Below are 110,359 nucleotides of genomic sequence, written 5' to 3' on the forward strand. Positions count from 1 at the left end.
CTGAGCAACCAGCGATCCCAGCGGTACGACGACGCCTCGCTCGCGGGCAGCCGCCGTGACGATGCCCATGTCCTTGTGGTGCAGATCGATCCGGAAGCCTGGCGGGAAGGACCGCGACAGCATGTTCTCCTTCTTCTGCTGCAGCACCGCCGAACCGGCCAGCCCTCCGCCGAGCACCTCCAGCGCGGCCTTGGTGTCCACACCGTACGCCTCCAGGAAGACCACAGCCTCGGACACCGCCTGGATGTTGGCGGCAACGATCAACTGGTTCGCGGCCTTCACGGTCTGACCGGCCCCACTCGCGCCGACGTGGACCACGGTCTTGCCGACCGCATCGAACAGCGTCTTGGCGGCTTGGAAATCTCCGGCCTCGCCGCCGACCATGATCGACAGCGCGGCGTTCTTCGCCCCGGCCTCGCCGCCGGACACCGGCGCGTCGAGAATCCGGAAGCCGCGCTCGCGGGCCTGCCGGGCGAGCTCGATCGTCACATCCGGGCGAATGCTGGAGAAGTCGATGATCAGCGAACCAGGTCGGGCGTTCTCGAAAACACCCTCGGCGCCGACGAGCACTCCCTCGACGTCGGGCGAGTCCGGCACCATCACGCAGATGACCTCGGCGTCCTGCACCGCGTCCGCGATCGATGCGGCGGCCCGGCCACCGGCGTCGACGAGCGGCTTGGCGCGCGCCGGGTCGAGGTTGACCCCGGCAACCTGGTGACCGGCGTTGGCGAGGTGGACGGCCATCGGGCTGCCCATGATCCCGAGGCCGATGAAGGCGATGTTCGTCATGACTGGTTCTCCTTGAAGGTGCCGAGCCAGCCGAAGCTGTCGACGGTTGTGGTGGCCGGCTTGTACTCCAGCGAGACCCAGCCGTCGTAGCCGTGGTCCGCGAGTGCTGCCAGCTGGGATTCGAGCGGGAGCGTGCCCGTGCCGGGCTCATTACGTCCGGGCGCGTCGGCGATCTGCACGTGAGCGATCCGGTCGGTGTGCTCGGCGACCACCCGATCGACGTCGTCGCCGTTGACCGCGAGGTGATACAGATCGGCGAGCAGACCGACATTCCGTACGTCGTACCCCGCCTGGACCCGGTCGATCACGGCCAGCACGTCGGCCGCCGTTCGCAGCGGATACCGATCGGCCCCGCTCACCGGTTCGACGAGCACCGTCGCACCGATCCGAGCCGCCGCCCGGGCCGCCAGACCGAGATTCTCAACAGCGACCTCATCCTGCTCAACCGCGGAGATCTCGTCCTGCGGGGCCGTGGAGAGGCCGTCCTGCTGGACCGTGGAGGGGTCGTCGAGCCGGTTGCCGTAGAGGGCGTTGAAGGCGCGGCAGCCGAGTCGTTCGCCGATGCCGAGGGTGGCGTCGATGTTGTCCCGGAACTCGCCGGCCCGCTTCGGCCAGGAGACCAGCCCGCGGTCACCGGCCGGCATGTCACCGGCGAAGAAGTTCAGGCCGATCAGCTGCACGCCGGCGTCCTGGATCGCCGCCACGAACGCGTCGGCGTCTCGATCGGCCGGGACGGCTTCCGCGAACGGCCACCAGAACTCGACCGCCTCGAAACCGGCCTGCCGGGCCGCCGCCGGACGCTCCAGCAGCGGCAGCTCGGTGAACAGGATCGAGCAGTTCACCGCGTAGGGCAGCCCGTGGCTCATAAGTCCTTCTCTCATTCTTCCGCATTGTGGAATCTTGTTTCTGCTCTGCGAAATGACCATAGGATGCGTTCGCCCGGCCCGTCAAGGCATCACCCGGCAATCCCGATCAGGCCTGATCGATGCCCGGAAAGGCATTACGTGCGCGAGTGCGCGCGTTGTACGTTCCTCCAAGAGGGTGCGATGGCCGAAGGAGTCGGGGATGCTGCTGTCGGAGTTGGTCGACGTACCGGAGTTGCGGCTGCATCTGCTGCATGCGGCCCGGGGTGCGTACGACCGGCCGATCGGCCGGATCATCACGACCGACCTGCTCGAGCCGGGCAACTACCTCAACGGCGGCGAGCTGGTTCTGACCGGGCTGGTCTGGCGCCGTAGTCCAGCCGACAGCGAGACCTTCGTCGCGTCCGTGGCCGACCGGGGCGCCACCACGATCCTGGCCGGCAAGGCGCTGCTCGGGACGATCCCGGACGACCTGCTCGACGCCTGCCGGCGGCACGAGGTCACCCTGGTCGAGGTCCCGACCGAGGTCGCCTTCGCCGACGTCACGGAGTACGTCGCCGCCACCGGTTCGGCCGACACCGGCGCCCGGCTGTCCGCGAGCCTGGTCCGGCAACGCCAGTTGCTCTCGGCGATCGCGTCCGGCCGCAGCCTCGACGAGTTGACCGCCCGGATCTCCACCGAAATCGGGCACGACTGCCGCGTCATCACCTCCACCGGGCGCCACGTCGTACCGGGCCCTGGGCCGCTGGATGACGACACACTCGACGCGATCACCCGCCGATTCCTGACCGCCGATCGAACGCCCGCGGTCGCCGAAGCCGGCGGTGCGGCGTACAGCCTGTTCCCGGTCGGATCCGGCCTCGGCAACCGGCTGGCCGCCTGGCTGCTGGTCGTCGACGGCGACCACACCCGCTGGTCCCGCGCCCACGTCGAGGCCGTGCAGGAGCTCTGCGCGATCGCCGCACTGGATCGCGTACGCCGGGACGAAGGCCGCCTCGCGCTGCGCCCGCTGGTCGCCGACGCGCTGGCCCTGATCGAGTCCGGCGGCCCGCCCGCGGAGGTCGCCACCCGCCTGCGCCAAGCAGGCGTGCACTCCGACCGGCCGATGGTCGTCGCGGTCGGCGAGCTGCGTGACGACGGGCCCAGCGAGGTCGCGCTGACAGTGTTCGAGGACGTCGCCCTGACGGTCGGTCCCGCCCTGGTGGCTGCGGGCCGCGACGGTCTGCCGGTCGCTCTACTGCCCGCTTCCGAAGGGCTTCCGAACCTGCTCCGCCGCGCATTCGGCCGGCTCTCCCCTGGCCTGGCCAAGGCGCGCCTGACCATCGGCGTCAGCGGCGAGACCACCGTCGACGCGCTGACCGGCGCCCTCGAAGAGGCACGCTTCGCGCAACGGGCCGCGCTGGCCGGCCGGACCCGGATCTCGGTCGTCACCTCCGACGAGGTGGCCTCGCACGTCCTGCTGCTGGCGACGGTGCCGGACGACGTACGCCGTACGTACGCGCACCGCGTGCTCGGACCGGTCCTCGACTACGACCGCCGGACCCGGGCCGACCTGATCGCCACCCTGGACGAATTCCTCGCCTGGTCGGGCTCGTGGTCGCGGACCGCCGAGGCGCTGCACCTGCACGTCAACACTGTTCGCTACCGGATCGAACGCATCGAGCAACTGACCGGTCGCGATCTGTCGCAGTTCGAGGACCGGGTCGACGTTTTCCTGGCGCTCAAGTCGCTGTAACCCGCTGTTCTTGGAGGATCCTCCAAGACTGGGCCTCCCGGAACAGCGCAAGTTCGGAGGTTTATGGGGTGCAAACGGCTGCCACCTGAGCCCAAGCTGTCGTGCAGGCCGATCCGTCCGTGATCAGTGCAGCCGCCGCGACCCTCTTGGAAGGTGCCCCCGATGAAGGCAACGACGCGAGCTTCCCGTCATCCGGTCGACCAGGTGCTCTCACCGGGCCGACTCGCCATCTACGGGACCCAGCACGTGCTGGCCTTCTACGCCGGGGCGGTGATCGTCCCGATCCTGCTGGCGAACTCGATCGGCCTGACCACGGAGCAGCTGGTGCACCTGATCAACGCCGACCTGTTCACCTGCGGGATCGCCTCGATCATCCAGTCGGTGGGCTTCTGGAAGGTCGGGGTCCGGCTGCCGCTGCTGCAGGGCGTCACCTTCACCGCGGTCTCGCCGATGATCGCGATCGGGCTCGCCGCGGGGGGCGGGACCAGCGGCCTGCTGGTGATCTACGGCGCTGTCCTCGTCGCCGGCCTGGCCACGTTCCTGATCGCACCGTTCTTCAGCCGGTTGATCCGATTCTTCCCACCGGTGGTGACCGGCTCGGTCATCACGATCATCGGCCTGGCTCTGCTACCGGTCGCTGCTGGGGACGCGACCGGCGGTGCAGGCCCGACCTCGGATCCGACCAGCGGCAAGAACCTGGCCTACGCGTTGGGCACGCTCGCGCTGATCGTCGCGATCCAGCGGATCTTCAAGGGCTTCCTGGCGACGATCGCCGTACTGGTCGGCCTGGTCGTCGGTACGGCGGTCGCCTGGGCGCTCGGCGACGCGCACTTCGGCGCGGTCAGCAGCTCCGACTGGGTCGGCGTCACCACCCCGTTCAACTTCGGCTGGCCGAAGTTCTCGATCGCCGCGATCATCTCGATGATCGTGGTCATGCTGATCACCGCGGTCGAGACCACCGGTGACGTGTTCGCGACCGGCGAGATCGTCGAGAAGCGGATCGGCCGCGAGGACATCGCCCGGGCTCTGCGCGCCGACGGCCTGGCCACCACCATCGGCGGCGTCTTCAACTCCTTCCCCTACACGTGTTTCGCCGAGAACGTCGGCCTGGTCCGGCTCACCCGGGTCAAGAGCCGCTGGGTCGTCGCGGCGGCCGGCGGAATCATGATTCTGCTCGGACTGGTCCCCAAGGCCGGCGCGATCGTTGCCGGTGTCCCCCATCCGGTGCTGGGCGGCGCCGCGCTGGCGATGTTCGCGACCGTCGCGGTGGTCGGCTTCCAGACGCTCGCGAAAGTTGACTTCCACGACCACCGGAACGTGGTGATCGTCGCGACCAGCGTCGGCCTGGCCATGTATGTCACGGCGCAGCCGCAGATCTCCCAGGCGGTGCCGGGCTGGGCCGAGATCATCTTCGGCAGCGGCATCACGCTCGGCAGCCTGACCGCGATCGGCCTCAACCTGCTCTTCCACCATGTGGGAAAGAACTTCGGTCCCGCGGTGGCCGGGGCACCGGGTGACAGCATCGTCCGGCTGGACCAGGTGAACGAGATGAGCCGCGACGAGTTCGTCACCACCTTCCGCGACCTGTTCCAGGGACCGACCTGGATGGTCGAGCGGGCCTGGGAGATGCGGCCCTTCGCCGACACCCACGCACTGCGGCGCTCGTTCCAGGAAGCGCTCTTCTCCGGCTCGCCGGACGAGCAGCGCGAGTTGATCGAGTCCTACCCGCAGCTCGGTTCACAATTCGTTGCCGACGGCCTCAGTGGCGAGGCCTCGCTCCGGGACCAGTCGGCCCGCGGTCTCACCTATCTCCCGGAACCCGATCGCGACGAGCTCGCCTCGATCACCGCGGCGTACCGCGAACGCTTCGGCTTCCCGCTCGTGATCTCGGTACGGGACGCGGAATCTTTCGACCGGATCGTGGAACAGGGCCGCATCCGGCTCGGCAACTGCGAGAACCAGGAGCACGCCGCGGCGCTCCTCGAGATCGCGAAGATCGCCGGCTACCGCTTCGACGACTTCCTGCAGGACGCGAACCCCATCCATAGCGCACGAACCCGCTGGAGCAGCAGCCGATGAGCACCCCGCAAACCCTCCGCGCCGCCGCGATCAAGGTCAACGGCCAGGACACCCGCCTGGACGGCGTACCCGTGCACACGTCCTTACTGGATTGGCTTCGCGACCGCGGACTGACCGGCGCGAAGGAAGGCTGCGCCGAGGGCGAGTGCGGGGCGTGCTCGGTGCTGGTCGCCCGCCCGGGCATCGACACCCCGACCGAATGGACCGCGGTCAATGCCTGCCTCCTCCCGGCTGCCTCGCTCGACGGCCAAGAGATCATCACGTCGGAAGGCCTTGGCTCCCCGGACGCTTTGCATCCGGTGCAAGAGGAAATAGCCGTCCGGGGCGGCTCGCAGTGCGGCTACTGCACACCAGGTTTCGTCTGCAGCATGGCCGCGGAGTACTACCGCCCCGCCCGTACGCCGTGCGCCTCACCTGATCATGAGCACGGCCCGAATGGTTTCGACCTCCACTCGCTGAGCGGGAACCTGTGCCGGTGCACCGGCTATCGGCCGATCCGCGACGCGGCGTACGCGCTCGGCGTACCGGAGGAGAACGACGCCTTCGCAGTACGCCGGTCGTCGCCGCCGCCGGCGCCTGCTGCAACTCGACTGGTGGTCGATGGGGCGGAGTTCGTGCGGCCGACGAGTCTCGACGAGGTGCTTGCGTTGCTGGCCGAACGGCCCGAGGCGCGGGTTGTTGCGGGATCGACGGACTCGGGCGTGGAAGTCAATCTCCGCGCGGTGCGGCCCGAGTTGGTCGTTGCGGTGGATCGGCTGAGCGAGCTGCGGGAGTTCTCGGTCGGGGCCGAGGAGATCCGGCTGGGCGCGGCGCTGACGTTGAGCGAGATCGAGCGGATGCTGGACGGGCGGGTGCCGTTGCTCGCGCAGATGTTCCCGCAGTTCGCCTCGCGGCTGATCCGCAACGGGGCCACGATCGGCGGCAATCTCGGGACCGGGTCGCCGATCGGTGACACGCCGCCGGCATTGCTCGCTCTCGATGCCTCCTTGGTGCTGGCCTCGCGGCGTGGCGAGCGGGTGGTTGCCTTCAGCGACTATTTCACCGGATATCGTCAGACTCTGAAGGCTGCTGACGAGCTGATCAAGTCGATCGTGCTTCCGTTGCCTCTAGCCCCTTTTACCGCGTTCCACAAGATCGCCAAGCGGCGGTTCGACGACATCTCCAGCGTGGCAGTCGGCTATGCCATCGAGGTCGTGGACGGCACTGTCGTGAGCGCCCGGATCGGTCTCGGTGGAGTCGCTGCGACGCCGTTGCGTGCACTTGCGACCGAGGAAGCGTTGACCGGCAAGCCTTGGACCGAGACGACGGTGCGTGAGGCGGCCGCGGTGATGGCCGCCGAGGGTACGCCGATGGACGATCACCGGGCGAGCGCGTCGTACCGGTCGGCGATGCTCGGCCAATCGTTGCTCCGCTTCTACGCACAAGGAGGTGTGAGCGCATGAGTTCGCTGTCGCAACGACCTGCTCAGGCGGTCGTCGGCATCCCGATGCCCCACGAGAGTGCCGCGCTGCATGTCACCGGCCAGGCGCTGTACACCGACGACCTCGTCGTACGGACCCGCGACGTGCTGCATGCCTTCCCGGTGCAGTCGCCGCATGCGCACGCGCGGATCGTTTCGCTGAAGGTCAAGCCCGCGTACGACGTACCGGGGGTGGTCCGGGTTCTCACCAGCGAGGACGTGCCGGGCATCAATGACGCCGGGGTGAAGCACGACGAGCCGCTGTTTCCCGATGTGGTGATGTTCAACGGGCATGCCATCTGCTGGGTGTTGGCCGAGACTTTGGAGGCGGCCCGGCTTGGGGCTGCAGCCGTCGAGGTCGAGTACGAGCCGCTGCCGTCGCTGGTGACCGTTCGCGAGGCGATTGCCGCAGGCAACTTCCAGGGGATCGGGCGGCATCTGGAGAGCGGTGATGTCGAGTCTGCGCTGGCTTCGGCGCCGCACGTGTTCTCCGGTGAGTTCGAGTTCGCCGGGCAGGAGCACTTCTATCTGGAGACCAACTCGGCGCTGGCGCTGGTCGACGAGGGCGGCCAGATCTTCGTGCAGAGCAGCACGCAGCATCCTTCGGAGACGCAGGAGATCATCGCGCACGTGCTCGGCGTTGCCAGTCATGCGGTGACTGTGCAGTGCCTGCGGATGGGCGGTGGGTTCGGCGGCAAGGAGATGCAGCCGCACGGGTTCGCTGCCATCGCGGCGCTCGGTGCGACGTTGACCGGCCGGCCGGTGCGGCTGCGGCTCAACCGGACGCAGGACGTCACGATGACGGGCAAGCGGCACGGGTTCCACAGCTCTTGGCGGGTGGGCTTCGACGACGACGGTCATCTGGTGGCGCTCGACGCGACGCTGACGGCCGATGGCGGGTGGAGTCTCGATCTGTCCGAGCCGGTGCTGGCGCGCGCGATGTGCCATATTGACAACTCGTACTGGATTCCGAATGTTCGCGTCGACGGCCGGATCGCGAAGACGAACAAGACGTCGCAGACCGCGTTCCGGGGGTTCGGCGGCCCGCAGGGCATGGTCGTGATCGAGGACATCCTCGGCCGGTGCGCGCCGCTGCTCGGCTTTGACGCGATGGAGCTCCGTCGGCGGAATCTCTACCAGTCGCAGCACAGTACGCCGTACGGGATGCCTGTTCGCCATGCCGAGCGGTTGGAGGCGTGCTGGAGCGAGGTGCTGTCGTCGGGCGCGATCGCTGCGCGTCAGGCGGAGATCGCGGAATTCAACTCTCGGCATGCGGATACTAAGCGGGCGATCGCGATGACGCCGGTGAAGTTCGGGATCTCGTTCAACCTGACGGCCTTCAACCAGGCTGGCGCGCTGGTGCACGTCTACAAGGACGGCTCGGTGCTGATCAATCACGGCGGCACCGAGATGGGCCAGGGGCTGCACACGAAGATGCTGCAAGTCGCGGCCACCTGCCTCGGCGTACCGCTGGCTCGGGTTCGGCTCGCGCCGACCCGGACCGACAAGGTGCCGAACACTTCGGCGACCGCGGCGAGTTCGGGTGCGGACCTCAACGGTGCCGCGATCAAGAACGCCTGCGAGCAGATCCGCGAGCGGCTCGAACAAGTTGCCGGCGGCAAGCTCGGGATCAGCCCGAAGGATGTCCGGATCGTCGACGGGACGGTCCGTGGGATCGTCTTCGGTGGCGAGGAACTGACCTGGGAGGAGGTCGTCCATGCGGCCTACCACCAGCGGGTCCAGCTCTGGGCGGCCGGGTTCTACCGCACCGAGGGACTGCACTGGGACGCCAACGCGATGCGGGGCGAACCGTTCAAGTACTTCGCGTACGGGGTGGCCGCGGCTGAGGTCGAGGTCGACGGCTTCACCGGTTCGTACAAGCTGCGGCAGGTCGACATCGTGCACGACGTCGGCGACAGTCTCAGCCCGCTGATCGACCTCGGCCAGATCGAGGGCGGCTTCGTCCAGGGCGCTGGCTGGCTGACGCTCGAGGATCTCCGCTGGGACGAAACTGAAGGTCCGCATCGCGGAAGGCTGGCGACGCAGGCCGCGAGCACTTACAAGCTGCCGAGCTTCTCGGAGATGCCGGAGGTCTTCAACGTCCGGTTGCTGGAGAAGGCGCACGAAGACGGTGCGGTCTACGGCTCGAAGGCGGTGGGTGAGCCGCCGTTGATGCTTGCTTTCTCCGTACGAGAAGCGCTTCGGCAGGCAGCGGCCGCGTTCGGATCGGCTGGGACGAGTGTCGATCTTCCATCGCCTGCGACCCCCGAAGCGGTGTATTGGGCACTGGAACGGGCACGGAGTGGGGGTGAGTGACGAGATGGAGTGGATGAAGGCGGTCCAGCGGCTGCGGGAGCAGCGGCGACCCGGCGTACTGGTGACGGTCATGTCGGTTCGAGGTCATGCGCCTCGGGAAGCCGGGGCCAAGATGGTGGTGGCTACGGATGAGGTCTGGGCCACGGTCGGTGGCGGCAACCTTGAGTCGGTTGCGATCGAGCACGCGCGTGGGCTGATTGCTTCTGGGGCGACTGGGCCGGAGGTGCTGGAATTCGCGTTGTCGGACAAGGCGCCGTACCAGCACGGTGTTCAGTGCTGTGGTGGCGAGGTGCGGCTGTTGCTCGAACCGCTGCCGGTCGTGCCGTCCGTCGCGATCTTCGGGGTCGGGCATGTCGGCTTCGAACTCGCCCGGATCCTGGTCCGGCACGACATCGAGCTGCATCTGGTCGACTCGCGACCTGACCAGCTGACCGCCGCGCGGTTGTCCGTTCTCGACGACGCTGTGGCCGGCGTCCATGTGCATCCGGTCCCGGTTCTGCCGGAACTAGTGATCGCCGAGCTGCCGCCGGGCACCCACGCGCTGGTGATGACCCATGACCATGCCGAGGACGCGGCCTTGTGCGACGCCGCTCTGCGCGACGGTCGGCTCGCCACGATCGGCCTGATCGGGTCGAGTGCCAAGTGGTCCCGCTTCCGGCGCAAGCTTCTTGAGGACGGTCACACCGGCTCGGCTGTGGACAAGATCGTCACGCCGATCGGGCTGTCCGGCCTGCCCGGCAAGGAGCCGGCCGTCATCGCGGTCAGCGTGGCCGCCTGGCTGCTCCAACTGTTCGTTGCCGAGCGCAACTCCGCGCCGGCCCATCGTGAGGCAACCGCATGACGCTGTTCAGAGGCACCTTCCTCGACACCCCGGACAACCCGTTCAAGGGCGGCACGCTGCGTGTCGACACCGACGCCGCGTTGGTCGTCACCGACGGGGTGATCGTTGCCCGCGGCCCGTACGCGGAGATCCGTGCGTCGCATCCCGCCGAGCACATCGTCGACCTGACCGGCGGGCTGGTGCTGCCGGGATTCGTGGACACGCATGTTCACTTCCCGCAGATCCGGGCTGTCGGTGGGATGGGGATGCCGTTGCTCGAGTGGCTCGACAAGTACGCACTGCCTGAGGAAGCGCGGATGGCTGACGCCGCCTACGCTTCGTCGGTCGCCGACGAGTTCGTGCGCGGTCTCGCAGCAGCTGGTACGACGAGCGCGCTGGTCTTCGGGGCGCATTTCGCATCGGCGGTCGACACGCTCTTCACTGCCGCCTCGCGGGTCGGGTTGCGAATCACCAGCGGGCTGGTCGTCAGCGACCGGATCATCCGCGACGATCTGCTGACGACACCTGCGCGGGCGTACGACGAATCGCTGGCGCTCGCGTCTCGCTGGCACGGAGTAGGCCGCAACCGGTACGCCGTGACGCCTCGGTTCTCGCTCTCTTGCACGGACGAGCTTCTCGCCTCGTGCAAGTCCGTGCTGGAGGAGATTCCGGGGGCGCTCTTCACCTCGCATCTCAACGAGAACGAGGCCGAGATCGCAACGGTTGCCGAGCTGTTCGGCGGGAGCGACTACGTCAGCACGTATGAGCGACACGGGCTGGTCGATCGGCGGAGCGTCTTTGCACACAACGTGCATCCGACCGACGTCGAGCTGAAGCTGCTGGCCGAGAACAGCGCGACGATCGCGCATTGCCCCACGAGCAACGCGGTGCTGGGGAGCGGGTTGTTCCCGTTGGGGCGTCACCTCGACCACGGCGTACGGGTTGCGTTGGGGTCCGATGTCGGTGCCGGCACCGGTTTCTCGTTGCTGAAGGAGGGGCTGCAGGCATACTTCTGCCAGCAGCTGCTCGGTGATCACGGGCATCCGCTGAGCTCCGCGCACTTGTTGCATCTGGCAACTGCTGCTGGTGCGGACGCGCTCGGTCTCGGTGCCGAGGTCGGGGATCTGAGCGTCAGCAAACGGTTCGATGCGCAATTGCTGCGCCCGGTCGAAGGATCACCGTTGGCCGTAGGCATCACCCACGCGGCCGACGCCGAAGACACCCTCGCCCGGGTCTTCACGCTCGGCACTCCCGCCGACATCCGGGCCGTCTGGATCGACGGTCAACTGCTGAACGACTCCTCCGGAAAGGTGTGATCGGTGGACCTGCAGGAATTCAACGCACTCCCCGCCGACGAGCTGCGCCCCCAACTGGCCGCCTGCTGCGACGTACCCCGTTGGGTCGACCACCTCCTCGCGGGTCGCCCGTACGCCGACTCGGCCGCCCTGGTTGGTGCAGCCGACGCCGTCTCGCGGGACCTCACCGACGCCGAAGTCGCCCAAGCCCTAGCCGCCCACCCCCGAATCGGTGACCGCGCCGACGGCGACACCACCGAGGCCTCCTGGTCCCGCAAAGAACAGTCAGGCGTAGGAGACGACCCCGCCATCCGCGCAGCCCTGGCGGCCGGCAACCGGGCCTACGAACAACGCTTCAACCAGGTCTTCCTCATCTGCGCCACCGGCCTCACAGCCGACCAGATGCTCACCGCCCTCCACGACCGCCTGAAGAACGACCCCACCACCGAGGCGACCGTTGTACGAACCGAACTCCGCAAAATCGCCGCCCTCCGCCTAACCAACCTCGTCCCCGCTACCAAGGAAATCCCCGCATGAGCACCATCTCCACCCACATCCTGGACACAGCCCAAGGCCTCCCCGCCCCAGGCATCCCCGTCCAGCTCCACCGCCTGAAAACGGCGGAGCCGGAGCCGACCGGCGGGGCGGGAGCGGCAGCAGGGTCCGAGCCGGACGCGAGTGGTGGGGTGGGGGTGAACGGTCACCTTGAAGGCGCTGCACTCACGAGCGCGGACACGACCGCGGACTTGTCCGCGGTCGGGAGCGGTACGACGGACGCAGATGGGCGCGTCACCGACTTCGGCTGCGGTCAACTGGTGCCCGGCATCTACCAGCTTCGGTTTGATGTCGGCGTATACGCAGCCATCACCGGGCAAGAGTTCTTTTTTCCTGAGGTTGTTGTGAGTTTTGTGGTTTCTGATGAGCGGCACTATCACGTGCCTCTGTTGCTCAGCCCGTTTGCCTTTTCCACCTATCGAGGGAGCTGACCCGATGGCGATCCACCTGGGAGCCAACCAGTACGGCAAGGCCGAGAGCCGGGTCGTGCGGATCTACCGCGACACGCCGCGCCACCAGATCCGCGACCTGAACGTCTCCTCCGCCCTCCGCGGCCGGTTCGAGAACGCGCACACCGTCGGGGACCAGTCCGAGGTACTGCCGACCGACAGCCAGAAGAACACCGCGTTCGCGTTCGCCAAGGAGAAGGGCGTCGGCGCGATCGAGGAGTTCGCCCTGACCCTCGGCGACCACTTCCTCGAGGCTTCGGCCGCGGCAGACGGCGCGCGCGTCGAGATCGAGGAGTATCCCTGGGAGCGGATCTCGGTCGACGGCACCGGCCACGACCACTCGTTCGTCCGCAGCGGCGCCGGCATCCGTACGACGGTCGTCAACGTCGAGGGCCGCGGCGACGAGCGCACGGCGTACGTCGTCTCCGGCATCCGCGACCTGACCGTCCTCAAGTCGACCGGCTCGGAGTTCCACGGCTTCCTGAAGGACAAGTACACGACTCTGCCGGAGACGAACGACCGCATCCTCGCGACCTCACTCGTCGCCCGCTGGCGGTACGACCACACCGACGTCGACTGGGACAAGTCGTACGACGAGATCAAGGGCCTCCTGCTCGAGCAGTTCGCGAAGATTCACAGTCTCGCGCTCCAGCAGACCCTGTACGGGATGGGCGAAGCCGTCCTCCGGCGTCACCCCGAGGTCGCCGAGATCAAGTTCTCGGCCCCCAACAAGCACCACTTCCTCGTGGACCTCAGCCCGTTCGACGTGGAGAACCCCGGCGAGGTATTCATCGCCGCAGACCGCCCCTACGGCTTGATCGAGGCAACCGTGGTCCGCGACGACGCAACCGACGCGGGTTCGGCCTGGCACGCAGTACCAGGCTTCTGCTGATGACCGCCGGCACACGCACTACGCGATCCCTGTCGATGGTCGGCGGCACACGCAGTACGGGATCTCTGTTGATGGTCGGCGGCGCGTGCGCAGTACAGGATGTCTGTTGATTGTCATCGAGGGTGCGGCGGTGGTCACGCTTGATCGCGAGCGGCGTGAGCTGACCACCGGGCACGTCATTGCTGACGGCAACCGAATTGTTGCCGTCGGCCCCGGCCCGGCGCCCGTCGTACCGGCGGGCACCCGGGTGATCGACGGGCGCGGATGCCTCGTCACGCCTGGCTTCGTCAACACCCACCAGCATCTCTACCAGTGGGTGACTCGCGGGCTCGCCGTCGACGCCACCTTGTTCGGCTGGCTGACCACGCTCTACCCGGTCTGGGCCGGCATCGACGAAGAATCCGTCCACATCGCCGCCCAAGGTGCGTTGGCCCAACTCGCGCGTACGGGCTGCACCACCGCCTCCGACCATCACTACGTCTTCCCCGGCGGCGACCTGCTGGAAGCCGAGATCCTCGCCGCACGCCAGGTCGGGCTCCGGTTCCATCCGGCCCGCGGATCGATGGATCTGAGCGAGAAGGACGGCGGCCTGCCACCCGACTCGGTGGTCCAGGACCGCGACGAGATCCTGCTCGCGACCGAGGCGGCGATCGACCGCTGGCACGATCCCGCACCGGACTCGATGCTGCGGATCGTGGTCGCCCCGTGCTCCCCGTTCAGCGTCACCGACGGGCTCATGCGCGAGGCCGCCGAACTCGCCCGCCGCAAAGGCGTCCGCTTGCACACGCACCTCGCGGAGACCACCGACGAGGCCGACTGGTGTGCGGAGAAGTTCGGCTGTACGCCGTCCGAGTACGCCGCTCAGCTCGGCTGGACCGGTTCGGACGTGTGGTTCGCGCACGGCATCCACTTCGACGACGCGGAGATCAAACGCCTCGGCCGGACCACCACCGGGATCGCTCACTGCCCCAGTTCGAACGCCCGCCTCGGCGCCGGCATCGCCCGCGTCGCCGACCTCCGGGCCGCTGGTTGCCCGGTCGGCCTCGGCGTAGACGGTGCCGCCAGCAACGAAGCCGGCAGCCTGCTCGAAGAGTTGCGGCACGCCCTCCTCTTCGCCCGAGCACGAGGCGGCCCGCAAGCACTCGGCGTACGGGACGTACTGGAAATGGCGACCCTGGACGGAGCCCGCATCCTCGGCCGGGAGAACGAGATCGGCTCCTTGGAGGTAGGCAAACTCGCCGACCTGGCCGTCTGGCGCCTCGACACCCTCCCCCACGCCGGCATCCCCGACCCAGTAGCCGCCCTCGTCCTAGGCTCACCCCCGCCGCTAGAACTACTTCTGGTCAACGGCCACCCAGTCGTAGAACACGACACGGTCATCACCGTCGACGAACCCACCCTGGCAACACAGGTCGCACACACCCAGCACCGCCTGACAAACCGAACCACTCCCCCACGCAGCCGCTGAAGCATCGCAGCCGCTGGCGCGATGTTCGGCCAGTACCGCGAAATAATCCCGTCAGCGGCCGAAAACCCCACCAGCCGCCCTCCCGAACCGGACCGGGGAGCTCCGCCGCTAGGCCCGGAGCGGTCGGCGGGCCAGTTTGGCGAGGGTGGGCGTGTCGATGCCGATCAGCGTGTCCAGTTCCGATTGGGCGGTGGCGCCGCAGTCGAGGCCGCGGAGGATGTAGGTGGCCAGGGCGGCTGCTGTTGCGGGTTCGTCGAGGTAGCCGGAGTCGCCGCCGTTGACGTAGGCGCGGAGGCGTTTGGCTGCCGAGTCGAGGGACTCGCGGTAGAAGAGGTAGGTGGCGACGTACCGGGTCGGCAGCTGAGCCGGGTGCATGTCCCAGCCCTGGTAGATGCCGCGCGCGAGCGACCGTCGTACGAGCCGTAGGTGGAGACGCCAGGCGGCATGGACGTCTTCGCGCTCGCCGATCGGGAGGACGTTGGTCGATCCGTCGCAGACGAAGACACCGGTGCCTGCGGCGGCCAGTTGCATGGTGTCCTTGGCATGGTCTGCGACCGGGTGCTCCATGCTCTGGTACGCCGCTGCGATGCCGAGCGAGGCCGAGTAGTCATAAGTGCCGTAGTGGAGCCCGGTCACGCGGCCCGCGCCGGCCTTGATCATCCGGCCCAGCGGCGTCGTACCGTTCGGGCCGAGAATCGCCTGTGGCGTCTCGACCTGGATCTCGAATTTCAACGCACCAGCCGGTATGCCGTGCGCCTCCTCGATTGCGTCGAGCACAACGACCATCGCCTCGATCTGCTCCACCGAGGTGACCTTGGCGAGTGTGATCACGAAGCCGTCCGTCAGTGCCTCGGCGCGAGCCAGCTCGCCGACGAACAGGTCGAGCGTCCGCACCCCACGACGCCGGGTCGGCGCCTCCAGCGACTTGATCCGCAGGCCGTAGTACGGCGGAACCTCGCCAGTCTTCACCAGATCGGCCACTGCACGCGCGGCACTGATTGCTGCGTCGTCCTCGTCAGGCCGGGTGCCGTAGCCGTCCTCGAAGTCGATGCGCAGATCCTCGATCGGCTCGCGCTCGAGCTTGGCGAGGACCCGTTCGAAGAGTTCATCGGACAGGCCCGTCGGCAGCTCCAATGCCTCGGCCAGCTCCGAGCCCGACCCCGCATTCCGCTCGAGCGCCTCCTTCGCGCCCTGCGCCCACTCGCCGACTGTGCCTGCGTGGAACCGGTCAGCGGGCACGTACACCGTGTGAACCGGCTGCCGGACGCCGCGATCACCCGGGTACAGCGCCGCGAGTTCCGCGTCCGCCCCAGCTAGTCGGCGATCGAGCTCGACCAGGAATGCCTCTTCCACCGGCGCCACGCCCCAATCCTCGGGATTTCGTATTGCGGATACTAATATCTGTACTACGGAAGTCACAAGAGCCTAGCGCTTCCACCATCTGGGGGTAAACTTCCGGGATCCGGAATCCTTCCGGCAGTGTCGAGCGAGAGTGGGATGACCGTGGCGGCAGAAACCGGCAGCAAGGCGCGGACCGGCAGCGTGCAGTCGATCGAGCGTGCCTTCGGCCTGCTCGAGACGATGGCCGACGCCGGCGGAATGATGGGCCTGTCCCAACTGGCCGCCGTCTCCGGTCTCCCACTGCCGACGATCCACCGGCTGGTGCGCACGCTCGTCGACCTTGGTTATCTGCGGCAGGAGCCGTCGCGGCAGTACGTGCTCGGGCCCAAGCTGGTCCGGCTCGGCGAGAGTTCGTCGCGGATGCTCAGTGTCTGGGCACGGCCGCATCTGGCGCGACTGGTCGACGAGCTCGGCGAATCGGCCAACATGGCGATGCTCGACGGCGACCAGATCGTTTACCTCGCCCAGGTTCCGTCGCGGCACTCGATGCGGATGTTCACCGAGGTGGGTCGTCGGGTGCTCCCGCATTGCACGGCCGTCGGGAAGGCGGTGTTCTCGCGGTTACCGGAGGACGACGTACGGGAACTCCTGCAGCGCACCGGGATGCCGAAGCACACCGAGAATACGATCACCGATCCGGACGCCTTCCTGGACCAGGTGCGCATGACGGAGGAGAAGGGCTACGCGACCGACGAAGGCGAACAGGAACTCGGCGTCCGCTGCGTCGCAGTACCGGTGCTGGACGCGCCTTCCCGCCTCGCCATCTCGATCTCCGGCCCCGCCGGCCGGATGACCGAGGACTTGGTGATCCGCGCAGTCCCCTTGCTGACTCAGGCCGCCAAGTCCCTCTCGGAAGATCTTCGCTGACCCCCTTGCACCCGACCGGCTGCCTCAGCCGGAGGCGCCTGTCTCCGCCGCTTCCGCTTCGTCACGGCACTGATCACCATCTAGGGCGTGGCCCTAGTAGCTAGCCGAGGTGGGGATGCTCTACCTTGTAGCCGGATCACTCCGGAGGTGAGGGTGCTCCTGGTGCTGACCCCTGCCTGGAGCCGACTATGCCCTCGCTTGACCCCGCCGCGGCCGATATGGCAGAGACCTTCGCGCGGCTCGCGCTCGAGCTGCACGATGCCGACGGCGTCGAGGAGACCATCGATGCTGTTGTCCAGTTCGCTCTGCAGGCCCTCAGCTGCAGCTACGCCGGCCTTGCTCTGACCACAAAAGGCGCCCAGAGGGCCGAGGTCGCCGCAGTGACCGACCCGGTGGTCGCCGACGTGTACGACCTGCAGCTCAGCTCCTCGGTCGGACCGCTGGTGACGGTACTCCGGGAGCGTACGACCGTGCTGATCCGCGACACCACCACCGACGACCGCTGGCCCGCGTGGGCGGCGAAGGTGGCTGCACTCGGGGTTCGCAGCGTGCTCGACGTACCGCTGCTGACCGGCAGCGACACGACCCGCACGGTCGGCGTACTGGGTCTCTACAGCCCGGTCGCCGATGCGTTCGGCGAGGACGACGAGGCGATCGCGCACATCCTCGCCCGGCACGCGGCGGTCGCGGTCGCCTCCGCGCGGCACGACGAGACGATGACGACCGCGGTCGACGCGCGCAAGTTGGTCGGCCAGGCGATGGGCATCCTGATGGAACGCTTCGACGTCAACAGCGACCGGGCGTTCGCGATCCTGCAGCGCTATTCGCAGGACAACAACATCAAGCTCCGCGATGTCGCCCAGCAACTGATCGACACCCGCAAGCTCCCGCATTCAGCTCGGTAGCCAGCCGACCTTCCCGATCAGGTACGTCGCGCCGACCAGCGCGACGATGTCGATCACGGTGTGCGCGACCACCAACGGCATCACCCGGCCCCATCTGCGGTACAGGTGGCAGAACAGCACACCCATCACCACGTTGCCGGCGAATCCGCCCAGCCCTTGGTAGAGGTGGTACGAGCCACGCAGTACGGCGCTCGCTGTCGTCCTGCGCCGGAACGACCAACCCAACTGCTCAAGCCGCCGCGTCAGGTACCCGAGGACGATGACCTCTTCCAGTACTGCGTTCTGCGCCGCGACCGCGATGAGGATCGGCACCCGCCACCATGCGGCGGGCAACTGCGCCGGATCGACAGCGAGGTTCACCCCCGACGCATGTGCCGCCAGGTAGAACGCCAACCCAGCGCCACCCACACAAGCAGCAACCGCAGTACCCCGCCCAAGGTCCCGTACGCCGTCACGTAGGTCGAACCCAAGCGTCCGCAGCGACTCCCCGCCGCGCGTCATCAGGTGCGCCACCAACGCCACCGGCACCAGCGACGTGACGATCGCGAACACCTGCCACGCGAGATCCAGCCACGGCCGCCCAGGAGCCCGTGACCCGACGATCACCGCGGTCTGATCCCCGATCGCCTTGTGCGAGGTCAGCACCCCGGTGAACGAGATCAGCGCCGAAACGCCCGACGCGCCCAACGACAACGCCAGGACCAGCCAGACCTCCTTGGTCAGGACAGTCCTGCCCACCGTCCGATCCAACTGCCCGGCGCTGTCGTCAGTAGAGCTCGTCACCCCTCAACTATCCCGCCTGGGATCAAGAACCTATGACAGGCGCGATGGTCTTGGTACGCGCTCCTTCGTAGGCAGCCAGGAGAATGCCCAGAACGGCGATTCCTTCCTGCTCGGTGTGCAATGGGCGGGACTTGTCGATCAAAGAGTCGGCGAAGTGGCCGATCTCAGCGACGAAAGTGTCGATCGGGTCGAAGTTGTAGGTGGTGTTGTCGCCGGTGCGGAGGCGGACGGTGACGGAATTGCCGTCGCTGTGCAGGGCGCCGAGTTCGCCGACGACGGAGAACCGCTCGGTCACGGCGGCCGGCTGGTAGGCCCAGCTGGTCACCAGTTGGCCGACGACGCCGTTGTCGAACCTGATCAGCACCTGCGCCGAGTCCTCGCCTTCCATGAACTTCAGCCGATGGGTCGACAACATCGCGGTCGCCTCGACCGGAGTACCACCGGCCAGATGCAGCATCAGGTACGTCGGGTGGTACCCGGTGTCGATCAGCTCGCCACCACCGCTCGTCTTGGTGCTTGCCCGCCAGCCCATGTTGGCCGGATCGAAGTCGTTGTAGAAGCTATCGGTGGTGCGTACTTCGTACACGGTCTCGAGCGTTCCGGCCTCGAGCAGCTCCTTGGCCTTGGCAACGGCCGGCATGAAGAGCTGGTTGTGCGCGCACATCAACGTGACGCGGTTCGCGGTCACCGCCCTACGGACGGCCGCGGCTTCGTCCGCGGTGAGGCAGAGCGGCTTCTCGCACAGGATGTGCTTGCCAGCCTCGGCCGCGGCGACGATCGCATCGCGGTGCAGATGGTGTGGCAGGCAGATGTCGACCGCGTCGAGGTCCTCTGCGGCGAGCATCTGGCGATAGTCCGTGTACGGCGTGGCGCCCAGCTCGGCGCCTCGCTCGGTGGCGGTCTGCTCGAACGCGTCGGCGACCGCGGTGACGCCGATCCGGTCGGCGTGCTCGCGGTAACCCTTGATGTGCGCGGACGCGATACCGCCGGCCCCGATCAGGCCGACCTTGATCTGTGGCATAGAGGTCTCCTCGACGATTGGCTAGTAGGAGATGGCGCGGCCAGAGGCGGCGGCCTCGTTGGCGGCGACGACCATCCGGGTCAGCTCGACGGCGCGGGCCAGGTTGTCGTCGGCCCGGGTGCCGTTGCTGATGTGATCGACCCATTGGCCGAACGGGTCCAGGCTGTGCTCGGGCACCGGGAGTTGCTTGCCGGAGACCCGGAGCACGTCGCCGTCCTCGGTGTAGGTGAGGCTGCCTTCGGTGCCGAAGACCTCGATGGTGAACGGGTTCGGACTGGCGAAACCCGCCTCGATCACGCCGATCTTCTGGTCGGGGTAGCCGACCGTGACGACGGCGTTGTCCTCCAGGCCGAGGCCGGCGACCGATCGGTACGTCGCGCTGACGGTCTCGGCGTCGGCGCCGAGGAACAGCTGGAGCAGGTAAACCGGGTGACAGCCGAGGTCGGTCAGCGCGCCACCGATCGCGGACTCCTCGTCGAAGAAACGCTTCGGCAGCCAGCCGTCCTCGACCCCGTCGCGAGCGATGGCTCCGTCGTGCGAGAGGCGGATGCGGCCGTAGGTGAGCCGGCCGAGGTCGCCGCTGTCGATGACTTCGCGGATCGCTTGGGTGTAGCCGTGCGCAAGGCGTGGCAGGGAGACGACGAGCTTGACGTCGTTCGCGTCGGCGGCGGCGATGATCTCCTCCGCCTCGGCGACGGTCGGAGCGAGCACCTTCTCGGTGAAGATGTGCTTGCCCGCGTTGGCGGCCTTGACCATCACGTCACGGTGGACGTTCGTCGCCGTCGTGATGGTTACGCCGTCGATGTCGTCGCGGGCGAGCAGGGCGTCGAGGTCGTCGGTGTACTCGACGCCGAACTGGTCAGCTCCTGCCTGTCCGCGGGCCCGCTCCTCGTCCCAGACGGCGACGAGCTCGGTGCCCGGATGCTGCACCGCCTGTTTCGCATAGTCCCCCGCGTGCACGTGCCAGAACCCCAGGACCGCGATCTTGAACGGTTGCGACACAAGTTCCTCCTGACATAGGCAACGCGCTCCATCTAACCGCTAGATGGCGGTCGGCGATAGACCCCGCGCGCCTTCGTTGTCAGTAGACAGTCTCCGCCGACATACGTCGTACGGGTTCTGTCCAGTGGCCTGACAGTGGCCTCTGAGGCTTTCGTTGTCAGGTCAAGTGAAGGTGGCGGGGGGGTCTGCGGCGGTGGTGGCTTCGGGGTGGATGCGAGCGAACCGGCGAGGGGGCTCGGCCGGCTCTTCGAGGGTGAGGATGGTTGTCTCGCGGTCCAGGGCGTCAGTGCCGCGGCCTACCCGGGCAGAGTCGTCAGCCCAGAGACCCAGCACGGACGGCCCCGCTCTTCTCGCTCTGCGGCTCGATCCGGTTCAACAGCTCAGCGCCGTCCTGTACTTCGGAGAGCAGCCGATAGAACCTACCGGCGTACCCCTCCCGCCGATCCCGATGGAACGCCGTCACGAATCGCTCAGCCAGTCGCGCGGCGGTCCAAGGCTCCCCCGAGATCAGCTGCTCGACGAGCATGCCGGCAATTGTGCACCATTCTGATTACCAGGTGTGGGCGACGTCTACGACGATGCGGGTCGTGGTGGTGCCCGGGCCGGTGAGGGTGGAGACGCGGAACGGGAGGCGGCCGCGGACGCCTAGGCCGATGGTGGTTTCGCCTTCGAAGCTGCCTGCGGAGGCGACCTGTCGGAAGGTTCGGTAGCCGGTCACGTTGGTGAGTTCGTTGGGATTCGCTGGGCGGTAGGTACTGTTGCCGGCATCGTCGTACGAGGGTACGGACAGAATGATCTCCAGCTTGGCGCCTCCGCGGAGCGGCACGAGTGCACCTTGCCCGCTGGTGTAGACGTTCTGCACGTACTGCACGCGATGCCAGGACGGCTTTCCCTTGACGTCGAACACGATCCGGTCGAAACAGTCGTGCTGCCCGGTCCGCACGTTCGTCAGCTGACCGGCGCCTCGATAGCTACTTGCCTCAGGCAATGAACCCCAACCGGTGGGGCACGTGGTGGACGCGTCGGCGAGGGTCGGCACGGCGACCGCAGCTGCTGGGACGGCTGCGACTGCCAGGACGGCGAAAGCGGTGCGGACGGGCTTGCGGATGGTTCGGATCGACTTCATGATTGTCCCCCTTTGAGACACTTCTTTAGATGCACTCCAGGGGTTCGAAGTTGACATAACGCCGCGGTGATTTCAGGTGCCCGCACAAACACGGATTGCGTTCAGTCAAAGGCAAACGACTGAGTTACTGCGGGTCGGGTGCGGCAGCGGCCGGGGGCGGTGGTTCGACGCCGAGGGCGGCGGCCAGGGTTTGGGAGACGTTGATGGCAGGGGCGCCGGACTCGCCGGTGGTGCTGGGAGCAGTGAGAGACCGCTGGGCGGTGGTTGCCGAGGTGTCGTCGTCGGCCGCCGGGAGCGGCTTCGTGCCGCTTGAGCGTAGCGAGACGAACTTCGACAAAAGGTCGAACCAGAAAGGGCCGCCGAGCATGACCAGGAGCGCCGTGAGCAACCAGCCGGCGACACTCGCCGTACGGTGCCAGGTCCACGCACTCCCGGAGTCCCATTCGCTGCGGGTCTGGGAATCCCAACCGACCGGAAGACTGAACTGCTGCATCTTCGAGGTCGCCTCGGCAATGGAGATCAGCTCATCCGCCGCCTCGCCCTTCGCTGCCACCTGACCCGCAGCATCGACCACCGACTGACGTACGACCGAGTTGTGCCACAAGTCATCAGCGACCACCGTCGTCGACGCGTTGCCGGCAATAGCAAACACCAGCCCGACGCAGAACAGCAGAACAGTGACCCACCGCTTGTAGGCACCCTCGGCCCGGCTCATCGTCTCGTCGAACCACGACTCCAGCCCGGCCCTGATCTCGACCAGCTCTCCGCGCGTCTGCCGGACCAGCGGGTCCAGCCGCTTCCGCAGATTCTTCGGCAGTTCGTCCAGCCCCAGCAGGCGATCGCCGTCGACGATCATCTCCAAGGTCGCATCGGCGAACGCCTTCGCCGACAGGTAGCTCGGCCGCCGCTTCTGCGTCACCAGCGCTTTGCCGGCACCTTCGCGCGCCGCCGCGTACACCGACGTACCGGAGAACAACTGCCAGGCTCGCTCGAGATCCGCATCGCCTTGGCCCTGGCCGGCCAGCATGTGCTTGATCGTCTTCTCCAGGTCGGCCGAGCGCTTCCCCCACAGCCGGGAGATGAACTCGACCACTGCCGACGAGGCGGTCGCGATGACGAAGAACATCAGCGCGAGCCCGATGGCGGTCTCCAGCGCCTGCGATCCGAACACAAGGTCCCCCTCAGGATTCGACACCGCAGCATAGAAGTCCGGCCCCCGACCCTGCACCTCAGGGTCGGGGGCCGGACTCGGCAATGCTTAGACGTCGTACCGGTCGAGGTTCATCACCTTGTCGAACGCGGCGACGAAGTCGTGCACGAACTTCTCCTGCGCGTCGTCACTGGCGTAGACCTCGGCCAGCGCCCGCAGCTCGGAGTTCGAGCCGAAGACCAGGTCGACCCGGGTCCCGGTCCACTTGACCTCACCCTTGGCGTCGCGCCCCTCGAAGAGCTCCTGGTCCTCCGACGTCGAGGCCCACGTCGTCCCGAGGTCGAGCAGGTTGACGAAGAAGTCGTTGGTCAGCGACTCCTGCTTGTCGGTGAAGACACCCAGCGAGGACTGCTGGTAGTTCGCACCGAGCACCCGCAGACCGCCGACCAGCACGGTCATCTCCGGCGCGCTCAGGTTGAGCAGGTTCGCGCGGTCGACCAGCAGGTACTCCGACGGCAGCCGGTTGCCCTTGCCGCGGTAGTTGCGGAAGCCGTCCGAGGTCGGTTCCATCGCCGCGAAGGAGTCGGCGTCCGTCTGCTCCTGCGTGGCGTCCGTACGGCCCGGCGTGAACGGCACCCGTACGTCGAAGCCAGCGTTCTTGGCGGCCTGCTCGACACCGGCGACGCCACCCAGCACGATCAGGTCGGCCAGCGAGATCTGCTTGCCACCCGCGCTGTTGAACGACTCCCGGATGCCTTCCAGGACACCCAGCACCAGGCGCAGGTTGTCGGGCTGGTTGACCTCCCAGTCCTTCTGCGGCTCGAGGCGGATGCGTGCGCCGTTCGCGCCACCGCGCTTGTCGCTGATCCGGAACGTCGAGGCCGACGCCCAGGCGGTGGTGACCAGCTGCGAGATCGACAGGTCCGACGCGAGCAGCTGCGCCTTCAGCGCGGCGATCTCGTCGTCGCCGACGAGCTCACCCTCGACCGGCGGAACCCGGTCCTGCCAGATCAGCTCTTCGGCCGGCACGAGCGGGCCGAGGTAGCGCTGGATCGGGCCCATGTCGCGGTGGGTCAGCTTGAACCAGGCGCGGGCGAACGCGTCCGCGAACTGGTCCGGGTTCTCCAGGAAGCGGCGCGAGATCTGCTCGTAGATCGGGTCGAAGCGCAGCGCGAGGTCGGTGGTCAGCATGGTCGGCGTACGGACCAGCGAGCCGTCCTCCGGGTCCGGCACGGTGTTCGCACCGGCGCCGTCCTTCGGCTTCCACTGGTTCGCACCGGCCGGGCTGTGGGTCAGCTCCCACTCGTAGCCGAAGAGGTTCTCGAAGAAGCCGTTGCCCCACTGGGTCGGCGTCGCGGTCCAGGTGACCTCGAGGCCGCTGGTGATGGCGTCGCGGCCCTTGCCGCTGCCGAAGCTGTTCTTCCAGCCCAGGCCCTGCTGCTCGAGCGGCGCGCCCTCCGGCTCCGGGCCGACGTACTTCTCCGGGTCGGCCGCACCGTGCGTCTTGCCGAAGGTGTGCCCTCCGGCGATCAGCGCGACGGTCTCCTCGTCGTTCATCGCCATCCGGCCGAACGTCTCGCGGATGTCGCGGGCCGAGGCCAGCGGGTCCGGGTTCCCGTTCGGGCCTTCGGGGTTCACATAGATGAGACCCATCTGTACTGCGGCCAGCGGGTTCTCCAGCTCGCGGTCACCGGTGTACCGCTCGTCGCCGAGCCAGGTCTGCTCCGGACCCCAATAGACGTCCTCGTCCGGCTCCCAGACGTCCGCCCGGCCACCGGCGAAGCCGAAGGTCTTGAAGCCCATCGTCTCCAGCGCGCGGTTGCCGGTGAAGATCATCAGGTCGGCCCAGGAGATCGACTGGCCGTACTTCTGCTTGACCGGCCAGAGCAGTCGGCGCGCCTTGTCCAGGTTGCCGTTGTCGGGCCAGCTGTTCAGCGGCGCGAATCGCTGCATGCCGGCGCCCGCGCCACCGCGGCCGTCGCTGACCCGGTACGTACCGGCGCTGTGCCAGGCCATCCGGATCATGAACGGGCCGTAGTGCCCGAAGTCCGCCGGCCACCAGTCCTGCGACGTGGTCAGTACGGCGTCGACGTCCGCGGCCAGCTCGTCGAGGTTGACCGTGCCGAACGCCTTGGCGTAGTCGAAGTCCGCGCCGAGTGGGTTGGCTACCGCGGGGTGCTTGCGAAGGATCTTCAGGTTGAGCTGCTTCGGCCACCAGTCACTGTTGCTCCCGCTCTCGGTCGGGTGCTTGAAACGCCCGTGGTCCACGGGGCACTGAGCCGGGCCCGGCTCATTCATCTCGCCGACTTCGGCGTCAGGCTTGTCAGTCACTGGTATTTACCTTCCGGAGTCAAGTGGTCAGTTCACGACTTGGCCGAGCAGTCGGGGCACAGGCCCCAGTAGACGACCTCGGCCTCGTCGATCACGAAACCGTGATCGTCGGAGGCCGTCAGACAAGGGGCCGAACCATGGGCGCAGTCCACGTCCTCGATCGCACCGCAGGAGCGGCACACGACATGGTGGTGGTTGTCGCCCACGCGCGACTCGTAGCGCGCGACCAGACCCATCGGATGGATCTTCCGGAGCAACCCGGCGTCGGTCAGCGCACGCAGTACGTCGTACACGGCCTGATGAGAGACCTCACCGAGATCGGCGCGCACGGCGCCGATGATCGAGTCGGTGTCCGCATGCGGAATCGCGTGCACCGCCGACAGCACGGCCACTCGCGGCCGGGTCACGCGCAATGTTGCCGCGCGCAACAGTTGCTCGATCTCGGAGGTCGTCGGCACCCTGGGGAGTCTGCCCCGTTTTCTGGAATGAGTCAAGATTAGTTCTTGAGTCAGTCAAGTTCAGCGCTTGCCTCGCCGGGTGGGCTGCCGCCGGGCGGCCTGCTTCTTCGCCGCGGCCGGCTTTTTCTTCTTCTGATCCTTCTGATCCTTCGCGGGCGGCGGAGTCGCGCCGCGCGTGCTGTTGACGCTGCGCCCCCGGACGATCCCGATGAACTGTTCCATCAACTCGGTCGTCTCGGCCTCAGGCCAGCTCAGCGCGACCTGCGACTCCGGCGCGTCCGTCAGCGGCCGATACGTGAGGTCCTTGCGATGATGCAACCGAGCAAGAGACTGCGGTACGACGAGAAGCCCGGCTCCCGAGGCCACCAACTCGATGGCGGCAGCTGTCGTCGCGGGCCGCTCGAACGCCGGCTCCCCCGGCAACTTGTCCCAGCCGAGCGTGTCGTCGAGCGGATGCAGGACGAAATCGTCCGCCAGATCCGCCACCGTCACCTCGTCGGCCGCCGTCACGACGTGATCCTTCGGCACCACGACCACGGTCGTCTCGGTGTAGAGCGGGATCGCGCTCAACCCGGTCCGGTCGATCGGCAGTCGCACCAGCCCGGCATCCGCTCCCCCGGCCCGGACGACGTCCGCCGCCTCGGCCGCGGTCACCGCGATCAGCTCCAGCCGCACCCGCGGCAGCCGCTCGTTCCAGACCCGGACCCACTTCGTCGGCGTCACCCCGGGGACGTACGCGAGCCGGAAGGACGCCGGTACGTCGGAGGAGGTCACCGGCTCAGGCTATCGGCAGTGGTCGGCAACCCCGCTCAGCCTCGTTACCCTTGACGGCATGACGTCGCAAAAGACCTCCCAGACGATGAAGCCCGCGACCGCGGCGAAGAAGCTGGGCGTGTACCTCGAAGCCACCCCCGCGGAGTTCCAGGAGGGTGTCGTCTCACGCGACGAGCTCAACGCGCTGCAGACCGACCCACCCGAGTGGCTGACCGAGCTCCGCCGCAACGGCCCGCACCCCCGGCCCGTCGTGGCCGCACGGCTCGGCGTGTCCATCTCCGGGCTCGCCCGCGCAGGCGTCACCGAAGCCCTGACGACCGAGCAGATCGAGGAGATCCGGGAAGAGAACCCGGACTGGCTCGAGCGCGAACGCGAGATCCAGGCCGAGGTCCAGGCCGAAGCCGAGCGGATCAAAACCAAGAAGCGTTAGGCCGTCGCGGTCAGGGCCGGACGGGCACCGGTCAGCCGCGACTTGAGGGTGCGGACGAAGTCGTTCGGTAACGAGAGCCGGACGACCTTGGACCAGGCTGAGGCGACCTGCTTCGGGAGCGGGCCGGTGGTGTACTTCAGGCCGTACTCGTCGAAGATCGCCTTCACCTTGGGCGCGATCTCCTGGTAGCGGTTACTCGGCAGGTCCGGGAACAGGTGGTGCTCGATCTGGTACGACAGGTTGCCGGTCATGATGTGCATCGCGCGACCACCGGAGATGTTGGCCGAGCCGAGCATCTGCCGCAGGTACCACTCGCCGCGCGTCTCGCCGTCGATCGACTTCCGCTCGAAGGTCTCGACTCCCTCGGGGAAGTGACCGCACATGATGACCGAGTGCGCCCACACGTTGCGCACCACGTTGGCGGTGAAGTTGGCGGCCAGTGTGTGCAGCGCCGACGGACCCGACAGCAGCGGGTGGATCACGTAGTCCTTCGTCATCTGGCCGCGGATCTTCTTGAAGACCTGCTTCGCTCGCGCCTTGAACTCAGGGTCGCGACGGCGTTCCTTGGTGGCCAGGTTCTTGCCGAGTTCCAGGTCGTACGCCGCGATGCCGTACTCGAAGAACATCGCGTTGATGAAGTTCCACAGCGGCTGGGCCAGGTACAGCGGGTACCAGCGCTGGTCCTCGTCGACGCGCATGATGCCGTAGCCGAGGTCGTTGTCCTTGCCGACCACGTTCGTGTAGGTGTGGTGCAGCTCGTTGTGCGAGTGCTTCCACTGGTCCGACGGCGAGGCGTGGTCCCACTCCCAGGTGGTGGAGTGGATCTTCTTGTCCCGCATCCAGTCCCACTGGCCGTGCATGACGTTGTGGCCGATCTCCATGTTCTCGAGGATCTTCGCCACCGAGAGACCCGCAGTACCGACCAGCCAGGCGGGCGGAAAGAGTGACAGCAGCAGCACCGCGCGGCTCGAGAGCTCCAGCTTGCGCTGGACGTTGATCACCTTGCGGATGTACGCCGCGTCGGAGGCACCGCGTGCCTCGATCACCTCGGCCCGGATCTCGTCGAGCCGGCGACCGATCTCCTCGATGTCGTCCGCCGAGAGGTGGGCGATCGGGTTGTCGGCCTTCTTCTGCAGCACTGTCATAGGGGAAATCTCTCTCAGGAAGGGAAGGAAGGCGGGAAGGGAAGGAAGGAAGGCGGAGGGGCGGCCAAGGAGGGGAGGGAAGCGGAGGGGAGGCGGGGTGACTAGAGGTCGATGTCGCAGGATCCGGCTGCGGCTGAGATGCAGGTTTGGATCAGGACGCCGTCGCCGGGGGCGGCGGTGGTGACGTCGCCGGTGCGCAGGTCGCGGACGGATCCTTCGCGCAGCGGCAGGACGCAGGAGAAGCAGATGCCCATCCGGCACCCCGACGGCATCAGCACGCCTGCCTCTTCACCCGCATTGAGGATCGGAGTCGCGCCGTCGAGCTCGACGGTGACTCCAGCCCTGGTGAAGTGGACCGTGCCACCTTCACCCGGCTCGGCCAACGCAGTACGGAAGCGCTCGGTATGCAGCAGTTCGGGATCCGACCACTGCTCTTCCAGCGCGTCGAGCAGACCGGCTGGACCACACGCCCAGGTCTCCCGCTCAGCCATGTCAGGGACAAGGGCTTCAAGAGCATCGAGGTCGAGACGACCCTGCGAGTCGGTGTGCTGCTCGACCAGCCGGAGCCGGCCGTCCGCGGCAAAACCACGCAGCTCGCTCCCGAAGATCACGTCCTCGGCACACGCCTCGGAATGCACCAGTACGACGTCCGCCAGCCGATCGAGTCCCGCTCGCAGCATCCCCATCACCGGCGTGATCCCGCTGCCACCGGTGACGAAGAGAACCTTGCGCGGTGCCGGGTTCGGCAGCACGAAGTCGCCGATGGCCTGGTCGAGGTGCACCAGCTGACCGGCCTGCAACTCCTGCGCGAGGTGCGCGCTGACCAGCCCGTCCGGGACCGCCTTCGCGGTGATCGTGAGCAGACCGTTCCCCGGCGCGGAGGTCAAGGAGTAGGAACGCCACAGCCGTACGCCGTCGACGTCGAGGCCGATCCGGACGTACTGACCGGGCTCGTGGCCGCGCCAGGCGCCGCCAGGCCGCAGTACGACGGTGACCGCGTCGGCGGTCTCCCGCCGGACCTCGACGACCCGGGCCCGCAGCTCGGCGCCGGGCCGCAGCGGCCGGAACATGTCGAGGTAGTCAGCCGGATCGCGCGGATGGGTCGCGGCCGCGGCCAACTGCCAGACCCGCTCACGCAAGCGTTGCCGTGGGGTCCCCCGGACGCCTTGATCGGGGACAAAAGTCGTCATGTACTCCAGAGTCCTCGACGGGGGGTGTAATTTCATGACCGTAGGCGGTGAATCTGTCTCCCGATCTTGTACGGAGCGAACAAAATGCCCAATCCGACCCCTCATGGCAGCCGAACGGTGCGCGGCGCCGCCGACCTGGACCTCGGCGAGCCGGCCATGGAGCTGCTGCGGTCCCGGCTGGGCGATATCGCGGAGAACACGGTGACCGCGATCATCGCCGAGGTGCCCGGCTACACCAACGCGCTGGCCGGACCGATGGGCGCCAAGATCGAGGGTGCCGTCCAGCTCGCGCTCGGTGGGTTTCTCCGGCTGGCGAGCAGCGGCGATCCCGGTACGCCGTTGACGCCGGCCCTCGAAGGTGCCTACATCCTCGGCCGTGGTGAGGCCCGCAGCGGCCGGAGCATGGACGCCCTGCTGGCCGCGTACCGAGTCGGCGCGCGAGTCTCCTGGCGTGAGTTGTCCGGTACTGCGGTCGAGGTCGGCCTGTCCGCCGAGACGCTCGCCAAGTTCGCGGAACTCGTCTTCGCCTACATCGACGAGCTCTCCGCAGCGAGCGTCGCCGGGCATACCGACGAGCTGGCGACGTCGGGCCAGGTCCGGCAGCGTTATCTCCAGGCACTGGTTCGGAGCCTCTTGCAGGGAGACCCGGCGAACCAGCTAGCCGACCGGGCCGAGCGCGCCGGCTGGGAACCACCGAAGACATTGACGACCGTGATCCTGCCCAACGCTCACGTTCGCGGAGTTCTCGCAGCATTGGATCCGCGCACCTTGAGAACCGAGGACGAGCTACCCGAGCTGGAGAAGGAGGACGTGACAGTGCTGCTGGTTCCCGATGCGCACGGGGCCGCGAGACCGGCGCTGCTGCGGGCTTTGCGAGGGCGGCAGGCGTGGGTCGGACCCGACAAACCTTGGGTCACCGTGCGTACGTCGTACGAGCGTGTCCTTCGTACTCGCAAGCTGGGGCTGCTCGTGGAGACCAGCGCGCCGGTCGATACCGAGCATCATCTGGCCAGTCTGGTCGTGACGTCGGACCCGGCTGCGCTCGACGATCTACGGGCGCGGGTGCTCGCGCCACTTGCCAAGCTCCGGCCTGCGACGGCTGAACGGCTCACCGAGACCTTGCGGGAGTGGCTGCTGCAGCTGGGTCGGCGAGACGAGGTGGCTGGTGCGTTGCATGTCCATCCGCAGACGGTGCGGTACCGGATGGGGCAGGTGCGGGAGCTGTTCGGCGATCGGCTCGACGACCCGCGGACGGTGCTCGACCTGACGATCGCCCTCGCCACCGACCCGCTTCGTTAGGCTGACCCGACCATGGCGACCAACTCGGCAGTCCCCGACTACGAGCTCGAGGAGACGATCGAGCTCACCACCGCCGACCAGGTGCGGGCGATCAGCGATCCACTGCGGACCACCATCCTCGGCCTGCTGCACGAGCGGGCCGCCACCGTGACCGAACTGGCGGCTGCGGTCAAGCGCCCGAAGAGCACCGTCGCCCACCACGTCAACGTGCTCGCCACCGCCGGTTTGCTGAAGGTGGTCCGGACGAAACGGGTCCGCGCGATCGACGAGCGGTACTACGGTCGCGCGGCCCGGATGTTCTACGTCGGCCTCGGGCGCCAGGGTCAGGGCGCACCGCTGCCGCATGACTTCAACGACTTCGAGGTGGCGCTGAAGGAGTCGGCCGCGGCGTACGACGCGGGGCAGATGCGATCGCAGATCCGCCATGCCCGGATCCCAGAGGAGCAGGTCGTGGAGTTCTGGCGGCGGGTCGCCAACCTGGTCCTCGAATTCGACCAGCTGCCTCGCTCGGGCGACACGACGTACGGTCTCACTGTCGGGCTTTATCCGATCCTGGACTACCCAACGCTTCCCCCGGCCGCCGAAGACTGAGCAGACGTCAGCTAAGCGCGTTCAGATGAGGGTGGCGAAGGTTCGGATGTCGTTGGCGAGGAGGTCTGGCTCCTCGGTGGCGGCGAAGTGGCCGCCGCGTGGCATCTGCGTGTAGTGGACGACGTTGTAGTTCCGTTCGGCCCACGCTCGCGGCGGCTGAACCAGATCGGCGGGGAACACGGCCAGACCGGTCGGCACCGAAACCTGCACAGCACCGGGTGGATAGTTGTTGTGCTCCCAGTACGCCCGGAAGCTCGCCGCAATCGCTCCGGTGAACCAGTACAGGCTCGCCTGGGTCAGGATCAGGTCATCGCTGAGCCCGGAGAGCTGGTCGCCGTGGTCGGTCCAGGCGCGGTACTTCTCCAGCAGCCAAGCGAGTAATCCCACCGGGGAGTCGTTGAGTCCGTACGCCGGAGTCAGCGGCCGCGTGCGCTGCAAGTGCTCGTACCCACCCTCGTCGGCGTACCACTGCTCGCCCTGCGCGGAGTACGCCGACTCCTCCTCGGTCGGCTGCGACTGATCGGCCGGGTCGGCAACGGCCAGCACGTGGATGCCGGCAACAGCCTCCGGATGCGCCTGTCCGAGCCGCGCGCTGATACCGGCGCCGAGATCACCGCCGTGCGCGAGATACCGGTCGAAGCCGAGGCCGGTCATCAACCCGTGCCACAGCTCATGGGTCGGGACACCGGGCATCGTCGGCTGCTCCGGCGTGAAGGGAAAGCCAGGCAGCGACGGCACGACAACGGTGAACGCGCGCGCCCCGGCCTCGCCGTACTCGCTCGGCCGGGCCAGCCGCTTGGCCAGCTCCACCTCTTCGAGAAAGGTGCTCGGCCACCCGTGCGTGAGCACGATCGGCATCGCGTCGGCCGTCTCCCCGTCGAAACGCAGGTAGTGCACGGGCAAGCCGTCGACGGTCGCCCAGTACGACGGCAGCGCGTTGATCGCTCGCTCCTGCGCGCGCCAGTCGAACCCGTCCGCCCACCACTCGGCCAGCCGCCGCAACGCCCCCGGCTCCGTCCCCGCTCCCCAGCCACTCATCGGCCATGGCCGCGGCCACCTGGTGGCACGAATCCGGCGGCGCAGCTCGTCCAGCTCAGAATCCGGCACGGAGATCAACGGGTCGGACATACCAGTCCTCCTTCTCGGGGTGTCCGGTGCATGATTCCGGCAACTGCCGCGATCAAGATCAGGGCCACTTCCAGTACGCCGTACGCAACGGCTGTCGACTCGAGGCCGAAGCGCTGGGCGGCGAGCCCGGCAACCAGTGCGGGGACACTGAAGGCCGAGTAGCTGACGATATACATCGTCGCGAACACCTCCCCGCGCTGGGCGTCCGGCGCCGCCTCACCGAGTGCGTTGACGGCGTAGCGGAATGCCGCACCGAAGCCGAGCCCGGCAACTGCCGATCCGGCGACGGCCGACGCGGTCGGAGAGCGAGCCGACGGTCAGCAAGGCGGCGAGGAGCGCGAAGACATAGACGGCGAAGACGACCGTCAGCACGAACGGCGAGAACCCCCAGAGTCGCTGGTAGACGGGATAGAGCGGCGAGGGTGCCGACGTGGGACGGCGAGTCCGTCCCCGACACCGGATCGCTCGAACAGGACCTGACGGAGTGGGCGAACATCATCGCCCGCGACATCAACCGTCCCGAGCGAGCCCGCTACCTGCGCGCGATGGTGGCGGCCCGCATCGACCTGGTCGCGAACTGCGCGATCACCGACACGCGCCGCGACCAGGCGGCGGAGATGGTCCGCCGCGCCGACGAGCGCGGGGAGAAGACACCGACCGTCCCGCAGATCCTCGACCACATCGTCGCGCCGCTGTACTACCCGGTCGCGACCTTGGGGGCGAAGGTACAGTCTTCGACTACCCGATGCTTGCTCCTGCGTCCGTGAAGAGGGTCTGCGTTATGGCTGAGCTGTCGCCCACTGAACAGGCCGCATTGGGGAGCGGAGCCGACTTCTGGACCACCAAGCAGGTTGGGGCCGTGCCTGCGATCGTGTTGACCGATGGTCCGCATGGGGTTCGGAAGCAGGTTGCATCGAGTGATCAGCTCGGCATCGCCGAGAACGTGCCGGCGACATGTTTCCCGCCGGCAGCCGGTCTCGGGCAGAGCTGGGACCCTGAGCTGGTCGAGAGGGTTGGTACGGCGCTCGGCCAGGAGTCCCAGGCGCTTGGCGTCCACGTGCTCCTCGGCCCGGGCATCAACATCAAGCGCGACCCACGCTGCGGCCGCAACTTCGAGTACTACTCCGAGGATCCGTACATCAGCGGCGTCCTCGGTGCCGCCTGGGTCCGCGGCGTGCAGAGCGAGGGCGTCGGCGCCTGTGTGAAGCACTTCGCGGCGAACAACCAGGAGCACGACCGGATGCGGGTCAGTGCGGACGTCGATCCGCGGACGCTGCGCGAGATCTACCTGCGCGCCTTCCAGCGGGTCGTCACCGAAGCAGATCCGTGGAGCCTCATGTGCTCCTACAACCGCATCAACGGAGTCCTCGCCTCGCAGAACAAGTGGCTGCTGACGACAGTGCTCCGTGACGAATGGGGCTTCAAGGGAGTCGTCGTCAGCGACTGGGGTGCCGTAGCCGACCGACCCGCGGCCGTTGCCGCCGGCCTCGATCTCGAGATGCCCGGTGCCACCGGCACGACGGACGAGGAGCTAGTCGTTGCCCTGAGCAACGGAACCGTCGACCCGGCACACGTCGCGCGAGCCGCCGAGCGCGTCGCGGCTTTGGCGATCCGTACGACGGAAGCGCATCGCGCCGACGCCACCTTCGACGCCGACGCGCATCACCTGCTGGCCAGGGAGGCCGCCGCACGAAGCATCGTGCTCCTTCAGAACGTGGACGACCTGCTCCCCCTCGACAGCTCGGATCGCATCGCCGTGATCGGTGAATTCGCCGAGCAAGTTCGCTACCAGGGCGGCGGGAGCTCGCACGTGACGCCGACCCGGCTGGACGTACCACTGGACGAGATCCGCTCCCACGCCGAGGTCACCTACGCACCCGGTTTCAGCACCGACGGCTCCGGCGACGCGGTCGCCTTGCGCGAGGACGCCGTACGGGCTGCTGCAGCGGCGAACACGGCCGTCGTGTTCCTCGGACTGGCTGCTCGGCAGGAGTCCGAGGGCGCCGACCGCACGGACATCGAGCTTCCGGCAGAGCAGCTCGAACTGCTCACCGCAGTCGCTGCAGCTCAGCCGCGCACGGTCGTGGTCCTGACGCATGGTTCCGTACTACGGATCGCCCCGGTCGCCGCCGTCGCACCTGCGTTGCTCGACGCCGCCCTGCTCGGCCAAGGTGGCGGCGCAGCGATCGCCGACGTGCTCTTCGGCGCAGTGAACCCGTCCGGCAAACTCACCGAGACCGTCCCGGTCCGCCTACCGGATGTCCCGGCGTACGGGAACTTCCCCGGCGACCACGGCCACGTCCTGTACGGCGAAGGCCTCCAGGTCGGCTATCGCTGGTACGACACGCGCGACCTCGCCGTCACCTTCCCGTTCGGCCACGGTCTGTCGTACACGACCTTCGAGTACCGCGATCTGGTGGCCGAACCCACGCCGACCGGCATCCAGGCGCGAGTGACCATCACCAACACGGGCTCCCGCGAGGGCCGTGAGGTCGCCCAGTTCTACCTCTCGCTGTCGACCTCGTCGGTCACCCGCGCACCGCAGCAACTGGTCGCGTTCGCCGGCGCGACGCTCGCACCTGGGGAGAGCAAGGCGATCGAGGTGACCATCGACCGCACCGATCTGGCCTATTGGGATGTGCGGGTGGATCGCTGGGTCGTGGAGAGCGGCGAGTACGTCGTATCGGTCGGCTCCTCGAGCAGGGACCTGCGGGCCGCCGCCACCGTCACCGTCACCGGTGATGAGGTCCGGCTGCCGATCACCCTCGACTCGACCATCGCCGAAGTGCTGCGCGACCCGGCCGCGGCCGAAGCACTCGGAGGGCTGGTCGGCTCCGTCTTCGGCGACGCCATGTCCGAGGAGGCGGCCGGCGCGGACATGGCCGCGATGCTCGGCGCGCTGCCGGTCGGACGCCTGGTCGGCTTCTCCGGCGGCCGGGTGACCCGCTCCCACCTCGAGGAACTCCTGGCTGCCGCCAACCCCGGCTGACGCGGCGTCCGTTGGCGGCGCCCTTCGACGACGCGCGGCGAGCCGTAGAAAAGTTACCGGAAACCGGTAAGGATGGGCACGAACCACCGCCCCTCAGGTTCCCGGATGTTCTCACCCGCTTCATCTGTCCGCGGGGCCTGCCGTCATGCGCGTTACTGAAGGTGAGGCCCATGAAACCCATCAGTCGTCGGACCCTAGTCCTCGGCGGACTCGCGGCTGCCGGAGCAACCGCCCTCCCCGCCCACTCCAGTGTCATCTCAGCCACTGCGGCAGTGCCGTACCCGTTCCAGCTCGGGATCGCCTCCGGTGAACCCGATGCGAGCAGCGTCGTCCTCTGGACCCGACTGGCGCCTGTCCCCCTGAGCGCCGACGGACACGGCGGCATGGCCAATGCCGACGTCGTCGTCGACTGGCAGGTGGCGAGCGACGAGCTCTTCACCAACCTGGTCTCGTCGGGATCCGTGACTGCGACGTACGCCTCCGCGCACTCGGTGCATGTGATCGCCGGCGGCCTCAATTCCGACTCGGACTACTTCTACCGGTTCCGCGCCCAAGGTCACCTCTCCCCCGTCGGCCGCACCCGTACGACGCCGGCACTCGGCGCGGCCGGGCGCAATCTGCTGATGGCGTTCACCTCCTGCTCGCACTACGAGGAGGGCTATTTCACCGTCTACCGGCGGATGGCCGAGGAGAACCCGGGCGTCATCCTGCACCTCGGCGACTACATCTACGAGTACGGGCCGACAGCGGGCCGGCCACGGTTGCACGCGGGTACCGCCGAGATCACGACTCTAGCCGACTACCGGCTCCGCTACGCGCAGTACAAGACGGACCCGGACCTGCAGGCTGCTCACGCGGTCGCGCCATGGATCGTCGTACCGGATGACCACGAGGTGGAGAACAACCGCGCCGGGCATATCCGCGAGAACAACACTCCTGCGTTGACCGCTGCGCAGTGGACGGCTCGGGAGACCGGTGCCTATCAGGCGTACTACGAGAACATGCCGCTGCGGCCTGCTCAAGCGCCGAGTGGGGCCAGCATTCCCTTGTTCAGAAGGGTTCGCTGGGGGAATCTCGCCACGTTCCACATGCTCGACACCCGGCAGTACCGCAACGACCAGGCTTGCGGTGACGGCTGGAAGGACTGCGCTGACGCGGATCTGGCGTCGCGTTCGCTGCCCGGCAACGCGCAGGAGTCGTGGCTGCTCGATGGGCTCTCGCAGCACCAAGGGACCTGGGACATCATCGGGCAGCAGGTGTTCTTCGCGCGGCGGTTCAACTCGACCGGCGCGAGCATGGACTCGTGGGACGGGTACCGCGCCTCGCGGGCCCGGATCCAGCAGGGCTGGGTGGATCGCGGAGTGCGCAACCCCGTCGTACTGACCGGAGACGTGCACCGGGCCTGGGGCAACAACTTGGTTGCCGACTACAACAACCCGTCCTCGGCGGTGATCGGCACCGAGCTCGTCACCAGCTCAGCCACCTCGGGTGGTGACGGTGATGCGACGACGGCGATCCCCGACGTCGGGACGAACCCTTGGCTGAAGTTCTTCAGCAACCGGCGAGGGTACATCCGGGCCACCATCAGCCCGACCGAGCTGCGGTCCGACTTCCGGGCCGTCGCGAAGGTGTCCGAGCACGGCGCTGCCGCGACGACGCTGAAGTCCTTCGTCACCGAAGAAGGCCGCCCTGGCCTTCAGGCAGTCTGAGAGGGGTTTTGATGAAGAAGCTCCTTGCTCTGGCTGTCGTGGCATCGTCCGTCGTCTTCACAGCCGGTAGCGCTCTGGCCGCGACGCCGACTTGGGTGACCGCGAACAGCACCGCGACCGGCGATCAGGACAACGCCTCGATCGCGACCAATCGCAACGGGTATGTCGCCGTCGTCTGGGAGGACGACCGGGACAGCACCGACGCGACCGACAACGCGCACAGCGAGATTTATCTGCGACTGTTTCACAACGGCACAGCGGCATACGAGGTGAAGCTTTCTGCTGCCGGAAGTAGCGGTGTCACCAATTGGCGGCACCTGCATCCTGATGTGGGTTTGGATGACAAGGGCAATGCCGTCGTGGTCTGGCAGGACGACCCCGATGGGAACGGTTACTACAACATTCCTTATCGGGTGGTGAATACGGCCGGCACTGTCACCGCTTCTGGGAATGCGAACACGAGTTCTGATGGGCAGCAGATCAATCCGCGCGTTGCTGTTGATCCCGATGGCGCGCCGTCTACTGCGGCGGTTTCGTTCACTGTTGTTTGGGAGGACATCCAGACCGGTACGCCGGCCACGGTCAAGGCCGCTGGGTTCACCGGTCCGACCACTCGGGGTTATGAGGTGACCGCCTCGCAGACCACGGGTCAGCATCACAATCCGGATGTCGCAGTGTCGGCTTCCGGCGACGCTGTTGTCGTCTGGGACGAGGACGGTGATGCGAATGGGGCTTACAACGTCGGGCTGATCCGGCTGGCCCGCACGAATGGGGCGGCCACCTTGTCACGTCGTACGGCGAATGCTCTCGGCAGCGGCCAGGAGTTGCACGCTTCGGTGGCGGCCAACTTCAACGGCGACTTCGCTGTTGCCTGGGAGTCCGACCACACCGGAACTGCGGGCGCGTGGACCCGCTCCTTCGACGCTACCGGCACGCCGCGGTTCACCGATGTCGAGGTCGCAGCCGGCGGCAAGGCTCCGTCGATCGGCATCGACGACCAGTCGAACACCGTGGTCGGCTGGACCGTCCAAGCCACCGACCTGGACGTCTGGGTCCGCGGCTTCGGCACCACCGGAACCGATGCAGGCCACCTGTCAGCACAACGCCTCAGCCAGGCGACCGTCGGCCGCCAGGAGCAGCAGGTGGTCGCCGTCTCGCCGTACGCCCAGGTAGTCACCGCCTACACCGACGACAACGACGGCAACACCTACGACCAAGTAATCCTAGGCCAAGACATCACCAACAACACCTGGTGAGCTTTGGGGAGCCCGGCCCACCCCGGGCTCCACCCGAGCGCCCCGGTCGGGCGGGCGGTTGGGGCGCCGGTGGGTGGTTAGTGGACGAGGTGGGTCGTGATGCGGAGGGCGTTGGCGAGGATGGTGAGGACTGGGTTGACGCCGCCATTGGTGACGTGGGTGGAGGCGTCGACAAGGTGAACGTTGGGATGGGACCAGAGGCGGCCGTTCGGGTCGGTGACGGAGTGCTTGGGGTCGTTGCCCATTCGGCAGGTGCCTGCCTGGTGCTGGCCGGCGCTGGCTTGATGGGTGGAGGCGAGGCGGCTTACCGCAGTACGGACTGCGCCGGTTTCAGCTAGCCATTGTCTGGCTTTCTCGCTCATGAACGCTTGAGCGCGGACGTCCTCGGGGTGAATCGAGCCGCTGATCACCGCGACGGGGTTGCCGAATCGGTCGACGACGTGGGGATCGACCTGGACGCGGGACTCCGCCGACGTGACCTCTTGGATCGGGCCTACCACTCGCAGCATCCTTCGGGCTTCGCGTCGCATCGCTTGCTTGCCGGCCAGGCCCGCGGGTGGGATCAGGCCGGCTCCGGTCAGGTAGTCGTACGTCGCAGCCGGTGTCGCGACGAACTCGTTGGCGAGCATGCCGCCCCCGATGATTTCGTCGTTGCCGTGCCGGAAGTCGCAGGTCGCGATCGAGACTCCGGGACCGACCAACTCGGTCACCTCGTCGTCGAAGAGGCCGATCGCACCGGCGTACACATGAGCCTGGAGATACCTACCCACCTGGTCGTGATTGTTGCCTAGTCCCCTTGGTTCTCCTGGATGTGCACTGTTCAGCAATAAGCGTGGGGTCTCGGTGGCGCCCGCGGCGAGGATGACATCCGCACAATCGACCGTACGCCGCCAGGTGGCGCCACCGTTGCTAGCGGCAACGAGTGCGACGCCGGTCACGCGGCCGCGATCGTCGACGATCAGGCGTTCGACCGTGGTCTCGGTCACCAGAGTGCATCGTCCGGTCGCGAGTGCCGCCGGCAGCGCGGTGTTGTGCGTGCCCGCCTTCGCCTCGACGGGGCACGCGAACCCGACGCACTGTCCACACCGCACGCAAGCCGCTCGGCCCTGATACTCCTGTGAGTTGATAAGCAGCGGAACGTCGAGCGTGCCCCATCCCAACCGCTCAGCCGCCGCCGCTAGTCGCTGTGTGATCGCCGTGCGCGGCAACGGCGGCATCGGCAATGGGATCGAGCGCGCCTCATGCCAGGGATCGACCCCGCCGCCGCTGACGCCGAAGCGTTGCTCAGCCAGCGAGTAATACGGCTCCAGGTCCCCGTAGCTGATCGGCCAGTCAGCCAGCGCACTGCCCTCCGGTACGCCGTACGTCGTCGCCATCCGGAAGTCCTGCGGGACGAACCGCCACGCCTGCGCGCCGTACACCCGAGTCCCTCCGCCGACGGTGAACGCGTTGTTCCCCCAACCGCCATCGGGTGGCAGAACGATCCGCCGTACGCCGTCAACCACCGAGATCCGCGGCCGACCAGCTATATCCGGATCGGTCGGCGCCGGGAGACCCGCAACCGACCGAGGATTGCGCAGATGATCGTGATCCAGCTCGGCAGTCGCCGGGAAGCGCCCGGTCTCGACCACCAACACCGACCGCCCCGACTCCGCCAACACCTGAGCCGCCGCTCCCCCACCAGCACCCGACCCCACAATCACACAGTCATACCTCCCAGCCAACGCCTCCCGCGACGCAACCGGCAACGCAAACTCCACCGCCTCCCAGCCCCCACCCGCATCGGCCCGCCACCCCACCACCTTCCACCCCGCCGAACTCGCATAAAACCCCTGCGCCAGCAAGCGAATGAGCCAGGCGCCGTCCGGATCCGCGAGCACCTGCTCAAGCAGCACCTGGTCGGGTGCGACCGGTGCCTGCTCGGGCGCAGCCGGACCCTGGCCGGGCCCAGCCGCGGCGATGCCGAGCGCTCGCAGCACGCGTGGGCGCCAGTCGGGGCGGTCCTCGGCGAGAATGCGCTCTACGAACTCGACGACGCCGGCCTGCACCGCCGACGGATCCTGGTCCGCTGGAAGAGCGACGTCCGCCAGCCGTCGGAGTACGGACTGTTGTTCCTCGCTGAGTGATCCAGCCATGGCACCATCCAACCAGTCGGCGGCGCGAGGCGGTGGCGGAAAGTGTCGGCGGTGGGATTTAGGCTTCGCGGGTGAGTTATGACGAGGGTGAACTGTTCGGGGATCTGGATGCGTCGGGGTTGCCGGAACGGCAGCAGCGGATCTTGGGGGCGATCCGGGATTGCGTGGTGAAGAACGGGTACTCGCCGAGCACCCGGCAGATCGGGGCCGCCGTGGGTCTGCGGTCCTCGTCGTCGGTGGCGAAGCACCTGACGAGCCTTGAGGAGAAGGGGTTCCTGCGACGCAGCGAATCGGTCTCGCGGCCGATCGACGTCCGGGCGTTCCTGCGCGAGAGCTCGTCGCAGAAGACCGACGAGAACTCCGTCGCGGTGCCGGTGGTCGGCGACATCGCGGCCGGTACGCCGATCTCGGCGATCGAGCACGTGGACGACTTCATGACGCTGCCGCGCGACCTGACCGGCCGGGGTACCGTCTTCGCGCTGCGGGTCCGGGGCGAGTCGATGATCGACGCCGCCATCTGCGACGGCGACACGGTCGTCGTCCGGCAGCAGCACGAAGCGCACTCGGGGCAGATCGTCGCCGCGATGATCGACGAGGAGGCGACGGTGAAGGTGTACCGCCGCCGCAACGGTCACGTCTACCTGGAGCCGCGCAACCCGGCGTACGAGGTCATCAACGGCGACAACGCGACCATCCTCGGCGTCGTCGTTTCCGTACTCCGCAGCGTCTGATCTCCGTCTCGCTCTGCGCGGGTGCGGGCCCTCATCGAGCAGGAGCTGTAAGTCGAGCAGGAACTGTAAGGACGGCGCCGCCATGTCTCAGGTGATGAGGCTGGGACATGGCGGCGGGATCGGGTTCGGGTCAGTGGCCGGAGAGGGCTGGGCGCGCGACCTCGATGTCGGCGTCGTCGGTGGCGGGCAGGGCGAGAGCGATGATCTGGGCGGCGTGCAGGCGGCGGAGGGCCGAGCCCTCGACCAGCAGCTTCGAGCCGCGGATCCCGCTGCCGAGGATCACCGAGCCCGCCGTGGTGACGGCCTCGTCCACCAGTACCGGCCAGTCGGCCGGCAACCCGATGGGCGTGATACCGCCGTACTCCATTCCCGTCCGGCCGACCGCGTCGTCGTGGGCTGTGAAAGAGAGTTTCCGTACGTCGAGATGTCGCCGGACCACCCCGCGCACATCAGCGCGCGCGGTGGCCAGGACGACGACGGCCGCCACCCGGGTGACCGCCGACCGGCGGCCCTCCACGATCAGGCAGTTCGCGGACGCGTCGAGCGGTACGCCGTACTCGGCGCAGAACGCGGTCGTGTCCGCCAGCCCCGGGTCGATCGGCGCGACCAGGGCGTCCAGGTCGTCGAGCGCCGCACGGACCGCGGGGGCGGCGAGGTCCGGCCGGTCCTTCAGCGGCTGCCACTGCAGTCGCCGCGTCATCAGCCGGCCGACCTTGAGGTCCACCGGGAACAGTGGGTGCAGGGATGGTCAGTTTGCTTGGGCTTCATACCCCGCGACGGTAGGTATTCCGCCTTGCAGCATTCTCTATCCGACAGGCGGACAGGTCAGCTGATCAGCTTGACCGCCTCGGCATCGTCGACCACATCACCGATCATCAGCACGCCGGCCGGATCCAAATTCTGCGCTTCCAGATGCCGGACAAAGTGTTCCGTTATCGACTCACCGCCGAGCAGACGATGTGGGACGCCCTCACGTTGGTCACACCTAGAACCCTACGAGAGGACCGCAGGCTCACTTGAACCTACGGTCCTCTCGGTCAGAGGTTTCAGCTCAGTGAACGCCGCCGCGTGAAGAACACCACCACAGCACAGAGCGCGACAACCGTCGCACCACCTGCAGTGACCATCCATCCGTGCTCATTGCTAGCTGCAGGCTTCGCCACCTCGGCCACCGCAGCCACGTCGTACCCGCCGGCGGTGCCGTTCTTGGCGTAGGTGCTACCGGGCTGCTTGTCGGCGTACCGACTCGCTACCTGCTGCCGGTACGCCGTGAGGCTGATCGGCTTGCTCCCGATCGCCTTGGTCGCATCGGCATCGAGCGCGCGGATCTGGTTGCCCGATACGGCGTACCAGGCACCGATCTGCGGTTCGGTCAGCACCTTCGCGCCATGTGCGGCCGCGGCCATCTTCGCCTCCGTGTCACCCGAAGCGATGTTGACCGGCTGCCAGGCTCCTGCTTTGTCCGGCGCCGTGTAGACGGTCATCACGGCGGTCCCCTTCGTCGCCTTGGTGGCGACGTACCAAAGGGTGCAGACGTCAGTCGACGTGGACCGGACGAAGTCGGGGTTCAGCGCGTACACAGCCACGGTGTCCTGCTGTACGACGAGGCTCGCCTTCGCCGACGCCGCCTTGCTCGACGCCGAGACACCGGAACGCTGGGTCAGCTGGGCCGCCGCCTTGTCGAGGAGCTGGGAAGCCTGTGCTGAGTGGGCTGCGTTCGAAGCCGCTGCCAGATCAGGACCTGGAGCCGCCCCGGCCATTGCCGCCGCGGAGAAGAAGAGGAACGAGCCGACTCCGAGAGCTGCGGCGGCCCGTAGTACGTGCTGCTTGAAGGGAGTCATCATCAGGCTCCGATCCGGTAGAGCGAGTGGGTCCAGGTGAACTGGGAGTTGGACCGGTACCAGTTGTAGGTCGAGTAGTTGTAGCGCTGGTCGTCCGGCCAGGGGTTGTAGTACTCGATCGTCGTGTTGGACGAGTCGTAGCCGATGATGTCCATCATGTGGCCGCCGCCCGAGGTCCAGCCGATCCGGGTCATCACCGGGCGGTTGTTGGACAGCTCCGTGACGAGCGTGCTGAAGCTCAGCGTGCCGGAGATGTAGCTACCCGGGCTGATCCCGATCGACGAGAACGCGCGCTGGTCGTTGCCGAGCGTGGCCTGGTTGTTCGGGCAGGTTGCGTTCTGCGAGTAGCCGAAGGCAAGGTTGCAGAACTGGTTCTGCGAGTAGTTGTAGCCGTAGTACGTGGCGACACTGTTGCCAGACGCGGCCCAGCACCAGTTCGACCTCTGCTGCGACTGGCCGGTGAGGTTGAGATACCAGCTGCCCGGCGCGGCCGAGGCTGCTGGAGCAAGTGGGACGAGCATTGCCAGCCCGGCGATCATTGCCAGCAGCAACGACCGGGTACGGCGGATCCTGACCCTCCTCATGGGTCCTCCTCTGTGGGGCGGTGAGAGCACTCATCGTGATCACCTGCTCACCGCTCGACAAGCGGTTCCGCGGGCGCGCGGACCAGGTGTGAACGGTCAAGGCGAGGTGAACAGCACGTGACGCCGGTCACGCACGCTCAGTTGTGAACGTTTACACTGACGCCGGACCCAGGCCTCTGCGAGGGATCACGACCATGACCGAAGCGCGGATCCACGTCCCGGATGTCAGCCCGGACGCGCCCTTCGCCGATGCCCTCCGGACGGCGATCGCGAACCGCGGACTCGCGCTGAACAGGATCCAGGCGAAGCTCGCCTGCCGCGGGCTGCACGTCGGGGTCGCGACGCTGTCCACCTGGCAGAACGGGAGTCGGCATCCCCGACCTGGCTCCCTCGCTGTGGTGACGGCGTTGGAGGAATTGCTCGACCTGCCGACCGGGTGGCTCGCGGTGCGGATCCCGCCGGCGCGAACCGAGCCGCCGGCAGATACGCCGTACGGGATGGTGGATTACGCGCCGACGCTGGCGCGGCTGCTGGACGAGGTACGGCGGGATGCCCATGGCCGGGTGCGTGGGGTGACGGTGGTCGAGGAGATCGTGCTCGGCGCCGATCGCAGCGTGACCTCGAAGCGGGTGATCCAGACCCTGGTCGCGGTGAAGGAGACGGACCGGCAGATCGTCGTCCACCAAGGCGAACCGGGGTGCGACGTCACGCTGATCGCGCCTCGCGGGGTGACCGGCTGCCGGACCGGGCGGGTCGCGCGCGATCCCGACGACGGTGCGGTCCTCGGGGAGCTGTTGCTTGACCGGATGCTCGCGGTCGGCGACACGGCGGTCGTCCGCTACGAGATCGACGATCGCAGCGGGATCGCGTCACACCAGTACTACCGGTTCCACGAATGGCCCGGGACCCACTATGTGCTGGAGGTCCAGTTCGACCGCGCGGCCCTGCCGGTCCGCGTCGCCGAATTCCGCCGCCACCACTCCGGCGGCGAAGACATCCTCCGCCGCGAACTCATGCTCACCCCCGACAACCGGGTCCACGTCGTCGTCCCCTCCGTCGACCGAGGCCTGATTGGCATCGACTGGGAATGGTCCTGACCTGAGACCGTACGCCGGGAGGCCGGACCTGGGTCAGCCGATGTGGCCGGCGATGCGGCGGTACGGGGCGGGGCCGGGATTGCGGAGTTTCTCCAGGCCGGCGGCCAACTCGTCGCCCCACCGGCGAGCACGTGCCGCTTCACCGATCGCGAGAGTGTCGTTGGCGTCTTTCAGCCAGAAGCTGTGCGGGGTGGAGACGAGCGTGTACCCGCGTTTGCCGAGCAGGGTTGAAGCGCCATTAGCTGCCGAACCGGGGAGGCGGCGGCTGTGCATCGGACGAGTGTCGAACGCAGCGGCCGCCAAGTTCGCCGTACCGTCCAATGCGCCGAGCCACTTGCGCAGACCGCTGTCCGGCGTCGGCACCGGACGATCAGCGGTCGGCCGGCGGCTACCGAAAGCCTGCGGCGCCCCACCAATGATGAGCAGCGCGACCGAGCCTGCCAGCGAGTCCGGCGCCTTGCTCACCTCGATCACCTCGACGTCGAGCCCCTTGCCGATCCCCTTGCCGATCTCCTCCGCCACCGCCTTGGTCGACGCAGTCAGGGTTTCGCAGACGATCAGGGCTTTCAACTTGCCGGACATAGAGGCACCTCAGGTGCTGATCGGGGAGAGCCGGCAGGACGATCGCTAGCTTCTTTTGACCGTACGGCACCAACCCCACCCAACGCGAACCGGCCCACCCGCGACTACTGCAACTGCAGCAGGTTCGAGGCCCCGGAATGGTTCCGATTGTGTAGGTAGTTGCCTTCCGCTGCACGACGACGGGGCCTAGCCTCGGCGAAACGATGGAAGCTCCGCACCTTTCGGATGGAGTATTCCCGTGGCAGCAATCCTGGCGCGGGTCGTGTTCGTGCCACCCGCAGGAGAGCAGGTCACGTCACCGCGATTCAAGACGGCCATCGAAGCAGCGGTCGGACAACTTGCCGCCGGCAAGCAGATCACGGACGTCGCGGACCCGCGCCCAACTCGTCGTCATCGCCTACAAGAACGACCTACTGAGACCCGGATCACGACTCGATTGCCGGAGACCGCCTGCGCTGCGTTTCGTCTGCTGGTCCAGCAGGGTCGGCGATGGGGCGGATGTGCACCCGGACGCCGTTCAGGGCTGCGAGTCTGACTAGTTCGGTCACTCCGGCCGCGTCGGTCACCGTTGGTTCGGCGCCGACTTGTCCTGGTGCGTAGCGAGTTACTTCGTAGCGCATCGCTCCCCCTCCCTCGTCCGCAGTACAAGACTTGCAGAATTCTTCAATTGATGATGCCATCAATAGTGCAGGCTGTGAAGCCCGTACCCGACATCTGATGCCATCCGGTTCAGGGAGCGAAAATTGACGACACCGTTGCATCAGTTGAAGGCGGAGTTCTTCAAGACGCTGGGTCATCCGGCCCGGATTCGTGTCCTGGAACTGCTGAGCGAGCGCGAGATGTCGGTCGGTGAGCTCCTTGCGGACGTGCGGCTCGAGGCGTCGAACCTGTCCCAACAGCTGGCGGTACTGCGACGTGCCGGGCTGGTCACCACCCGCAAGGAAGGCTCGGTGGTCTACTACTCGCTGACCAGCGAGCAGGTGGCCGAACTGCTGGCTGTCGCCCGGGTGATCCTGACCACCGTGCTGACGGATCGCACCGAGCTACTCGACGGCCTGAAGGCCGATGCGCAGGCACCTATCCTGCGCGGCACGAAGTGAGAAGCCTGTTACCCGGCGACGAACACCGGCGCTTCACGCTGCGCAGCCACCCCTCCAAGCGACGCGGGATGAACATCGAAACCGTCCAGCGCTGGGTCTTCGCTGTCATCCTCATCCACATCGGCGGATCACCGACCGCCGCGCTCGCCGCCTACGCCCCGCACATGGAGCAGGTCAAACACTCCACCGGCGTCGGCCTCTGGATCATGTCCGGCGTCGTCGGCCTCGCCACCACCGCGGGCGTCCTGCTCATCCACCAACGCTCCCTCTTCTCCCCCTGGCTCATCCTCGGCGTCATCCCGATGGCCACCTCCGCCTTCTTTGTCTTCTGAACCATGTAGTTCAGCCACCTCGATCAGCACCTTCCAACTAGCCCTGGACTTATGTGCTGGTCTTGGACGAGCGGCGGGCGAGGATGAGGCTTGTCAGCGTGGTGATTGCCATGGCGCCGATGCCGACCAGGGCCGCGGTGGTATAGGCGCTGTCGTCGGGGAAGAGCTGTCCGGCGCCGGTGCCCCCGGCGAGGATGAGGCCGCCGACGGCGCTGCCCAGTGAGTACCCGACGCTGCGGACGACGTAGTTGAAGCTCATGGCGCTCGACGTCTCGCTCTTGGGAGTGACGGCCAGGATCACGCCGGGCATCGCGGCCGAGAAACCGCCGACGCCGAAGCCGAGCACGCCCATCGCCACGAACAGTTCGGCCAGATCCGACCGAGCCGCCGCGAACAGGGCGAACCCGCCGCCGACCACGACCGCGCTGCCGGCCAGCAGCAACGGGTCAGCGATCCGCGTCCGGATCCGCGGCGTGAGCTTGCCAGCGACGAACCCCAGCACCGAGAACGGGATGAGCACCAACCCGGCGACGAAGGTCGTCAACCCGAAGCCGTAACCGGTGCCGTGCGGCGTCTGCGCGTACCGGGTGATGAGCGTGAGCAGGAGGTACATGCCGATCCCGCCGACGAACATGGCGAGGTTCGCCCCGGCGACCGCCGGGTGCCGCACCGCCCGCACATCAACCAGGGGCGTCGTACTACGCAGTTCGATGACGGCCCACACGCAGAGCAGCAGCACCGCGCCAACAGCGAGCCCCGCCGCCACGGCGACGTGCCGGCTCCAAAGATTCCGTTCACCGGCGAGGAACAGCACCAGAAGCAGCGCAGCGGCCAGGACAACCGCGCCCGCCACGTCCACATGGGCGGAGCGACCTGCGGGCGCTTCGGGCACGGAGCGCCACGCGATCAGCAAAGCGGCCGCGGTAACGACCAGGCCGAGCCCGTACGCCGCCCGTACCCCGCCGATCTCGGCAAGCAATGCGGCCAACGGATACCCAACGCCGGCCCCGATGATCGAGACCACCGAGATCAACGCAATCACGGCCGCGCTCCGCTCTTCAGCGAGGTGATCCCGGGCCACCCCCATCATCAACGCCGTCAACCCAAGCCCGACCCCCTGAGCCGCCCGACCGGCCAGCAGCCACCCGAACGGCAGCGGCAACACGGTAAGCGCGCTACCTGCGACGACAACCGCCAGCGTGACAAGGATCGTGACCCGCCGATGCGGCCCGGCTCCAAGCCGCCCCAGCACCGGCGTGGCGACCGCGCCGCTGAGCAACGCAATGGTCAACGTCCACTGCGCACTGCCGAGCGAGACCTGAAACGAGGTCGCCACACTAGTGATGAGCGGCGTCCCAAGGCTAGCGACCGCCGCCACCACCAGAGCGATGAAAATCAACGCGGGAACCAACAACCGCACCTCAGAACGCGCCCCTGGCAACCGCCCGGTCACTGCCTCGACCCTTCGCCGTCGCGGCTCTCAAGCTCCGCCAAATGCTCCAACGCCGGAAGCGCCGCCACCAGCGCCTCCACCTCGTCGCGACTCAACTCGCCAACCAACCGCTCATACGCCTCAACCCCCGCCCGCCGCCGCGCCCGCACATAGGCAGCACCAGCCTCAGTCAAACAAACCAACGTCACCCTCTTGTCAGACGCGTCCCCCCACCGCTCAACCAGCCCAGACGCCTCCATCACCCGAACCAGCGCAGTCATCGCAGGCTGCGTAACCCCCTCCCCCACAGCCAAATCCGTAACCCGCCGCGGCCCCGTCCGCTCCAACGTCGCCAGCGTCGCAGCCGAAGTCAGACTCATATCCCGAGGCAGCCTCCTCACAGCCCGAGTAGCCAACCCATAAAGCGCCGCCCCAACAGCCGCACGACCACTCTCACGACTCATACCAGAAGCATAACAGCTTTATATTCATCGCTTATGTACATGCAGCGGCGTGGGTGGCGGGCTGCGTATGTTCGGCGCTTAGCGAATGAGCCCACGATTGAATCCTGTGAATAGACGCTGTAGAGTTCTATTCACGAGAGAGGAGGCGCAGCATGTTCTGGGACGAGGAAGCGGTTCGCCAGGGAGTCGCAGAAAAGACTGTCGAGGTGAAGGCAGAGTTCGACGCCGTCGCTTTCGGCGCTCGCCTGCACGAGGCGCGCACGAGCGCAAACCTGTCACAGGTCGAGATGTCCCGACTTCTGGACCTGTCGCAGGCAACTTATTCTCGGATGGAAAACGGCCGGATCGAACCAAGCCGAGTCACCTCAACCCTTCTCGAGCGCGCATCACAGGCGGTGAGCCGGTCGATGGCGTGGCTCCTGCTCGGGTCTCCGGTCCGAGCACGGATCCGGCTGGCGGCGCGCCGAACCGACGAGGAAGACGTCCGCGTCCGCGCCGAGCGGGCTCTAGGGTTGCTCGAACTCGATGCAGAGCTTGACGACGTGGCCGAATTCACGAACCTCGGCCCGAACGCTGCCGACGAGGCAACCTGGCAGCAGTACGTAGAGCCAAAAGCTCACGCGTCCCGCCGGCAGGGCAAGGATCGAGCCGAGCACCTGCGCAAAGTGCTCGGTCTGGGGGCTGATCCTCTGAACGATGTTCCTGCGGTGCTGGAACACTACCTTGGAGTCGACGCCGCCGTTCTGGACTTTCCGGATGGCTTGTCCGCAGTGGCGGTATTCGACGATGAGCGCGCACTGGCCTTCCTCGCTGTGTGTGCGGCAGAGCCATGGGTACGTCAGCGCTTCAGCTTCGCACACGAGCTCGCCCACGTGTTGTTCGCCGACGGTCATGCCTATGATCACGATCACCGGCAGTCTTCGATTGAGATGCGTGCGGAGAAATTCGCGCAGAACTTCCTGATCCCAGAAGCCGGCATCCGCGCGTGGATGACCGACCGTCACTACGGTCCACACGACCGCGTGAGTCGCAACGACGCGTGCCGCCTCGCCGACCTGTACGGCGTCTCCCCCAGGACAGCATGGATCGCCTTGGCAGACATCGATGCCGCCCCGAAGGAGGAGCCGCCGACCAGCGCGACCGCAGCCGTAGTCGCTGGGACGCTCGCGCGTCACCAGACGCGCGAGCGGAGCTGTCACACCGAGCGTGTCCCGGCCCGCATGGAGGCTCGCATCCTCCAGGCATTCCGCAACGGGTTTCTGTCAGCTGCCGCCACTGCGAACGCTCTCGGCCAAGACCCGAGCATCCTCATCGAAGCCGAACAGATCATCGACGACGATCCGCGGACCCGAGAAGCCTCCGGCGTCCCCAGTCCCGCATGACCGAGAAAGGCGCTAGGGCGACGCCCGTCCTTTCGCCCCAGGCACTGAACATACTCGACGCCGTGTGCGTTCTGTACTTCGCGGCATCTGGGCAGCTGAGTCTGCTCGTCGAGATCCTCACAGCAGCCAACTACCGCATCCTGCTGCCGACCGAGGTGCTCGAGGAAGTCCGTGCGAAGGCCAGCCGCAAGCGGTGGACCATCAAGGCACTCGACCACTACCTCAACTGCGACGCCGATGCACGCATCGTCGAGATTCCGGAGATCACCGCCGCTGACGCGGAGGCCACGACCCTGCTCGCCCAGGTCCGGTCCCGCCATCCGAACGTCGTTTCAGGCAGCACCGGCATCAACAGCAGCGAAGACCTCGGCGAGTGCGTCGTCGTTACCCACAGCATCCTCGCCCGCCGGCGCGGAATGCTGGCCGTAGTCTCCATCGACGATCTCAAGGGCCAAAAGCTCGCAGAGCGCCACCAGGTCACGTACTTCACCATCGAGACCCAGCTGGGAAGCGGAGCTCAAACCACGCCTCAAGCGCGAACATGCAGCCCGCAAACGCGCGCAGTGAACCATGGGCATTTTAGAGCCTGTGCAGGCTGAACCGTGCCCGAAGCCGCGCATTCGGGCAGCTGTTCCTTGTTGCGACTCTGATCGACCGAGGTGAGCCGGAGGAGGCCTACCGCGTCAGCAGAGCGGTCGCCGACGCGACACAGTCGGTCGGATCTCATCTGATCGTTCAGCGGTCGGTTGGCGCCGGGTGCACTGACTCGTGTGGGCACAGCCAGGTTCATCTGCCGACGCTGGCTGCGCCGGGACGGGCTGCTCTCGCCAGCGGGGCGACGGAGTCCCTCGCCCCGGGGCGGGTGGGAGCAGCGGAGCAGGTCGCGACGAAGGAGCGGCCGTTGCGGAGCTGCGTGGGCGATCTTCCCCGCCACACACACCAGCCTGGCGGTTAGAGGCGGATCGATTTTTTGTTCATGAATTCCTCTATGCCGGCCGGGCCCAGTTCTCGGCCTAGGCCGGAGCGTTTGATGCCGCCGAAGGGGAGGTCTGCTTGGGAGCCACCGGCGGTGTTGAGGTAAACCATGCCGGCTTCGATCTGGTCGGCTATGGCGCGGAGGCGGGTGGGGTCGGTGCCCCAGACGCTGGCGCCGAGGCCGAAGGGGGAATCGTTGGCGATGGTGATGGCTTCGGCTTCTGTTTCGGCTTTCAACACGACGAAGACGGGGCCGAAGATTTCTTCGTAGTAGGCGTCCATGGAGGGGGTTACGTCGGTGAGGACGGTGGCTTCCAGGTAGGCGCCGGGGGTGATGCGGTTGCCGCCGGTGCGGAGGCTGGCGCCTTGGGCTACGGCGTGGGCGACTTGGGCGGCTACCTCGTCGGCGGCGGCGGTTGAGGCTAGGGGTGGGAGTTTGGTGGCGGGGTCCGAGGGGTCGCCGGGGAGGTAGTAGGACGCGACGCGTTTGGTGAGGCGGTCTACGAAGTCGTCGTACAGGGAAGCGAGGACGATTATTCGTTTTGGGGAGTTGCAGGATTGGCCGCAGTTGCGCATGCGGGCGGTGGCGACGGCATTCACGGTTTCGTCGAGGTCGGCGGTGTCGAGGACTATCAGCGGGTCGGAGCCGCCTAGTTCGAGCACGGTCTTCTTGAGGTTTTTGCCGGCTTCCGCCGCGACCGAGATGCCGGCCTGTTCGCTGCCGGTGAGGGATACGCCGACGATCCGCGGGTCGGCGAGGATCGCGGGGATCTGCTTGCTGGCGGCGAAGGTGTTGACATAGACGTCATCCGGTACGCCGGCGTCGCGTAGTACGGACTCGATCGCCGCAGCCGAGCGGGGGCAGATCGAGGCGTGTTTCAGGAGGATCGTGTTGCCGAGGACGAGGTTGGGCGCGACGAAGCGGGCGACCTGGTAGCAGGGGAAGTTCCACGGCATGATCCCGAGAAGGGGGCCGATCGGGTTCTTCGTGATCACCGCTGAGCCGTTCTTCACAACGAGAGGCTCGTCCGCGAGCAACGCCGGTCCCTGCGAGGCGTAGTACCGGAAGATGTCGACGACGATGCCGATCTCGCCGCGGCCCTCGTTGATCCGTTTGCCCATCTCCAGCGTCATGATCGCGGCGAGCTCGTCGGACCGCTCGGCGAACAGGTCGGCCGCGCGGGACACGATCGCGGCCCGAGCCGGCACGCCCAGGGCACGCCAGGACGGATACGCCCGGTGCACCCGGTCGATCGCGGCGAGCACCTCCTCGTCGGTCGAGTTCGGGACCTGCTCGATCAGCTCACCCGTGGCCGGGTCGGTGACTGAGTACATACCGACGAAGCCTAAGGGATAGAGTCCATACTGTATACAGAAGCCAGAAATAAAGTCAGATGGCCGCACCGATTGCCGCGACCACGACAGGCAGGCAAGCTGTCAAGCAATCGTTGTCCCGCCTTCGACGATCGGATCCCCGCGCCCATCGTCTTGGCCGGGTCCGCCCAGTTGGTGCCGGGTGGCCGGGTGTTCTCTCTTATACCGTCGCCATCAAGTCGCTGGATGGCGCGGGTCCGGGGAGGCGCGGCGTACGGGTGTTGCCGACGGTCGGCGTACCGGCTCCAGGTTTGCCACGTGCACGTTCCCCCTCCTCGGAGAGCGACCCCACCAAGAAGGCCACCGCCACCTTCCCGGCCATCGCCAAGTAGTCAGCGGCGTGTCCCCGGCGAAGGTCTCCGGGGAGACGCGATCTCCGTGAGGGCCTCCACCGTCCAGGCACCCTTCACCCCCGGCGCCGCAGACAGGTAGTCGGCGATCTGCGCTCCGTTCCAGCCATGAGCCTCTCGCAAACCGGCCGCGATCCAGCGCAGGTAAGCAGTGCTCGGAGCAGCAAGCGCGAGTTCGGCGACATCGCCATGCGTCACGGTGAACATCGGTACGCCGTCCTGCTCGCCGACCCGGGCCACCGTCTCGTACCGGCCGGGTCCCATCGTGTGCACCGACTCGACCTCGGTCAGCAATCCGGCCAGCTCCCGCGCAAACTCACCCCCCGGTTCCCGGCGCATCTCCTGCGCGGCGACGTCGCCCAGCTGATCCGCCGTCACCAGATACCCCCGGCCGGCCACCAATCCCGGCGCCGTGGTGTCGTAGAAGGCCATACCGCCGCCCCAGACCCGCGACTCCCCGGCAAACACCAGCCCGCCCGGTACTTCGAGGCTCACCATCCGTTCAGGTTCCCGGGTGTCCCGACAGCCGGCGTACTCACGCATCCCGCCGGCCGGACGGCCACCGGCCAGGTAACAGCGGAACCGGTCGAACGCGAGATTTGACCCATAGGCGACGTACCAGACTCGCTGCATCGAACCTCTCAGACCGGAAGCGGATGATCGTCAAAGGCCTGCCGCGCCTCCTCCACCACGATGCGGGAGGCCTCACGATACCGACGGTCGGCCTCCGCCGGGGTGTCTCCCACCGCGGTCAGGCCCAGCCGGCCACGCTCGGTCAGACAGCTGATCATGTGGAACACCACACCGACCTGGCGGGACTGGTCGAAGTGCAGCCCGTGCCGCGCGACGATGTCGAACAGGTCCGCCGGCACCAGCCCTTTGAGCAGCTCCGACTCGAGGTGATCCGTGGCGACCAGATGCTTCTCATGGCCGCGTGGCGTGACGAACAGCGCGGTCGCCGGGTCGTACCGGCCGTCGGTCAGGAACTGCAGGGTGAGGAAGGGATGCGTCGTCCCGCCCTTGCGCAGGTTCAGTTCGATCGCGTACGCCGTCCAGTCGCCGGCCGGCCCGCGGACCACGACGAAGTCCACCGCGAATCGCCCGAGCGCGCCTTCGGTCGCGAGCCGGTGCCCGATCAGCTCGGCATGCTTGGTGATCAACCGCGCGTACTCCGGCGCCGCCGGGAAGACGCAGCCCAGGTAGCTCTGCCCGCTCGCGCCGCCGAGCAACTGGTCGTGCGTGGACAGCAGCTCGACCAGACCGGTCGGCAGCACCCGAAGCTGGACGCTCGGGCTCTGCAACTGCTCGCCGACGATCCGCTCCTCCACGATCCCGCCGCCATCGGCGAACTTGGCGACATAGGTGTCGAAGGGAGTCGTCGGCGACTCCAGCTCCATCGCCCGGAGCCGGGTCATCACCTCGGCTCGCTCGGTCGGCGAGCCTGGTGCCGGCAGGCCGTTCAGCCGGACCACCGCGTTCCCCGCCCCGGAGACGCCTTCGTTGAGCTTGACGATCGCGCTGTCCATCGAGGGCCGTTCGGCGCGCATCACCAGCACCGCATCGGCGATCTGGTCGAGACTGCGCAGGTTCTCGGCGCCGAGCGGATGCGGAACGCCGACCTCGGCGAACATCCGGCGGCAGCCGGACTTGGAGCCGAGATCCGCCAGCCGCGGATCGGCGCCGTACATGGGGATCCCGAGGCTGAGCGCAACATCGCGCTCGAGCTCGGTCGTGTTGTAGGGCACGAGGTGTGACCGGGCCCGGTTCGGGATCAGGGCGCCGATCCGGCGCAGCAGGCGCGGGCGGGCCAGCAGCTTCTCGCTGAGCGAGATCGGCGAGGCGTCGTTGACCGAGATCAAGGACAGCCGGGCCCGGGCATGGCTGGGAATCACACCCGGCAGCAGCGCGAGGTAGTACTCGACGATCTCCGGGGTGATCGGCATCGAGGTCAGGTAGATCATCCGCAGCCGTGGCTGGCGCAACAGCACCAGCAGGAAGAGGAATCGTTCCTCGTAGGCCTGCATCATCGTCCCGGTGCCGGTCGTTTCGGTCCGGTCCAGGGAGATCGACGGTACGACGACCACCGACTCGTCGTCGTAGTTGAGCCGCATCGCGTCCCAGACGGCCGCCATCCGCGCCTGCAGCTGATCGAACTGGCGGTAGCGCTCGTCTTCGGAGAGCGTGGAGAGCCCGCGTGACGCGACCTCGGGTGCGGTCCACAGGTCGCCGGTCATGACGCGACCCTGGAGCTGTCGAGGCCGCGCACGGTGAAGGTATGGACGGGACGGCTGAACCCGCGCAGCTCCCGGTAGCCGGCGTCCTCCCCGACCACCAGTCCCCCGGCCGCGCTGTAGACCCGTTCGGTGGCCAGGATCTGCCACGGTTCGGCGTCGGCGCACAGCCGCGAGGCCAGGTTGGTCACGCTCCCGATCGCGGCATAGTCGTTACGTCCGTCGAAGCCGATCTTGCCCAGCGTCGCGTACCCCTGGGCGAGCCCGATGCCGAGCGCGAGGTCGTGCCCCTGCCTCCCCCAGGCCTCCGCGAGGCCGCGGACCCGGGTCCGCATGGCGACGCTCATCCGGATCGCCCGCAACGGTCCGTCGTCGCAGCGGACCGGGTCGTTGAAGAACACCATCAGGCCGTCCCCGGCGAACCGTTCCAGCGTCCCTTCGAAGCGGAAGATCAGATCGCCGAGGGCCTGGTGGTACTCCGTCAGTACGCCCATCACCTCCTCCGGCTCGCTCGCTTCGGCGAACGCCGTGAAGCCCCGGAGGTCGCAGAAGACGACGACGATCTCGCGCCGGTGGCTGGTCAGGAACGACTCGTCACCGGAGTCCACGATCAGCTCCGCCAGCTGCGGCGCGAGGAACCGCCGCAGTCGTCCCATCCGTTGCAGCTGGGAGACCTGCGTCTCGACCCGCGACTCCAGTTCCTGGTTCCAGGCCGCCAGCTCGCCGGCCTGTCGTTTGATGGTGTCCTGGTACCGCTTGATCCTCGCCAGCGACGCCACCCGGGCCAGGAGTTCGCTCTGATTGACCGGCTTGGTGAGGAAGTCGTCCGCGCCCGCTTCCAGCGCCTTCACCTTCTGCTCGTCGCCACTAGCGGTCACCATCACGACCGGCAGGTACGCCGTGTCCACCTGCTCCCGGATCCGCCGGCAGACCTCGTACCCGTCGATGCCAGGCATCACGATGTCGAGCAGCACCAGATCGATTGCCTCCGTCTCGATCGCCCGCAACGCCTCCTCACCAGAGGCCGCCGTGCGTACGTCGTACCCGCGTGGGGTCAGGATCGCTTCCAGGAGCCTGACGTTGGGAGCCTGGTCGTCGACCACGAGCACCGTTGACCTTTCAGCGGTCATGTCACCCCTCCGAGCCTGAGAAAATCCCTGATCTGCTGAGGCAGGCGGCGCACGCTGATCGGCTTCTCGACGTACCCGGTGAAGCCGGACTCGAACGCACGCTCCCGGTCGTCGTCCATCGCGAAAGCAGTCACGGCCACCACCGGTACGTCGCGAGTCTCCTGCCGCGCCCTGATCTGGCGAAGTGCCTCGGCACCGTCGATCCCGGGAAGCTGCAGGTCCATCAGGATCAGGTCCGGCGCCTCCGAGACTGCCAGCCGTACGCCGTCCTCGCCCGAGGTCGCCTCAATCACCTCGTAGCCGGAGAAGCGCAGGACATCCCTGACCAGCTTCAGGTTCTTCGGATTGTCTTCCACCACCAGGATCCGGCCTGGGCTCATGGACTCTCCCCCTCGTTCTCCGCTCCGGCGCCGGTCGTCAGGCCGACGGCGGCGAGGGCATCGAGCAACGCGTCCCGGCTGACAGGTTTGACCAGGTAGGCGGCAGCGCCCAGCGCGGCACCGCGGGCCCGCTCGTCGACGATGGACACGATGATCACCGGGATGTCCTTCGTCCCGGCTTCGGACTTGAGCGCCTGCAAGACCGACCAGCCGTCGATTCCCGGCAGCCGGATGTCCAGCAGTACTGCGGCCGGCCGCACCCGCCGGACAGCATCGAGACCGGTCTGACCGTCGCCTGCTTTGGTGACCCGCACGGCGGCACCCGACAGGTACGCCGTGATCAGGTCGAGCGACGGCCGGTCGTCCTCGATCACGACGACATCACCGACCGGCTGCACCGCCTGGCCCGGCCGGTCCACGATCTCCCTGCTGCGCAAGGAGAATCCGAACGTACTGCCGACCCCGACCTCGCTCTCCAGCCACATCCGGCCGCCGAGCAGTTCCACGATCCGGCGCGACAAGGTCAGGCCGAGACCGGTGCCTTCCTCCCGCGACGCGCCCCGGCCGCCCTGCTGGAACGACTCGAAGATGCGCTCCCGATCCTCCGGCGGTACGCCGTGACCGGTGTCGGTGACGGTGATCCAGATCTCCGTGCCGACCTGGTTCGCGCGGACCACCACCGATCCCTCGTCGTCGGTGAACTTGACCGCGTTGGTGATCAGGTTCAGCACCACCTGCTTCAGCCGCAGCTCGTCGGCGTACACCTGCTCGATCTCCGGCGCGACCTCGACGCGCAGGTCGATGGCATGCGCGGCAGCTCGCTCGCGCACCATCGCCGCGGTGTGGTCCAGTAGCGCGCGCAGCCCGAACGTCGAGTACTCCAGTTCCATCCGGCCCGCCTCGACCTTGGACAGGTCCAGGATCTCGTTCAGCAGCTCCAGCAGGTGCTTGCCCGAGCCGTGGATGTCGCGCAGATACTCCTCCTGCCGCTCGTTCACCGGTCCGAACATCTGCTCCAGCAGGACTTCCGAGAACCCGAGGACGGCGTTCAACGGGGTCCGCAACTCGTGCGACATGCTCGCCAGGAACTCCGACTTGTGCCTGCTGGCGATCTCGAGTTCCGCGCTCCGCTGCTTCAGCTCGCGGTACAACTGCGCATTCAGCAAGGCCAGCGCGGACTGGTCGGCGAACATCTCGAGCAGCGTCAGCGTCTCCGCTGTGAACTCGCCCGGCCGCTTGCGGCGGACCACGAGGGAGCCGACGATCTGCCCCTCCCGCAGCATGGGTACCGCGACCAGCGAGCGCCAGCCTGCCTCGAACAGGACCGTGAGGTGCGGATCGAGCTCCGCCTCGGCGAGGTCGTTCACCGCCAGCGGCCGGCCGAGCTTCGCCGCGCGCCCGACGAGCGACTCGTCGAGATGGATCCGGATCTGCCGCAGCCGTTCGATCACGCTCGGGTCGGTCTGGTAGACGCTACGGACCAGGAAACAGCGCTCGCTCTCGTCGTACTCCATGATCGAGCCGCCGTCGGTCGCGGAGATCCGGACCGCGTGCATGGCGATGGTCGCCAGCACGTTGGCGACGTCGAGGCTGGAGTTGACCACCTCGCCGACCTCCCGCAAAGCCTCGAGTTCGCCGACCTTACGGGCCAGGTCCGCGCCCCGGGCCTCCAGTTGCTGTACCAGCTTCACGCTGTTGATGGCCATCGCCGCCTGACCGGCGAAGGCGGTAACGAGATCCTGCTCCCGCTGGTCGAACGGACCGACCTCGTTACGCCACACGGTGAGCGCTCCGACCACCACGTCGTCGACGAGCATCGGCGCGCCCATCGTGGTCCGGAAGCCGGCGATCCGCTGCAGATCCTGGGCCCCGTAATCCGGATCGGCCAGCACATCCGCGATCTGCTGGGTCTTCCGGTCGAGCCCGACCCGGCCGATCAACGTCTCCCGCGACACCGACATCGGGTGATCCGAGATGAACCGGATCGACTCCGTCGTCAGGCCGACGGCCTTGATCAGCTGGTAGTAGGCGTCCTCGAGCAGATACAGATGCGCGGCGTCGGAACGGCAGAGCCTGCGCGCACTTTCCACGATCGTGGTCAGCACCTGGTCGGGGTCACCCGCGGACCGCCCGACAGCGGAGAGTACCTCGTTGGCTGCGGCGAACTGGTCGCTCAGGGCCGCGAACTCCCGTTGGAGCCGCTCGTGCTCCACCACCCCTGTGTCGGCGCCCCCAGCGAGCGCCTGCTCGCCCATCGCAGCCTCCCCGTCGCCGGAACCCCGGCGACGCCTAGCCCAGTCTCCCGCCGATCCGTTCCAGTGGGAACCCTTCGTCAGGTCGTCGCGCCGAGGATCCGGACGCCGGCTGTTTCCAGGTCCCCTACTGCGCGATCGGTGGCCTTTGCGTCGGTGATTACTGCGGTGATTTCGGCCAGGGGGAGGACGGGGTAGCGGGAGGCGGCGCCTAGTTTTTCTGAGCTGGCTAGGACGTAGGTTTCGGCGGAGCGGCGGGAGAGGGCTCGCTTCATCGCTGCCTCGTCGGCGTCGCCGGTGGTGAGGCCGGCCTCGTGGTGTACGCCGGTGACGCCGAGCAGGAAGATGTCGGCCGTGATCGCCTGGGCGGCCTCGACGGCGGCGGCTCCGCTGGCGACCATCGAGTGCTTGAAGATCCGGCCGCCGATCAGGAAAAGGTCGATGGAAGAGTGTTCACCCAGGGCAGCCGCGATCGTTGGGCTGTGGGTGATGACGGTCGCGTTCAAGGTCGACGGCAGGGTTCGCGCGACCGCTAGGGCCGTCGTGCCGCCGTCGAGGATCACTGCCATTCCGGGCTCGATCAGCGCAGCCGCGGTTGCCGCGACCCGCGTCTTGCTGTCCACCGCAACCGTTTGCCGAGTCGAGTAATCCGCGACCGCCGGGGAGACCGGTAGCGCACCGCCGTACACGCGTTGGCACAGCCCTGCCTCCGCGAGTTCCCGGAGATCACGCCGGATGCTGTCCTCGGACGTGCGCACCTCGGCGGCGAAGTCCTTCGCCACGATCCGCCCTTCCCGAGCCAGCCGTTCAAGCAAGAGTTCCTTCCGTTGCGCTGCCAGCATCCACATTCCTCCTTGTTTTCTCACATTGTTGCACGTTATGGTCCGCCTATGCCCAAAACACTCCTGATCCTCATCGCCGGCCCCTACCAATCAGGCGCGAACGGGGATCCCGACCTGATCGCCGCCAACCTCCGCAAACTCGAAGAAGCAGCCTGGCCGATCTTCGAGCGCGGCCACATCCCGATGATCGGCGAGTGGGTCGCCCTCCCGGTCCTGAGCAGCGCCGGCGCCCGCACAACCCCCGACCAGGTCCTCTACCCCACCGCCGACCGTCTCCTCCACCACTGCGACGCCGTACTACGCATGCCAGGCGACTCCCGTGGCGCCGACCAGGACGTGAAACTCGCTCACGAACGAGGCCTCCCCGTCTACTACGACCTCACCGAGATCCCGACCGCGACTGCAGAAAACTGATTGTTTCTTATTGTTTGGAGCACTGACGAGCGGTTAAGGTCCGAGGCGCGCCGTTCATCTGACGTCCGCCGGTTGGACAGATGAGAGTGCTGTGGAAGCAGCGTGCGCGCTGGATACTCCGTTCGTCACGCCCACGAGGAGATCAGTCATGCCAGAACTCAACCGCCGGAGATTTCTCCAGCTGGCCGGTGGCACTGCCGCCTTCGCCGCCATGTCGAACAGCATCGAGCAGGCCGCCGCGATCCCCGCGAACCGACAGCACGGCGACATCAACGATGTCGAGCACATCGTCGTCCTGATGCAGGAGAACCGGTCGTTCGACCACTACTTCGGCACCCTGAACGGAGTCCGCGGGTACGGCGATCCGCGGCCGGTCACGCTGCCGAGCGGCAAGTCGGTGTTCCACCAGACGAACGGCACCCAGGAGGTGCTGCCGTTCCGGCCGGAGGCGGACAACCTGGGCCTGCAGTTCATCCAGGATCTCCCGCACAGCTGGCCGGACGGGCACCGCGCATTCAACAAGGGAAAGTACGACCAATGGGTGCCGGCCAAGACGTCGACGACGATGGCCTACCTGACCCGCGAGGACATCCCGTTCCACTACGCGCTGGCGGACAAGTTCACCATCTGCGACTCGTACCACTGCTCCTTCATCGGCTCCACCGACCCGAACCGGTACTACATGTGGACCGGCTACACCGGCAACGACGGTCGGGGCGGTGGACCGGTGCTGGGCAACCAGGAGGCCGGCTACGGCTGGACGACGTACCCGGAACGGCTCGAGCAGGCCGGCGTCTCCTGGAAGATCTACCAGGACATCGGTGACGGTCTCGACGGACCTGGCAGCTGGGGCTGGATCGACGACGCGTACCGCGGCAACTACGGCGACAACTCGTTGCTCTACTTCAACAACTACCGCAACGCCGAACCCGGCAGCCCGCTCTACGAAAAGGCGCGCACCGGGACGAACGTGAAGGCCGGCGACGGACTCTTCGACCAGCTGCGTGCGGACGTCCAGGCCGGAACGCTGCCGAAGATCTCCTGGATCGCAGCACCGGAGGCGTTCACCGAGCACCCGAACTGGCCGGTCAACTACGGCGCCTGGTACATCTCCCAGGTCCTCGACGCGCTGACGTCGGACCCGGACACCTGGAGCAAGACCGCACTGTTCATCACGTACGACGAGAACGACGGCTTCTTCGACCATGTCGTCCCGCCGTTCCCTCCCGGCTCGGCGAACCAGGGTCTGTCGACCGCCGACCCGACTCTCGACCTGTTCCCGGGCAATGCGAGCAACGCGGCCGGTCCGTACGGTCTCGGTCAGCGAGTGCCGATGCTGGTGCTGTCGCCGTGGAGCACCGGCGGCTACGTCTGTTCCGAGACGCTCGACCACACCTCGATCATCCAGTTCATGGAGCGCCGGTTCGGGGTGCACGAGCCGAACATCTCGCCCTGGCGACGCGCGATCTGCGGCGACCTGACGTCGGCCTTCGATTTCGGGAACTCGAAGACGAAGGTCGGCCGGCTGCCCGACACCTCGTCGTACCAGCCGCCGGACAACGAGCGGCACCCGGACTTCGTACCGGTACCGCCCGCGGTCGGCAAGCTGCCGAAGCAGGAGCGCGGCCGGCGGCGTACCAGGCCGTTGCCCTATGCACCGAGTGTGGACGGCGCCGCGAACCCGAGCACCGGCAAGTTCCAGCTCGCCTTCTCGTCGGGTCCGAAGGCGGGCGCGCAGTTCCTGGTCACCTCGGCGAACCGCACGGACGGCCCGTGGACCTACACGACCGAAGCCGGGAAGACGATCTCCGATTCCTGGAACACCGCCTACTCGAACGGCGTCACCGACCTGACTGTCTTCGGTCCGAACGGCTTCCTGCGCACCTTCAAGGGCAAGCCGGTCGCCGGACCCGAGGTGACGGCGCGGCACAACGGCCACAACGGTGACCTCGACCTGAAACTCACCAACACGGGCAGCACCCAGGTCGCCTTCACCGTCACCAACGCGTACGGCGGGCGCACGAAAGTGCTGAAGCTGAAGGCCGGCCAGACCGCGAGTTACCAGGTGGATCTCAACCACACCGACAGCTGGTACGACGTATCGGTGGTCGTTGCCGGTGACAACAGCTTCCTCCGCCGCTTCGCCGGCCACGTCGAAACCGGCGAGGAGAGCGTCAGCGACCCGGGTCTGATCACTAAGTAGAGCGCGATGCCCCTCTCGTCATTGAGTGACGAGAGGGGCAAGCGCATGTCTTGACCGTACGTCGAGTTTGCGCATGGCCCGGGAGAGATGGTCCTCGACCGTGCTCACCGACAACGACAACGCGGTCGCGATATTGCTGTTGCTCAATCCCTTCGCGGCCAGCCGGGCGACCTCCAACTCGCGCGGCGACAACGCGTTGCCGTACCCACGCCGCCCCCGCCGCGCCGACACCATCACCCCGGCGTCACGCAGCGCATCGCGACACCTCCGCGCATCGCCACGCGCACCCAACGCCTCGTACGCCGCCACGATCGCCACCAATTCGTCCGGCTCCCCCGCCGCCAGCAAGCACCTCCCCCGCCCTTCCAACGCGCCGTACTGGTCGTACTTCCGCCCCAACACCTCGTACTCCGCAGCCGCCTGCCCGAACAACTCGGCCGACCCCTCAAGACCCGCGCGAACCATCGTCAAAGCAGCCCTCGCCGCCGGCGCATCCCGCCCGGCCAACCCGTCAGCGAACTCAGCCGCCAACCCTTCGGCCGTCGGCCGATCCAGCACCGAACAGGCCGCGATCACCAACTCCCCCGCCCAGGCCCAGCCCTCCTTCCGGCGGACCATCGCAGCACATTCCTCGACCGCACACGGCCCGACCAGCCCCTGCCGGACCAAGGCCGCAACCGTCACCGCCCGGATGGTCAGCGGGCCACTCACCGTTGCCCGCAGCACCGATTCGAGCAACTGCTTGCCCTCAGCAACATCACCGCGAGCCAGCTGATACCGCCCGTCGACCAGGTCGATCTCCATCCGCACCAGCGGCATCCCGGCAGCATCCGCCCGCGCCCGCGACAGTCGCTCCGCCAGCCCACCCCACTCAGCTGCCCCGAACGCCAGCCGCACCCGAGTCCCCGCACCTGCAGCCGCACTGAACCGGTCCCATCCCGCGGCCGCCCGCTCCAGGAGCGCAGTACTCCGGCCGTCGTGCCCCAGCCAAGCCAACCCATCAGCAGCCTCCGCACCGACCTCTTCCACCCCGTCGGTGACACCCAACGCCAGCTGGAAGCGAGCCCGATTCACCCGTACGGCGTGCTTCGTGCCCTCCTCCTGGTACCGCTGCCGATCGTTGAGCAGGCGGACGGCATCGTCCAATCGGCTCCGATGCTCGGCGATCCCTTCGGCTCCGAAGACGGGTACCGCGAGGGTCGACAACGCCCAAGCGGCGGAAGCTGGATCGAGGTCGAGCTCGCTGATCGCAGCCGCGACCTCACGTCGACCGGCCAGTACTTCGCCTGCTCGGTGGTGCAGCAACAATCCGAGCGCGAGCCGCAACCGGCCACGCTGCGAGGTCGGCGCGGTGGACTCGGCGAGGATCGTGCTCATCAGGATCACCGCATCCTGCCAGCGCTGTTCCGGAGACACCGCGGAACCGAGCTTCACTGCCAGCCGGGCCCGGTCTGCCCAGGGCAGGGCCTCGATCTGCACCATCGCCGTCAGTTGCTCGACAGCACCAGCGTTGTCCTGGGCAACCAGTAGCTGGTCGACAGCGGCCTCGGCGTGGATCATCCAGTCCGCGATCAACCCGCCCGAGCGGAAGTGGTCGGCGATGCGGGCGTGCGGAGGTGGTTCGACCGCGGCCAGCGCCATCGCCGACCGGCGGTGCAGGCGGCGCAGTTCGTCCGGCGGGATCGTCTCGTACACCGCTCGACGAGCCAGCGCATGGCGCAGGTCGTACAGGCCGGGGCGCTTCTGTCTGAGCAGTCCGCGGGCAAGTCCCCCGTCGATCGCCTCGGCCAGTTGCGCACCGGATGTCTCCGCGATCGCCCCCAGCACGGAGTCCGGCGCGGGCGAGTTCAGTACGGCGGACGCACACACCACGCGACGGGAGACCTCCGGAAGATGTTCCAGCCGGAGCATCACCGACGCCCGCAGCGCCAACGGGGCGGGAGCCGCCGCCATCGCCCGAGTCATCGCGTTGATCTCCAGCGATCCGCTGTCCTGCACCGCTCTGAGGAGTTCCTCGATTGCGAAGGGCAGGCCGCCGGCGCGGTCGAGCAGCTCCCCGGTCAATGCCGAGGGCAACAAATCGACGCCGAGCACCTCGGTGGCCAGTTCGTGGACCGCGGCCGCGCCGAGCGGATGCAGTCGGACCTCGACTGTTCGGGTCCCAGCCGGAACGCCGGCTGCCAGCGCGGTGATCTCACGGGATTGCTGGGATTCCTCCGGGCGGTAGGTGGCGATCAGCTGCAACTGCGGTGGTAGCCGGGCGGCGAGAAAGTGCAGCACCTGCAGGGTGCCGCGATCTGCCCAGTGCAGGTCTTCGATCACCAACACGGTCGGTCCGAGTTCGGCCAGGCTCTCCGGCAGACAGTTCCAGGGCGAACTGAGGCAGTCGGTCAGACCGGCGACTCCGTGAAAGGCCTCCGCCAACGGCGCCAGCGGAGTGGGATGGTGAAGAGGACGGCAACGTCCGGTCAACCACCGAACAGACTGTCCATCGCGCATCACCGCCGCGCCGAGCCAGGGCGGACCGCCATGATCGCGCGCGAGCTCGGCGATGAGGCGGGTTTTGCCGACGCCTGCTTCGCCGGACACCAGGAGGAGGGCGGGGGTGGTGCGCAGCGCGGCGCGGGCCGTTCGAAGCTCTTGCTCCCTCCCCACGAGCTTCGTCGGCACCAGCCGCCGCGCGCGCTCCACCGGCATCCTCACCTCCGCATCCGACGTTGCGCGGCCATCGCGGCACCGCCGGTGAGGACGACCAGCAGGGTCGCCATCGACCACCGCCGGAGCACCTGGACGGTGTGGTCGGCCGGCTTCGGCGTCGACGCGACCTGCGGCGCGATCGTGATCTCGGTAGGCGACGGCCGCACCCGTGGCGGGGCGGGCGTCGGAGTCGGCGGCTCGGGCGGCGGTGGCGGCAGCTCCCGACGTGGTGTCGGAGTCGGGGTAGGCGTTGGGACAGGGGTGGGAGTGGGCCTGGGAGTCGGCTTAGGCGCAGGCGTAAAGGTTGGTGTCGGGCTGGGCTTCGGGGTCAGCGTCGGCGTCGGCCGCGGTGGTGGCGGGGTCGGCGGTGGGGTCGGTGGAGGAGGAGGAGGTGGCGGCGGTGGCGGCGCTGCCTGGCTTAAACAGCCGGCGGCGTCAGTGGCCGAGGCGGGAGGCGCCGACGAGAGCTCCGTGCTGGACCCGTCGAAGGTGATGCGGAACATCCGGGTTCGCTGCCCGTGCCCGGTGTGGATCGCGACGAGCGTACGAGAGTCGAGCATCACCACAGACGTGTAGGAGTCCAAAGCAGACACCCCCCGGATCGTCGTGATGATCTTCGAGACGCCGGTCTGCGGATCGATGCTGACGAGCTTCGCCGACAGCCCGAAGGTGGAGATCCCATAAAGCAGCCCATCGGAGTACGCGAAGTCGTCGATCGACATCGTCAGCCAGACCGGCGACGGCCGCACCACCCGCAAGACCTTCTTGTACGTCGAACTCCCCGGGTCGATGTCCATCGTGAACAACCGATGCTGGTCCCGCAGATACAGCCGGGACCCCGCTATCGCCCCGGCTGTCGGATCCGCGATCCCACCCGCACCTTCCCGCACCGGCCCGAGATCAGCCACCGCACCGCGCCGATCGATCGTCACCAAATGAGGCCGCCGCCCAAGCCACCCATTCCGGTCCCGGGACGCGATCCCATAAGCCAGATCCTGCGACCGCGAATACCCGAGCGCGTTCACCTGATAGTCGAGCCGCCCAAGATCCGTGACAGCTCCCGACGGCAGCGAGACCCGCGACAACCCCGACAGCGAGTTGTGCCCGCTCGACCGGACCAGCAGGATCTCGCACTCCGACGCCGCCGACGACTCGCTGACCACCAGCACAGTCGTCAGCGAGGCCAGAAGAAGCGCGGCCGACCCTGCGAGCACCCGTCGTACGGGCGTCGCATCAGCCACCGCGACTCAATCGGGTCAGCGCCTCGACGAAGGCATCGGGCCCGACGCTTGCTCCACCGCTGAAGGGATTCTGCAGCTGATAGATCGCGAACAGCACCAGCCCGATCGCGCCCGACAGCATCGACACGATCGTGGCGTACGAGTACACGCCTGGTCCGCCGAACATGAACATCAGCGCCACCGACATCACGCTGCCGATCGCGATCGCGAACCAGACCACCGAACTGACCCCGCTGCCGCTGGCGTTCAGCCGGGTCTGTCTGGCCTGGTAGACGTTCCAGACCTGCGTCGTGGCGTCGACCCGCGCGTTCTCCTGCCGCTCGGTGGTCGTCTTCGCGTGCTCGAGCTCGTCCTGCAGGCTGGTCAGCACCTGCCAGCCCTTGTCCCCGACCGTGCGGCCCGCCCGCATCGCCGGCCACTCGTCGTCGGAGACGATCGACGCATACGACGTGGTCAGCTCGTGCACCTTGGTCTTGGTCGGTTCGGCCAGCGATTCGCTCGACCACTGCACGGCGACCAGTGCGTTCGCCTCCTCGTAGGTGGTGTCCTGAGCCTTGTCCATCGCGTCGAACAGCGAGATCAGCACGAACGCGGCGATCACCACGTTCACTCCGCCGACCACCGTGAAGACCTGGCCGGCCACCTCGTTGTTCGCCTCGCGGCCCTCGCGGTGCCTGGCCTTCCGCAGTACGACGGCCAGGACCGCGGTGAACACCATCACCCCGGCGACCCACAACGACCCACTGAGATAGAGATTCATGGCCGCCTCACCGCCGACGGCAGCGTGAAGTGGATCGTCTCCTGGGTCAGCTCCCGTTCGATCACCTCGACCGGCCCGAGCTGCCCCAGCAACTCCACCACCTCGTCCACCAGCCGCGGCGGCGCCGAGGCCCCGGCCGTCAAACCGACCACCTGTACGCCGTCCAGCCACTCGCCCCGGATATCGGCCGCATCGTCGATCAGGTACGCCGCGGTGCCCCGTTTCTGCGCCAGCTCCACCAGCCGCTTGGAGTTCGAGGAGTTCGTCGAACCGACCACCAGCACCAGGTCGGCCTCGTCCGCGATCGCCGCCAACGCTTCTTGCCGATTCGTCGTGGCATAACAGATATCGGCCGACTCCGGTCCCCGCAGCCCACGGAACTTGTTGCGTAGGGCATCCAGTACGGCGGTGGTCTCGTCCACCGCGAGCGTTGTCTGCGTCAGGTACGAAACCTTCGACGAATCATCGACCTGCAAGGCGGCGACGTCCTCGACCGTCTCGACGAGCACGGTCTGTTCGAGCGCCTCGCCCATCGTGCCCTCGACCTCCTCGTGGCCGGCATGCCCGATCAGCACCACGGTGTCCCCGCGAGCGGCGTACCGGCGGGCCTCGGCGTGCACCTTGGTGACCAAGGGGCAGGTCGCGTCGACCACGTCGAGCCCCCGGCGGTCCGCCTCGTTACGGACCGCCGGGGAGACGCCATGCGCGGAGAAGACGACAGTGGCGCCGTCCGGCACACCGTCCAGCTCGTCGACGAAGACCGCGCCCCGACGTTCGAGGTCAGCGACGACGTGCGTGTTGTGGACGATCTGCTTGCGCACGTAGATCGGCCCCGGACGGTGGGCCAGCAGTTGCTCGACCACCTCGATCGCGCGTTCGACCCCCGCGCAGAACGAGCGTGGCGAGGCCAGCAGGATGGTGCGTGGTGTCATCTGTCTCCCCCATGTCAGCGATCGCGCCGGGTCGCCAGCCGGGCGAGTTGGGTCAGCTCAGCCGCGGCCTGGGTGGCCGAGCCCGCTGACGACAACTCCCCCAGCGCGGACGCCAGCAACGCGTCGGCCTGTGCCTGACTCTGCTCCCTGGCACCGGTGCGTTCGATCAAGTCAGCTGCGTGCCCGAGCTGCTCGTCAGCGAGTTCTTTCTGATAGAGCACCGCCAACTCACGACCCGCCTCCGTGTCGGAGGTCAGCGCGGCGACCGTGGGCAGCGACTTCTTCCGCCGGCGCAGATCGGAGTGCACCGGTTTCCCGGTGACCCTCGGATTCCCCCAGATCCCGAGCAGGTCGTCGGCGTACTGAAAGGCCAGCCCGAGGTCCTCACCGAACAGCCGCAGATGGTCAACCTGCTCAGGCCGGCCGCCGCCGAAGAGCGCTCCGAGCGCACTGGAACATCCCAGGAGCGCACCCGTCTTCAGCTGCGCCATCCGGACGCACTCGGACATCACCACGTCATCACGCGTCTCGAAGTGTGAGTCCGCGAGCTGCCCGTCGACCAGCTCCTGAACGGCCGCCCCCAACATCCGGGCAGCATCGTCTGCCCGTTGATTTCCGCTGTTGACGAGTACGTCGAATGCCAGGCTCAGCAATGCGTCACCGGCCAGGATCGCCGCACCGAGTCCGAAGACCGACCAGGCCGTCGCCCGATGCCGGCGAGTGGTGTCGCAATCCATCACATCGTCGTGCAACAAGGAGAAATTGTGCACCAGCTCGACTGCTACTGCAGCGGGTAGCGCCGACTCCGGCGTACCGCCGACTGCTTCTGCTGACAGCAACGCGAGGGCCGGCCGCAACGCTTTGCCACTGTCGGCGTGGGCTGGACTACCGTCCTCGTCTTCCCAGCCGAAGTGGTAGTTGGCGATCCGTTGTGTCGCCAGTGGCATGCTGCCGACGGCTTCGCGCAGTGCGGGCTCTACTTGTTCGCGGCTCCAGGCCAGGACCTCGAACGCCGACCTGCCCTCTTGAAGAGTGGACATCGCATGCTCCTCATCCACCGAGTTCGACGTTTTCCAGAACGCCGAGAGCGTCCGGGACGAGCACTGCCACCGAGTAGTAGGTACTGACCAGGTACGACGAGACGGCCTTCTCGTTGATCCCCATGAACCGCGCATTGAGGCCCGGCTCCACCTCGTCGGGCAGACCGGTCTGCCGCAGGCCGATCACGCCCTCGTCCTCGGCTCCGGTTCGGAGTACGAGTACGGAGGTGGTGTTCGTCGAGGAGATCGGGATCTTGTTGCACGGAAGGATCGGTACGCCGCGCCACGCGTGCGCCCGCTGACCTTCGACCTCGACGGTCTCCGGGTAGACACCGGCGTTGGTGCACTCCCGGCCGAAGGCGGCGATCGCGCGTGGATGCGCCAGCAGCAGCCGTGGTTTGCGGCGCCTGGTCAGGAGTTCGTCGAAGTCGTCCGGCGTCGGCGGGCCGGTGCGGGTGTAGATGCACTGCTTGAAGTCCGCGTTGTGCAGCAGGCCGAAGTCGCGGTTGTTGATCAGCTCGTGTTCCTGGCGTTCGCGCAGTGCCTCGATGGTCAGCCGGAGCTGCTGCTCGGTCTGGTCCATCGGCTTGCTGTAGAGGTCCGCGACCCGGGTCTGCACCCGCAGGATGGTCTGCGCGACGCTCAGCTCGTACTCGCGCGGCGCCGGGTCGTAGTCGACGAACGTGCCGGGCAGATCGTCCTCGCCCGCATGACCGGCGCTCAGCGCGATCTCAGCCTCACCCGCCTTGTTCTGCGGCGGCTTCGGCCTGGACTTGAAGTCTTCCAGGTGTCCGCGCAGCGCGTCGGACCGGCCGAGCAGGTCGTTGTAGTCGTTGCGATGGAGCTTGAGCACTGTGCAGCGGGTGGTGGCCTTGGCCGTGTATTCCCAGATCGTCTCCGGTGGCTCGGTCAGCAGTCCCTCGCCGAGATAGTCGCCGTCGGCAACAGTTCCCAGATCGGTTCCGTTGCCGTACTCGCCGACACCCGCCAACGAAACCTTGCCGTGGGCAACCAGGATCAGGTCGTCCACCCGGCTGCCGAACTCGGCGATCACCTCACCGGCTTCGTACTCCTGCTGGTAGAACCGGTCCGCTAGCGCCGCGAGCACCTCTTCGTCGGCGAACTCGCGCAGCGGCGGCAGTTCGGTCAGCTCGGCGGGAATCACCCGTACGTCGGCGCCGGTGGCCGAGAAGCTCAGCCGGCCGTCACCGACCGCGAAGGTGCTCCGGCGGTTCACCCGGAAGACACCGCCCTGCGTCTCCACCCACGGCAGCATCTTGAGCAGCCAGCGCGGCGAGATCCCCTGCATCTGCGGGACGGACTTCGTCGTACTCGCCAGCTTCCGCGCAGCCGCGGTGCCCAGGCTCAGCTGGGGTTTCGGGGTGTCCACATCGGTTCCGGTCACCGTGCACCGTCCATTCTGCGCGTACCTGCGAGTTGATAGGTCTTCGCCGCTGACGTCCCTGGTCCGGTCGCCCCGTGCGGGATGCGGAAGGTCTTCACCGGTTCGCTGAGAGGTTTGCCGGCCCGACGGAGCAGCGACGGTTCGTCGTACCGGTCGCAGCCGCGGTGCCAGACGAGGATGCCGGACATCCAGTTCTGCAGTTCGCCGGCGTAGCCGAGCAGGGTCTGCCGGACGTCGTCGGCCAGGCCGAAGTCGTCGAACATGGTCGGCAGGCCGACCGTGACGAGCTGCTCGAACTGCTGCATCCGCGCGGTCATCAGGTTGTTCACCATCGCGAGGGCGGCATCCCGGTCGCAGCCGAGGAAGTTCTGCACCACCATCACCGCGTTGTGGAACTCGCCTTCGAACTGGATCTCCTTCTGATACGAGAAGACGTCGTTCAGCAGGCACGCGTAATCGGCGGCCGAGTTCTCCATCGCCCGGACCACCCGGGACCGGTAGATCGCCGGTGGCACCGAGCGGCCGTGCCCGATCCGGCAGAGACTCATCGTGAGATCCGAGCCGAAGGTCCGACGCCGCATCTCGATGTAGTCGACCGGATCGGGGATCCGGTTCTGGAACTGGTTGGCCAACTCCCACAGCCAGCTCTCGGTCATCGTGTCGACCGCCGCCCGGAACGTCCGCCGGTCCTCGACCGTCATCGGACCGGCCGTTCTGACCCAGAGATCGGCTAGAGAGCGCTCCAGGCCGTTCGCCGGCACTTGAGTGATCGGGCCGTCGATCGGCATGAACTCGGACAACCGTTGGGTGGTTGCCTTCGCGCCGGCCATGTCCTTGGTTCGCCCGAAGACCACCGGGTAGTAGTCGTCGGCGTACGTTCCCCAGGCGAGCCAGCCACTCGCCAGATCGAGCTCGTCCGGCGTCGCGTCCGGGTTGATCCCGGCCGCACAGAGCGGAAGGTCGAAGCCCTTGAGCATCTCGGCGTCCCAGATCACGCCGTCGGTGATCCCGACCCGGTCGCCCCACGCCAGCAGGTTCGCTCGCGCGGTTTCGAGATGCGGGTTGAGCTTCGCGGCGTACGGGAGATAGAACTCCGGCATCGGTGTCGGGCCTACCGGGTGGGGAGCGAAGCTGTGACTGCGGACCCGGAAGGGTGCGGTGGAGATGAGCGACGAGAGGATCCGGGCGGCTGACGTACCGAGGCCGGTCGGCCCACCCAAGGCTGCCTTGCCGCCCTTGTTCATATAGCGACTCGAGCGCAGGTGCCACTCGTGCCCACCCGATTGCCAGTCCTGCAGGCCTTTCACATAAGCCAGTACGTCGAGTTGGCCCTGCGGGTCGATCTGGTGCTCCGCGAGCAGCGGCGGGATCTCGGTGACCGCGGTGTTCTCGAACTGGTGCAACCTGGACGTGAGAATGTCGTTGACCAGGTCGGCGGCTTGTTGCGGTGGGCAACCGAGGAAGCGCTCCACCACCAGGACGCCGTTGTTCACCTCGCCCTCGGTCTCCACCTCGCGCTGGTAGGAGAACAGGTCGTTGCGCAGATGCACCGAGTCGGAGAACGTGTCGCTGAGCACCTGCATCGGCCGGGTGTGCGCGATCTCGACCGGTACTTCGGCGTTCACGGCGTACTCGACGAGGTTGGCCGACCAGGGTGCACCGCCGACCTTGCGGCGCATCTCGACGTACTCGATCGGGTTGGCGATCCGGCCGGTGCTGATGTTGGTGAGCTCCCAGAGCGACTCGGCCAGCAGAGCTTCCGTCGTACCGACGAATCGTTGCCGCCAGCCCGGTGACATCGACGGCACCGTGCGGTTCCAGAGATCCACCAGACCGCGCTCCACCGGATTATCCGGCGTTTCCGTGATCGGTCCCTCCACGGGCATGAAGAGGGGCAGCCGGTCGAGGTAGGCCTTCGCGCCGGCCAGGTCCTGGGTCTTCTTGTAGAGCTCCAGGAAGTGGTCGTCGAAGTAGAAGACCCAGACATACCAGTCGGTGACCAGGTCGAGGGCCGGCCCGGTCGCGTCCGGATGCGTGTAGGCGCAGAGCAGCGCGTAGTCGTGGCTGTCGAAGTCGCGCTCGTCCCAAATCGCCTTGCCCGCTTGGGGAACGTCGATCATGTCGAACTCGTGGGCCCAGGCCTTGCTGTGCGCCCGGGCTCCTTCCAGGTGGGGACTGATCCTGGCCGGATAGGGCACATAGAAGTCGGGCAGCTCATAGGGCTGCTTCGACATGGTCTAGCCTTCCCGGCCGATCTCGACGCCTTCGAGGATGCCGAGGGCGTCCGGAACCAGTACTGCGGCCGAGTAGTAGGCACTCACCAGGTAGTTGATGATCGCCTTCTCGCTGATGTTCATGAACCGCACCGACAGGCCGGGCTCGAACTCGTCCGGCAGCGCGGTCGGCTGCAGCCCGATCACGCCCTGAGCGTCTTCTCCTGTCCGCATCAGCATGATCGAGCTGGTCCGGGTGTCACTGATCCCGAGCTTGTTGCAGGGGAAGATCGGTACGCCGCGCCAGGCCGGCAACCGGTGACCGCCGAAGTCCACGGTGTCCGGGTAGACGCCGGCCTTCGTGCACTCGCGACCGAATGCGGCGATCGCCCGGGGATGCGCCAGGAAGTAGGCCGGTTCCTTCCAGACCAGGCTGAGCAGGTCGTCGAGGTCGCCCGGCGTCGGCGGTCCGGTGCGGGTCGGGATCCGCATGCTCAGGTCCGCGTTGTGCAGCAGGCCGAAGTCGCGGTTGTTGATCATCTCGTGCTCCTGCCGCTCGCGGAGCGCCTCGACGGTCAGCCGGAGCTGCTGCTCGGTCTGGTCCATCGGGTGGTTGTAGAGATCGGCGACGCGGGTGTGCACCCGCAGTACGGTCTGGGCGACGCTCAACTCGTACTCACGGGGAGTCGTCTCGTAGTCGACGTACGTGCCGGGCAGGTCCGCTTCACCTTCATGGCCGGCGGCCAGTTCGATCGCGGCCTCGCCGTACTCGTTCTCGGCCTGTTCCGGGCTGTTGCGGAACTGCTCGATGTGCTCGCGGAGGCTGTCGGCCTGGCTGACCAGCTCCTCGAAGGAGTCCTGCGAGAGGGTGAGCAACGTGCACGGGGTGATCGCCTTGACGGTGAACTCCCAGAAGTCGTCGGACTCCAGTACTGCGCGGTAGGTGAAGTGGTCGCCGTCGACCAGCGTCTCCAGCACCGTCTCGTCGCCGTACTTGCCGAGGCCGATCTTGTTCACCTTGCCGTGCGCAATGAGGCAGACTTGATCGGCCGGCCGGCCGCGTTCGACGATCACGTCTCCGGGCTGGAACTCCTGCTGGACAAAGCGATTCGCCAGCGCGGTCAGCACTTCGACATCGTCGTAGCTGCGCAGCAACGCGAGTTCGCACAGCTCCTGCGGGATCACGCGGACCTCGGCGCCGGTCGTGGTGAAGGTGACGCGGCCGTCGCCGACGGCGTAGCTGAGCCGGCGGTTCACCCGGTAGGTACCACCGGCGACCTGCACCCAGGGCAGCATCTTCAGCAACCAGCGCGACGTCTTGCCCTGCATCTGCGGCTCGGACTTGGTCGTCGTCGCCAGGTTGCGCGCTGCCGCGGTGCCGAGGCTGAGCTGCGGTCGCTGCCCTCCTCCGTTGACGTCCGACGAGGCCGGCTCGGTCAAGGTCACAGTACCCACCACCATTTCGTTCGCGGTTCACGTTGCTGTCCGGCGCCCGACTGGGCAGGCGTCAGCACGCCGGCGGATGACCCGGCGCGCGCCTCAGGGCAGGGGTGAGTGTCCCCGTGCCACAAGGAATGGCTGAACTAGCTGATGTGGATCGATCGGTCGACGTCCCCCAAAGGACCGGCGTGACCCGCAGATTCCGGCGCCCAGTTCGCCCTGCGTCTCACCTCGCGACCGCTACATCACAAACGGTAACCGACTACGCACCGTTGTCGTCAAGGTGCGCACCCCTGCAACTTTTTCCAAACCTTCCAAACCCCCGAAACAATGCGCCCCCGACCCGGTATCAATTCCTGCCGTTGTGGAATCGATACCAACTTCTCAGTGGGACAGGCCGAGAAGGGTGTAAAGGTCGGGGGCGTTGGTGGCTTCGCGGAGTGGGGGTGCGTCGACCAGGGCGGAGATTGCCTTGCTGGTGGCGAGGTGGTCGAGGCGCTGGCCGATGACCACGTGATTCAGGGACGGGTTGAGGGCGACCGTGAGGACGCGGTTGCCGGCGTGTTTGTCGTCCTCGTCGAAGGTGACCAGGACGAGCAGGTGGCCGGAGGTGAAGTCGGAGCCTTTGAGGAGTGGTTCGAACCATTTCGTCAGCCAGGTGTTGGCCGAGTTCAGCGGGCAGTCGTGGGCGTCGTCACAGAGGTTCGGTGCGAGGTAGCCGAAGGTCGGCAGAGTTCCGTTGGCAACATCGTCATGGAACTCCCCTTCCGTCACGGTCCCGGCCGGTACGTCGTACTGCTGGCAGAGCCGGCGTTCGTCGTCGGAGGCGAAGTAGAGCCACGGGTTGTGGCGGACGGCATACGGATCATGCTTGCCCTGCTCCAGCTGGCAGTTCGACTTCATGTCCTCGGCGTAGGTCTTGGCGATCTCGCCGGTCGCGAGGACCTGGCCGAAGACGGACTGACCCGTGAGCTTGTGGGCGGCCGGTGAGCGGTCGTCGCGGATGCCGAAGGTGGAGCCGCCGGCGAGGGTGAGGTAGTTCGGCAGCGAGGGATGGGCCATCGCGTAGTACAGGCCGGCTCTGGCGTACTTGTCGGCCAGGCCGGCGAGGTACGGCATGCCCTTGGTGGAGGCGCAGGGGTTCTTGTTCTCCAGGACGACCAGCAAGATCTTGGTGATCTTGGCGGGGTTCGCTGTCGGGGTGAGCGGCGCGGCCGGGACACCAGGCGGGCAGGTGTCGTCCTTGCTGAACGCCTCAGGCTTCGTCGGCTTCGATGTCGGCACGGACGGCTGGTCCGTATTCTCCTTGGCGGCATGCACGCCACATGCGGCTGCTGTCGCGATGAGCGCAGTGACCAGCGCACCCCTGACAAAACTTCTCACTTGATGAACCCCCTCCGATCCTCCGACGGTAGCCGCCAAGAGCTGAGAAGTCGCTGAGTCGGCGTCACTCAGCTGATTCTCAGCGACGCCGGGTCAGACTGGGGACATGCGGGTGCTGATGGTGGAGGACGAGGTCCGGCTGGCCGATACGGTCCGGCGGGGGCTCACCGACGCCGGGTTCGTGGTCGAGGTGGTGCACAACGGCGAGGACGCGGTCTGGGCGGCGAGCGAGAGCGCGTACGACGTGATCGTGCTGGACATCATGTTGCCCAAGCTGAACGGGTACAAGGTGCTCGAGGAGCTGCGCCGGCGCGGAGTGTGGACGCCGGTGCTGATGCTGACCGCCAAGGACGGCGAGCACGACCAGACCGACGCGTTCGATCTCGGCGCCGACGACTACCTGACGAAGCCGTTCAGCTTCCTCGTCCTGGTCGCCCGGTTGCGCGCGCTGATCCGTCGCGGCGGGCCGGAGCGTCCCGTCGTACTGATGGCCGGTGACCTTTCGCTGGACCCGGCGCGTAAGCGGGTCGAACGGGCCGGCCAGGAGATCGCGCTGACGCCGCGGGAGTACGGCCTGCTCGAGTTCCTGATGCGGCATCGCGGTGACACTGTCACCAAGACCGAGATCCTGGAATCCGTCTGGGATCCGGCCTTCGACGGCGATCCCAATGTCGTCGAGGTCTACGTCCGCTACCTCCGTCTCAAACTTGACGCTCCCTTCAACCGCCACGCCATCGAAACAGTCCGAGGCATGGGTTACCGCCTGGCAGCCGACGGTGGCTGAGACCATCCGGTACGCCGTGCCGCTGGCGGGCGCGGTCGTGGCAGTGACAGGCACGCTCGGGGTGATCGCGCTGGCGGACAGCGCGACCGAGTCCGACGGCCTGGCGGCGCTCGATCCCCAGCTCACCACCGATGTGCTCGGGGTCCGCACCGCACCGCTGACCGCCGTGGCCCGCGCGCTGACCTTCGCCGCGGACGTGCCGGTCCTGTCCGTCCTGATCCTGCTGGTGGCCGTCTTGCTGTGGCGGCGGACCAGAGCCTGGCGAGCACCCGGTTTGTTGCTCATCGCAATGACCGGGTCGGCAGCGCTGACCTACGGGCTCAAGCTGATCGTCGAGCGGCATCGGCCGGGGATCCTTTATGTCCTTGGGCCGGTCGACACCAGCTACGCGTTCCCGTCGGGGCACACACTGAACTCGGCGGTCTTCTTCGGCGTCCTGGCGATGCTGACCTGCGCCGGACTCAGGTCGCGCCGGGCCCGGATCGGAGTCGTCGCGATCGCGGTGCTGTTCAGTCTCGGGATCGGGGCGAGCCGGTGGTATCTCGGGTACCACTGGGCGACCGACGTGCTGGCCGGGTGGCTGATCGCGATCAGTTGGCTGGCTGTGGTGGGGACTGGAGCGTGGGTCTTTCGCCGTAGTGCTCTCTGGGGAGGCTGAGGATGGGGCTTGAGGTGTCGTTGCTCAAAGGGTGGTTGCCGGTCGGGCTCGAGGTCGTGGCGGCGGTGATGTTGCTGCTGGCGATCGGGTGGCGGGACGTGCGGTGGCGGACCAGGCGGTTGCCGCTGGTGATCTTCGGGTCCGCAGTGCTCGGTGTGCTGGTCGCGAAGGTGATCGCGCCGGGGTTGGGGTTCACCGATCCGTTGCCGGTGCATGTGTGGATCTGGTTGACCGCCGCCTTCGGTGCCTTGGTGCTACTGGGTGTGGGGTGGTCCACTGCGGGGTGGAGTCGCCGGCTGGCCGCAGTACTGGCTGCTGTGCTTGCGGCGGTGGTAGGTGCCAATGGCATCAATCAGTTTGTCGGCTATTACCCGACAGTCGGTGATGCCGTGGCCGGGCTGCAAGGGCAGCCGCCTCCTGGGCAGGTGTCGTTGTCGCAGATCAAGGATCACAAGGATCCGGCCGGAGCTCAGTCGGGCGAGTTGGTCGCGGTGACGATCCCCGCCGTACCGAGTGGGTTCGTGCATCGCCAGGAACTCGTCTACCTACCGCCCGTGTGGTTCCGCGGGACGCATCACCCGGTGCTGCCGGTGGTCGAAATGATCGGCGCCGAGCACTCGAAGCCGGAGAACTGGGTCCGGATCGGCGACGCCGTCAAGACCGCTCAGGCGTACGCCGCGCAGCATCACGGACTCGGACCGATCCTGGTCTTCGCCGACGCCACGGCGAATTTCGCCAACGACACCGAGTGCGTCAACGGTCCGCACGGACAGGCCGAGGACCACCTGTACCGCGACATCCCGGCGTACATCAGCGCCACCTTCGGCGCCTCGAGGGACCCGAAGTCGTGGGCGGTCGCCGGATTCTCGATGGGCGGCACCTGCGCGATCGGGCTGACCACCGAGCACCCGGGCACCTTCGGCCACTTCGTCGACATCTCCGGCGACCAGTACCCGAACACCGGCACCAAGGCGCAGACGATCGCCAACCTGTTCGGTGGATCCGCCGCCGCGTACGCCGCGCACGATCCGCTGACGGTGATCGCCAAGCACGGCCGCTACCCGGCACTCACCGGCCGGTACCTCGACGGCACCGAGGAGAAGTTGCACGCCCGCGAAGCGAACCTGTTGATCGCGGCCGGCAAGAAGGAAGGCATCGTGTCGAAGCTGACCGTCCTGCCCGGAACGCACAACTGGCAGTTCGCCGAATCCGCCTTCGCCTACATCTATCCATGGCTCTGTGAGCAACTCGGACCAGGGACGCACAAGTCCCTCTAGGACGGCCCTGCCGATCGACGGTCACCCTCACCGTCGCACGCCGTCACCCCCGGGGCGACGGGCCCTCGGTCGGCAGGGTCACTTCGAACCTCGCACCGCCCAGCGAGGAGTCGGTGATCCGCACCGAACCACCGTGGGACCGCAGTACTTCCCGGACGATCGCGAGGCCGAGCCCCGATCCCCCACTGACCCGATCCCGGCTCGCGTCCAGCCGGACGAATCGCTCGAACACCCGCTCCCGATCGGCCGGCGGGATCCCGTCGCCGTCGTCCTCGACCGTGAGCACCGCAGTACCGGCCTCTTCGGCCAGCGTGAAGCGGACCGTGCTCTTCGCGGCCCGGGTCGCGTTGTCCACCAGGTTGCGGATCACCTGCGCCAGCTTGTCGGCATCACCCCGGACGCGGACCGTCTGAACATCGCGTTGCACGACCGGTCCGTTGGAGCTCCGCAGCCGCCGCACCTCGGACTCGACCAGATCGTCAAGATCGACATCGGATCGCTGCAACCGCAGTTCGTCGTCATCGGCCTTCGCCAACAGCAACAGATCCTCGACCAGCCTGCGCATCCGGCCGGTTTCGGCGCCCATCACCTGCTGCAGATCCAGCCACGCCTGCCCGGTGACGTCGACCACGACGACGTCGAGCGCCGCGGTGAGGGTGGCGATCGGGGACCGCAGCTCATGACTCGCGTCGGCGACGAACCGTCTCTGCGTCTCCTGGGCCGCCTGCAACCGGTTGAGCATCTCGTTCATGGTGACCGCGAGCCGTGCGATCTCGTCCTGGGTGGCCGGCACCGGGACGCGCTCGGCCAGCTGGTTCGCGCCGATGCCGTGCACCTGGGCGCGGATCTGCTCCACCGGGCGGAGCGCGCGGCCGACCAGGATCCACATTGCCATCCCGACCAGGAGCAGCAACAACGGGAAACCGAGCAGCAGGTAGAGGATGACGGTCCGGACGGTCTCCCGCTGGGTCTGGATCGACGACGCGACCACGACCGTGTAACGGGCACCCTTGAATTCGGTGCCTCGGGCAACGATCAGGAATTCGTGGTCGTCACCGATCAGCGGCATCCGGCCGATCTCGTTACCCAGCAGCTCGCCGTTGGCCGGCCGGAGATCTGTCAGGGGTAGTTCGGTACGCCGCGACGAGCTGGCCACCACGACACCGTCGCTGTTCAGCACCTGGATCAGCTGACTCGGCCGGTTGTTCTCGATCAGTTCGTCCCGGAGCCCGCGCTGGCCGCTTTCCTGGATCTGGGTGGCGATGTCGAGCGACCGGTCGTCGGCCGCGTCGGAGACGCTGTTGATCAAGGCCCGTTGGAGCAGGAGCAGCAGGACGAGCGCACCGACGGCCAGAGCCAGGGCGACCACGACAACGGCTGCACTGGTGGATCTGCCGCGGACACCTGGTCGGCGTACAGCGGCCAGGAAGCGGTGGATGCGGGTCATGACTTCAAGGTCGGCAGGCCTGCGGCGAGCAGGACCTTGGCGATGAGTTCGTGGCCGGCTTCGTTCGGGTGATCGCCGTCGGGGGCGAGCAGGCCGGTCACGTCGGCGCCTTCGCGCTGGAACGGTCCGGCCAGGTCGACCGAGGTGGCGCCTTCGGCGAGCGTGGCGGCCTCGATCACCGAGTTCACCCGGCGGGTGAGGTCGACCGTGGCGGCGCGTCCGTCGGCGCTGAAGCTCTGCCGGGCGACCTCGCCGTCCTCGAACACGTTCCAGTAGCCGGTGACCAGGGTGGTGGTCGGCTGACCCGCGCGCAGAGCGCGGATGCGTTCGAGGATGCGATGCAGGTCGCCGGACAACTGGTCCAGTTCATCGGTCAGGCAGTCGGCCGAACAGATCGCGTCGACGACCGCGTCATGGTGATCGCCGAAGTCGTTCGCCCCGATCGTGATCAGGTCGACGTTCGCATCCTTGACCGCCTCCGCCGGCTGCGGCTCGTCCAACTGCTTCAGCAGCCCTTCGGAATCGAGCCCACTGACGCCACGATTCTCCACAGTCACCTGTACGCCGGTCCGTTGGCTCAGGAGGCGCCCGTAGAGCTCGGGGAACGCGGCGCACCCACAAGCAGCGCCGGCCGTCACCGAGTCGCCCAAAGCCACGACGCGGAGCGGTTTGCCGCCAGGAGACGGCGTCGCCGGGATGCTCGTGCTCTCCTTGTCGGCCGTGTCACCCGTTCCCGCGGTCGCCAGCAGGCCACCGGCGCACAGCATGATCGCCACGGCCACCACCGCGATACGGCGTACGGTCCATTGTTTGGTCACTGTTCGATCACCGCGAATCTGGCCAGTCTCACCGAGCCGCCGAGGGTGAACACGAACCCGAGCACGGTCAGCCAGACCAGCCCTTCGCGGACCTGGTCCCCGAGCCAGATCAGCCCGACAGCAGCCGGTACGACGGTCTCGATGCTGAACGTGATGGCCGCGACCACGGTCACCGAACCGCGTTGCAACGCGAGCCCGAAAGCGGCCAGCGCGAGAACTCCGTAGACGACCAAGGCCCAGGCAACCGGATCTGACAGCACCTTCCAGCCGTTGTCGAGATTCAGCGTGCGAGCTGCCACCCCGGCTCCGCCGAATCCCAGCCCGGCGACGGTTGCCAGCAGCGCCACCCCACGAGCGCCCGCCAGCCGGAAGCCTGCGAAACCGAGCGCCAGCACCGGCACGGCCAGGATCAGCACCAGCCACGCGGCCGTTCCGCTGAGCGTCTTGGCCGGGCCTTCAACGGCTCCGGCGGCGAGACCCACCAGCCCTATCCCGACGACGATGAGCGCGATCACCGTCGGCCGATCCAGCTGTCCGCCCAGGAACAGCGCGGCCAGGATCGCAGTCACCGCGACACTCGACGCCACCGCCGACTCGACGATGAACAGCGGAAGGGACCGCAGGGCGGCCAGCGACGCGAGGAATCCGGCGCCGTCGAGGGCCAGGCCTACGACGTACAGCCAGCCTGCTTCGATCCGTCCCCACAGGGTGGTCGCACGCGACCGGGCCGAGCGGCGCAGCCCCTCAGCCTGCAGGACGGTGCCCACGCCGTACAGGACAGCCGCACCGAACGCACCCACAAGAGCAAGGATCACCAGACCACTGTCTCAGTCCCGCGGGCACGCCACCGCACCGACACCCAACTCAGTTTGCTCTCAGCAACAAGCGGTCAGACTGGGCGGGTGGGGTTCCCGTAGTGACCAGGCGGAGCTGGGTCGAGCAGGTGATGGGCCTGCCCGTCAGCGTGCTCGCTCGCGGCGCCTCGGCCCGGTCGGAGGCCGCGGACGAGGCGGTTCGTGCCGTGTATGCGGAACTCCGCGAGGTCGACCGGATCTTCTCGCCGTACCGCGACGACAGCGAGATCAGCAGGCTCGCCGGCGGCGTCCTCGCCTGGAGTGATGCCACACCGCTCGTCCGTGAGGTGGCCGGTCGCTGCCTCCGCGCGGCCGAGCTGACCGGAGGTCTGTTCGATGCCACCAGGCCGGACGGGAACTGGGATCCGTCCGGCCTGGTCAAAGGCTGGGCCACCGAACGCGCCGCGCGCTTGCTGACCGCTGTCGGCGGGCTGGACTGGTGTCTCAACGCAGGCGGCGATGTCGTGCTGAGCTGCCCCAGCGGCGAACCGTTCGTCGTCGGAATCCAGGACCCGTTGGACCCGGCCGCGGTCAGCACCTCGGTCCGGTGCACGACCGGGGCCGTCGCGACCAGCGGCACAGCAGCCCGTGGCGCTCATCTGTACGACCCGAGGACCGGTCGCCCGACGACGAGTGAATGGCTGTCGGTGACCGTGATCGGACCTTCGCTGGAGACCGCTGACGTCCTGGCTACCGCCGCCTTCGTCGCGGGCAGCCTCGCGATCGTCGACCACACCGACCAGTACTACGGCCTGGCTGTCGCGGCGAACTCGACCCTGCTGAGGACCGTGGGCTGGCCCGGGTGATCCCGCTGCTGCTCGTCGAGGACGACCAGGACCTGGCCACACTTTTGCAGCGGGTCCTGTCCACCGAGGGCTATCAGGTGACCATCGCCGGCGACGGTCAGCGAGGTCTGCATCTGGCCATGACGCAGTCCTTCGAGGTGATGGTGCTCGATCGTGGCCTGCCGGCGATCGAGGGACTCGACCTGATCGGCCGGTTGCGTCGCCGTGGGGTGACGACGCCGATGCTTGTGTTGTCGGCCCGTGGCACCACCCAGGACCGGGTGGACGGGCTGGACGCGGGCGCCGAGGACTACCTCGCCAAACCCTTCGAGATCAGTGAGTTGCTCGCCCGCCTCCGGGCGTTGCTGCGCCGGCATCCGGACCATGCCCACACCTTGCCTGTGCCGGGCGGTTCGCTGGACCTGGCGAACCGGTCCGTACGGCGAACTCGCGGCGACGCGATCGAGCTGTCCGAACGCGAGGCCGCGTTGCTCGGCCTGCTCGCCGCCCGGCCGGAGGTGGTGTTCAGCAGGCCGGACCTGCTGGCCAGAGTGTTCAACGACGCCGAATCCGAGACCGTGGTCGACACCTACGTGCACTACTGCCGGAAGAAGCTCGGGCACGGTGTCATCAGTACCGTCCGCGGACTCGGCTATCGCCTCGGCAGACTCTCGTGAGCCGCAGCAGGCCGATCGGCGACGAGGTCCTGGTGCGCACGGCGTCCCGGCGGCTGGCGATGCAGGCCGCCGGGCTGGTCGCGTTGGCGATGCTGCTGCTGGTGCTGCTGGTGACAGTGGTCGTAGTGCGCGGCCAGTCCGCCTCGGCCGACAACCTGCTGCGCTCCACCGCGCGCACCGCGGACGATGTCGGTGACCCGCCGCCGAGTGCGTGGCTGGTGATGGTTGAGGGTGGCGTCGTCACCTCCTCCCCCGGCCTGCCCGACGAGCTGGCTCCCGAGCTGGCCGGTCTCCGGGCCGGAGCGAAACCCCAGGCAGTGCTGGCGAATCTGCGGGAGACCGGCGACGACGACAGCTTGCGGGTCGCGACCCTTCAACGGGGTGGACGCACCATCCAGGTGGTCCTCGATCTCGCGTCGGCCCACCAGGAGCGAGCCAGGTTACTGAAGGCGATGGGCGTAGCCTCCGCGATCGGCTTGCTGTTCGCAGTACTGCTCGGGGTGTTGCTCGGCCGGCGCGCGGTCCGCCCGCTGGCGCAGGCGCTCGCCCTGCAGCGAAACTTCATCGCGGATGCCGGTCACGAGCTTCGGACGCCGCTCACCCTGCTGAGTACCCGGGCCCAACTGCTCGACCGAGCGGTCCAGGCCGAAGACATCGGCGAACAGACCAAGGACGACTCCCACGGCGTGGTGCTCGACACCCAGCGGCTGGGCGAACTGGTCGAGGACCTGCTGGCGGCTGCCGACCCACGCGGCGAACAGAGCCACGAACCGGTCGAGCTCGGCCTGCTCATCCACGGAGTGGCGGACAGCGCGAGTGCGCACGCACGCGACCGCGGCGTCGAGCTGGTCTTGGACAGCGACACTCCGCCCTGCTGGGTGATGGGATCGTCGTCAGCCTTGCGGCGAGCCGTGCTGTCACTTGTCGACAACGCTGTCGATCACACACCATCCGGTGGGCAGGTACGGATCAGCCTGCGCAGGGATCGGCGCTCGGCGGTGATCGCGGTCAGCGACACCGGTCCCGGCATCGCGCCGGAAGCAGCGCACCACGTCCTGCAACGGTTCCATTCCGGCGGTCACCGAGCCGGCCGGACTCACTACGGTCTCGGTCTTGCACTCAGCCACGACGTGGCGAACCGTCATGGTGGCCAGCTCCGGCTGGTCGACAGCCCGGTCGGGGCGGCCTTCGAGTTGTCGCTGCCGATCCCGCGCGACGAACCACCCTGGCCTCCAAGGAATCCCTAAGATTCGCCAGGCATCGTCGTCATCATCGCCCGACCAGACGACGGAGCCACTCGATGACCACGCTGAGGACCGCACGGCCGGCCCGGTCGTCGCACGCCGGACCGCGCCCACGCCGTACGCCGGCCTGGTGGCGCGACGCCGTCGGCAGCAGCTGCTGGGTCAGTGCACTGATCGTCGTCCTGCTCTGGGTGTCCGGTCGCGGCCTGCAACTACTGGCCTCCGGCCCTGCTGATCTCCTCATCTCGACCGGCCGGCTGACCGGCCTGGTCGCGGCGGATCTCCTGCTCGTCCAGGTGTTCCTGATGGCCCGGGTGCCGATGATCGAACGCAGTTACGGCCAGGACGAGCTGGCCCGGCGGCACCGGCTCGTCGGCTTCTACTCGTTCAACCTGCTGCTGACGCACATCGCGCTCATCACCGTCGGGTACACCCTCCGCGACCACAGCAACCTGATCCGCGAGACGTGGACCGTCGTCACGACGTACGGCGGCATGCTGCTGGCCTTGGCTGCGACGATCGCGTTGACCCTGGTGGCGGTCACCTCGATCCGGCTTGCCCGGCGCGCCCTTCGCTACGAGTCGTGGCACCTGCTGCATCTGTACGCCTATGTCGGGGTCGGGTTGTCGATCCCGCACGAGATCTGGACCGGGCAGGACTTCTCCACCTCGCGGCTCGCACAGGTCTACTGGTGGTCCGCCTATGCCCTCGCGGCCGGGGCGATCGTCTTCTACCGCGCCGGTCTGCCGATCTGGCGGACGCTGCGGCACGGGATCACGGTGATCTCGGTCGTCCGCGAGAGCCCGGATGTGGTCACCGTCCAGCTGGCCGGTCGCGGACTGCACCGGCTAGGTGTCCAGGCCGGTCAGTTCCTGGTCTTCCGGTTCCTCGACGGTCCCGGCTGGTCCCGCGGCAACCCGTACTCGTTGTCCGCCCCGCCACGGCACAACAGGCTGCGGATCACCGCCAAGGACGCGGGCGACGGCAGCGGCCGGCTGGCCGGGCTGCGGGCAGGCACCAAGGTCCTGATCGAGGGCCCGTACGGCCGGCTCACGGGTGAGCGCCGGGTCTGGCGACGCGTCGCGATGCTTGCCTGCGGCATCGGAATCACCCCGCTGCGCGCGTTGCTGGAGGATCTGCCGTACGCGCCTGGTGATGCAGTCCTGGTCTACCGGGCCCGGAGCGCGCCGGACCTGGTGTTCCGCGACGAGCTGGACGATCTCGCGCAGCAACGCGGCATCGCGGTCCACTATCTGCTCGGGCGCCGCATCGCTGACCGCAACTCGTGGTTGCCGCAGGAAGCCGCCGACTGGGACGACGCTGCCGCGCTGGAGGCGCTCGTCCCGAACCTCCGGTCGTACGACGTCTTCGTCTGCGGGCCTGATCCATGGATGGACGCGGTGACCGGAGCTGCTCTGACAGCAGGCCTGCCGGCGAACCAGCTCCATCAAGAACGGTTCACCTGGTGAGGATTCGGAGGACCGGATGAGACGCGGCGCCACGGTGGCGATGTCGGCGATCAGTCTGGCGGTCGTCGGCCTCGGACTCCGGGTGAGCACGAAACCGGCCGAGGGCCCGCCCGCTGCCTCGGTGCAGCCCAAGCCGCAGCCCCGCCCGGCCACGCCCGTTCCCAGCAAGACGCCTTCCGGTCCACGAACCGGCCGGGCACCGACGACCCCCCGCTCGACGTCGCCGGCGCGACTGACGGTCAACGGAACGTTGGTCGATACGGCGTACGGGCCGGTGCAGGTGCAGTTGCGGATCCGAGGGCGCCGGATCGTCGCCGCCAAAGCTCTCGTCCGCCCGCAGGGCGACAGTCAGACCGACCGCATCAACAGCCGGGCCGTTCCCGTGCTGGACCAGGAGGCGGTGCAAGCCCAGAACGCGGGCATCGACACTGTCTCCGGGGCGACCTACACCTCTACGGGCTATAAGACCTCACTTCAAGCAGCCCTGGACTCCGCCCATCAAGCGGGTGCGCTGTGAGGTCCGCACCGCTCGATCGAACCCGTCGGAACCTCCTGGTGTTCGGCGGGACGGCGGCTGTCCTGGGCCTGCTGTTCCTCTACCCGACCAGTACGAACTCCAAGAGCGGAATGACCTCCACCGCCGCACCACCTGGCGTTGTCAGTACTGCGCCGGGAACGGCTGCCGGGAGCACGGTTGTGAACGGCACCTCGGTCCCGACCAGGTACGGACCTGTGCAGGTCCGGTTGATGATCCGGAGCGGGCGGATCGTGACTGCGACCGCGATCGACTACCCGGCTTCGGGCGGCCGGGACCGGGAGATCAACAGCTACGCCATCCCACAACTGGAGCGCGAGACCATCGCGGCCCAGAGCGCGCATCTCGACACGGTATCCGGCGCGACGTACACCTCGGACGGCTACCGGGGATCACTCCAGGCAGCCCTCGACGCGGCGCACCTGAAATGAAAGGTGAGCCTCGGCCCTTCCACCGGGCGTCACGGAGAGCCACAATGACCGAGGGGTAAGAAATTGGGGTTCGGGGGCGGGCGGATCCGGCGGGAGCCGGATCTGAGGGGGCTGGATGACGAAGATTCTTGTTGTCGACGACGAACCGGATCTGGTCCGCTTCGTACGCCGGGCGCTCGAAGCCGACGGCTATCAGGTGCTGACGGCAACCGACGGGTCGCAAGGGCTGCTGATGGCGTTGACCGAGCAGCCGGATCTGACGGTGCTCGACCTGCGGATGCCCGGCGTCGACGGCCACGCCGTCCTGGCCGGTCTCCTGGCGACCCAGCCCGGCGCCCGGGTACTGGTGCTGTCGGCCGCCGCGGACGTCGAGGCCAGGATCGACTGCCTCGAACGGGGTGCGGTCGACTTCCTGGCGAAACCGTTCGCGATCCGCGAACTACTGGCCCGGGTCCGGTCGCGCTTGCGGAACCCTGCAGACGCCAGCGGCGGTTTCGTCCTGCAGGTCGGGCCGATCGCGCTGGACATCCGGGCCCGCCGGTTGCGCATCGACGGCCGCGAGACCACCTTGTCGGAGCGCGAGTTCCTGCTGATGCAGCACTTCATGCGCAACCCGGACGCGGTCTGCTCACGCAGCGAACTCCTGTCGGCGGTATGGGGCTACGACTTCGATCCCGCGACCAACGTGGTGGACGTGTACGTCGGCCGGCTGCGGGCCAAGCTCCGCCGCGACGTGATCCAGACGGTGCGCAATGTCGGCTATCAGCTTCAGAGCGCCTGACCGCGGCCTCACCGGCGACTTCGGCCGGTGGGCGCGGTTACGCCAGGGGTTGCGCTACAACCGGCTGACGGACGTGGCGCTGGCGACCTTCGCGGTCGGGATGCTGCTGGCCATGAACCTGATGGTCGAGCGCGAGGTCGTGCCGTACCACCTGCTCTTCCTCGGACTGACCCTCGTCTACGGCTTCAGGGTCTGGCCGCTCGGGCCGACCCTGGCCGTGACGGCGCTGATCACCGGACTGACCGGCTGGATCCTGGTCGCCCATCAACTCGCCGACGGCAGCAACCGGGCCGAGTGGGCCGAGATCCCACTGATGCCGTTGCTGTTCCTCGCGATGGTCTGGCACGCCCGCCGACGGGTCGCCGCCCAGCGCGAGGTCGAGGTGATGGCCGAACAGCGCCGGGCCGCCCTGATCCGGGAACGCGAGTTCTTCCGGGACGCCTCGCACGCGATCCGGACGCCGGTGACGATCGCCCGCGGCCATCTCGAGCTGCTCGATGCGGCGGCGACCGATCCGACCGCGCGCGAGGATCTGGCGATCACCCTGCGCCAGCTGGACCGGATGTCGGCCTTGTCCAACCGGCTGCTCGCGCTGGCCCGGCTGGACTCCGGCAACGCCGTCCGGCCGCAACGTCTCGACCTCGCACACTTCCTGGCGGAGATCGTCCGGAACTGGCGCAGTGGTACCGATCGGCTGCTCCAGCTCGATCCGCTGCCGGCGATGCCGGCCTCGTTCGACCCCGAGTGGCTGGAAATGGCGATCGACGGGGTGATCGAGAACGCGGCCCACTTCACCGGTCCGGGCGACCGGATCCAGCTGTCCTGCCGGCCGGAGCCGGGACGGTTCGTGATCGGGATCGGCGATTCCGGACCAGGGATCGCGGCCGAGGACCTACCGCATGTGTTCGAGCGGTTCTGGCACCGGCGACCACCGAGCGGTGTGATGGGCAGCGGACTCGGCCTACCCATGGCCCAGGCGGTCGCGCTGGCGCACGGCGGTCAGATCACCGCGGGTGTCAGCCAATGGGGCGGCGCGCTCTTCGAGATCACCTTGCCCGTCACCGGCGACGGCCTGCACCCCGACTGACACCTCGGCCGAGACGCTGATCCGGGACATCCCGAAGATCCACCAACCCGCACCGATCAGGATCGTGACCACCAGCCACAGCACCAGCAGCCAGTTGTGCAGCGGCTTGGTCGACACGAGTTCCGTGCGGGCCGTGACCGGGTCGCCTGCCACCACCCACCGATAGGTGTGAACGGCTGCCGGGAGACCTGCCCGCTGAACGGAGACTTCGACCTGGGCCGATCCACTGCCTGCAAGGACGACGGGAGCGGACCACCGACCGTCCGCAAGTCGCTGCGCAGCCACCGGCGGTTCGGTACTGCCGTCCGCATCGACCAGCCCGATCAGCACTGCCCGGACCGGTGCCGGGGAAGGTCGCCTCGTGTCGAAGACCTCGACCATGACCAGGTTGCGGCCTGGACTGTTCGGGCGGATCGCCAGCGTCTGCTGGAGGTCGGCGACCCGCGTGTCCTGCAGCGGAACCGCCGCCGCTGCCGGGTCCCGCACCAGCTGTGGTTCCATCGCCGGCTGTCCGCTGGTGATCAGTCCGGACAGCCCTAGCACCGCGACGGCCAGGCCTGCCTCCACCAGGATCGTGCCTTTCCGGAGTACCGCGGTACGGCGGAGCCGCCGGTGGTTGACCACACCCAGCACCCCGATCACGGCGACCACACTCACCTTGATCAGGAGGATTCGGCCGTACCAGGTGCTCAGGGCCGCGTCCACCGAGCCGATCACGCCACTGGTCAGGTAGAGGCCCGTGCTGATCACCACACTGATACAGAGTGCGGCGGGCAGCCCGAAGGCACGGAGTACGGTCATTGCCTCAGGCAACTTCTCCCGATGGCGGGCCGCGTCCACCACCCAGACGATCAGGATCACCAGCGCGCCGGCCCAGGTCGATGCGGCCAGCAGATGGAGGGTGTCAGCGACGATCCTGGTCATCGACAGGGGTGCGGCCGCGCCGGAGTGGCCGAGCAGAGCCGTTCCGGAGGTGACCAGGCCCGCACCGAGCACCAGGCACCCGGTCCGGCCCCGTGCCGCCGGCCGGACCGCCGCGATCAGCAGGAGTCCGAACCCGGCCTCCCGCAGACCCCAGCGCACGCCGTACCCGCTCGCCAGCAGACCCATCGTCGCGCCGCCGAGGAGCTGGAAGCCCAGCAGCAGAAGGCTGCCCACCAATCCCCCGACCGCCCCTGCCGACTGACTGCGGCGTGCCAGGCGCCGCCAGCCGGGGGTGGGGGGCCTGGTCGGGCGGGTGAGCAACCGGCCCAGCAGCGCACCGCCCAAGGTCAGCGCCAGCGAGAAGAAGACCAGCCAGCGCAGGACCGACTCGCCCGCCGCCGGCTTCGGTTCGCTGAGCCCGGCCGATTGGACCTGGCGACCGATTCCGAAGACCAGTACCCCGGCCGTGCGGTGCAGGTCGTCCGCCGACAACGTCTGCCAGGACAGGCGGTAGGCGCCTTTCGGCAAGGCCGGCAGGGTGGCGAGCAGACGCGCCGGTTCCTCGCCGCCTTCTCCCTCGATGCGCAGGCCGGACACGGCGTACCGCTGGCCGTCCTCGCTCACGAGCTCGAGCTGCGTCGCGGCCAGCACCACTGTCTCGCTGAAGTCCAGCCGCAACTGACGCGGCGCGGTCGCCAGGGAACTACCGTCGGCCGGGCTGCTGGAGGTAAGGAACGCGTGCGCGCTGGCGGCCTGCGGCGACCAGATCGCCAGCAGGGCGACCAGAACGACGACCAGTCCGATCCGGCGTCCGTGCATCACAACACCGGCGCATGCTGAAGGCTCAGCGATCCGACCAGGATGGTCGCCTTCTCCGAGTGCTGCAGATCACCCTTGGTGTTCTGGTAGACCAGGTAATAGGTCTGGCCGGCGCGCAGGGTGTGACCCTGCTTCATCACGGACACCCGCTTGGTCCCGCCATCGCGCTTCTCGCTCCGCAGCTCCGGCGGATGCTGGACGTCGGACTGGAACCGGGTGGCCTTCTCACTGTCCAGCACGACATAGGTGAGCGTGATCAGGCCGCCGTCCCCGACGACGGCGAGCCGGCTGAAACGCACGCCGTACTGCGCTTCGATGGCCGAGCTCTGTGGGAACTCGGTGCTACCCGACGAGCCCTTCGCGATGGCATAGCCGCCGGCCGCCAGTCCGACGACCAGGACGGTAGCCACGATGACGATCCGCCGGACCCATCGGCCAGGCAACTTCCGGACCTTGCTGATTGCTGAAGCGAACATGTCCTCCCCCTCCCAAGGGACAGCGCCGGGACCCTGAGCGCCCAGGGCCCCGGCCTATTTCGGCTACGGCATCGTGAACCGGGTCGAGGCGAAGGTGTCGAAGTACGCCCGGCCGGTCGAGCTGCTACTAAGGCCGGCGGACACCCCCAGCCACGCCGTCTCGATCCGCAGCGTGCTGGTGTTACCGGTCTGCAACGACCGGCTCACCCCGTCCACCAGAAGCCGCAGCGATCCTGCGTTGGTTCCGGTCGCCGGACCGGAGACCCAGTCGACCTGCAGGGTGTGTGTCCCCGCTGTCAACGTGACCCAGGCGCCGGGGAGTGCTGTCGTCCCACTCCGGTCGAACATGGTCCTGACCTGCGCGGAGCCGGCGTTGAACCGGTACTCCAGTGCGTAGACCTGACCGTTGGCGGCGGTCCGGCCCTGCAACAAGGCCAGCGCCGTGTTCGCGTTGGTGCCGGAGGTGAGCGTGTTCCGGTTCAACACGAACCTGGCGTGGTACGTCGTCTCCGCCGTCGGTGTGTTGTCGGTCAGATACCCGTTGCCCGGCAACGTCACCTGCAGGCCCCGGACACTGCCCGGTTCGATCGAGGTCGGCAGAGCCGAGGTGGTGGTGTTGGCGACCCCACCCGTACTCGAGCTCCAGAATCCGAACCCACCAGACTCGAACGTGTCGGCGAAGATCTTGTTCGGCCGCTGCACCGACACGGTCTTGTTCACCGGCTTGCTCCAGTTCCCGGCCAGGTCCTGCACCCGGAGGTTGAAGACCTGGTTGCCCGGCGGCACCGTTGCGAGCGGGATCGTCACCTGCACCTGGCCGGCCACCACGCTCACCGGTACCGAGATGCCCTTGCCGACGCCCGGATCCGTCGTACCGAGCCAGTACTCCGCCTTCGCGATCAGCGAGGCGTCGGTGACCGGCGCGGTCAGGGTCAGGGTGTCGGCCCCATTGGTCGGGTTCGGCGTCGCCGTCAGCGCGCCGAGCACCGGAGCCGTCTTGTCGACGACGAGGTTCACCGCGAACAGCGGACCCCAGTTGCCGGCCGCGTCCTGCCCACGGACGTAGACATGATGGGTGCCGTCGGCAAGTGCTTTCACCTGGGTCAGCGGGATCAGCCCGTAGAAGGCCTCGCCGTTGGAATCCAGCTTGCCGTCGACCGGCAGCAACTGCAGGCCGGAGCCACCGGCCGGGTTCGGTGCCGGGTCGAGGAACGCCTCGGCGTCGGTGAGCAGACTCTGTGCCGCGCCGCCCGCGTCCTTGTCGGTGATCTGGGCGGAGATCAGCAGGTTGCCCGGGTGGCTCTTGTCGGCGAGCACCGCGTTCGTCGGGTTGGGCCCGACACTCGCGGCGTCGACGGCAGGACCGGTGACGTCGATCGGCAGTTCGATGTCGAGCGGCGGTCCCCACAGGCCGAGCGAGTCCTTGCTGTGCACGAAGACGTGGTGCAGTCCCTCGGGCAGCCCGGCCAGCAGGGCCGGAGCAAGATCCACGTCCTCCGAGACGACCGTGGCGCTGCGGTTCAGCGTCATCGGCGTACCGGATCCGTCCGCGGTCACCGCGTCGAGGAAGTACTCGGCGTTGGTGATCAGGCCACCGGCGTCGGTGTCGTCACCCGTCGCGGAGACGCTGACCGTCGTACCGCCGTTGGACGGGACGTCGGCGATCGAGCCGTTCGTGGTCTGCGGCCCGGTCTTCGGCAGGTTCAGGATGACCGAACCGACCACGCCCCAGTTACCGGCCGCGTCGAGCGCGCGGACGAAGACCGTGTGCCGGCCCGCGTCGAGGGCGTCGAGGACGGCCGTGCTGATCGTGCCGGTGGCACCGGTGATGCTGACACCGCTGCCGGGCAGGCTCATCGGCGTACCGAACCCGACGCCGGTCCCGACCGCGTCTTCGATCACGAACTCGGCCTGGGTGACGGCCGACCCGCCAGTGGTGGAGTCGCTGAGATCGGCCGTCACGGTCACGTCCGCGAGCCCGTTGGACGGGTTCGGTGCGACCTTGAGGTGGGTCGACACCGGTCCGACGCCGTCCGTACTGGGGGGCGGCGCGTTCGTGTCCAGGAAGGTCAGCATGCCGCCGAACGCCGACTGCACCGGATCGGCCGTGTGCTGTCCGTTGTTGTTCAGATGCCGCGACGAGTCGTAGACCGCGAACTTCGCCTCGGGTCCCGTCGGCATGGTGACGAGGGTGTCGAGCGTCTGTCCCGGATCGACACTCTCCGCGGCGACCGTGGTGGCGTAGTGCGCCGGATGGCCGCCCTGAGCGATCTCGACCTGCTCGCCGCCGAGCACATTCATCGGATGCGTCTGCGCACCGACGTTGACGTAGCGCACCAGCACCTTGTGGCCCTGGTCGGTGGCGACCGGATCCGTGGCCGGGAACGGCTTGCCGTTGATCAGCCGGTACCTCGGGTCGAAGTTCCGCAGATCGAAGGCGCCCGGGTTCGCGTTGAACGCCGGGTCGACCTCGCTCAGCACGAGGACCGCGTCGTCGTCGTACGCCGTCGCGGGGAACCCGGCCGGCTGGCTGCCGTACGCGGTGCCGTCGGACGGCAGCACGATGAAGGCACCGGCCAGGCCCATCGCCACCTGGCGTGCTCCGTTGGCGGTGTGGCCCGCCTCGTAGAGAAAGGTGCCGGCCCGCCCGGCCGTGAAGGTGTAAGTCTTGGTGCCGGAGCCGATACCGGTCGTGTCCTCACCGCCGGCCGGAAGCGGCTGACCGGGGAAGGCCAGCGATACGCTCTCCCCTGCCAGCTGGTTGTGCAGGGTCACGCTGACCTGGTCGCCCTGGTGCACCACCAGGACCGGGCCAGGAGCCTTGGCGGTCCCGGCGGCACCGGTCGGGGAGAATCCCCAGATCGGCACCGAGGTGCCCAGCAGGCTCGTCGTACCGGACATCGCATACAGGTCGCAGGCAGCCGTGCCGGCACCGAACGAGCAGCCGGCTGGAGTGAGCTTGCCTATGGCAACGGAAGCGGCAGCCGGCCGCAACTGCGGCCGGGCACCGTGGGTGGTCCCTACTGCGGGACCGGTCATCGTCAGGGCGAGCGCGGCGGCCGCGACCACCGTGGCAGTCGCCCGGAGTCTCTTCGGCATCGTCATCGTCAGGCCCCTCACTGGCTCGCGCAGCCGGCGGGCGGGTCGATGCGGAAGACCGTCATCATGCCGCCGAAGGCTGCCCCGTAGTTGGTCGCTTGTTCCAGCGCGTGGCTGTGCGCGATGTGGTAGTACTCGCCACATTCGTTGTTCTGCGTCAGGTTCGCCGGTACGGCGTTCTTCGTGCCCAGGTAGCCGCTCTCGGAGAACCAGGTGTCCGGTCCGACCAGCAACTGGTCCGTGATCGCCGGGAGCTGGGTCGGGATCGGGTTGGTGGTCGCGTTCCATCCCTCGACGTCACGCCAGTCCATCAGCACGTCGAGGGTCTGGCCGGGACCGACGTCCAGGTCGTACTTCTGGTACGACAGATCCTGTCCGGTCGGGCCCTGCAAGGCATGGCCGTCGCGGTTGATCACCCGTTCGTCGCTGCCGTGCGGGTGGAACGGGTAGTTCACGCTGCCGGCGTTGAGGTACCGGATGGTGGCCGGCAGCGGGTTCGTGACCGCGTCGTACGGCTTGATGTGGACCAGGGCGCCGTACGGCTGGGACGGCAGCCAGGGCGCGTTGTTCGGGGCCAGGGTGTCCGGCATGCTGCGGCCGTTGATCATGAAGTATCGCGACTTCGAGATGGCCCAGTTGACCGGCTGGTTGCGTTCCACCGCGAGGTGGACGTCGGGGTCGATCTCGGACAGCAGGTAGACGTACTCCTTGCCGGCCGTGAACGCCGAGTCCGCCCGGTCGTTCACCTGGTTGGGATGACCCGCGGGGCGGACCACCAACGCGCCGTACATGCCCATCTGCAGTTGCTTGTCGACATCGGTGCCCGACTCGTACAGGTAGGTGCCGGGGCTGCCGGCGATGAAGGTGTAGGTGACGGAGCCGTTGTCGGCGGCTGCCGATTGGACCAGCGAGGTCAACGAGCCGCCCGGGTCGAGCTGCGGCTGCGCCGGGTTGCCGTTCGCCTTCACCGACTTCTGGCCCGGGAAGATGATCGAGGTTGCCTCAGGCAACGTGTTGTGCAGCACAACAGTGACCGGCCGGCCGGACTCCACACACAGGGTTGCGCCGGGCAGCTGGAAGCTCCGCTTGCTGTTGCCGTAGCTCCACATGTAGACGGAGTTGCCGTCGGGGGTCGAAACGTAGCCGTCCTCGGCCGTCAGCGAGAAGGTCTGGTTCGGGTCGGTGTCGCAGAGTGCTCCCTCCGACATCGCCACCGAGGCAGCGGCCTGGGACCAGATCAGCGCCGAGGCGCCGACCAGTGCCGCGGCCGCCAGGAGCACGACCTGCCGTCGGACCGTGAGTCGTTTCATCGGATCATCGCCCCCGTCACGCGTTCGCCGCGGTCTGTGCCGGATAGGTGCCCGGGGCCCCGACGACGATCCTCGTAATCATGCCGCCGTAGCCGGGACCGCCGCCGTTGTCGAGGTAGGAGTACTTGCGGTCGTACAGCAGGTACTCCCCCGGCGCCGGTGCGACGAAGATCGCGTCGCGACTCTCGCCCGGGCCGATCTCGATCATGTTGGTGGTCAGGTAGTTCGTGGTGCCGTCGCGTCCCTTCAACAGACTGGCGTCCTTCGCGACCACCGTCAGGTCCAGGTTGTCGACGGTCATCGCGTGGTTCTGATAGCCGAGGTTCGACATCCGCAGCAATACCCGGTCGCCGGTGTTGCACCTGATCAGCGACGAGATCGGCTGGTACTGCAGGCGTCCGGCCCCGGTACTGAGCGGATCACCGTTGGCCGCGGTCGTGTCCGGATAGGCCCGGCCGTTCAGCAACCAGAAGCTCGGGTCGTAGTCGGTCCAGTCGTTCACCTGGATGTGCGCGTCCCGGTAGTGAGCTGCCGACCAGAGCTCGGTCAGCATGAACGCGAACTCCCGGTCGTACGCCGTCGAGCCGTCGCCGTCGTTGTAGGCGTACCGCTCGCCAGGATGCAGGGGGGTCAGGTTCTGCTTCGGCCGGACGAAGACCATCCCCGTCATCCCCATCTGCACGTGTTCCACGTCCTCGAAGTGGCAGTGGTACATGTACGTCCCGGCGTCGTGTGGCCGGTAGAAGTAGGTCAGGTCCCGGCCGATCGGTACGGCGAGCGACAGTTCCGGTACGCCGTCGAACAGCGGGATGGCGTTGACGAATCCGTGCCAGTGCAGGGTGTGCCCGTCGAACAGGTCCGGCCGCTGGGCGAGACCGAGGTTCGTCAACGTGAGATAGATGTCGTCCTCTTCGTCGAAGGCCATCATCGGCGCGCTGATCTGCGCCTTGCCCCGCTGGGCGGCGACCTGGTTGGAGGTCATTCCGGTCACGTCGCGGAACCCGAACACGTAGGTGTTGAACGGAGTCGGCGCCAGCGGGTCGGGGAAGAACGGTGGGTCCGGCGGTGCGTCGCCCGGCATCGCCACCCAGCCGTCGGTGCCGGCCAGGTGCAACTGCTTCATCGGGTGGACCGCGGTCGCTGAGGTGGCCAGGCCCGGTGCCGCGCTCGCGGTCAGCAGCCGGCCGCTGAGCAGCGCGCCGCCGACGACGCCCGCGCCACTGAGGAAGGAACGCCGCGAGACTCCGCGTCGTACGGGAATATCGGTCACTGGGATCTCCTGAAGTCGATGGAACCGGTCAACTGGCGGCGAAGGCGCGGCCTGCCCGTAGGAGGGTCCGGGCAGGCCACGCGGATCACGGCGTCATCTGGTCCGAGCCGGCGTCGTACCGGCGTTGCTGGAGCGGGAAGACACCGGTGACGGTCGGCCGGGGTTGACCGTCGATATCAGGCGAGGCCGCGGGAACCGTGTAGGCGAAGCCCGTGGTCGGCGTACCCCAGCGGACGGCCACACCGGATGCGCCGAGTCCTCTCGCCGGAGTGGTCGGCGCACCGGTGGCGACGTGGAAGTCGCCCATCAGCGACGGTGGCAATATCTGCGCCACGATCGCCGCCTGCCGGAAGGCCGGGTAGGACCGGATCGCCAGCACGCTCACCGTCACGTCGTACGGCGAGACGAACCGTGGGTCGGCCGTGGAGTTCGAGGGATCCGGGGCGGAACCCGTCTCGTCCTGTAGGACAGAGTGCGTCGGTGTGAGCAGCGCACCCGGAACGTCGGTGACGCCCATGTCCCAGTTGTTCACGGAGTTCGCCGTGCCGTCCGGAAGTTGACCGCCGATGCCGTAGACCCAGCCGCCGCTGAACCAGCCCGCCCGGTTGTCCCAGAAGACGTCGTTGAGCAACGTCGGCTTGCTGTACGTCGTGTTGCCGAGCGCCTGGGACCCCGGGAACAACGTCGTGTTGCGCAACCTTGCCTGCAACGGATCGCTGTTCGCCGCGGTGGACAACCCGGCCGGAGCCGGATCGCCGTTGCTGGTCACCGCGGTGGCCGAGGTGAGGTTCTTCGCCACCGTGTTGTTGACGACGTTGACGAACGGAGCGTCGTCCATCGCCAGGCCGCCACCCTCGTGCGCGGAGACGTTGTCGGCGATGGTGTTGTCGGTGATGTCGATCGGCTGCGGATCGTTGCGGGTGATGTGCGAACCGCCGACCTGGAGCAGCCGGATGCCGCCGCCGTCGTCGTTGGCCAGGTTCGTCTGGATCGTGTTCCGGTCGATCTTGACCGGGCCGCTGCCGGGTGAGAGCGCGGTCGGCGTCGCCGGGAGTTCACCGGCGACCATGATGCCGCCGCCCTCGTCGTAGGAGGAGTTGAACCAGATCCGGTTGGCGGTGATGCTTCCACCGTTGCTGCCACCCGCGTTCGCCATGTAGCCGAAGGCGGAGATCCCGCCGCCGTACTCCGCGGAGAAGTTGCCGCAGATCGCGTTGGCGTCGACCTGGTACCCGTCGCTGCCGGTGAACAGCCCGACCCCGCCGGCCAGGTTGGTGCCGCCGTTGTCGCGGATCTGGTTCCTGGCGATGACCGCGTCGTAGTTGCGGTTGTCACCGACGTACGGCGTACCGATCCGGATGCCGCCGCCGTACGAGCCGCCGTTGCCGACGATCACGTTGTCCGTCACCCGGAGGCCGCGGACATTGGCGTGGGCGTAGACGCCGCCGCCCTGGGTCACCAGGGCGCCCGCCGCGCCGTACGGAGTCTTGATGCCGCCGGTCAGCACGTTGACGTTGGCCGCGATGTCCGCCTGGGCCCCGCCGGTGATCGTGAACCCGTCGAGCGTGACCGGCCAGCTCGCCGGCGTGACGCCTGCCAGGAGTGGGTCGTCGAGGGTCGTGACGACCGCGGAGTCGGGTACCGCCGGGTCACCGGAGTACGTCAGGCCGCTGATCCTGGTGACCCAGTCGATCCCGTTCTGGTTGTCCAGGTTGAAGCCCGAACCGTCCAGGATCGAGCCTGGGATCCAGGTATTGGCCGCGTCGAAGCCACCGGGGCCGACGCCCTGGATCTTCACCTGGTGATGAACGATCAGGTTCTCGTTGTAGTCACCGCGTGGGTTGGCGGCGGTCTGGCTGTTCGGCCAGACGACGACCAGGTGATACGGCTTGGCGGGCACGATGATCACACCGAGGTTGTTGCGCACGGCCCTGGACGGCCGGGCGGCCTCGAGACCTGCTTGTACGGTCTTGTAGGTCTTGGTCGGGCCGACCTCCGTCAGTTGTGGGTTGTTCGGATCGGTGCCGGGAGTCGACGCGTTCGCTGCCGACAGCACCTGGATGGTGATGCCGTTGACGCTGCGCTGACCGCTGTGGCCGGTGATCGCCAGTTCCGCCGCACCCATTGGGAAGAAGTTCGGGACCGTGAAGGTGATGCTCTTGTCGGTCCAGCCGGTCACCGTCATCGCGGTGCCGTTCAGCGTGACCCGATCAGGAGCACCGGGGTCGCCGAAGCCCAGGCCGTTCACCGTGATCGACCGGTTGGGATCCCCGCGCCGGATGTACGGACGGCTGACCGCCAGGAGTTGCGGCGCGTTGGCGCCAAGGTTGCAGAACGTCGGGTTGACCGTCGTCGTGTCCGGGGCGAGCACGGTCGACGCGACCTGGGTGGGCGCCTCGTCCGTCACGGTGTAGAGGCCTGGCCAGCCCTGGAAGTTGGTCGCGATGGTTCGGAACCGTGGGTTGTAGTCCGGATTGAGTGCTCCTGGCTGGCCTGGATCATTGCCGACGAAGCGGTACATGTTCGGGCAGGGACCGGCCGGTACCGGACAGTTGTAGGTCCCGGTCGACGGTTCGAGCCCCTCGTACAGGCCGTTGAAGTCGGTGTGCAAGGTGTCCATCAGCCGGCCGGACCAGTCGTACAGGCCGACCGGGACGAAGGGCAGACCCTGCGCCTCGCCGTAGTTGACGCTGCGCTTGTCCAGCGTGAGCCCGAGGTCGTTCAGCGTCAGACCCCAGAAGTGCGTCGGGATCGGCACGTCGGTGAACAGGCTGAAGTTGGGTGCGGTCGCCTGGTTGGCGCGCAGGCCCACCAGTTTGTCGGCGCACGACGGCCGCTCGTAGCCCTGGAAGGGGCTGCCGCCGCCGGCGTTGAAGGTCGGGCTCTTGACGTCGACGGTGTGCAACGGACCGGCGCACGGCGAGACGATGCCCGCCTGCTGTGACGGCGGTTCGGCCGGCGGTGTGGGCGTGGCGTCGGGCGGCCCGGCCGGGTCGTTCGCCACCGCCGGCGTGGCCGGCGGGTAGTTCTCCTGCGGCAGATAGGTGTCGCCGTCGAAGACGTTGACGTCCTCTTCCTTCGTCACCTGGTACATCGGCTTGCCGTCGACCGGGTCGTTCGGGATGTCCACCGAGACGATGTAGTCGCGGGCGGGCAGATCCTGCTCGGTACCGTCCGGCAGCGGTGCGTACATCGCCAGCCCGTCCGGGTTGTGGACCGTGTCAGTCGGCGGATAGAGGTTGATCTTCGAAGTGGCGAAACCGTAGTTGCCGTTGACGGTCTGGCTGCCACCAGCACTGTCACTGGCGCCGACTGCGAGACCCATCATCGGCGACTCGACGCACATGGTATTCGCGGCCGGCCCGAAGGCGGGCAACGCCTGCTGGTCGGTGAGCGGCGTGTTGTTGTACTGGCGCGCGGTACATCCTCGCGGCGGTTGCCACTTCTCCGAGGTGTAGGCGTCCTGCACCTCCGGTCCCTTGACGAACGCCCCGTACCGCGGGTTGTCCGTCATCCCGCCGTTGCCGTCGGAGATCTGCTGCGGCTCGGTCTGGTATCCCTGCCGGCAGAGCTCGGCCGGAGTGGTGTCGGTACACGCGAGCGGAACGTAGAGCTTCACCGGTACGTCGGGGATGCCGGGCTGGTACGGCTCGGCGGCAGCCATCGCCGGGTCGAGCTCGTTGCGGGTCACGTCGTAGGTGACCGTGCCGACGATGCCGCCGTTGGTGCCCGGATCGTAGGGCTGCACGCCCCAGTCGATCTGACCGCTGAGACCGATGATCGGCAGGAAGTTCAGGTCGACCAGACTGCCGAGCTGGGTGGTCGCCTTGGTCTCGTTCGCGCCCTTGTAGGTGATGCCGGTGGTCTTGTAACGGGTGTTGAAGGCCTCGAGGATCAACCACTTGCCGAGCGGGTAGGTCTCCTTGATGTCGTAGTTGCCGTTGACATCGGTCGAGGCGGTGTTGCTGGCCTGGTCCATCAGCGAGTTGTCGCGCTCGCGGACGGTCAGTCCGAACCCGGGCACCGCCTTCTCGCCGGTGTCCTGCTTGCCGTTGCCGTTGGAGTCGATGAACACCTTGCCGTGCAGATGGCTGAACCAGCCGACGAGCATCTCGTTGCCGACGTCCGTCACGTCACCGTTCTGGACCTCGACGTTGAAGCCCCACAGGATGTAGTCCTGGTCGTCGTCCCACATCGTCAGCTGGTAGGTGCCGTCCGGCACGTTCTTGATGTCGAAGCTGCCGTCCGCCGCACCGCGTCCGACGTACACGGCCGCGTCGCCGGCGTCGAGGTCGGACAGGGCGACCCACGGGTTCCGGAGCGGACCGTCGGACTTGGCGCCCGCGAATCCGTCGGGCGTGACCTGCCCGTTCTGGCCGCCGACGTAGGGCAGGCCGGCGATCACGACGCCCTTGATCTCACCGGTCGGCAGCGGAGCCGGCAGCGCCGGGAGGCCACGGGTCCGGACGAAGCCGAACTGGACCGACGGCACCAGTTCGCGGCCACGCGTCTGCTCGGTGTCGTAGCCGGTCTCGCCTTCCTGCTGCCAGATGTCGTGGTCGTGGCCGCCCTCGAGCGTGGTGGTCTGCACCCATTGATAGGTCTGGCCGGGCGCCGGAGCCGGCGGCGTGACTGTCGCGGCGTACCGGTTCGGGCCCATGTTCGGGATGACGATCTGGCCGGTCGAGTTGCTGGTGCACTTGCCGGTCGAGCGGGCCGTGTCGACGATCGGCTTGTTGTTGGCGTCGAACAGCATCGGGCCGGTCCCGTTCGCGTTCTCGTGCTGGTAGGCCGTGCAGAGCGGGTTGCCGTAGTAGTCGGTGCTGACCAGGCCGAGCACGTCGGTGAGGGTCGCGCTGAACCCGGCCAGTCCTTGCTCGGCGTCCATCTCATAGGTGCCGTCGACCGGTAGGTTGTCGTTGAACACCTGGATGCGCAGCGTCGTGAGCGGCAGCGGGGTGGGGTTCATCCGGACCACCGTGTGGGTGGTCGCACCCGACGTCACGGTGAAGTGCTGGCCGTCGATCTTGAAGCCGTCGGCGGTCACCGAGATCAAGTACTTGCCGGGCGCCAGGTTGTCCAGCGCCTTGCTGTCGCCCAGATCCGCTTCGGTGCCCTGGGCAACGATCGGCGCGAACCCCGACGTGTTCCGGGTCGACGGCCACGGGCAGGTGTCGGCGTAGTTCGGGTCGCTGGACCCGCCCGGCGCCGTACTCGGTAGGCAGCGGTCGGTGAGCTGATTGGCCGCCGTACCGGGATCACCCGTGTCGTCGAGGTTGATCAACCACTTGTACTGCGTGACCGGATCGTTCTCATGGACGAAACCCGGTCCTGAGTTCACCGAGCGCGCGCTGGCCACATGCAGCGTGAGGCTGCCCGGACCGGCCGCCGCAGCGGGTCTCGCAGTACCGGCCAGCTGTGCTGCCGACAGGACTGCCGCCAGCAAGCTCACTACGACCAGCGCCCGCAGCGAACGCCCCATGGATGTCAACTGATGAGTCACGACCCCTCCCCCTCTTACCCCGACTCGCGTGCGTCACCCCACGCGACGGTTGTCGCCGCAACACTGCGGCTGGTAAGAGGGTCAGAAGAGGTTCATGAAGGCTCTGTCATCTTTCTGTCACACTACGGGCTCCTGCGGGGCGGAGGCGGGCGTCTGGGTGCCGGAGTCGTCGACCTCGATGCGGTTGGTCCAGCGTTGGTCGGGGTCGGGTTGGGGGATGGAGTCGAGGAGTAGGCGGGTGTAGGGGTGCGATGGCTCGTGCATCACCTGGTCGACGGCGCCGCGTTCGACGATGGCGCCCTTGTTGATCACCATCACCTCGCCGCCGAGGTAGTAGACGGTGGACAGGTCGTGGGTGATGAAGAGGGTGGTCATGCCGTGGTCGCGGCGGAAGTTCAGCAGGATGTCGAGGAAGGTCTTGCGGATCTGCGCGTCCAGCATCGACACCGGTTCGTCGGCGATCACGAAGGCGGGGCGGAGCATGTGGATCCGCGCGAGCATGATGCGCTGGCGCTGGCCGCCGGAGAGCTGGTGCGGATAGCGGCCGAGGACTCCTGCCGGGTCGAGGCTGACGGCGTTGAGGGATTCCTCGATCATCGCGAGGCCTTTGGCGCGGTCCTTGGTGAGGTTGAACTTCTTGACTGCCTTCCAGAGCACGCGATCGACCCGGTAGAACGGGTTGAAGATCGAGTACGGGTCCTGGAAAACCGGCTGGACGTTGCGGCGGTAGTCGTCGTACTCCGACCGGGACAGCTTGAAGATGTCCTTGCCGTCGTACCGGATCGTGCCCGCGGTCGGTTTCTGCAGGCCGAGGATGTTCCGGGCGATGGTCGACTTGCCGCTGCCGCTCTGGCCGACCAGGCTGACGATCTGCGGCGGATCGGAGTGCAGCGTGAAGGTCGCGTTCTTCAGCGCGGTCAGGTAGCCGTCCGGCGTACCGCGGGCGTGGAAGCGTTGCTCTACGTTCTCGAGCTCGATGACGCTGCTCACGACGCTCTCCTTCCGAGCTTCGGGATCGAGTCGATCAGCTGCCTGGTGTAGTCGTGGCGTGGGTCCTTGAAGACCTGGTGGACGTCGCCGACCTCGACCAGGTTGCCCTCGTACATCACCGCGACCCGGTCGACGAGCTGCGCGTGCACACCCATGTCGTGCGAGATCACCATCAGCGTGACGCCGAAGTCCCGGCGGAGATCCGCGAGGCTCTGCAGGATCACGCGCTGGATGGTGACGTCGAGAGCGGTGGTCGGTTCGTCGGCGATCACCAGGTCGGGTTCGAGCGCGACGCAGATCGCCATCAGGACGCGCTGTTTCATCCCGCCGGAGAGCTCGTGCGGATACATCCTGGCGACCCGGGGTTCCAGTCCGACCTGGCCGAGCAACCGCGGGATCATCTCGGAGAGCGCTTCCTTGCGTTCCGGCGCGTGTTCCAGGATCACGTCGCGGAACTGGTCCTGGATCCGCATCACCGGGTTGAGCGAGTTCATCGAGCCCTGGGGGAGATAGGAGAGCGCGCTCCACCGCAGTACCCGGAGTTCTTCGCCGTGGACCTTGAGGAGGTCGACCGGTTGGTGGCCTTTGGGGCGGAAGAGGACACTGCCTGCCGTCACCTGGCCCGGGGGCTTGAGCAAGCGCAGCAGGGCTACCGCGAGCGTGCTCTTGCCGCTGCCCGACTCCCCCGCGATGCCGAGAATCTCGCCACGGCGTACGGACAGATCGAGGTCGTGGACGGCTTTCACGTCACCACGGTTCGTCGAATAGGTGACTTCCAGGCCGTTGATCTCCAGCACGGTGTCGTCATTCACCGGCCACTCCCCTCAGCCGTGGGTTGTAGACCTCTTCGAGTCCGATGTTGACCATGTTCAGCGCCGCGAACAGCAGGGTCAGCAAGACGATCGGTACGACGAACATCGGCCAGGCGCCGAGTGTCAGCGCGCCGGTGTTGATCGCGTTGAAGATGATCTGGCCGAGGTCGATCACGCCGCCGGGCCCGAGCCCGATCACCTCCAGGCCGACCAGGCCGAAGATCGCGCCGAGCGCCGAGGAGGCGAACCCGACACCGATGAACGGGAGCAGGTTCGGCAGCAGCTCGGTACCGATGATCTCCAGGTCGCGGGCCTTGCTGACCCGCGCCAGATCGACGTACGGGCGGGAGCGCAGGCTCAGCACCTGGGACCGGATCGTCTTCGCCGCGAACGGCCAGCTGAAGATCGAGATCATCACCCCGACCTGGAACAGGCTGACGTTCTTCGCGTACGCCGAGAGCGCGATCAGCAACGGGAAGGTCGGGATCACCAGCAGGATCCCGGTGAAGGTCGACAGCACCCCGTCGACCCAACCGCCCTTGTAGCCGGCCACGAACGCGACGATCACGCCGACCACGGTCGAGATCACGCCCGCGATCGCACCGATCTGCAAGGAGACGGACATCGCGCTGACCACCATCGCGAGCACGTCCCGGCCGAACTGGTCCGTGCCGAGCAGGTGATCAGGTCCGGGCACCAGCCATTTCTGGTACGCCGCGAGCGCGATCGGGTCCTGGCCGTTGCCGATGGCATTCACGATCAGCGGGCTGAAGAGGGCGAGCAGGACCATCAGGGCGAGGATCACCAGGCCGGTCGCGAGACGGCGGCTGTCGCGGACGGTTCGGAGTACGGCTGTCAGTACTCGCATCGTCATCACTTCCAGTATTTGACGCGCGGGTCAAGTAGGGGCAGGAGGAGGTCCAGGAGCAGTACGGCGGACAGCACCGAGAAGATGGCCATGTCGGTCACGCCGAGGATCGTGTTGAAGTCGAGCTGCTGGATCGCGGTGACCAAGGTGGTGCCGAGGCCCGGGTAGTTGAACAGCTGCTCGACCAGCACGTTGCCGTTGAAGATGAAGCCCAGCGAGATCCCGAAGGCGGTCACCTGTGGCAGGTAGCAGTTCCGGAGGGCGTAGCGGGTGAGGATGCGCCAGGGCTTGAGTCCCTTCGCCTCGGCGTACGTGAGGTAGTCCTCGCCGAGCACCGGGACCATCAGCATCCGGGTCGACAGGATCCAGCCGAACGCACCGATCACCACGATCGAGAGACCCGGCAGCAGTCCGTACTTCAGCACGCTGCCGATGAAAGCGAGGTTGAATCCCGGACTGAGGCTCGCGTCGTACGCCGAACGCGCGGGCAACATGCCGAGGCTGTAGGCGAAGATGTAGACCAGGATCAGCGCGACGAAGAAGAACGGCACGTGCGAGAGCGCGATCGACAGGTTGGTGATGATCGCCGAACCGGCCGTGCCGCGCCGCCAGCCCGCGACCGCGCCGACGATGACGCCGAGGATCCAGGCCAGCACGGCGGAGATGCCGAGCAGGCCGATTGTCCAGGGCAACGACTGCAGGATCACGTTCTGCGCAGGCGTCGGGTAGTTGATCAGGGACGGACCGAGATCCCCGTGCAGGATCAGTTTCTCCATGTATTTCAGATACTGCACGAAGATGTTGCCGTCGAGCCCGAACTCGTGCTGGTAGCGCGCGATCACCTCGGTGCTCGCTTGCTGGTTGTAGATGTAGTTCTGCTGAAGGGTCTGCAGCAACGTCCGGATCGGGTCGCCCGGGATCAGCCGGAAGAAGAAGAACGCGACGGTGAGCGCTCCCCACAGCTCGACCAGGTACAACCCGAACCGGCGCAACGCGTACGCCGCCAGCGGATGCCGCGACAGCCAGGAGCGCAGCCTCGGGCAGGGAGCGCTCTCTGCTGTTGCTGCGACGGCCTCGGCAGGCGGGGCCGTCGCGGTCACGCCGGGCCCTTCTGTCCGGTGGCCTTGAGCTTGCCGAGAACGAACATGAAGTGCGGCCACCAGTTCAGCGGCACCTGGTAGAGGTTGTCGTCGGTCGGCCAGCCGGTCCAGAAGGTTGTGTTGAAATACGACGGGTAGCCGGTCTGGATGGTCGGGATCAGCGGCAGCTTCTGGAAGTAGATCTCCAGAGCCTGGTCAAGCAGAGGTTTCGCTTCGGCGCTGGTCGGGTCGAGCTGGGCCAGCTTCGCCGACAACTCGTCCATCTTCGGATCGCGGAACCGCGACTTGTTCTTGTCGACCGCGTTCACGCCGACCTTCTTGGCCTTGCTGCTCTCCCAGTCGGTGTACATCTGCTCGGGGTCGAAGGCTGCGCCGGCCCATTGGGAGTCAATGTCATACTCACCGCGCTGGAACTTCTCGTCGTGCACCGATCCGCTCAGGCTGCGCAGCGTGGCCGGTACGCCGACCTTGTTCAGCTCCACCTTCAGCAGGTTGCCGATCGCGTACTCCTGCCCGTCGACCGGTGACGGCGTGATGATCTCCAGGCCGATCGCCTTGCCCTGGTACATCCGCTTGCCGCCGGCCCCCTTCGGCGCGATCTCGTCGAGCAGCTTCACCGCCTTGTCCGGCGCGTACTCGAACTTGTACTTCTCGGCCAGCTCCTTGTTCGACCACTTGTCGTTGCTCGGGTAGTCGGCCCACAGGTACTGCGCGGGCGGCACCTTCACCGGCCAGATGTTGTTACCGATCTTCTCCCGGTCGATCAGGTAGTTGATCGCCCAGTGCATCTTCGGCTCCGCCATCACCCCGCGCGCCGGGTCGTTGTTCAGCCAGAAAACTCGTGGGTTCGGGTCATGGAACTGCGTGGTCACCAGGCTCGGGTAGCCGGTGTTGCGGAGCTGCTTGGCGTGCTCCTCGTCGATCGAGCCGACGTCGAACTCGGCCCGCTCGAACGCCAGCGATGCCGAGTCCGCCTGCTTGGCGGTGCTCTGGAAGATCACGTACTGCGGCGCAGGGTCGAGCTTCTCCTTGTTCCAGTAGTCCGGGTTTCGTTCCCAGACGAACATCTTCTGGCTCTGGATCGCCTGCTTCAGCTTGTAGGGCCCGCTCGCCACCGGCGGATTGGCCCGGTACTTCGTGGGGTCCTGCCCCTTCCAGATGTGCGCGGGCATCACCGAGTACTGCGGGCCGGCGATCGCGGCGATGAATCCGTAGTGCAGCCGTGGGGTCGGCTTCGTCATCTTGATCACCGCGGTGTGTTCGTCCGGTGTCTCGACGGTCTTCACGAATTCGGACAGGTCGCCACCGCCGCCGAGGAGATCCTTGCGGTCCCGGAGCAGTTCGACGGTGAACTTGAAGTCTGCGGAGGTGAGCGGCTGCCCGTCGCTCCACTTGGCCTTGGGGTCGAAGTTGAAGGTCAGCTCGTCGAACTTCGCGCTGTACTTGTAGCCGGTGCAGAGCCAGTTGACCAGCTCGCCGGTCGCCAGGTTGAGCAGGAACATCGGCTCCTGGGCGAGCGTCTCCAGGCCGGCCGAGTGCGACATCCCGTTCGGGATGAACGGGTTCCAGCTGTTGAAGACGGTGTACTCGACCTGGGCGATGATGACGGTCTGGTCCCGCGGCGTCGGGATGTTCGCCTTGCCGATCTGCACCGACTTGGTGGCGGCGGGCTTGTTGGCCGGCTTGTCGGAGTACGAGCCTTTGCCGGAACACGCGGCGAGGAAGGCGGTCAGGGCGGCGGCACCGCCTCCGATCGCGGTCCGGCGGCTCAGTTGGTGACGAAGGACGTCGGCAACGTCTTCGAACTGCGGGCGCGGCGCATCGTTCACGATGGTTCCCTTCGGCTTCGAGCCCCGGCGGGACTCTTCCTCACTCGACGCGTCCTCACGCGTCGCTTTCAGGGGGTACGGAAGCCACCTCCGTCTCACTTGCCGTCATCCGGCGGTTACCGGCTGGAAACGTTTCCTCGGACTATAAAAGCCGATGACAACGTTGGCAAGACTCTGGCGATCAACGTTGCAATCGCGACCTGGTCTGCGCAGATCAGTGCGAAAACCCGAGGCTGACAACGATGGCTCGCGCTCCGTAGGTGGCGCGGAGCGTGTGCCGTCACACGGCGTACCGGGAAGCTCTTCACCACCCCGTGCTGGACGGTGTGGGGGTTTCATCATTTGGGGGAAGTTGTATGACGAGTACGGCTGTTGATTTCGAGGCGATCAAGGACAAGCAGCGGGCGGGGTGGGAGACGGGCGACTATCCGCGGGTCGGCAATACGTTGCAGATCATCGCCGAGCTGCTGGCCGAGGCCGCCGATGTACGGACTGATCAGCGGGTGCTGGATGTCGCTTGTGGGCAAGGGAATGCAGCCCTGGCGGCGGCCCGGCGGTTCGCCGACGCGACCGGGGTGGACTACGCGGCGAACCTGCTGGCGCAGGGGCGGGAGCGTGCTGTCGCGGAGCATCTGCCGGTGACGTTCCTGAAGGGCGACGCCGAGGCGCTGCCGGTGCTCCAAGCCGGCCGTGCGGCGATCGTCGCGGGCGCCGTCGACGCCGGTCTGAAGTGTCTGCGCCGGGCAGTCGCCGAGGCAGAACAATGCCAAGACCCCGTACTGCGAGGTCGCGCTCTCTCCGCTCTCGGCAGCGCTCTCGTCCACGCGATCCGCGGCCGCGACGAAGAGGGCGCGATCGTCCTGCACGCAGCGATCCAGGTCGCCACCGAGGCTGGCGATCGCACGACCTCGGTCGTCGCCCATCGCGAACTCGGTTTCGTCGAAGTACAAGCCGGCCGACGCAGTACTGCGGCCAGCTGGCTGGTGAAGGCGCTGGCGCTGGCCGAGACAGATGCGGAGCACGCCGCGATCCTCGGCGTACGGGGAATGAACTCGTCCGGCCTCGATGACTACCCCGCCGCCTTCGAACGCCTCGGCGCCTCGGTCGAGCTGGCGGCAGCATGTGGCGACCATCGTCAGCAAGCCTGGTCGCTGTCGATCATGGGTCGGGCGCACCTTCTGCGTGATGATCACAGTCAAGCTCGCGCGACGGTTCGGCAATCGCTCGACCTCGTCCGGCAGGAACGCTGGATCGCCTTCCTGCCCTAGCCGCAGGCGTTGCAGGCCGAACTCGACTGGTACGCCGGTGATCTCAGTCCGCGACCAAGGGCTTCGAACAGGCCTGGGTACTCGGGTGCCAGCTCAACGACCCTTGCTGGGAAGGAATGGCCGCGCGGAATGGGTCCTAGGACACATCCTCGACACCGCGATCAGCGCTGCCCTGGACCGCGAGGACGAAGTACAGGCAAGGCCGTTGGTGGCTCGATTGGCAGCGCTGGCCGCCCGGTGCGAGATTCGAGAACCGGTCGTCCGCGCGAGGCTGCATCAAGGGCGGCTCGGCGACAGTCTGGCGGCTACTTCCGCGCGACTACTGAGTACCGGGATCGACAACCCGGCACTGTCCGAACTTTTCCAGAGGGAACAATGACCACCGCCGCGGCGGCCGACTGGACGATCGTCGACGAGGGCTAGGGCCGCAAGGCCGTCGACTTCGCTACCTTGAGTGAACCGGCGAACTGCCGCGAGTACGTCGCGCTGCATCACCGGCTGGGTGTCGACGCGGGTGACCGCCTGCTCGACATCGCTTGTGGAGCAGGGCTCGCGCTCGAACTCGCCCGGCTGCGCGGCGCTTCAGCCGCTGTGGTTTCACGGCGATCGAGCGGGTCGCCATACCGTTCGCGTGGGAGTTCGCCGACCCTTCGCTCTATGCACGCGCTCTAGCGTCGACCGGGCCGAGATCCCCGTCATTGCCTATCTTGCTCAGAAGGAGCAATCGTGAGCTTCCTGGCCGAGGTCATCCCGCCACCCGGCTTCTTCGACGACGACCTGGCCGAACTCGGCTTCGTCATGAACGCATCCCGGCTCTGGACCTACCGACCCCAGTGGCAAGAACAAATCTTCGACGTCCTCGGCTCGATCGTGCGCGAACACGGCCTCACCGTCCGCCAACGGTGCATCCTGGTCGCGCCTCAACCCTCGGCGACTCCTGCTGCTCCCTTGCCTGGGGCACCAAACTGGCCAGAGCCACCAACCCGGACCTGGCCGCCGCCGTCCTCCACGGCGACGACCACGCCCTGACCCCCGCCGAACAAGCCCTAGCCACCTGGACCCACCACGTCACCGAAGCCCCAAACGCCACCACTCTCGCGAACGTGGACCTCCTCCGCGAGACCGGCTGGACCGACCCCCAGATCTTCGGCATCACCGTCTTCGTAGCCCTCCGAATTGCCTTTTCTCCACAGTCAACGACGCCCTCGGCACCCACCCGGACGCCAACTACCGCACCCTCGCACCACCCGCCGTCCTCGCCGCAGTCACCTTCGGCCGTGCCCTAGACACCGACTAACCCGAACCGGCCGCAGGCGACCGCATCCGCAGACACGCAAGGCGACGACCGGGCGCGGGCGAGGGCGCGGGCGCGGGCGCGGGCGAGCCAACATGGCGTGGTGCAGCGTCTGGATCCGGGCCGCCATCGCGGTCGGAAACCTACCGCAGTGCGAAGTGGCATAGCGGTGGAGGAGGAACCGCGCACGCCCGGCGTCAGGCCCCGGATGCGTCACGATCCAGTCCGGTAGTAGGTGGTGGACGCCGCGCATTGCCTGCCCAGCGCGGTGAAGAGTGCGGGCGAGTTGCTCGCGTCGGTGTCGTATGCGCACGAGCACGTGTCTCCTTGCGCGGTGGGCAGGTTGGATCCACTGAGCACCGGACGGGTGAGCGCTGACGTACGGGCCACTCGCAGTCGACCCGTCAGCCGGCTTGCTCCGGTCGATCCTTGCCCGGCGGGTGCGGCTCGAACCGGTCGGGTGAGTCGTGTTCACTCCGGTCGGGTGGGTCGGTTCCCTCGTGCTCGGTCTTGTCGGGTGGGTCGGGTTCGGTGTTGTCGGGTGGGTCGGGTTCGGTGTTGTTGTGGATGAGGTAGGTGCCGCGGTGGGTGACGTGGAGTGTGAATCCGTAGCGGGTGGTCCATTCGAGGGTGTCGTTGTCGAGGCGCGTGACGTTCCAGCCGCCGTGGGTCTTGATCCGGTGGCTCAGTCGCCCGAGCGGCGTGAGGTTGTCGGTGCTGGTTTGTCCTGGGG

Annotated in this window: 95 protein-coding genes and 3 pseudogenes (1 of these 98 running past the window's edge); 41 read left to right on the top strand and 57 right to left on the bottom strand. The window is 67.4% G+C overall.

The window, feature by feature from the left end:
* Positions 1-789, bottom strand: partial view of a 2-hydroxy-3-oxopropionate reductase gene (locus ABZ004_RS21505; RefSeq protein ID WP_355682018.1) — the 5' portion only. Its footprint begins 96 nt before the window's first position; 789 of the gene's 885 nt are visible here — the first part of the coding sequence; its start codon is at positions 787-789; the stop codon falls past the left edge of the window.
* The gene (locus tag ABZ004_RS21510; protein ID WP_355682019.1) at positions 786-1,670 is read right to left on the bottom strand and encodes a TIM barrel protein; all 885 of its coding nucleotides are present in this window, start codon (positions 1,668-1,670) and stop codon (positions 786-788) included. The genes ABZ004_RS21505 and ABZ004_RS21510 overlap by 4 nt, the downstream gene beginning before the upstream one ends.
* A gap of 184 nt (positions 1,671-1,854) precedes the next feature.
* Between ABZ004_RS21510 and ABZ004_RS21515 the strand changes: the two genes are divergently transcribed.
* The 10 genes from ABZ004_RS21515 (at position 1,855) to ABZ004_RS21560 (ending at position 14,720) form a co-directional block, all read left to right on the top strand.
* On the top strand, positions 1,855-3,387 hold the full coding sequence (locus ABZ004_RS21515) for a helix-turn-helix domain-containing protein (RefSeq protein WP_355682021.1): 1,533 nt from the start codon (positions 1,855-1,857) through the stop codon (positions 3,385-3,387).
* 162 nt (positions 3,388-3,549) lie between these two features.
* Positions 3,550-5,466 (top strand): 2-oxo-4-hydroxy-4-carboxy-5-ureidoimidazoline decarboxylase, encoded by a 1,917-nt coding sequence (uraD, locus tag ABZ004_RS21520; RefSeq protein ID WP_355682023.1) that lies wholly within the window; start codon positions 3,550-3,552, stop codon positions 5,464-5,466.
* Positions 5,463-6,908, top strand: a complete 1,446-nt coding sequence (locus ABZ004_RS21525) for an FAD binding domain-containing protein (protein ID WP_355682024.1) — start codon at positions 5,463-5,465, stop codon at positions 6,906-6,908. The genes uraD (ABZ004_RS21520) and ABZ004_RS21525 overlap by 4 nt, the downstream gene beginning before the upstream one ends.
* Complete coding sequence (gene xdhB / locus ABZ004_RS21530; protein WP_355682026.1) at positions 6,905-9,241, top strand: xanthine dehydrogenase molybdopterin binding subunit; 2,337 nt, start codon at positions 6,905-6,907, stop codon at positions 9,239-9,241. Before ABZ004_RS21525 ends, xdhB begins: the two co-directional genes overlap by 4 nt.
* Positions 9,234-10,082 carry a xanthine dehydrogenase accessory protein XdhC gene (xdhC, locus tag ABZ004_RS21535; RefSeq protein ID WP_355682028.1) on the top strand — a complete coding sequence of 283 codons (849 nt, stop codon included), beginning with the start codon at positions 9,234-9,236 and terminating at the stop codon, positions 10,080-10,082. The genes xdhB and xdhC overlap by 8 nt, the downstream gene beginning before the upstream one ends.
* Positions 10,079-11,377, top strand: coding sequence for a guanine deaminase (gene guaD, locus ABZ004_RS21540; RefSeq protein WP_355682030.1), 1,299 nt, complete (start codon positions 10,079-10,081; stop codon positions 11,375-11,377). Before xdhC ends, guaD begins: the two co-directional genes overlap by 4 nt.
* A 3-nt stretch (positions 11,378-11,380) precedes the next feature.
* Complete coding sequence (gene uraD / locus ABZ004_RS21545) at positions 11,381-11,893, top strand: 2-oxo-4-hydroxy-4-carboxy-5-ureidoimidazoline decarboxylase (RefSeq protein ID WP_355682032.1); 513 nt, start codon at positions 11,381-11,383, stop codon at positions 11,891-11,893.
* A complete protein-coding gene (locus tag ABZ004_RS21550) occupies positions 11,890-12,342 on the top strand; it encodes a hydroxyisourate hydrolase (RefSeq protein WP_355682034.1) in 453 nt (150 codons plus the stop codon). The genes uraD (ABZ004_RS21545) and ABZ004_RS21550 overlap by 4 nt, the downstream gene beginning before the upstream one ends.
* 4 nt (positions 12,343-12,346) lie before the next feature.
* Positions 12,347-13,252: a factor-independent urate hydroxylase gene (gene pucL / locus ABZ004_RS21555; protein WP_355682035.1), complete on the top strand. Its 906-nt coding sequence runs from the start codon at positions 12,347-12,349 to the stop codon at positions 13,250-13,252.
* 106 nt (positions 13,253-13,358) lie between these two features.
* Complete coding sequence (locus ABZ004_RS21560) at positions 13,359-14,720, top strand: 8-oxoguanine deaminase (RefSeq protein WP_355682037.1); 1,362 nt, start codon at positions 13,359-13,361, stop codon at positions 14,718-14,720.
* A 108-nt stretch (positions 14,721-14,828) separates the two neighbouring features.
* Here ABZ004_RS21560 and ABZ004_RS21565 read toward each other — a convergent pair whose 3' ends face one another.
* The gene (locus tag ABZ004_RS21565) at positions 14,829-16,082 is read right to left on the bottom strand and encodes an aldolase (protein ID WP_355682039.1); all 1,254 of its coding nucleotides are present in this window, start codon (positions 16,080-16,082) and stop codon (positions 14,829-14,831) included.
* 117 nt (positions 16,083-16,199) lie between these two features.
* On the opposite strand from ABZ004_RS21565, the gene ABZ004_RS21570 reads away from it, so the two are divergent.
* Positions 16,200-16,988: an IclR family transcriptional regulator gene (locus tag ABZ004_RS21570; protein WP_355682041.1), complete on the top strand. Its 789-nt coding sequence runs from the start codon at positions 16,200-16,202 to the stop codon at positions 16,986-16,988.
* A 188-nt stretch (positions 16,989-17,176) separates the two neighbouring features.
* The gene (locus tag ABZ004_RS21575; protein ID WP_355682042.1) at positions 17,177-17,893 is read left to right on the top strand and encodes a GAF and ANTAR domain-containing protein; all 717 of its coding nucleotides are present in this window, start codon (positions 17,177-17,179) and stop codon (positions 17,891-17,893) included.
* Here ABZ004_RS21575 and ABZ004_RS21580 read toward each other — a convergent pair.
* From ABZ004_RS21580 to ABZ004_RS21620, 9 genes are all read right to left on the bottom strand, one after another.
* Complete coding sequence (locus ABZ004_RS21580; RefSeq protein ID WP_355682043.1) at positions 17,882-18,676, bottom strand: type II CAAX endopeptidase family protein; 795 nt, start codon at positions 18,674-18,676, stop codon at positions 17,882-17,884. The two genes, ABZ004_RS21575 and ABZ004_RS21580, sit on opposite strands and share 12 nt — an antisense overlap.
* Positions 18,677-18,698: 22 nt before the next feature.
* Positions 18,699-19,697 (bottom strand): Gfo/Idh/MocA family oxidoreductase, encoded by a 999-nt coding sequence (locus ABZ004_RS21585; protein ID WP_355682044.1) that lies wholly within the window; start codon positions 19,695-19,697, stop codon positions 18,699-18,701.
* Between the two features lie 21 nt (positions 19,698-19,718).
* Complete coding sequence (locus ABZ004_RS21590) at positions 19,719-20,699, bottom strand: Gfo/Idh/MocA family oxidoreductase (RefSeq protein ID WP_355682045.1); 981 nt, start codon at positions 20,697-20,699, stop codon at positions 19,719-19,721.
* Between the two features lie 313 nt (positions 20,700-21,012).
* On the bottom strand, positions 21,013-21,225 hold the full coding sequence (locus ABZ004_RS21595) for a hypothetical protein (RefSeq protein WP_355682047.1): 213 nt from the start codon (positions 21,223-21,225) through the stop codon (positions 21,013-21,015).
* Between the two features lie 24 nt (positions 21,226-21,249).
* On the bottom strand, positions 21,250-21,825 hold the full coding sequence (locus ABZ004_RS21600; protein WP_355682048.1) for a hypothetical protein: 576 nt from the start codon (positions 21,823-21,825) through the stop codon (positions 21,250-21,252).
* A gap of 124 nt (positions 21,826-21,949) precedes the next feature.
* Positions 21,950-23,020 carry a hypothetical protein gene (locus ABZ004_RS21605; RefSeq protein WP_355682050.1) on the bottom strand — a complete coding sequence of 357 codons (1,071 nt, stop codon included), beginning with the start codon at positions 23,018-23,020 and terminating at the stop codon, positions 21,950-21,952.
* A 63-nt stretch (positions 23,021-23,083) separates the two neighbouring features.
* Positions 23,084-25,273, bottom strand: a complete 2,190-nt coding sequence (katG, locus tag ABZ004_RS21610; protein WP_355682183.1) for a catalase/peroxidase HPI — start codon at positions 25,271-25,273, stop codon at positions 23,084-23,086.
* A gap of 65 nt (positions 25,274-25,338) precedes the next feature.
* Positions 25,339-25,764: a Fur family transcriptional regulator gene (locus ABZ004_RS21615; RefSeq protein WP_355682052.1), complete on the bottom strand. Its 426-nt coding sequence runs from the start codon at positions 25,762-25,764 to the stop codon at positions 25,339-25,341.
* A 60-nt stretch (positions 25,765-25,824) separates the two neighbouring features.
* On the bottom strand, positions 25,825-26,538 hold the full coding sequence (locus tag ABZ004_RS21620; RefSeq protein ID WP_355682054.1) for a LysR substrate-binding domain-containing protein: 714 nt from the start codon (positions 26,536-26,538) through the stop codon (positions 25,825-25,827).
* A gap of 58 nt (positions 26,539-26,596) precedes the next feature.
* On the opposite strand from ABZ004_RS21620, the gene ABZ004_RS21625 reads away from it, so the two are divergent.
* A complete protein-coding gene (locus tag ABZ004_RS21625; protein WP_355682056.1) occupies positions 26,597-26,968 on the top strand; it encodes a DUF5997 family protein in 372 nt (123 codons plus the stop codon).
* Here the strand turns inward: ABZ004_RS21625 and ABZ004_RS21630 are convergent.
* Both ABZ004_RS21630 and ABZ004_RS21635 read right to left on the bottom strand, forming a co-directional pair.
* Entirely contained in the window at positions 26,965-28,113 is a 1,149-nt protein-coding gene (locus ABZ004_RS21630) for an acyl-CoA desaturase (protein ID WP_355682058.1), read from the bottom strand. The genes ABZ004_RS21625 and ABZ004_RS21630 overlap by 4 nt on opposite strands.
* Before the next feature lie 101 nt (positions 28,114-28,214).
* On the bottom strand, positions 28,215-29,303 hold the full coding sequence (locus ABZ004_RS21635) for a ferredoxin reductase (RefSeq protein WP_355682059.1): 1,089 nt from the start codon (positions 29,301-29,303) through the stop codon (positions 28,215-28,217).
* Positions 29,304-29,387: 84 nt separating this feature from the next.
* On the opposite strand from ABZ004_RS21635, the gene ABZ004_RS21640 reads away from it, so the two are divergent.
* Entirely contained in the window at positions 29,388-30,602 is a 1,215-nt protein-coding gene (locus ABZ004_RS21640) for a helix-turn-helix domain-containing protein (RefSeq protein WP_355682061.1), read from the top strand.
* Positions 30,603-30,614: 12 nt separating this feature from the next.
* The gene (locus ABZ004_RS21645; RefSeq protein ID WP_355682063.1) at positions 30,615-31,193 is read left to right on the top strand and encodes a winged helix-turn-helix domain-containing protein; all 579 of its coding nucleotides are present in this window, start codon (positions 30,615-30,617) and stop codon (positions 31,191-31,193) included.
* A 21-nt stretch (positions 31,194-31,214) separates the two neighbouring features.
* Here the strand turns inward: ABZ004_RS21645 and ABZ004_RS21650 are convergent, their stop codons facing one another.
* Genes ABZ004_RS21650 through ABZ004_RS21660 form a run of 3 tightly spaced genes read right to left on the bottom strand, consistent with a single transcriptional unit; the run spans position 31,215 to position 32,693 of the window.
* Positions 31,215-32,321 (bottom strand): epoxide hydrolase family protein, encoded by a 1,107-nt coding sequence (locus tag ABZ004_RS21650; protein ID WP_355682065.1) that lies wholly within the window; start codon positions 32,319-32,321, stop codon positions 31,215-31,217.
* Positions 32,306-32,497 (bottom strand): hypothetical protein, encoded by a 192-nt coding sequence (locus tag ABZ004_RS21655; protein ID WP_355682067.1) that lies wholly within the window; start codon positions 32,495-32,497, stop codon positions 32,306-32,308. The genes ABZ004_RS21650 and ABZ004_RS21655 overlap by 16 nt, the downstream gene beginning before the upstream one ends.
* A gap of 40 nt (positions 32,498-32,537) precedes the next feature.
* Entirely contained in the window at positions 32,538-32,693 is a 156-nt protein-coding gene (locus tag ABZ004_RS21660) for a hypothetical protein (RefSeq protein ID WP_355682068.1), read from the bottom strand.
* Positions 32,694-32,743: 50 nt separating this feature from the next.
* Here ABZ004_RS21660 and ABZ004_RS21665 point away from each other — a divergent pair, with 50 nt between their 5' ends.
* From ABZ004_RS21665 to ABZ004_RS21680, 4 genes are all read left to right on the top strand, one after another.
* A complete protein-coding gene (locus ABZ004_RS21665; RefSeq protein WP_355682070.1) occupies positions 32,744-33,088 on the top strand; it encodes a TetR-like C-terminal domain-containing protein in 345 nt (114 codons plus the stop codon).
* A 14-nt stretch (positions 33,089-33,102) separates the two neighbouring features.
* Positions 33,103-35,310 (top strand): glycoside hydrolase family 3 C-terminal domain-containing protein, encoded by a 2,208-nt coding sequence (locus tag ABZ004_RS21670; protein ID WP_355682072.1) that lies wholly within the window; start codon positions 33,103-33,105, stop codon positions 35,308-35,310.
* 170 nt (positions 35,311-35,480) lie between these two features.
* Positions 35,481-37,019: an alkaline phosphatase D family protein gene (locus tag ABZ004_RS21675; protein WP_355682073.1), complete on the top strand. Its 1,539-nt coding sequence runs from the start codon at positions 35,481-35,483 to the stop codon at positions 37,017-37,019.
* Positions 37,020-37,030: 11 nt separating this feature from the next.
* Positions 37,031-38,275 carry a hypothetical protein gene (locus tag ABZ004_RS21680; protein ID WP_355682075.1) on the top strand — a complete coding sequence of 415 codons (1,245 nt, stop codon included), beginning with the start codon at positions 37,031-37,033 and terminating at the stop codon, positions 38,273-38,275.
* A 77-nt stretch (positions 38,276-38,352) separates the two neighbouring features.
* Here ABZ004_RS21680 and ABZ004_RS21685 read toward each other — a convergent pair whose 3' ends face one another.
* Positions 38,353-40,410, bottom strand: a complete 2,058-nt coding sequence (locus ABZ004_RS21685; protein ID WP_355682077.1) for a GMC oxidoreductase — start codon at positions 40,408-40,410, stop codon at positions 38,353-38,355.
* 71 nt (positions 40,411-40,481) lie between these two features.
* Between ABZ004_RS21685 and lexA the strand changes: the two genes are divergently transcribed.
* Entirely contained in the window at positions 40,482-41,141 is a 660-nt protein-coding gene (gene lexA, locus ABZ004_RS21690) for a transcriptional repressor LexA (RefSeq protein ID WP_355682079.1), read from the top strand.
* Positions 41,142-41,271: 130 nt separating this feature from the next.
* Here lexA and ABZ004_RS21695 read toward each other — a convergent pair whose 3' ends face one another.
* The 3 genes from ABZ004_RS21695 to ABZ004_RS21705 all read right to left on the bottom strand — a co-directional run bounded on the left by ABZ004_RS21695 (position 41,272) and on the right by ABZ004_RS21705 (position 43,566).
* A complete protein-coding gene (locus ABZ004_RS21695) occupies positions 41,272-41,865 on the bottom strand; it encodes a YbaK/EbsC family protein (protein WP_355682081.1) in 594 nt (197 codons plus the stop codon).
* Positions 41,866-42,187: 322 nt separating this feature from the next.
* Positions 42,188-42,982 (bottom strand): hypothetical protein, encoded by a 795-nt coding sequence (locus tag ABZ004_RS21700; RefSeq protein ID WP_355682083.1) that lies wholly within the window; start codon positions 42,980-42,982, stop codon positions 42,188-42,190.
* Between the two features lie 2 nt (positions 42,983-42,984).
* Positions 42,985-43,566 (bottom strand): papain-like cysteine protease family protein, encoded by a 582-nt coding sequence (locus tag ABZ004_RS21705; RefSeq protein ID WP_355682085.1) that lies wholly within the window; start codon positions 43,564-43,566, stop codon positions 42,985-42,987.
* A 194-nt stretch (positions 43,567-43,760) separates the two neighbouring features.
* On the opposite strand from ABZ004_RS21705, the gene ABZ004_RS21710 reads away from it, so the two are divergent.
* On the top strand, positions 43,761-44,663 hold the full coding sequence (locus ABZ004_RS21710; protein ID WP_355682087.1) for a helix-turn-helix transcriptional regulator: 903 nt from the start codon (positions 43,761-43,763) through the stop codon (positions 44,661-44,663).
* A 33-nt stretch (positions 44,664-44,696) separates the two neighbouring features.
* Here ABZ004_RS21710 and ABZ004_RS21715 read toward each other — a convergent pair whose 3' ends face one another.
* Together ABZ004_RS21715 and ABZ004_RS21720 are read right to left on the bottom strand one after the other, a co-directional pair.
* Positions 44,697-45,245, bottom strand: a complete 549-nt coding sequence (locus tag ABZ004_RS21715) for a hypothetical protein (protein ID WP_355682089.1) — start codon at positions 45,243-45,245, stop codon at positions 44,697-44,699.
* Positions 45,246-45,670: 425 nt separating this feature from the next.
* Entirely contained in the window at positions 45,671-45,865 is a 195-nt protein-coding gene (locus tag ABZ004_RS21720; RefSeq protein WP_355682091.1) for a hypothetical protein, read from the bottom strand.
* Between the two features lie 123 nt (positions 45,866-45,988).
* On the opposite strand from ABZ004_RS21720, the gene ABZ004_RS21725 reads away from it, so the two are divergent.
* Positions 45,989-46,345, top strand: a complete 357-nt coding sequence (locus tag ABZ004_RS21725; RefSeq protein WP_355682093.1) for a metalloregulator ArsR/SmtB family transcription factor — start codon at positions 45,989-45,991, stop codon at positions 46,343-46,345.
* Between the two features lie 68 nt (positions 46,346-46,413).
* Entirely contained in the window at positions 46,414-46,677 is a 264-nt protein-coding gene (locus ABZ004_RS21730; RefSeq protein ID WP_355682095.1) for a hypothetical protein, read from the top strand.
* 49 nt (positions 46,678-46,726) lie between these two features.
* Here ABZ004_RS21730 and ABZ004_RS21735 read toward each other — a convergent pair whose 3' ends face one another.
* From ABZ004_RS21735 to ABZ004_RS21745, 3 genes and pseudogenes are all read right to left on the bottom strand, one after another.
* Positions 46,727-48,130, bottom strand: coding sequence for an MFS transporter (locus tag ABZ004_RS21735; protein WP_355682097.1), 1,404 nt, complete (start codon positions 48,128-48,130; stop codon positions 46,727-46,729).
* Positions 48,127-48,303 (bottom strand): hypothetical protein, encoded by a 177-nt coding sequence (locus ABZ004_RS21740; RefSeq protein ID WP_355682186.1) that lies wholly within the window; start codon positions 48,301-48,303, stop codon positions 48,127-48,129. Before ABZ004_RS21740 ends, ABZ004_RS21735 begins: the two co-directional genes overlap by 4 nt.
* A 24-nt stretch (positions 48,304-48,327) precedes the next feature.
* A pseudogene (locus ABZ004_RS21745) lies at positions 48,328-48,573 on the bottom strand (MarR family transcriptional regulator); the annotation flags it as partial.
* A 152-nt stretch (positions 48,574-48,725) separates the two neighbouring features.
* On the opposite strand from ABZ004_RS21745, the gene ABZ004_RS21750 reads away from it, so the two are divergent.
* Together ABZ004_RS21750 and ABZ004_RS21755 are read left to right on the top strand one after the other, a co-directional pair.
* The gene (locus ABZ004_RS21750; RefSeq protein ID WP_355682098.1) at positions 48,726-49,955 is read left to right on the top strand and encodes an XRE family transcriptional regulator; all 1,230 of its coding nucleotides are present in this window, start codon (positions 48,726-48,728) and stop codon (positions 49,953-49,955) included.
* Positions 49,952-50,554, top strand: a complete 603-nt coding sequence (locus ABZ004_RS21755) for a hypothetical protein (protein ID WP_355682100.1) — start codon at positions 49,952-49,954, stop codon at positions 50,552-50,554. The genes ABZ004_RS21750 and ABZ004_RS21755 overlap by 4 nt, the downstream gene beginning before the upstream one ends.
* A 352-nt stretch (positions 50,555-50,906) precedes the next feature.
* Here ABZ004_RS21755 and ABZ004_RS21760 read toward each other — a convergent pair whose 3' ends face one another.
* The 7 genes from ABZ004_RS21760 to ABZ004_RS21790 form a co-directional block, all read right to left on the bottom strand.
* Positions 50,907-52,265, bottom strand: a complete 1,359-nt coding sequence (locus tag ABZ004_RS21760; protein ID WP_355682102.1) for an NAD-dependent succinate-semialdehyde dehydrogenase — start codon at positions 52,263-52,265, stop codon at positions 50,907-50,909.
* 371 nt (positions 52,266-52,636) lie between these two features.
* A complete protein-coding gene (locus ABZ004_RS21765; protein ID WP_355682103.1) occupies positions 52,637-53,287 on the bottom strand; it encodes a histone deacetylase in 651 nt (216 codons plus the stop codon).
* A gap of 8 nt (positions 53,288-53,295) precedes the next feature.
* Entirely contained in the window at positions 53,296-54,888 is a 1,593-nt protein-coding gene (locus ABZ004_RS21770; RefSeq protein WP_355682105.1) for a peptide ligase PGM1-related protein, read from the bottom strand.
* On the bottom strand, positions 54,885-56,015 hold the full coding sequence (locus tag ABZ004_RS21775; protein WP_355682107.1) for a response regulator: 1,131 nt from the start codon (positions 56,013-56,015) through the stop codon (positions 54,885-54,887). The genes ABZ004_RS21770 and ABZ004_RS21775 overlap by 4 nt, the downstream gene beginning before the upstream one ends.
* A complete protein-coding gene (locus ABZ004_RS21780) occupies positions 56,012-56,395 on the bottom strand; it encodes a response regulator (protein ID WP_355682109.1) in 384 nt (127 codons plus the stop codon). The genes ABZ004_RS21775 and ABZ004_RS21780 overlap by 4 nt, the downstream gene beginning before the upstream one ends.
* The gene (locus ABZ004_RS21785; RefSeq protein WP_355682111.1) at positions 56,392-58,650 is read right to left on the bottom strand and encodes a GAF domain-containing protein; all 2,259 of its coding nucleotides are present in this window, start codon (positions 58,648-58,650) and stop codon (positions 56,392-56,394) included. The genes ABZ004_RS21780 and ABZ004_RS21785 overlap by 4 nt, the downstream gene beginning before the upstream one ends.
* Before the next feature lie 77 nt (positions 58,651-58,727).
* Entirely contained in the window at positions 58,728-59,489 is a 762-nt protein-coding gene (locus ABZ004_RS21790; protein WP_355682113.1) for a DeoR/GlpR family DNA-binding transcription regulator, read from the bottom strand.
* Between the two features lie 48 nt (positions 59,490-59,537).
* Here ABZ004_RS21790 and ABZ004_RS21795 point away from each other — a divergent pair, with 48 nt between their 5' ends.
* Both ABZ004_RS21795 and ABZ004_RS21800 read left to right on the top strand, forming a co-directional pair.
* The gene (locus ABZ004_RS21795; protein ID WP_355682115.1) at positions 59,538-59,903 is read left to right on the top strand and encodes a DUF4406 domain-containing protein; all 366 of its coding nucleotides are present in this window, start codon (positions 59,538-59,540) and stop codon (positions 59,901-59,903) included.
* A 148-nt stretch (positions 59,904-60,051) separates the two neighbouring features.
* Positions 60,052-62,106, top strand: coding sequence for a phosphocholine-specific phospholipase C (locus tag ABZ004_RS21800; protein WP_355682117.1), 2,055 nt, complete (start codon positions 60,052-60,054; stop codon positions 62,104-62,106).
* A gap of 18 nt (positions 62,107-62,124) precedes the next feature.
* Here the strand turns inward: ABZ004_RS21800 and ABZ004_RS21805 are convergent, their stop codons facing one another.
* The 9 genes from ABZ004_RS21805 to ABZ004_RS21845 form a co-directional block, all read right to left on the bottom strand.
* A complete protein-coding gene (locus ABZ004_RS21805) occupies positions 62,125-64,803 on the bottom strand; it encodes an AAA family ATPase (RefSeq protein ID WP_355682119.1) in 2,679 nt (892 codons plus the stop codon).
* 2 nt (positions 64,804-64,805) lie between these two features.
* Positions 64,806-66,044, bottom strand: a complete 1,239-nt coding sequence (locus ABZ004_RS21810) for a hypothetical protein (RefSeq protein ID WP_355682121.1) — start codon at positions 66,042-66,044, stop codon at positions 64,806-64,808.
* A complete protein-coding gene (locus ABZ004_RS21815; protein WP_355682122.1) occupies positions 66,037-66,804 on the bottom strand; it encodes a hypothetical protein in 768 nt (255 codons plus the stop codon). The genes ABZ004_RS21810 and ABZ004_RS21815 overlap by 8 nt, the downstream gene beginning before the upstream one ends.
* Positions 66,801-67,736 carry a 4-hydroxy-3-methylbut-2-enyl diphosphate reductase gene (ispH, locus tag ABZ004_RS21820; protein ID WP_355682124.1) on the bottom strand — a complete coding sequence of 312 codons (936 nt, stop codon included), beginning with the start codon at positions 67,734-67,736 and terminating at the stop codon, positions 66,801-66,803. Before ispH ends, ABZ004_RS21815 begins: the two co-directional genes overlap by 4 nt.
* A 14-nt stretch (positions 67,737-67,750) precedes the next feature.
* Complete coding sequence (locus tag ABZ004_RS21825; RefSeq protein ID WP_355682126.1) at positions 67,751-68,776, bottom strand: family 2 encapsulin nanocompartment cargo protein polyprenyl transferase; 1,026 nt, start codon at positions 68,774-68,776, stop codon at positions 67,751-67,753.
* Between the two features lie 10 nt (positions 68,777-68,786).
* Positions 68,787-70,181, bottom strand: coding sequence for a family 2B encapsulin nanocompartment shell protein (locus tag ABZ004_RS21830; RefSeq protein WP_355682128.1), 1,395 nt, complete (start codon positions 70,179-70,181; stop codon positions 68,787-68,789).
* A complete protein-coding gene (locus ABZ004_RS21835) occupies positions 70,178-72,415 on the bottom strand; it encodes a germacradienol/geosmin synthase (RefSeq protein WP_355682130.1) in 2,238 nt (745 codons plus the stop codon). The genes ABZ004_RS21830 and ABZ004_RS21835 overlap by 4 nt, the downstream gene beginning before the upstream one ends.
* A 3-nt stretch (positions 72,416-72,418) precedes the next feature.
* Positions 72,419-73,840 carry a family 2B encapsulin nanocompartment shell protein gene (locus ABZ004_RS21840; protein ID WP_355682132.1) on the bottom strand — a complete coding sequence of 474 codons (1,422 nt, stop codon included), beginning with the start codon at positions 73,838-73,840 and terminating at the stop codon, positions 72,419-72,421.
* 378 nt (positions 73,841-74,218) lie between these two features.
* Positions 74,219-75,217, bottom strand: a complete 999-nt coding sequence (locus ABZ004_RS21845; protein WP_355682133.1) for an alkaline phosphatase family protein — start codon at positions 75,215-75,217, stop codon at positions 74,219-74,221.
* A gap of 106 nt (positions 75,218-75,323) precedes the next feature.
* On the opposite strand from ABZ004_RS21845, the gene ABZ004_RS21850 reads away from it, so the two are divergent.
* From ABZ004_RS21850 to ABZ004_RS21860, 3 genes are read left to right on the top strand one after another with little or no spacing between them, the layout of a single operon-like run.
* Complete coding sequence (locus tag ABZ004_RS21850) at positions 75,324-76,001, top strand: response regulator transcription factor (protein WP_355682134.1); 678 nt, start codon at positions 75,324-75,326, stop codon at positions 75,999-76,001.
* Entirely contained in the window at positions 75,994-76,659 is a 666-nt protein-coding gene (locus tag ABZ004_RS21855; RefSeq protein ID WP_355682135.1) for a phosphatase PAP2 family protein, read from the top strand. Before ABZ004_RS21850 ends, ABZ004_RS21855 begins: the two co-directional genes overlap by 8 nt.
* A 2-nt stretch (positions 76,660-76,661) precedes the next feature.
* The gene (locus ABZ004_RS21860; RefSeq protein ID WP_355682136.1) at positions 76,662-77,936 is read left to right on the top strand and encodes an alpha/beta hydrolase-fold protein; all 1,275 of its coding nucleotides are present in this window, start codon (positions 76,662-76,664) and stop codon (positions 77,934-77,936) included.
* A gap of 43 nt (positions 77,937-77,979) precedes the next feature.
* Here ABZ004_RS21860 and ABZ004_RS21865 read toward each other — a convergent pair whose 3' ends face one another.
* From ABZ004_RS21865 to ABZ004_RS21875, 3 genes are read right to left on the bottom strand one after another with little or no spacing between them, the layout of a single operon-like run.
* Positions 77,980-79,383 carry an ATP-binding protein gene (locus tag ABZ004_RS21865; RefSeq protein WP_355682137.1) on the bottom strand — a complete coding sequence of 468 codons (1,404 nt, stop codon included), beginning with the start codon at positions 79,381-79,383 and terminating at the stop codon, positions 77,980-77,982.
* Positions 79,380-80,201 carry an SGNH/GDSL hydrolase family protein gene (locus ABZ004_RS21870; protein ID WP_355682139.1) on the bottom strand — a complete coding sequence of 274 codons (822 nt, stop codon included), beginning with the start codon at positions 80,199-80,201 and terminating at the stop codon, positions 79,380-79,382. The genes ABZ004_RS21865 and ABZ004_RS21870 overlap by 4 nt, the downstream gene beginning before the upstream one ends.
* Positions 80,198-81,016, bottom strand: coding sequence for a hypothetical protein (locus tag ABZ004_RS21875; RefSeq protein WP_355682141.1), 819 nt, complete (start codon positions 81,014-81,016; stop codon positions 80,198-80,200). Before ABZ004_RS21875 ends, ABZ004_RS21870 begins: the two co-directional genes overlap by 4 nt.
* 101 nt (positions 81,017-81,117) lie before the next feature.
* Here ABZ004_RS21875 and ABZ004_RS21880 point away from each other — a divergent pair, with 101 nt between their 5' ends.
* The 8 genes from ABZ004_RS21880 (at position 81,118) to ABZ004_RS21915 (ending at position 88,064) form a co-directional block, all read left to right on the top strand.
* A complete protein-coding gene (locus tag ABZ004_RS21880) occupies positions 81,118-81,861 on the top strand; it encodes an FAD:protein FMN transferase (RefSeq protein ID WP_355682143.1) in 744 nt (247 codons plus the stop codon).
* Entirely contained in the window at positions 81,858-82,517 is a 660-nt protein-coding gene (locus ABZ004_RS21885; protein WP_355682145.1) for a response regulator transcription factor, read from the top strand. The genes ABZ004_RS21880 and ABZ004_RS21885 overlap by 4 nt, the downstream gene beginning before the upstream one ends.
* Positions 82,514-83,764 (top strand): HAMP domain-containing sensor histidine kinase, encoded by a 1,251-nt coding sequence (locus ABZ004_RS21890; protein ID WP_355682146.1) that lies wholly within the window; start codon positions 82,514-82,516, stop codon positions 83,762-83,764. The genes ABZ004_RS21885 and ABZ004_RS21890 overlap by 4 nt, the downstream gene beginning before the upstream one ends.
* Before the next feature lie 53 nt (positions 83,765-83,817).
* Positions 83,818-85,230, top strand: a complete 1,413-nt coding sequence (locus tag ABZ004_RS21895) for a ferredoxin reductase family protein (RefSeq protein ID WP_355682148.1) — start codon at positions 83,818-83,820, stop codon at positions 85,228-85,230.
* 16 nt (positions 85,231-85,246) lie between these two features.
* Complete coding sequence (locus ABZ004_RS21900) at positions 85,247-85,747, top strand: FMN-binding protein (RefSeq protein ID WP_355682150.1); 501 nt, start codon at positions 85,247-85,249, stop codon at positions 85,745-85,747.
* Entirely contained in the window at positions 85,744-86,196 is a 453-nt protein-coding gene (locus tag ABZ004_RS21905) for an FMN-binding protein (RefSeq protein WP_355682152.1), read from the top strand. Before ABZ004_RS21900 ends, ABZ004_RS21905 begins: the two co-directional genes overlap by 4 nt.
* A gap of 115 nt (positions 86,197-86,311) precedes the next feature.
* Positions 86,312-86,977: a response regulator transcription factor gene (locus tag ABZ004_RS21910; protein ID WP_355682154.1), complete on the top strand. Its 666-nt coding sequence runs from the start codon at positions 86,312-86,314 to the stop codon at positions 86,975-86,977.
* Positions 86,949-88,064 (top strand): HAMP domain-containing sensor histidine kinase, encoded by a 1,116-nt coding sequence (locus tag ABZ004_RS21915; RefSeq protein WP_355682156.1) that lies wholly within the window; start codon positions 86,949-86,951, stop codon positions 88,062-88,064. The genes ABZ004_RS21910 and ABZ004_RS21915 overlap by 29 nt, the downstream gene beginning before the upstream one ends.
* 534 nt (positions 88,065-88,598) lie before the next feature.
* Here the strand turns inward: ABZ004_RS21915 and ABZ004_RS21920 are convergent.
* The 11 genes and pseudogenes from ABZ004_RS21920 to ABZ004_RS21970 form a co-directional block, all read right to left on the bottom strand.
* Positions 88,599-89,807, bottom strand: a pseudogene (locus tag ABZ004_RS21920) (copper resistance protein CopC); the annotation flags it as partial.
* Positions 89,807-90,283, bottom strand: a complete 477-nt coding sequence (locus ABZ004_RS21925; protein ID WP_355682158.1) for a hypothetical protein — start codon at positions 90,281-90,283, stop codon at positions 89,807-89,809. The gene ABZ004_RS21925 and the pseudogene ABZ004_RS21920, both read right to left, overlap by 1 nt.
* Before the next feature lie 63 nt (positions 90,284-90,346).
* Complete coding sequence (locus ABZ004_RS21930; protein ID WP_355682159.1) at positions 90,347-93,388, bottom strand: multicopper oxidase domain-containing protein; 3,042 nt, start codon at positions 93,386-93,388, stop codon at positions 90,347-90,349.
* 11 nt (positions 93,389-93,399) lie between these two features.
* Complete coding sequence (locus tag ABZ004_RS21935; protein WP_355682161.1) at positions 93,400-94,692, bottom strand: multicopper oxidase domain-containing protein; 1,293 nt, start codon at positions 94,690-94,692, stop codon at positions 93,400-93,402.
* 16 nt (positions 94,693-94,708) lie between these two features.
* On the bottom strand, positions 94,709-95,962 hold the full coding sequence (locus tag ABZ004_RS21940; protein ID WP_355682163.1) for a multicopper oxidase domain-containing protein: 1,254 nt from the start codon (positions 95,960-95,962) through the stop codon (positions 94,709-94,711).
* Positions 95,963-96,047: 85 nt separating this feature from the next.
* Positions 96,048-101,465: a hypothetical protein gene (locus ABZ004_RS21945; RefSeq protein WP_355682165.1), complete on the bottom strand. Its 5,418-nt coding sequence runs from the start codon at positions 101,463-101,465 to the stop codon at positions 96,048-96,050.
* A 117-nt stretch (positions 101,466-101,582) separates the two neighbouring features.
* Positions 101,583-102,455 carry an ABC transporter ATP-binding protein gene (locus ABZ004_RS21950; RefSeq protein WP_355682167.1) on the bottom strand — a complete coding sequence of 291 codons (873 nt, stop codon included), beginning with the start codon at positions 102,453-102,455 and terminating at the stop codon, positions 101,583-101,585.
* Positions 102,452-103,267 (bottom strand): ABC transporter ATP-binding protein, encoded by an 816-nt coding sequence (locus ABZ004_RS21955; protein WP_355682169.1) that lies wholly within the window; start codon positions 103,265-103,267, stop codon positions 102,452-102,454. The genes ABZ004_RS21950 and ABZ004_RS21955 overlap by 4 nt, the downstream gene beginning before the upstream one ends.
* Complete coding sequence (locus ABZ004_RS21960; RefSeq protein ID WP_355682171.1) at positions 103,260-104,141, bottom strand: ABC transporter permease; 882 nt, start codon at positions 104,139-104,141, stop codon at positions 103,260-103,262. The genes ABZ004_RS21955 and ABZ004_RS21960 overlap by 8 nt, the downstream gene beginning before the upstream one ends.
* On the bottom strand, positions 104,141-105,235 hold the full coding sequence (locus ABZ004_RS21965) for an ABC transporter permease (protein ID WP_355682173.1): 1,095 nt from the start codon (positions 105,233-105,235) through the stop codon (positions 104,141-104,143). Before ABZ004_RS21965 ends, ABZ004_RS21960 begins: the two co-directional genes overlap by 1 nt.
* Positions 105,232-107,064: an ABC transporter substrate-binding protein gene (locus tag ABZ004_RS21970; protein WP_355682175.1), complete on the bottom strand. Its 1,833-nt coding sequence runs from the start codon at positions 107,062-107,064 to the stop codon at positions 105,232-105,234. Before ABZ004_RS21970 ends, ABZ004_RS21965 begins: the two co-directional genes overlap by 4 nt.
* A gap of 356 nt (positions 107,065-107,420) precedes the next feature.
* Between ABZ004_RS21970 and ABZ004_RS21975 the strand changes: the two genes are divergently transcribed.
* From ABZ004_RS21975 to ABZ004_RS21985, 3 genes are all read left to right on the top strand, one after another.
* Positions 107,421-108,332, top strand: coding sequence for a methyltransferase domain-containing protein (locus ABZ004_RS21975; RefSeq protein WP_355682177.1), 912 nt, complete (start codon positions 107,421-107,423; stop codon positions 108,330-108,332).
* Between the two features lie 450 nt (positions 108,333-108,782).
* Positions 108,783-109,004, top strand: coding sequence for a hypothetical protein (locus ABZ004_RS21980; protein ID WP_355682179.1), 222 nt, complete (start codon positions 108,783-108,785; stop codon positions 109,002-109,004).
* 54 nt (positions 109,005-109,058) lie between these two features.
* Entirely contained in the window at positions 109,059-109,361 is a 303-nt protein-coding gene (locus ABZ004_RS21985) for a hypothetical protein (RefSeq protein ID WP_355682181.1), read from the top strand.
* Between the two features lie 669 nt (positions 109,362-110,030).
* Here ABZ004_RS21985 and ABZ004_RS21990 read toward each other — a convergent pair.
* Positions 110,031-110,359: pseudogene (locus ABZ004_RS21990) on the bottom strand (hypothetical protein); the annotation flags it as partial.

Source organism: Kribbella sp. NPDC006257 (genome assembly GCF_040613535.1).
GTDB lineage: Bacteria > Actinomycetota > Actinomycetes > Propionibacteriales > Kribbellaceae > Kribbella.

What these genes read in the sequence shown, in the direction of transcription:
- ABZ004_RS21510 (WP_355682019.1), bottom strand. Translation starts at nt 1,670, where the DNA reads ATGAGAGAAGGACTTATGAGCCACGGGCTGCCCTACGCGGTGAACTGC.
- ABZ004_RS21515 (WP_355682021.1), top strand. Translation starts at nt 1,855, where the DNA reads ATGCTGCTGTCGGAGTTGGTCGACGTACCGGAGTTGCGGCTGCATCTG.
- uraD (WP_355682023.1), top strand. Translation starts at nt 3,550, where the DNA reads ATGAAGGCAACGACGCGAGCTTCCCGTCATCCGGTCGACCAGGTGCTC.
- ABZ004_RS21525 (WP_355682024.1), top strand. Translation starts at nt 5,463, where the DNA reads ATGAGCACCCCGCAAACCCTCCGCGCCGCCGCGATCAAGGTCAACGGC.
- xdhB (WP_355682026.1), top strand. Translation starts at nt 6,905, where the DNA reads ATGAGTTCGCTGTCGCAACGACCTGCTCAGGCGGTCGTCGGCATCCCG.
- guaD (WP_355682030.1), top strand. Translation starts at nt 10,079, where the DNA reads ATGACGCTGTTCAGAGGCACCTTCCTCGACACCCCGGACAACCCGTTC.
- ABZ004_RS21550 (WP_355682034.1), top strand. Translation starts at nt 11,890, where the DNA reads ATGAGCACCATCTCCACCCACATCCTGGACACAGCCCAAGGCCTCCCC.
- pucL (WP_355682035.1), top strand. Translation starts at nt 12,347, where the DNA reads ATGGCGATCCACCTGGGAGCCAACCAGTACGGCAAGGCCGAGAGCCGG.
- ABZ004_RS21575 (WP_355682042.1), top strand. Translation starts at nt 17,177, where the DNA reads ATGCCCTCGCTTGACCCCGCCGCGGCCGATATGGCAGAGACCTTCGCG.
- ABZ004_RS21585 (WP_355682044.1), bottom strand. Translation starts at nt 19,697, where the DNA reads ATGCCACAGATCAAGGTCGGCCTGATCGGGGCCGGCGGTATCGCGTCC.
- ABZ004_RS21595 (WP_355682047.1), bottom strand. Translation starts at nt 21,225, where the DNA reads ATGCTCGTCGAGCAGCTGATCTCGGGGGAGCCTTGGACCGCCGCGCGA.
- ABZ004_RS21600 (WP_355682048.1), bottom strand. Translation starts at nt 21,825, where the DNA reads ATGAAGTCGATCCGAACCATCCGCAAGCCCGTCCGCACCGCTTTCGCC.
- katG (WP_355682183.1), bottom strand. Translation starts at nt 25,273, where the DNA reads ATGAATGAGCCGGGCCCGGCTCAGTGCCCCGTGGACCACGGGCGTTTC.
- ABZ004_RS21625 (WP_355682056.1), top strand. Translation starts at nt 26,597, where the DNA reads ATGACGTCGCAAAAGACCTCCCAGACGATGAAGCCCGCGACCGCGGCG.
- ABZ004_RS21630 (WP_355682058.1), bottom strand. Translation starts at nt 28,113, where the DNA reads ATGACAGTGCTGCAGAAGAAGGCCGACAACCCGATCGCCCACCTCTCG.
- ABZ004_RS21635 (WP_355682059.1), bottom strand. Translation starts at nt 29,303, where the DNA reads ATGACGACTTTTGTCCCCGATCAAGGCGTCCGGGGGACCCCACGGCAA.
- ABZ004_RS21640 (WP_355682061.1), top strand. Translation starts at nt 29,388, where the DNA reads ATGCCCAATCCGACCCCTCATGGCAGCCGAACGGTGCGCGGCGCCGCC.
- ABZ004_RS21645 (WP_355682063.1), top strand. Translation starts at nt 30,615, where the DNA reads ATGGCGACCAACTCGGCAGTCCCCGACTACGAGCTCGAGGAGACGATC.
- ABZ004_RS21650 (WP_355682065.1), bottom strand. Translation starts at nt 32,321, where the DNA reads ATGTCCGACCCGTTGATCTCCGTGCCGGATTCTGAGCTGGACGAGCTG.
- ABZ004_RS21655 (WP_355682067.1), bottom strand. Translation starts at nt 32,497, where the DNA reads ATGTATATCGTCAGCTACTCGGCCTTCAGTGTCCCCGCACTGGTTGCC.
- ABZ004_RS21670 (WP_355682072.1), top strand. Translation starts at nt 33,103, where the DNA reads ATGGCTGAGCTGTCGCCCACTGAACAGGCCGCATTGGGGAGCGGAGCC.
- ABZ004_RS21675 (WP_355682073.1), top strand. Translation starts at nt 35,481, where the DNA reads ATGAAACCCATCAGTCGTCGGACCCTAGTCCTCGGCGGACTCGCGGCT.
- ABZ004_RS21680 (WP_355682075.1), top strand. Translation starts at nt 37,031, where the DNA reads ATGAAGAAGCTCCTTGCTCTGGCTGTCGTGGCATCGTCCGTCGTCTTC.
- ABZ004_RS21685 (WP_355682077.1), bottom strand. Translation starts at nt 40,410, where the DNA reads ATGGCTGGATCACTCAGCGAGGAACAACAGTCCGTACTCCGACGGCTG.
- ABZ004_RS21700 (WP_355682083.1), bottom strand. Translation starts at nt 42,982, where the DNA reads ATGACTCCCTTCAAGCAGCACGTACTACGGGCCGCCGCAGCTCTCGGA.
- ABZ004_RS21705 (WP_355682085.1), bottom strand. Translation starts at nt 43,566, where the DNA reads ATGAGGAGGGTCAGGATCCGCCGTACCCGGTCGTTGCTGCTGGCAATG.
- ABZ004_RS21710 (WP_355682087.1), top strand. Translation starts at nt 43,761, where the DNA reads ATGACCGAAGCGCGGATCCACGTCCCGGATGTCAGCCCGGACGCGCCC.
- ABZ004_RS21715 (WP_355682089.1), bottom strand. Translation starts at nt 45,245, where the DNA reads ATGTCCGGCAAGTTGAAAGCCCTGATCGTCTGCGAAACCCTGACTGCG.
- ABZ004_RS21720 (WP_355682091.1), bottom strand. Translation starts at nt 45,865, where the DNA reads ATGCGCTACGAAGTAACTCGCTACGCACCAGGACAAGTCGGCGCCGAA.
- ABZ004_RS21730 (WP_355682095.1), top strand. Translation starts at nt 46,414, where the DNA reads ATGAACATCGAAACCGTCCAGCGCTGGGTCTTCGCTGTCATCCTCATC.
- ABZ004_RS21750 (WP_355682098.1), top strand. Translation starts at nt 48,726, where the DNA reads ATGTTCTGGGACGAGGAAGCGGTTCGCCAGGGAGTCGCAGAAAAGACT.
- ABZ004_RS21755 (WP_355682100.1), top strand. Translation starts at nt 49,952, where the DNA reads ATGACCGAGAAAGGCGCTAGGGCGACGCCCGTCCTTTCGCCCCAGGCA.
- ABZ004_RS21760 (WP_355682102.1), bottom strand. Translation starts at nt 52,265, where the DNA reads ATGTACTCAGTCACCGACCCGGCCACGGGTGAGCTGATCGAGCAGGTC.
- ABZ004_RS21765 (WP_355682103.1), bottom strand. Translation starts at nt 53,287, where the DNA reads ATGCAGCGAGTCTGGTACGTCGCCTATGGGTCAAATCTCGCGTTCGAC.
- ABZ004_RS21770 (WP_355682105.1), bottom strand. Translation starts at nt 54,888, where the DNA reads ATGACCGGCGACCTGTGGACCGCACCCGAGGTCGCGTCACGCGGGCTC.
- ABZ004_RS21775 (WP_355682107.1), bottom strand. Translation starts at nt 56,015, where the DNA reads ATGACCGCTGAAAGGTCAACGGTGCTCGTGGTCGACGACCAGGCTCCC.
- ABZ004_RS21780 (WP_355682109.1), bottom strand. Translation starts at nt 56,395, where the DNA reads ATGAGCCCAGGCCGGATCCTGGTGGTGGAAGACAATCCGAAGAACCTG.
- ABZ004_RS21785 (WP_355682111.1), bottom strand. Translation starts at nt 58,650, where the DNA reads ATGGGCGAGCAGGCGCTCGCTGGGGGCGCCGACACAGGGGTGGTGGAG.
- ABZ004_RS21790 (WP_355682113.1), bottom strand. Translation starts at nt 59,489, where the DNA reads ATGCTGGCAGCGCAACGGAAGGAACTCTTGCTTGAACGGCTGGCTCGG.
- ABZ004_RS21795 (WP_355682115.1), top strand. Translation starts at nt 59,538, where the DNA reads ATGCCCAAAACACTCCTGATCCTCATCGCCGGCCCCTACCAATCAGGC.
- ABZ004_RS21800 (WP_355682117.1), top strand. Translation starts at nt 60,052, where the DNA reads ATGCCAGAACTCAACCGCCGGAGATTTCTCCAGCTGGCCGGTGGCACT.
- ABZ004_RS21805 (WP_355682119.1), bottom strand. Translation starts at nt 64,803, where the DNA reads ATGCCGGTGGAGCGCGCGCGGCGGCTGGTGCCGACGAAGCTCGTGGGG.
- ABZ004_RS21815 (WP_355682122.1), bottom strand. Translation starts at nt 66,804, where the DNA reads ATGAATCTCTATCTCAGTGGGTCGTTGTGGGTCGCCGGGGTGATGGTG.
- ispH (WP_355682124.1), bottom strand. Translation starts at nt 67,736, where the DNA reads ATGACACCACGCACCATCCTGCTGGCCTCGCCACGCTCGTTCTGCGCG.
- ABZ004_RS21825 (WP_355682126.1), bottom strand. Translation starts at nt 68,776, where the DNA reads ATGTCCACTCTTCAAGAGGGCAGGTCGGCGTTCGAGGTCCTGGCCTGG.
- ABZ004_RS21835 (WP_355682130.1), bottom strand. Translation starts at nt 72,415, where the DNA reads ATGTCGAAGCAGCCCTATGAGCTGCCCGACTTCTATGTGCCCTATCCG.
- ABZ004_RS21850 (WP_355682134.1), top strand. Translation starts at nt 75,324, where the DNA reads ATGCGGGTGCTGATGGTGGAGGACGAGGTCCGGCTGGCCGATACGGTC.
- ABZ004_RS21860 (WP_355682136.1), top strand. Translation starts at nt 76,662, where the DNA reads ATGGGGCTTGAGGTGTCGTTGCTCAAAGGGTGGTTGCCGGTCGGGCTC.
- ABZ004_RS21865 (WP_355682137.1), bottom strand. Translation starts at nt 79,383, where the DNA reads ATGACCCGCATCCACCGCTTCCTGGCCGCTGTACGCCGACCAGGTGTC.
- ABZ004_RS21895 (WP_355682148.1), top strand. Translation starts at nt 83,818, where the DNA reads ATGACCACGCTGAGGACCGCACGGCCGGCCCGGTCGTCGCACGCCGGA.
- ABZ004_RS21900 (WP_355682150.1), top strand. Translation starts at nt 85,247, where the DNA reads ATGAGACGCGGCGCCACGGTGGCGATGTCGGCGATCAGTCTGGCGGTC.
- ABZ004_RS21910 (WP_355682154.1), top strand. Translation starts at nt 86,312, where the DNA reads ATGACGAAGATTCTTGTTGTCGACGACGAACCGGATCTGGTCCGCTTC.
- ABZ004_RS21915 (WP_355682156.1), top strand. Translation starts at nt 86,949, where the DNA reads ATGTCGGCTATCAGCTTCAGAGCGCCTGACCGCGGCCTCACCGGCGAC.
- ABZ004_RS21925 (WP_355682158.1), bottom strand. Translation starts at nt 90,283, where the DNA reads ATGTTCGCTTCAGCAATCAGCAAGGTCCGGAAGTTGCCTGGCCGATGG.
- ABZ004_RS21930 (WP_355682159.1), bottom strand. Translation starts at nt 93,388, where the DNA reads ATGACGATGCCGAAGAGACTCCGGGCGACTGCCACGGTGGTCGCGGCC.
- ABZ004_RS21935 (WP_355682161.1), bottom strand. Translation starts at nt 94,692, where the DNA reads ATGAAACGACTCACGGTCCGACGGCAGGTCGTGCTCCTGGCGGCCGCG.
- ABZ004_RS21960 (WP_355682171.1), bottom strand. Translation starts at nt 104,141, where the DNA reads ATGACGATGCGAGTACTGACAGCCGTACTCCGAACCGTCCGCGACAGC.
- ABZ004_RS21975 (WP_355682177.1), top strand. Translation starts at nt 107,421, where the DNA reads ATGACGAGTACGGCTGTTGATTTCGAGGCGATCAAGGACAAGCAGCGG.